The sequence below is a fragment of the Serratia proteamaculans genome, from assembly GCF_013337185.1.
GTDB lineage: Bacteria > Pseudomonadota > Gammaproteobacteria > Enterobacterales > Enterobacteriaceae > Serratia > Serratia proteamaculans_D.
In genome coordinates, this window is sequence record NZ_SWDE01000004.1 from 230,687 (window position 1) to 346,029 (window position 115,343).

General features: G+C 55.6%; 94 protein-coding genes, 1 pseudogene and 1 riboswitch (2 of these 96 running past the window's edge). Of the genes and pseudogenes, 56 read left to right on the forward strand and 39 right to left on the reverse strand.

Going from position 1 to position 115,343, the window contains the following annotated elements:
• On the reverse strand, positions 1 to 1,000 hold the 5' portion of the coding sequence (locus tag FCL49_RS17285; RefSeq protein ID WP_174354481.1) for a multifunctional CCA addition/repair protein. The gene continues 245 nt to the left of window position 1, outside the view; 1,000 of the gene's 1,245 nt are visible here — the first part of the coding sequence; the start codon lies at positions 998 to 1,000; its stop codon lies beyond the left edge, outside the window.
• A 122-nt stretch (positions 1,001 to 1,122) separates the two neighbouring features.
• Complete coding sequence (locus FCL49_RS17290) at positions 1,123 to 1,743, reverse strand: TIGR04211 family SH3 domain-containing protein (protein WP_012146991.1); 621 nt, start codon at positions 1,741 to 1,743, stop codon at positions 1,123 to 1,125.
• Positions 1,744 to 2,023: 280 nt separating this feature from the next.
• Here FCL49_RS17290 and FCL49_RS17295 point away from each other — a divergent pair, with 280 nt between their 5' ends.
• The 4 genes from FCL49_RS17295 (at position 2,024) to yjeH (ending at position 9,017) form a co-directional block, all read left to right on the forward strand.
• The gene (locus tag FCL49_RS17295; RefSeq protein ID WP_174354482.1) at positions 2,024 to 3,331 is read left to right on the forward strand and encodes a CYTH domain-containing protein; all 1,308 of its coding nucleotides are present in this window, start codon (positions 2,024 to 2,026) and stop codon (positions 3,329 to 3,331) included.
• Positions 3,332 to 3,376: 45 nt separating this feature from the next.
• Positions 3,377 to 6,214 carry a bifunctional [glutamate--ammonia ligase]-adenylyl-L-tyrosine phosphorylase/[glutamate--ammonia-ligase] adenylyltransferase gene (gene glnE / locus FCL49_RS17300; protein ID WP_174354483.1) on the forward strand — a complete coding sequence of 946 codons (2,838 nt, stop codon included), beginning with the start codon at positions 3,377 to 3,379 and terminating at the stop codon, positions 6,212 to 6,214.
• 93 nt (positions 6,215 to 6,307) lie between these two features.
• Entirely contained in the window at positions 6,308 to 7,738 is a 1,431-nt protein-coding gene (gene hldE, locus FCL49_RS17305) for a bifunctional D-glycero-beta-D-manno-heptose-7-phosphate kinase/D-glycero-beta-D-manno-heptose 1-phosphate adenylyltransferase HldE (RefSeq protein ID WP_012146988.1), read from the forward strand.
• A 25-nt stretch (positions 7,739 to 7,763) separates the two neighbouring features.
• Entirely contained in the window at positions 7,764 to 9,017 is a 1,254-nt protein-coding gene (gene yjeH / locus FCL49_RS17310; RefSeq protein ID WP_174354484.1) for an L-methionine/branched-chain amino acid transporter, read from the forward strand.
• A gap of 28 nt (positions 9,018 to 9,045) precedes the next feature.
• On the opposite strand, the gene ubiK is transcribed toward yjeH, so the two are convergent.
• A complete protein-coding gene (gene ubiK, locus FCL49_RS17315) occupies positions 9,046 to 9,324 on the reverse strand; it encodes a ubiquinone biosynthesis accessory factor UbiK (RefSeq protein WP_012146986.1) in 279 nt (92 codons plus the stop codon).
• 146 nt (positions 9,325 to 9,470) lie between these two features.
• Positions 9,471 to 9,631: riboswitch (FMN riboswitch) on the forward strand.
• A gap of 110 nt (positions 9,632 to 9,741) precedes the next feature.
• Between ubiK and ribB the strand changes: the two genes are divergently transcribed.
• On the forward strand, positions 9,742 to 10,395 hold the full coding sequence (gene ribB / locus FCL49_RS17320) for a 3,4-dihydroxy-2-butanone-4-phosphate synthase (protein WP_174354485.1): 654 nt from the start codon (positions 9,742 to 9,744) through the stop codon (positions 10,393 to 10,395).
• Between the two features lie 66 nt (positions 10,396 to 10,461).
• On the opposite strand, the gene zupT is transcribed toward ribB, so the two are convergent.
• Positions 10,462 to 11,229 carry a zinc transporter ZupT gene (gene zupT / locus FCL49_RS17325; protein WP_174354486.1) on the reverse strand — a complete coding sequence of 256 codons (768 nt, stop codon included), beginning with the start codon at positions 11,227 to 11,229 and terminating at the stop codon, positions 10,462 to 10,464.
• Positions 11,230 to 11,633: 404 nt separating this feature from the next.
• Here zupT and ygiD point away from each other — a divergent pair, with 404 nt between their 5' ends.
• Positions 11,634 to 12,416, forward strand: coding sequence for a 4,5-DOPA dioxygenase extradiol (gene ygiD, locus FCL49_RS17330; RefSeq protein ID WP_174354487.1), 783 nt, complete (start codon positions 11,634 to 11,636; stop codon positions 12,414 to 12,416).
• Between the two features lie 15 nt (positions 12,417 to 12,431).
• Here the strand turns inward: ygiD and FCL49_RS17335 are convergent, their stop codons facing one another.
• The gene (locus FCL49_RS17335) at positions 12,432 to 13,457 is read right to left on the reverse strand and encodes a LacI family DNA-binding transcriptional regulator (protein ID WP_174354488.1); all 1,026 of its coding nucleotides are present in this window, start codon (positions 13,455 to 13,457) and stop codon (positions 12,432 to 12,434) included.
• A gap of 214 nt (positions 13,458 to 13,671) precedes the next feature.
• On the opposite strand from FCL49_RS17335, the gene FCL49_RS17340 reads away from it, so the two are divergent.
• The 5 genes from FCL49_RS17340 to FCL49_RS17360 are packed head-to-tail and all read left to right on the forward strand — an operon-like array spanning position 13,672 to position 18,023.
• The gene (locus FCL49_RS17340) at positions 13,672 to 15,441 is read left to right on the forward strand and encodes a class I mannose-6-phosphate isomerase (protein ID WP_174354489.1); all 1,770 of its coding nucleotides are present in this window, start codon (positions 13,672 to 13,674) and stop codon (positions 15,439 to 15,441) included.
• Positions 15,442 to 15,446: 5 nt separating this feature from the next.
• Positions 15,447 to 15,875, forward strand: a complete 429-nt coding sequence (locus tag FCL49_RS17345; protein WP_174354490.1) for a PTS sugar transporter subunit IIA — start codon at positions 15,447 to 15,449, stop codon at positions 15,873 to 15,875.
• Between the two features lie 9 nt (positions 15,876 to 15,884).
• Positions 15,885 to 16,379, forward strand: a complete 495-nt coding sequence (locus FCL49_RS17350) for a PTS system mannose/fructose/N-acetylgalactosamine-transporter subunit IIB (RefSeq protein ID WP_174354491.1) — start codon at positions 15,885 to 15,887, stop codon at positions 16,377 to 16,379.
• Between the two features lie 22 nt (positions 16,380 to 16,401).
• Entirely contained in the window at positions 16,402 to 17,202 is an 801-nt protein-coding gene (locus tag FCL49_RS17355) for a PTS mannose/fructose/sorbose/N-acetylgalactosamine transporter subunit IIC (protein WP_174354492.1), read from the forward strand.
• On the forward strand, positions 17,202 to 18,023 hold the full coding sequence (locus FCL49_RS17360; RefSeq protein WP_174354493.1) for a PTS system mannose/fructose/sorbose family transporter subunit IID: 822 nt from the start codon (positions 17,202 to 17,204) through the stop codon (positions 18,021 to 18,023). Before FCL49_RS17355 ends, FCL49_RS17360 begins: the two co-directional genes overlap by 1 nt.
• A 157-nt stretch (positions 18,024 to 18,180) precedes the next feature.
• Here the strand turns inward: FCL49_RS17360 and FCL49_RS17365 are convergent, their stop codons facing one another.
• From FCL49_RS17365 to FCL49_RS17380, 4 genes are all read right to left on the reverse strand, one after another.
• A complete protein-coding gene (locus FCL49_RS17365) occupies positions 18,181 to 18,963 on the reverse strand; it encodes a glucose-6-phosphate isomerase family protein (protein WP_174354494.1) in 783 nt (260 codons plus the stop codon).
• Positions 18,956 to 19,519, reverse strand: a complete 564-nt coding sequence (locus FCL49_RS17370) for a glucose-6-phosphate isomerase (protein ID WP_174354495.1) — start codon at positions 19,517 to 19,519, stop codon at positions 18,956 to 18,958. Before FCL49_RS17370 ends, FCL49_RS17365 begins: the two co-directional genes overlap by 8 nt.
• Positions 19,520 to 19,642: 123 nt before the next feature.
• Positions 19,643 to 20,803, reverse strand: coding sequence for a glutathionylspermidine synthase family protein (locus FCL49_RS17375; RefSeq protein WP_174354496.1), 1,161 nt, complete (start codon positions 20,801 to 20,803; stop codon positions 19,643 to 19,645).
• 3 nt (positions 20,804 to 20,806) lie between these two features.
• Positions 20,807 to 21,469 (reverse strand): DUF1190 family protein, encoded by a 663-nt coding sequence (locus FCL49_RS17380; protein WP_174354497.1) that lies wholly within the window; start codon positions 21,467 to 21,469, stop codon positions 20,807 to 20,809.
• Between the two features lie 352 nt (positions 21,470 to 21,821).
• Between FCL49_RS17380 and FCL49_RS17385 the strand changes: the two genes are divergently transcribed.
• Genes FCL49_RS17385 through dhaM form a run of 4 tightly spaced genes read left to right on the forward strand, consistent with a single transcriptional unit; the run spans position 21,822 to position 26,142 of the window.
• The gene (locus FCL49_RS17385) at positions 21,822 to 22,928 is read left to right on the forward strand and encodes a glycerol dehydrogenase (RefSeq protein WP_174354498.1); all 1,107 of its coding nucleotides are present in this window, start codon (positions 21,822 to 21,824) and stop codon (positions 22,926 to 22,928) included.
• Positions 22,929 to 22,984: 56 nt separating this feature from the next.
• Positions 22,985 to 24,055, forward strand: a complete 1,071-nt coding sequence (gene dhaK / locus FCL49_RS17390) for a dihydroxyacetone kinase subunit DhaK (RefSeq protein ID WP_174354499.1) — start codon at positions 22,985 to 22,987, stop codon at positions 24,053 to 24,055.
• A gap of 9 nt (positions 24,056 to 24,064) precedes the next feature.
• A complete protein-coding gene (gene dhaL, locus FCL49_RS17395) occupies positions 24,065 to 24,697 on the forward strand; it encodes a dihydroxyacetone kinase subunit DhaL (protein WP_174354500.1) in 633 nt (210 codons plus the stop codon).
• An 11-nt stretch (positions 24,698 to 24,708) separates the two neighbouring features.
• On the forward strand, positions 24,709 to 26,142 hold the full coding sequence (gene dhaM / locus FCL49_RS17400; protein WP_174354501.1) for a dihydroxyacetone kinase phosphoryl donor subunit DhaM: 1,434 nt from the start codon (positions 24,709 to 24,711) through the stop codon (positions 26,140 to 26,142).
• A gap of 10 nt (positions 26,143 to 26,152) precedes the next feature.
• Here dhaM and dhaR read toward each other — a convergent pair whose 3' ends face one another.
• Positions 26,153 to 28,099 (reverse strand): dihydroxyacetone kinase operon transcriptional regulator DhaR, encoded by a 1,947-nt coding sequence (gene dhaR, locus FCL49_RS17405; protein ID WP_174354502.1) that lies wholly within the window; start codon positions 28,097 to 28,099, stop codon positions 26,153 to 26,155.
• A gap of 151 nt (positions 28,100 to 28,250) precedes the next feature.
• Positions 28,251 to 29,756 carry an outer membrane channel protein TolC gene (tolC, locus tag FCL49_RS17410; RefSeq protein ID WP_174354503.1) on the reverse strand — a complete coding sequence of 502 codons (1,506 nt, stop codon included), beginning with the start codon at positions 29,754 to 29,756 and terminating at the stop codon, positions 28,251 to 28,253.
• Between the two features lie 286 nt (positions 29,757 to 30,042).
• On the opposite strand from tolC, the gene nudF reads away from it, so the two are divergent.
• The 6 genes from nudF to FCL49_RS17440 all read left to right on the forward strand — a co-directional run bounded on the left by nudF (position 30,043) and on the right by FCL49_RS17440 (position 35,474).
• Positions 30,043 to 30,675, forward strand: a complete 633-nt coding sequence (gene nudF / locus FCL49_RS17415; RefSeq protein WP_037416554.1) for an ADP-ribose diphosphatase — start codon at positions 30,043 to 30,045, stop codon at positions 30,673 to 30,675.
• Entirely contained in the window at positions 30,675 to 31,100 is a 426-nt protein-coding gene (locus FCL49_RS17420) for a DUF1249 family protein (RefSeq protein ID WP_085119263.1), read from the forward strand. The genes nudF and FCL49_RS17420 overlap by 1 nt, the downstream gene beginning before the upstream one ends.
• 27 nt (positions 31,101 to 31,127) lie before the next feature.
• Complete coding sequence (gene cpdA, locus FCL49_RS17425) at positions 31,128 to 31,955, forward strand: 3',5'-cyclic-AMP phosphodiesterase (protein ID WP_012146964.1); 828 nt, start codon at positions 31,128 to 31,130, stop codon at positions 31,953 to 31,955.
• The gene (yqiA, locus tag FCL49_RS17430; protein ID WP_174354504.1) at positions 31,955 to 32,539 is read left to right on the forward strand and encodes an esterase YqiA; all 585 of its coding nucleotides are present in this window, start codon (positions 31,955 to 31,957) and stop codon (positions 32,537 to 32,539) included. Before cpdA ends, yqiA begins: the two co-directional genes overlap by 1 nt.
• 46 nt (positions 32,540 to 32,585) lie before the next feature.
• The gene (parE, locus tag FCL49_RS17435) at positions 32,586 to 34,481 is read left to right on the forward strand and encodes a DNA topoisomerase IV subunit B (protein ID WP_012146962.1); all 1,896 of its coding nucleotides are present in this window, start codon (positions 32,586 to 32,588) and stop codon (positions 34,479 to 34,481) included.
• A 96-nt stretch (positions 34,482 to 34,577) separates the two neighbouring features.
• Positions 34,578 to 35,474, forward strand: a complete 897-nt coding sequence (locus FCL49_RS17440; protein ID WP_174354505.1) for a LysR substrate-binding domain-containing protein — start codon at positions 34,578 to 34,580, stop codon at positions 35,472 to 35,474.
• Positions 35,475 to 35,487: 13 nt separating this feature from the next.
• Here the strand turns inward: FCL49_RS17440 and FCL49_RS17445 are convergent, their stop codons facing one another.
• Positions 35,488 to 35,796: a putative quinol monooxygenase gene (locus FCL49_RS17445; RefSeq protein ID WP_135318093.1), complete on the reverse strand. Its 309-nt coding sequence runs from the start codon at positions 35,794 to 35,796 to the stop codon at positions 35,488 to 35,490.
• Positions 35,797 to 35,829: 33 nt separating this feature from the next.
• On the reverse strand, positions 35,830 to 36,411 hold the full coding sequence (locus FCL49_RS17450; protein WP_174354506.1) for an NAD(P)H-dependent oxidoreductase: 582 nt from the start codon (positions 36,409 to 36,411) through the stop codon (positions 35,830 to 35,832).
• Between the two features lie 315 nt (positions 36,412 to 36,726).
• On the opposite strand from FCL49_RS17450, the gene parC reads away from it, so the two are divergent.
• The 4 genes from parC to FCL49_RS17470 all read left to right on the forward strand — a co-directional run bounded on the left by parC (position 36,727) and on the right by FCL49_RS17470 (position 43,109).
• Positions 36,727 to 39,000, forward strand: coding sequence for a DNA topoisomerase IV subunit A (gene parC / locus FCL49_RS17455; protein WP_174354507.1), 2,274 nt, complete (start codon positions 36,727 to 36,729; stop codon positions 38,998 to 39,000).
• Positions 39,001 to 39,240: 240 nt separating this feature from the next.
• The gene (locus tag FCL49_RS17460) at positions 39,241 to 39,978 is read left to right on the forward strand and encodes a 1-acylglycerol-3-phosphate O-acyltransferase (RefSeq protein ID WP_012146957.1); all 738 of its coding nucleotides are present in this window, start codon (positions 39,241 to 39,243) and stop codon (positions 39,976 to 39,978) included.
• A 132-nt stretch (positions 39,979 to 40,110) separates the two neighbouring features.
• Positions 40,111 to 41,526 carry a cell division protein FtsP gene (gene ftsP, locus FCL49_RS17465; protein WP_174354508.1) on the forward strand — a complete coding sequence of 472 codons (1,416 nt, stop codon included), beginning with the start codon at positions 40,111 to 40,113 and terminating at the stop codon, positions 41,524 to 41,526.
• A 287-nt stretch (positions 41,527 to 41,813) separates the two neighbouring features.
• Positions 41,814 to 43,109, forward strand: coding sequence for an SGNH/GDSL hydrolase family protein (locus tag FCL49_RS17470; RefSeq protein ID WP_174354509.1), 1,296 nt, complete (start codon positions 41,814 to 41,816; stop codon positions 43,107 to 43,109).
• A 346-nt stretch (positions 43,110 to 43,455) separates the two neighbouring features.
• On the opposite strand, the gene FCL49_RS17475 is transcribed toward FCL49_RS17470, so the two are convergent.
• From FCL49_RS17475 to FCL49_RS17490, 4 genes are all read right to left on the reverse strand, one after another.
• A complete protein-coding gene (locus FCL49_RS17475) occupies positions 43,456 to 44,340 on the reverse strand; it encodes a LysR family transcriptional regulator (RefSeq protein ID WP_174354510.1) in 885 nt (294 codons plus the stop codon).
• A gap of 654 nt (positions 44,341 to 44,994) precedes the next feature.
• Complete coding sequence (locus FCL49_RS17480) at positions 44,995 to 45,798, reverse strand: hypothetical protein (RefSeq protein ID WP_174354511.1); 804 nt, start codon at positions 45,796 to 45,798, stop codon at positions 44,995 to 44,997.
• A 55-nt stretch (positions 45,799 to 45,853) separates the two neighbouring features.
• Positions 45,854 to 46,930, reverse strand: a complete 1,077-nt coding sequence (locus FCL49_RS17485) for an HBL/NHE enterotoxin family protein (RefSeq protein WP_174354512.1) — start codon at positions 46,928 to 46,930, stop codon at positions 45,854 to 45,856.
• Between the two features lie 30 nt (positions 46,931 to 46,960).
• A complete protein-coding gene (locus tag FCL49_RS17490) occupies positions 46,961 to 48,058 on the reverse strand; it encodes a hypothetical protein (RefSeq protein WP_174354513.1) in 1,098 nt (365 codons plus the stop codon).
• Between the two features lie 298 nt (positions 48,059 to 48,356).
• Between FCL49_RS17490 and FCL49_RS17495 the strand changes: the two genes are divergently transcribed.
• Entirely contained in the window at positions 48,357 to 48,842 is a 486-nt protein-coding gene (locus FCL49_RS17495; RefSeq protein WP_174354514.1) for a lysozyme, read from the forward strand.
• A 27-nt stretch (positions 48,843 to 48,869) separates the two neighbouring features.
• On the opposite strand, the gene FCL49_RS17500 is transcribed toward FCL49_RS17495, so the two are convergent.
• Positions 48,870 to 49,778, reverse strand: a complete 909-nt coding sequence (locus FCL49_RS17500) for a LysR family transcriptional regulator (RefSeq protein ID WP_174354649.1) — start codon at positions 49,776 to 49,778, stop codon at positions 48,870 to 48,872.
• 132 nt (positions 49,779 to 49,910) lie between these two features.
• On the opposite strand from FCL49_RS17500, the gene xapA reads away from it, so the two are divergent.
• The 6 genes from xapA to FCL49_RS24700 all read left to right on the forward strand — a co-directional run bounded on the left by xapA (position 49,911) and on the right by FCL49_RS24700 (position 57,184).
• A complete protein-coding gene (gene xapA, locus FCL49_RS17505) occupies positions 49,911 to 50,732 on the forward strand; it encodes a xanthosine phosphorylase (RefSeq protein WP_174354515.1) in 822 nt (273 codons plus the stop codon).
• A gap of 81 nt (positions 50,733 to 50,813) precedes the next feature.
• Positions 50,814 to 52,073 (forward strand): nucleoside permease, encoded by a 1,260-nt coding sequence (locus tag FCL49_RS17510; RefSeq protein ID WP_174354516.1) that lies wholly within the window; start codon positions 50,814 to 50,816, stop codon positions 52,071 to 52,073.
• Between the two features lie 283 nt (positions 52,074 to 52,356).
• Complete coding sequence (locus FCL49_RS17515) at positions 52,357 to 52,833, forward strand: winged helix-turn-helix domain-containing protein (RefSeq protein WP_174354517.1); 477 nt, start codon at positions 52,357 to 52,359, stop codon at positions 52,831 to 52,833.
• Between the two features lie 48 nt (positions 52,834 to 52,881).
• Positions 52,882 to 53,406 (forward strand): type II secretion system protein N, encoded by a 525-nt coding sequence (locus FCL49_RS17520; protein WP_174354518.1) that lies wholly within the window; start codon positions 52,882 to 52,884, stop codon positions 53,404 to 53,406.
• An 86-nt stretch (positions 53,407 to 53,492) separates the two neighbouring features.
• The gene (gspD, locus tag FCL49_RS17525) at positions 53,493 to 55,442 is read left to right on the forward strand and encodes a type II secretion system secretin GspD (protein ID WP_438827235.1); all 1,950 of its coding nucleotides are present in this window, start codon (positions 53,493 to 53,495) and stop codon (positions 55,440 to 55,442) included.
• On the forward strand, positions 55,439 to 57,184 hold the full coding sequence (locus FCL49_RS24700; protein WP_254611101.1) for an ATPase, T2SS/T4P/T4SS family: 1,746 nt from the start codon (positions 55,439 to 55,441) through the stop codon (positions 57,182 to 57,184). Before gspD ends, FCL49_RS24700 begins: the two co-directional genes overlap by 4 nt.
• A gap of 5 nt (positions 57,185 to 57,189) precedes the next feature.
• Here the strand turns inward: FCL49_RS24700 and FCL49_RS17540 are convergent, their stop codons facing one another.
• A complete protein-coding gene (locus tag FCL49_RS17540) occupies positions 57,190 to 58,065 on the reverse strand; it encodes a helix-turn-helix domain-containing protein (RefSeq protein WP_174354520.1) in 876 nt (291 codons plus the stop codon).
• Between the two features lie 208 nt (positions 58,066 to 58,273).
• Positions 58,274 to 58,831, reverse strand: a complete 558-nt coding sequence (locus FCL49_RS17545; RefSeq protein ID WP_174354521.1) for a tyrosine-type DNA invertase — start codon at positions 58,829 to 58,831, stop codon at positions 58,274 to 58,276.
• Positions 58,832 to 59,384: 553 nt separating this feature from the next.
• On the opposite strand from FCL49_RS17545, the gene FCL49_RS17550 reads away from it, so the two are divergent.
• Positions 59,385 to 61,550, forward strand: a complete 2,166-nt coding sequence (locus tag FCL49_RS17550) for a YgiQ family radical SAM protein (RefSeq protein ID WP_174354522.1) — start codon at positions 59,385 to 59,387, stop codon at positions 61,548 to 61,550.
• 61 nt (positions 61,551 to 61,611) lie between these two features.
• Here FCL49_RS17550 and FCL49_RS17555 read toward each other — a convergent pair whose 3' ends face one another.
• The gene (locus FCL49_RS17555) at positions 61,612 to 62,217 is read right to left on the reverse strand and encodes a transglycosylase SLT domain-containing protein (RefSeq protein WP_174354523.1); all 606 of its coding nucleotides are present in this window, start codon (positions 62,215 to 62,217) and stop codon (positions 61,612 to 61,614) included.
• 38 nt (positions 62,218 to 62,255) lie between these two features.
• Positions 62,256 to 63,458, reverse strand: coding sequence for an ROK family protein (locus FCL49_RS17560; protein ID WP_174354524.1), 1,203 nt, complete (start codon positions 63,456 to 63,458; stop codon positions 62,256 to 62,258).
• Positions 63,459 to 63,565: 107 nt separating this feature from the next.
• Here FCL49_RS17560 and FCL49_RS17565 point away from each other — a divergent pair, with 107 nt between their 5' ends.
• The 7 genes and pseudogenes from FCL49_RS17565 (at position 63,566) to FCL49_RS17595 (ending at position 72,783) form a co-directional block, all read left to right on the forward strand.
• The gene (locus FCL49_RS17565) at positions 63,566 to 66,856 is read left to right on the forward strand and encodes a DUF5107 domain-containing protein (RefSeq protein WP_174354525.1); all 3,291 of its coding nucleotides are present in this window, start codon (positions 63,566 to 63,568) and stop codon (positions 66,854 to 66,856) included.
• Positions 66,857 to 66,872: 16 nt separating this feature from the next.
• Positions 66,873 to 68,288: pseudogene (locus FCL49_RS17570) on the forward strand (sugar porter family MFS transporter); the annotation flags it as partial.
• Between the two features lie 18 nt (positions 68,289 to 68,306).
• The gene (locus FCL49_RS17575) at positions 68,307 to 69,194 is read left to right on the forward strand and encodes an aldose 1-epimerase (protein ID WP_174354526.1); all 888 of its coding nucleotides are present in this window, start codon (positions 68,307 to 68,309) and stop codon (positions 69,192 to 69,194) included.
• Positions 69,195 to 69,340: 146 nt separating this feature from the next.
• Positions 69,341 to 69,652, forward strand: coding sequence for a PTS sugar transporter subunit IIB (locus FCL49_RS17580; RefSeq protein WP_174354527.1), 312 nt, complete (start codon positions 69,341 to 69,343; stop codon positions 69,650 to 69,652).
• Between the two features lie 85 nt (positions 69,653 to 69,737).
• On the forward strand, positions 69,738 to 71,057 hold the full coding sequence (locus FCL49_RS17585; RefSeq protein ID WP_174354528.1) for a PTS sugar transporter subunit IIC: 1,320 nt from the start codon (positions 69,738 to 69,740) through the stop codon (positions 71,055 to 71,057).
• The gene (locus FCL49_RS17590) at positions 71,054 to 71,383 is read left to right on the forward strand and encodes a PTS lactose/cellobiose transporter subunit IIA (protein WP_037416601.1); all 330 of its coding nucleotides are present in this window, start codon (positions 71,054 to 71,056) and stop codon (positions 71,381 to 71,383) included. Before FCL49_RS17585 ends, FCL49_RS17590 begins: the two co-directional genes overlap by 4 nt.
• The gene (locus FCL49_RS17595) at positions 71,380 to 72,783 is read left to right on the forward strand and encodes a GH1 family beta-glucosidase (RefSeq protein ID WP_174354529.1); all 1,404 of its coding nucleotides are present in this window, start codon (positions 71,380 to 71,382) and stop codon (positions 72,781 to 72,783) included. Before FCL49_RS17590 ends, FCL49_RS17595 begins: the two co-directional genes overlap by 4 nt.
• 45 nt (positions 72,784 to 72,828) lie before the next feature.
• Here FCL49_RS17595 and dkgA read toward each other — a convergent pair whose 3' ends face one another.
• Positions 72,829 to 73,653 (reverse strand): 2,5-didehydrogluconate reductase DkgA, encoded by an 825-nt coding sequence (gene dkgA, locus FCL49_RS17600; protein ID WP_174354530.1) that lies wholly within the window; start codon positions 73,651 to 73,653, stop codon positions 72,829 to 72,831.
• Between the two features lie 202 nt (positions 73,654 to 73,855).
• Positions 73,856 to 75,019, reverse strand: a complete 1,164-nt coding sequence (yqhD, locus tag FCL49_RS17605; RefSeq protein WP_174354531.1) for an alcohol dehydrogenase — start codon at positions 75,017 to 75,019, stop codon at positions 73,856 to 73,858.
• Positions 75,020 to 75,242: 223 nt separating this feature from the next.
• Between yqhD and FCL49_RS17610 the strand changes: the two genes are divergently transcribed.
• On the forward strand, positions 75,243 to 76,130 hold the full coding sequence (locus FCL49_RS17610; RefSeq protein WP_217434482.1) for an AraC family transcriptional regulator: 888 nt from the start codon (positions 75,243 to 75,245) through the stop codon (positions 76,128 to 76,130).
• Between the two features lie 21 nt (positions 76,131 to 76,151).
• Here the strand turns inward: FCL49_RS17610 and FCL49_RS17615 are convergent, their stop codons facing one another.
• Positions 76,152 to 77,180: a zinc-dependent alcohol dehydrogenase family protein gene (locus FCL49_RS17615; RefSeq protein WP_174354533.1), complete on the reverse strand. Its 1,029-nt coding sequence runs from the start codon at positions 77,178 to 77,180 to the stop codon at positions 76,152 to 76,154.
• A 108-nt stretch (positions 77,181 to 77,288) separates the two neighbouring features.
• Between FCL49_RS17615 and FCL49_RS17620 the strand changes: the two genes are divergently transcribed.
• Positions 77,289 to 78,209: a LysR family transcriptional regulator gene (locus tag FCL49_RS17620; RefSeq protein ID WP_174354534.1), complete on the forward strand. Its 921-nt coding sequence runs from the start codon at positions 77,289 to 77,291 to the stop codon at positions 78,207 to 78,209.
• Between the two features lie 28 nt (positions 78,210 to 78,237).
• On the opposite strand, the gene FCL49_RS17625 is transcribed toward FCL49_RS17620, so the two are convergent.
• Positions 78,238 to 78,900, reverse strand: a complete 663-nt coding sequence (locus FCL49_RS17625) for a DedA family protein (RefSeq protein WP_174354535.1) — start codon at positions 78,898 to 78,900, stop codon at positions 78,238 to 78,240.
• A gap of 152 nt (positions 78,901 to 79,052) precedes the next feature.
• On the reverse strand, positions 79,053 to 80,249 hold the full coding sequence (gene metC, locus FCL49_RS17630; protein WP_174354536.1) for a cystathionine beta-lyase: 1,197 nt from the start codon (positions 80,247 to 80,249) through the stop codon (positions 79,053 to 79,055).
• A gap of 255 nt (positions 80,250 to 80,504) precedes the next feature.
• On the opposite strand from metC, the gene exbB reads away from it, so the two are divergent.
• The 3 genes from exbB to FCL49_RS17645 all read left to right on the forward strand — a co-directional run bounded on the left by exbB (position 80,505) and on the right by FCL49_RS17645 (position 82,301).
• Positions 80,505 to 81,476 carry a tol-pal system-associated acyl-CoA thioesterase gene (exbB, locus tag FCL49_RS17635; protein ID WP_174354537.1) on the forward strand — a complete coding sequence of 324 codons (972 nt, stop codon included), beginning with the start codon at positions 80,505 to 80,507 and terminating at the stop codon, positions 81,474 to 81,476.
• Positions 81,477 to 81,479: 3 nt separating this feature from the next.
• On the forward strand, positions 81,480 to 81,902 hold the full coding sequence (exbD, locus tag FCL49_RS17640) for a TonB system transport protein ExbD (RefSeq protein ID WP_085119216.1): 423 nt from the start codon (positions 81,480 to 81,482) through the stop codon (positions 81,900 to 81,902).
• A gap of 138 nt (positions 81,903 to 82,040) precedes the next feature.
• Entirely contained in the window at positions 82,041 to 82,301 is a 261-nt protein-coding gene (locus FCL49_RS17645; protein WP_135318052.1) for a type II toxin-antitoxin system ParD family antitoxin, read from the forward strand.
• Between the two features lie 68 nt (positions 82,302 to 82,369).
• On the opposite strand, the gene FCL49_RS17650 is transcribed toward FCL49_RS17645, so the two are convergent.
• The 6 genes from FCL49_RS17650 to FCL49_RS17675 form a co-directional block, all read right to left on the reverse strand.
• The gene (locus tag FCL49_RS17650) at positions 82,370 to 83,188 is read right to left on the reverse strand and encodes a shikimate 5-dehydrogenase (protein WP_174354538.1); all 819 of its coding nucleotides are present in this window, start codon (positions 83,186 to 83,188) and stop codon (positions 82,370 to 82,372) included.
• 31 nt (positions 83,189 to 83,219) lie between these two features.
• Positions 83,220 to 84,263 carry a substrate-binding domain-containing protein gene (locus FCL49_RS17655; protein ID WP_135318049.1) on the reverse strand — a complete coding sequence of 348 codons (1,044 nt, stop codon included), beginning with the start codon at positions 84,261 to 84,263 and terminating at the stop codon, positions 83,220 to 83,222.
• Between the two features lie 21 nt (positions 84,264 to 84,284).
• Entirely contained in the window at positions 84,285 to 85,694 is a 1,410-nt protein-coding gene (locus FCL49_RS17660; protein ID WP_174354539.1) for a sucrose-6-phosphate hydrolase, read from the reverse strand.
• Complete coding sequence (locus FCL49_RS17665; protein WP_174354540.1) at positions 85,694 to 87,064, reverse strand: sucrose-specific PTS transporter subunit IIBC; 1,371 nt, start codon at positions 87,062 to 87,064, stop codon at positions 85,694 to 85,696. The genes FCL49_RS17660 and FCL49_RS17665 overlap by 1 nt, the downstream gene beginning before the upstream one ends.
• Before the next feature lie 65 nt (positions 87,065 to 87,129).
• Complete coding sequence (locus FCL49_RS17670; protein ID WP_174354541.1) at positions 87,130 to 88,539, reverse strand: carbohydrate porin; 1,410 nt, start codon at positions 88,537 to 88,539, stop codon at positions 87,130 to 87,132.
• A gap of 215 nt (positions 88,540 to 88,754) precedes the next feature.
• On the reverse strand, positions 88,755 to 89,684 hold the full coding sequence (locus tag FCL49_RS17675; RefSeq protein WP_174354542.1) for an aminoimidazole riboside kinase: 930 nt from the start codon (positions 89,682 to 89,684) through the stop codon (positions 88,755 to 88,757).
• Between the two features lie 581 nt (positions 89,685 to 90,265).
• Here FCL49_RS17675 and FCL49_RS17680 point away from each other — a divergent pair.
• The 10 genes from FCL49_RS17680 to FCL49_RS17725 all read left to right on the forward strand — a co-directional run bounded on the left by FCL49_RS17680 (position 90,266) and on the right by FCL49_RS17725 (position 106,340).
• Positions 90,266 to 91,981: a ShlB/FhaC/HecB family hemolysin secretion/activation protein gene (locus tag FCL49_RS17680; RefSeq protein ID WP_174354543.1), complete on the forward strand. Its 1,716-nt coding sequence runs from the start codon at positions 90,266 to 90,268 to the stop codon at positions 91,979 to 91,981.
• 10 nt (positions 91,982 to 91,991) lie between these two features.
• Positions 91,992 to 92,522, forward strand: a complete 531-nt coding sequence (locus FCL49_RS17685; protein WP_174354544.1) for a toxin-activating lysine-acyltransferase — start codon at positions 91,992 to 91,994, stop codon at positions 92,520 to 92,522.
• Positions 92,523 to 92,532: 10 nt separating this feature from the next.
• Positions 92,533 to 102,366, forward strand: a complete 9,834-nt coding sequence (locus tag FCL49_RS17690) for a hemagglutinin repeat-containing protein (RefSeq protein ID WP_254611100.1) — start codon at positions 92,533 to 92,535, stop codon at positions 102,364 to 102,366.
• Positions 102,367 to 103,068: 702 nt separating this feature from the next.
• The gene (locus tag FCL49_RS17695) at positions 103,069 to 103,515 is read left to right on the forward strand and encodes a hypothetical protein (protein WP_174354545.1); all 447 of its coding nucleotides are present in this window, start codon (positions 103,069 to 103,071) and stop codon (positions 103,513 to 103,515) included.
• Positions 103,512 to 103,769: a hypothetical protein gene (locus tag FCL49_RS17700; protein ID WP_174354546.1), complete on the forward strand. Its 258-nt coding sequence runs from the start codon at positions 103,512 to 103,514 to the stop codon at positions 103,767 to 103,769. Before FCL49_RS17695 ends, FCL49_RS17700 begins: the two co-directional genes overlap by 4 nt.
• Before the next feature lie 89 nt (positions 103,770 to 103,858).
• Entirely contained in the window at positions 103,859 to 104,374 is a 516-nt protein-coding gene (locus FCL49_RS17705; protein ID WP_174354547.1) for a hypothetical protein, read from the forward strand.
• Positions 104,371 to 104,637: a hypothetical protein gene (locus tag FCL49_RS17710; RefSeq protein WP_174354548.1), complete on the forward strand. Its 267-nt coding sequence runs from the start codon at positions 104,371 to 104,373 to the stop codon at positions 104,635 to 104,637. Before FCL49_RS17705 ends, FCL49_RS17710 begins: the two co-directional genes overlap by 4 nt.
• Positions 104,638 to 104,742: 105 nt before the next feature.
• Entirely contained in the window at positions 104,743 to 104,991 is a 249-nt protein-coding gene (locus tag FCL49_RS17715; protein WP_174354549.1) for a hypothetical protein, read from the forward strand.
• Between the two features lie 89 nt (positions 104,992 to 105,080).
• Positions 105,081 to 105,521 carry a hypothetical protein gene (locus FCL49_RS17720; RefSeq protein WP_174354550.1) on the forward strand — a complete coding sequence of 147 codons (441 nt, stop codon included), beginning with the start codon at positions 105,081 to 105,083 and terminating at the stop codon, positions 105,519 to 105,521.
• Between the two features lie 243 nt (positions 105,522 to 105,764).
• Complete coding sequence (locus FCL49_RS17725; protein WP_174354551.1) at positions 105,765 to 106,340, forward strand: Ail/Lom family outer membrane beta-barrel protein; 576 nt, start codon at positions 105,765 to 105,767, stop codon at positions 106,338 to 106,340.
• Between the two features lie 46 nt (positions 106,341 to 106,386).
• On the opposite strand, the gene abgT is transcribed toward FCL49_RS17725, so the two are convergent.
• From abgT to FCL49_RS17740, 3 genes are all read right to left on the reverse strand, one after another.
• The gene (abgT, locus tag FCL49_RS17730) at positions 106,387 to 107,913 is read right to left on the reverse strand and encodes a p-aminobenzoyl-glutamate transporter (protein ID WP_174354552.1); all 1,527 of its coding nucleotides are present in this window, start codon (positions 107,911 to 107,913) and stop codon (positions 106,387 to 106,389) included.
• Positions 107,914 to 108,015: 102 nt separating this feature from the next.
• Entirely contained in the window at positions 108,016 to 109,467 is a 1,452-nt protein-coding gene (locus FCL49_RS17735) for a M20 family metallopeptidase (protein WP_174354553.1), read from the reverse strand.
• The gene (locus FCL49_RS17740; protein ID WP_174354554.1) at positions 109,464 to 110,780 is read right to left on the reverse strand and encodes a M20 family metallo-hydrolase; all 1,317 of its coding nucleotides are present in this window, start codon (positions 110,778 to 110,780) and stop codon (positions 109,464 to 109,466) included. Before FCL49_RS17740 ends, FCL49_RS17735 begins: the two co-directional genes overlap by 4 nt.
• A 271-nt stretch (positions 110,781 to 111,051) precedes the next feature.
• On the opposite strand from FCL49_RS17740, the gene FCL49_RS17745 reads away from it, so the two are divergent.
• On the forward strand, positions 111,052 to 111,948 hold the full coding sequence (locus FCL49_RS17745) for a LysR family transcriptional regulator (RefSeq protein WP_012146898.1): 897 nt from the start codon (positions 111,052 to 111,054) through the stop codon (positions 111,946 to 111,948).
• A 52-nt stretch (positions 111,949 to 112,000) separates the two neighbouring features.
• On the opposite strand, the gene FCL49_RS17750 is transcribed toward FCL49_RS17745, so the two are convergent.
• From FCL49_RS17750 to FCL49_RS17760, 3 genes are all read right to left on the reverse strand, one after another.
• Positions 112,001 to 114,148 carry a phosphocholine-specific phospholipase C gene (locus FCL49_RS17750; RefSeq protein ID WP_174354555.1) on the reverse strand — a complete coding sequence of 716 codons (2,148 nt, stop codon included), beginning with the start codon at positions 114,146 to 114,148 and terminating at the stop codon, positions 112,001 to 112,003.
• 122 nt (positions 114,149 to 114,270) lie between these two features.
• Positions 114,271 to 115,113 (reverse strand): NADPH-dependent 7-cyano-7-deazaguanine reductase QueF, encoded by an 843-nt coding sequence (queF, locus tag FCL49_RS17755; RefSeq protein ID WP_174354556.1) that lies wholly within the window; start codon positions 115,111 to 115,113, stop codon positions 114,271 to 114,273.
• On the reverse strand, positions 115,091 to 115,343 hold the end of the coding sequence (locus FCL49_RS17760; RefSeq protein WP_135318039.1) for a queuosine precursor transporter. The gene runs 644 nt beyond the window's last position; the window shows 253 of its 897 coding nt (coding positions 645-897); its start codon lies beyond the right edge, outside the window — the gene reads right to left on this strand; the stop codon is at positions 115,091 to 115,093. Before FCL49_RS17760 ends, queF begins: the two co-directional genes overlap by 23 nt.

A 115,343-nucleotide genomic window follows, 5' to 3' on the forward strand; every position in this document is an offset into this window, starting at 1 on the left:
GCTGCGGTTTGCGCCAAACATCGACCGCATCAAACAGTTTCAGCAGGGTCTCAGGGCGCAGCTTGTTTACCGTATGGATCAGGTCGTGATATTCGGCGACCAGCTTGGCCAAATCGCGTACCGGATTGGGGACTCGCAGCCGCTGGCACAGTGCTTCGACCAGCAGAACGCCTGCGGGTCCATGGCCGTGGTGATGTGGCCAGAGCTCTTTTGGCGTCTGCCCCTTGCCAAGGTCATGACAGAGTGCGGAGAAGCGTACGTCCACTTCAGGGCTGAGCTGGGCAGCGATGGCCAGCGTCATCAGAGTATGAATGCCGGTGTCGATCTCCGGGTGCCATTTGGCGGGGGCCGGTACGCCGAACAGTGCGTCGATCTCCGGGAACAGCACGCCCAGCGCCTCGCAGTCACGCAGCACCTGAAAATACACCTGTGGGCTCTGGCTTTGCAGCGCCTTCTCGGTTTCTTTCCATACCCGTTCGGCCGTCAGCGCCGCCAGTTCACCGCTGCGCGCCATCTGACGCATCAACTCGGCGGTTTCCGGGGCGATGCTAAAACCCAAATGGGCGAAGCGGGCGGCGAAACGCGCCACGCGCAGTACACGCAATGGATCTTCACCAAAGGCATCGGACACGTGGCGTAGTACTCGCGCTTGCAGGTCGGCCACGCCGTGGAAAGGGTCGATCAGCTCACCGTCGGCGCTGCGGGCAATGGCATTGATGGTTAAATCACGACGCTGCAGATCTTCTTCCAGCGTTACGTCCGGTGCGGCGTAGCAGGTAAAACCGGTATATCCCTGGCCGGATTTCCGCTCGGTGCGTGCCAATGCATATTCTTCATGCGTTTTCGGGTTGAGAAACACCGGGAAGTCTTTACCGACCTGTTGATAGCCCAGGGCTGTCAGCTCTGAAGGCGCAGCGCCAACCACCACCCAGTCGCGGTCGAATACCGGTATCTCAAGCAAGCTGTCGCGGACGGCACCGCCGACCAGGTAAGTCTTCACTGTTAACTCCTGAATTTATGTTAAGGCTCTGTTGACCAGATTACCTCAATTAGCGGGCGCTGCCGAAACCAATAAAAAGGGCGCCCCGCAGGCGCCCAATCTCAAACCGAACGATACTTTAATCAGTTCATCCAGCGGTTGTTGCTTTTGCGACGTGGGATCAGATGTGGCAACAGCAGACCCAACAGCAGGCCTACGCCGGCCACGCCACCGCCGTACATAAACCACTGCAGGATAATGGTGCGCTGTTTGTCGTCGAGCTGCAGGTTAACGGCGTTAACCTTTTTCTGTGCCACTACCAGCTGATTTTTCAGATCCTGGTTTTCCTGCTGCAGACCGCTGATGGTGCTGTCGCTGCCAGCCACTTTCTGCTGCATTTCAGCGGTACGCTGGTTCCAGCTGTTGTCGATATTGGCCAGTTTATCGGTCAGGGTTTTTACCTGTTGCTCCAGCGCGGGCACCTGGGTGCGCAGGCTTGGTGTCTGGCTCAGCTGATCCAATGGGATCCAGGTGTTACGGCCCTTGGCATCGCGGATCTGGCCATAGTTGGTGCTGTCATTTACGCTCAACAGGGTCACTTCTTCACCGGCGTTCAAGGTACCGACAATACGGTACTGATTACCCGGGCCGCTGTGGACGTAAGTATTCAATTCATCGGAGATATAGCGTTTATCTTCGGCATGGGCGCCCCAAGTGATGCTGAAGCTCAGCACGGCAAGGCAAATCAGGCGTAATTTCTGCATTAGTTCATCGTTTCTGTGTGAATTTATGGGAACGATAGTAGAGCGTTCAGTCTGACGACGCAACGCAAAAACCGGAATGAGAACTATCTTACTGTGGCAGATTCTGTGAGTTGCGCAGTGTTTTATAACGTAACAGGTTTTTTCTGCAGTTAGCAGGGTTAAGGCGCCGGGAATCGCGGTAAGATAACGGCAACTGTGCGTCACCGGGCAGAACGTGGCAGGCCAGGCCCGCCGCCGTGAAGGCTGACGCGAATGCGTAACTTATTGGTGTAAAAGACTTATGACCGTTGAAATTGAACTGAAATTTATTGCCACCCCGGATGCGGTTGCCGCCTTGCCGCAGCAACTGGCCGCCTGGCCGAATCAGCATTCTGCACCGCAAAAACTGACCAATATTTATTTCGAAACCGCCGATAATTTCCTGCGTGGTCAGGATATGGGGCTGCGTATCCGCGGGTTCGACGACAGTTATGAAATGACCATCAAAACCGCCGGAAAGGTGGTCGCGGGCTTGCATCAGCGTCCGGAATACAATGTGGCGATCGCCACGCCGGAACTGGCGCTGGATCGGTTCCCGGCAGATATCTGGCCGCAGGGTTGTGATATCCCGGCTTTGCAGCAGGCGTTGCAACCGCTGTTCCGCACCGACTTCGTGCGTGAGAAGTGGGTGGTCACTTACGGTAAGAGCGAGATTGAGGTTGGTCTTGATCAGGGTGAAGTGCGTGCCGGAGAGCAGAGCGAAGCGCTGTGCGAAATCGAGCTGGAATTAAAGGAAGGCAATACCGCAGATTTGCTGGCGCTGGCCAACGCACTGGCGGAACACGGCGGCCTGCGTCAGGGCAGCCTGAGCAAGGCGGCGCGGGGCTACCATTTGGCGCAGGGCAACGCCCCGCGCGAGCGTCATCCATTGGCGGTATTGAAACCGGCCGCTAAATCCACCGTTGAGCAAGGGATGATCGCCAGTTTTGAACTGGGTTTGAGCCATTGGCAATATCACGAAGAACTGTGGTTGCGTGGTGATACTCAGGCCCGTCGTTCCGTGATGGAGGCGATTGCGCTGATCCGCCAGGCATTGGTGATTTTCGGCGGTCTGGTACCACGCAAGGCCAGCGCCGATCTGCGCGCCCGACTGACCGTACTGGAGCCGCTGCTGGTTGATAAAACCACTCAGCCACAGGAGTTGTGCTACAGCGCGGAATATCTGCAATGTAAGTTGGCGCTCACATCGTGGTTGGTGACCGCTGCCTGGAAACCCTTTATCGATGCCAAGGCGCAGGCCAAGCTTGACGGCTCCTTCAAACGTTTCAGCGACATTATGCTGGGGCGCAGCGCCGCCGAGTTGAAAGAAGCCTTCACCCGCACGCTGAACGATGACGAATACGAGGAACAGCTGCCGCGCCTGACGCGTCAGGTCTCGGCATTTATCCTGCTGTCCGGGGCTTACCCTGACGACGAAACCGGCCCCTACATCGACGGCTGGCGCGAGCTGCAGCTGGCGGTAGCCGAACGGCGCCAGGGCTGGTACGAAGGCAGCCGCAAGCAGGCCTTATCGCATGCGCCATTCTGGTTAAACGGCGCCCTCCGCTAATTAAGCTGGCCTGCCCGGCGCAGGCCGCAGAACGGATCATTCACTATGTTGCCACTTTCAGCAGCGTTACAGACTCAGGCACAGAACATCGTGCAGCGTTTTCAGGAAACTCAGGGCGCGGACTGCGCGCTCAGCGATCAGGAACAGTGGGTTTTGGCGTCGAGCGACTTTGTCTGCGACATGTTGCTCAACCAGCCGGAGTGGCTGGCGACGCTGCGCAAGCAACCGCCGGTGGCGGACGAGTGGCAACATTATGCCGCCTGGCTGCAGGATGATTTGGAAGAGGTGCGTGACGAAGCGCAACTGATGCGAGCATTGCGCCTGTTTCGCCGTGAGACGCTGGTAAGGATCGCCTGGGCGCAGGCGCTGGGCCAATGTAGCACGCAAGAAACGTTGTTGCAGTTGAGTGGGCTGGCGGAAACGCTGATTGTCAGCGCCCGCGACTGGCTGTACCAAACCTGCTGCCGTGAGTGGGGCACCCCATGCAATGCTCAGGGCGTGCCGCAGCCGTTGTTGATCCTCGGGATGGGGAAATTGGGCGGCGGTGAGCTGAACTTCTCGTCCGATATCGATCTGATTTTTGCCTACCCTGAAAACGGCCAGACCCAGGGCGGGCGGCGTGAGCTGGATAACGCCCAGTTCTTCACCCGTCTGGGGCAGCGGCTGATCAAAGCGCTGGATCAGCAAACCATCGACGGCTTTGTTTATCGCGTGGACATGCGGCTGCGACCGTTCGGCGACAGCGGCCCACTGGTGATGAGCTTTGCCGCGCTGGAGGATTATTATCAGGAGCAGGGCCGTGACTGGGAACGTTATGCGATGGTCAAGGCGCGGCTGATGGGCGGTTCGGAAGACGTCTACAGCGAAGAGCTGCGCAAAACTCTGCGGCCATTTGTCTTCCGTCGCTATATCGACTTCAGCGTGATCCAGTCGCTGCGCAATATGAAAGGCATGATCGCCCGTGAAGTCCGGCGGCGCGGGCTAAAAGACAATATCAAACTGGGTGCCGGTGGCATCCGCGAAATTGAATTTATCACCCAGGTATTCCAACTGATCCGCGGCGGCCGTGAGCCGGCGTTGCAAGGGCGTTCCTTGCTGCCGACGTTACAGGCGGTGGGGGAACTGGGGCTGCTGGAGCCGCAACAGGTGCAGGCGATGAGTGCCAGCTACCTGTTCCTGCGCCGGCTGGAAAACCTGCTGCAGGCGATTGCCGATCAACAAACGCAAACCTTGCCGCAAGATGAACTCGACCAGGCGCGGCTGGCCTGGGGGATGGGGTTCGACGACTGGTCGGCCCTGCTGCTGGCGCTGGATGACCATATGCAGGCGGTCAGGGCAGTATTTAACGACCTGATTGGCGACGATAGTCCGGATGTCGGTGAAGATCCCGACTATCAGCACTATCACAGCCTGTGGCAGGACGCGCTGGAAGAGAACGAACTGGCCCCGTTGACGCCGCACCTGGACGAAGAGGCGCGCAGACAGATGCTGCGCACCATCGCCGAGTTTCGTCATGACGTCGACAAACGGACCATTGGCCCGCGTGGCCGCGACGTGCTCGACCAACTGATGCCGCGCCTGCTGGCGGAAGTCTGTCCGCGTCAGGACGCGCCGACCGCACTGCTCAGGCTGACCCAACTGTTGCTGAGCATCGTGACCCGTACCACCTACCTTGAGCTGTTGGTGGAATACCATGCGGCGCTCAGCCATCTGATTCGTTTGTGTGCCGCTTCGCCGATGGTGGCCAACCAGCTGTCGCGTTATCCGCTGCTGCTCGATGAGCTGTTGGAGCCGGCGACGTTGTATCAGCCGGTGGCTCCGGATGCCTATCGCAGCGAGCTGCGCCAGTACCTGTTGCGGGTGCCGGAGGACGACGAAGAGCAAAGGCTGGAGGCACTACGCCAGTTCAAACAGGCGCAGCAGCTGCGTATTGCCGCCGGGGATATCTCTGGTGCCCTGCCGGTGATGAAAGTGAGCGATCACCTCACCTATCTGGCGGAGGCGATTATCGACACTGTGGTGCAGCAGGCGTGGAACGATATGGTCGCACGCTATGGCCAGCCGACCCATTTGCAGGAGCGTGAAGGGCGTGGTTTTGCGGTGATTGGCTACGGCAAGCTGGGCGGTTGGGAACTGGGTTACAGTTCCGATCTTGACCTGGTATTTATCCTCGATTGTCCGCCGGAGGTGATGACCGACGGCGATCGCAGCATTGACGGTCGTCAGTTTTATCTGCGTCTGGCACAGCGGGTCATGCACCTGTTCAGCACTCGAACCTCGTCCGGTATTTTGTATGAAGTGGATGCCCGCCTGCGGCCGTCGGGCGCGGCCGGTATGCTGGTCAGCACCGTCGAAGCCTTTGCCGATTATCAGCAGAGCGAAGCCTGGACCTGGGAACATCAGGCGCTGGTGCGGGCACGTATCGTGCATGGCGATCCGCTGTTGCATCAGCAGTTTGACGTTATCCGCCGGGAGATCCTGTGCAAACCGCGTGACCTGGAAACGCTCAAGCGCGAGGTGCGTGAGATGCGTGAGAAAATGCGCAATCACCTTGGCAACAAGCAGCGCGATCTGTTTGATATCAAAGCCGACGAGGGCGGGATCACCGATATCGAATTTATTGCCCAGTATCTGGTCTTAGGCTATGCGGCCGCCGAACCGCGCCTGACACGCTGGTCTGATAACGTGCGCATTTTCGAGCTGATGGCCAATTACGACATCATGCCGGAAGAGGAAGCGCGCGCACTGACTCAGGCTTACGTCACCATGCGCGACGAGATCCATCATCTGGCGTTGCAGGAGCATTCCGGCAAGGTCGGTAACGGCCAATTCGCCGCCGAACGTGAACAGGTCCGCGCCAGTTGGGCGAAGTGGCAGGGCTGAGCAGGCCGGTTGCGCAATACGTTTTGCAGCTATTACAGACGTCTGTGGTAATATCTGCGCCACTAAAATTTTGTACTTTTTTGGAGTTATCGGATGAAAGTTACACTGCCTGATTTTCGCCGCGCCGGGGTATTGGTGGTGGGTGACGTCATGTTGGATCGCTATTGGTATGGGCCGACCAGCCGTATTTCACCGGAAGCGCCGGTGCCGGTGGTCAAGGTTGAAACCATTGAAGAGCGTCCCGGCGGTGCGGCTAACGTGGCGATGAACATTGCTTCGCTGGGCGCCAATTCACGCCTGGTGGGCCTGACCGGTATTGATGATGCCGCGCGGGCGCTGAGCGCCAAGCTCAATGAAGTCAACGTGCGCTGTGATTTTGTCTCGGTGCCGACGCATCCGACCATCACCAAACTACGCGTGCTGTCGCGTAACCAGCAATTGATCCGCCTCGATTTCGAAGAAGGTTTCTCTAACGTCGATCCGCAGCCGCTGTTGGAACGTATTCAGCAGGCGCTGCCGCAGATTGGCGCACTGGTGCTGTCTGACTACGCCAAAGGCGCGCTGAGTCAGGTACAGAGCATGATCCAACTGGCGCGTGCCGCCAAGGTACCGGTGCTGATCGATCCTAAAGGATCGGATTTCGAGCGCTATCGCGGTGCAACGCTGCTGACGCCAAACCTGTCCGAATTCGAAGCGGTGGTAGGCCACTGTAAAGACGAAGCCGAACTGGTTGAACGCGGCATGAAGCTGGTGGCGGACTTTGAGCTTTCCGCTCTGCTGGTCACCCGCTCCGAGCACGGCATGACGCTGCTGCAGCCGGGCATCGCGCCGCTGCATTTGCCCACTTTGGCGCAGGAAGTGTTTGACGTTACCGGTGCCGGCGATACCGTTATCGGCGTGTTGGCCGCGGCACTGGCTGCCGGCAACACGTTGGAAGAGTCCTGTTTCCTGGCCAATGCCGCTGCCGGCGTGGTAGTGGGCAAATTGGGGACTTCGACCGTTTCACCGATTGAACTGGAAAATGCGGTACGCGGCCGGGCCGAAACCGGCTTTGGTGTGATGACCGAGGCCCAGTTGAAAACTGCCGTGGCGCAAGCCCGTCAGCGCGGTGAAAAAGTGGTGATGACCAACGGCATCTTCGACATTCTGCATGCCGGTCACGTCTCTTATCTGGCTAATGCCCGCAAGCTGGGCGATCGCCTGATTGTGGCAGTGAACAGCGATGCTTCCACCAAACGTCTGAAAGGCGAAACTCGCCCGGTCAACGCGCTGGAAAACCGCATGATTGTACTGGGTGCGCTGGAAGCGGTGGATTGGGTGGTGCCATTCGAAGAAGACACGCCACAACGCCTGATCGCCGATATCCTGCCGGATCTGCTGGTGAAAGGCGGCGATTACAAGCCTGAAGATATCGCCGGTAGTACCGAGGTATGGGCTAATGGCGGCGACGTCAAAGTGCTGAACTTTGAAGACGGCCTGTCGACCACCAACATCATCAAGGCAATCAAAGACGGGCGTGGCTAACGTTCGCTGAAAACGGCGGTGGGCAGTGAGTGGACTGAAGCAAGAGCTGAGTTTGGCGCAGGGCGTTGGGCTATTGTCCACTTCACTGCTGGGTACCGGCGTCTTTGCCGTTCCGGCTTTGGCGGCACAGGTGGCGCAGGGCGATAGTCTGTGGGCCTGGCCGCTGCTGATTATCCTGGTGTTCCCGATCGCGATTGTCTTTGCGGCTTTGGGTCGCCACTTCCCCAGCGCGGCTGGCGCAGCGCACTTTGTCGGGCTGGCCTTTGGTCCGCGTATGGCGAAAGTCACCGGCTGGCTGTTTTTGTCGGTGATTCCGGTTGGGTTACCCGCTGCGTTGCAGATTGCCGCCGGTTTTTGGCAGGCCACTTTCGGCTGGAGCGCCAATGTCCTGCTGTTGGTGCAAATTGCCACGCTGGTGGTGATTTGGTTTTTAGGCACGCGCAGCGCGGGTTCCAGTGCCAATATTCAAACGCTAATTGCCATTCTGGTGGTGGCGCTGGTGGCCGCTATCTGGTGGCGTGGCGACATCTCTCTATCCCAAATTCCCTGGCCGGCAATCAACGAAATCTCCTCGCCCAATCTGTTCCACGCGCTGGCCGTGATGTTCTGGTGCTTTGTCGGCCTGGAGGCCTTTGCCCATCTGGCAACCGAGTTCCGTAACCCTGAACGCGATTTTCCGCGTGCGCTGCTGTTTGGCATGTTGGTCGCCGGGGCGGTGTACTGGGGCTGTACCGTGGCGGTGCTGCATTTCCACGCCTACGGTGAGCATCAGGCGGCGGCTGCGTCGTTGCCGGGGATCGTGGTGCAACTGTTTGGTCAGCATGCGCTGTGGGTGGCCTGCATCATTGGCTATCTGGCCTGCTTTGCCAGCGTCAATATCTATACCCAAAGCTTTGCCCGGCTGGTGTGGTCGCAGGCGCAGGAACGTCCGTCCAGCGCGCTGGCCAGGCTGTCTGCCGGACAGGCACCGGTCAATGCATTAAGCGCGGTGGTAGGCAGCTGTTTGCTGTTCACTTTGCTGATTTATACGTTGAAGTTACCGCTGGATACGCTGCTGGTGTATGCCAATGGCATCTTCGTGCTGATCTATCTGCTGTGTATGTTGGCGGGCTGTCGAATTTTGCACGGGCGTTCGCGGCTAATGGCGGCGACAGGATTAGGGCTGTGTGTGCTGTTGATGGTGATCATCGGCTGGAAAAGCCTGTATGCACTGGGAATGTTTGCGCTGATTTGGCTGGTGTTGCGGTTTAAGGCACAGACGGCGCTCAAAGCGCAATAAGGGCGCGTTGCCGCGCCCTTAAGGGTAACTATTCGGCGTCTGGCTGTTGCGCAGCAGGCGTGGCGTTCAGCTTGCTTTCCAGCTCGCTCATACGCTGTTCCAGCAACGCCAGTTTCTCACGGGTGCGCAGCAGTACCTGGGTCTGCACGTCGAACTCTTCGCGGTTGACCAAATCCAGACGGGTGAGCTGTGACTGCAACACCTGACGGATTTTCTTCTCAACGTCTTCCCCGAATTCGCGCACGCCTTTAGGCATGGACTCATGCACCTGACGTGCGATCTGTTCAATTTTTTTCGGGTCAATCATGGCGTATCCCTTTCAGAGTTTAATAGCTGTCGCCTAGTGTAATGCGAGTTGCCCGCCGGATAAACTATTTAACCGCATTCCCTGCGGCTGGCCGAATTGTGCTTTTGCCAATTGCCCTGATTAATCATTAGCGTTATAGTCGAGAAGCTTATTCTCAGGGCGGGGTGCAAGTCCCCACCGGCGGTAAATCACCTTTTACGGTGAAAGCCCGCGAGCGCTCAGCCAGTTTTTGCAGTTTGGTTAGAGGTCAGCAGATCCGGTGTAATTCCGGGGCCGACGGTTATAGTCCGGATGGGAGAGAGTAACGGTATCTGCCGGGTTTGCGCCCGCTTGCGTTATTTTTTTAGCTATTGCTAGCTACTCCTCAAGATCGCCCTGGTTCTGGTAATCCATAATTTTCTAATGAGGTTTTTTACCATGAATCAGACCCTACTTTCAGATTTCGGCACGCCGGTAGAACGCGTAGAACGCGCTCTTGAAGCATTGCGCAATGGGCGCGGTGTGATGGTGCTCGATGATGAAAATCGTGAAAACGAAGGTGATATGATCTTCGCCGCAGAAACCATGACCGTTGAGCAGATGGCGCTGACCATTCGCCACGGTAGCGGTATTGTGTGCCTGTGTCTTACCGAAGAACGTCGTCAGCAGCTTGAACTGCCGATGATGGTGACCAACAACTCCAGCCAGTTCCAGACTGCCTTCACCGTGACTATCGAAGCGGCGCAGGGCGTGACGACCGGTGTTTCCGCGTCCGACCGCCTGACCACCATTCGTGCGGCGATTGCCGATAACGCCAAGCCGAGCGATCTGAACCGCCCTGGCCACGTGTTCCCGCTGCGTGCGCAGCCGGGTGGCGTGCTGAGCCGTCGTGGTCATACCGAAGCGACTATCGATCTGGTGGCAATGGCCGGTTTCAAACCTGCCGGCGTGCTGTGTGAACTGACCAACGATGACGGCAGCATGGCGCATGCGCCAGAAGTTATCCTGTTCGCCAAACAGCATGACATGACCGTACTGACCATCGAAGATCTGGTGGCTTACCGCCAGTCACACGAGCAGAAAGCCAGCTGATATCAGACTGATTTTCTGAATATGAAAAAAGCCGCATACGCGGCTTTTTTTGTAGCTGAAAAACGGTTAACCGATGCCGCCACTCTGTAACAGCGTCAGGCTGAATCCCATCACCGCCATTCCGCATAATACGCCGTAGCTCGGGTTATTATCCGGATCAATCTCTTTCGCCAACGGCATCAGCTCATCGACCGACAGCGCCACCATAATGCCGGCGACGGCCGCCATAATAGACGCCATCACCACCGGCGATATCATCGGGCCAAGCAGCAAAAATGCCAGCACGCCGCCGAGAATTTCTGCCATGCCGGAAATACCCGACCACAACAGCGCCTTGGTCTTTGAGCCGGTCGCGGCATATACCGGCCCGGCGACCGCCAGGCCCTCAGGGATATTGTGGATAGCGACGGCCAGCGCGATACCCATTCCCAGTTCCAGATCGGCGCTGGCGGTCACGAAGGTGGCGATGCCCTCCGGGAAGTTGTGCAGGCTGATGCCCAGCGTCAGCAGCACGGCAGTACGTTTCAGGTTGTGTGGCTGGAGCGGCTGTTGCAGCAAATCCTGCGGATGCTGGTGTGGCAGCATCCGGTCCAGCGCAAAATAACCCAGCAGGCCAAGCATGAACATGCCGTAGCCCAGCATCGGCGACATACCGACGGTGTGCAGCGCTGCGGGCAGCATTTCCATCAGCGATATCAACAGCATAATCCCGGCGGCAAAGCCGAGAGCAAACGCCAGCATTCGGTTGGAGGGCTTCTGGCCGATAATGCCGAACAGGGCACCGACGAAGGTGGCACCGCCGGCCAACAAGGTCAGGAGTAGCGGTACGGACATGGTCTTCTCCTCATACCCGTCATCTTTCAAGCTGCAGCGTTGTTACCTGCTTACAAGGCCCATCCATGGGCCTTGCCCTTTCAGGGCCGCTGCAAGCAGCGTTCAAATCTGTTCCCGACAGATTTGTCGCTCACCCCAGTTACTTACTAAAGTAAGCGCCTGGGGATGAGCGAGCTGGGCGCCTAGCTGCAACTTGAAAGCTATAGGGTATAGGCTGAAATTATTGTTTATTTTCTGATACTAACAGAGTAAAGGCATAAATCGAGTGGATTTGGCTGATTGCTTCCATTGTTTTAACCATTCAAATTTATTGAAGATCATCATCATGGTTATCCGGCTGTTTTACCCCGGTAAACGGCGTAGTCTGGTCCACAGAATGTATTGCGACCAACCAAGGATCCTGTATGAACATCTCTCGTATGCCAGCACTTTTCCTCGGCCACGGTAGCCCGATGAACGCGCTGGAAGAAAACCGCTACACCCGTGCATGGCGTACGTTGGGCGAAACCTTGCCACGTCCGAAGGGTATCGTTGCCGTTTCCGCTCACTGGTATACCCGTGGCACTGCGGTTACCGCGATGGAAAAGCCGAAAACCATCCATGACTTTGGTGGTTTCCCACAGGCGCTGTTTGATACCCAGTATCCGGCTCCCGGCTCTCCTGAATTGGCTGCGCAGGTCCAGCAAGTGCTGGAGCCAGTTCGCGTCAAGGCCGACGTCAGTGAGTGGGGTTTGGATCACGGTACCTGGGGCGTGTTGATCAAGATGTACCCTGAGGCTGACATTCCGGTCGTGCAGCTGAGCATCGACGGTACTCAGCCGGCAGAATACCATTATGACCTGGGCCGCAAGCTGGCAGAGCTACGCGATCGGGGGATTATGATCGTTGCCAGTGGTAACGTGGTGCATAACCTGCGGATGGTGAAATGGCAGGGCGACGCGACTCCTTATCCGTGGGCCACGTCGTTTGACAAGTTCGTGCGGGATAACCTGAATTATCAGGGCAATAACCACCCGCTGGTGAACTTTATGCAGCATGAAGGCGCGGCGCTGTCGAACCCGACGCCGGAGCACTACCTGCCGCTGTTGTACGTGCTTGGCGGTTGGGACGGTGAGGAAGCGATAACCGTACCGGTAGATGGCATTGAGATGAGCTCATTGAGCATGCTGTCAGTGCAAGTCGGCTAAATTACTCACGCCAGCTCAGGCTGGCGTGATTTTATCGGCAAAACCGCAGGACTCTCGAATCACCAAAGAAGGCGGCAGGATGATGCGTTTGGGTGGTTCATCATTGCCCTGAATACGGCTGTACAGCAGTTCCCCGGCCTTCCGGCCAATCTCGCGCGAGGCCACCGATACGGTAGTCAAACCTGGCTGCACCAGCGAGGCTTCGGTAATATCATCAAAACCAATTAGTGCAAAATCACGGCCAATCTGGCGGTCGAGTTTGCGTAATGTCTGCATCACCCCCAGCGCGACAATGTCCTGATAGCATAAGGCCGCAGTGATTTCCGGATGGGCTTTCAGCAGTTGTTCCGCTGCCTTGGCACCGGAACTCTGGCTGGCCTCGCTGTCTACAATCCATTCCCCGTTGACCATAATCCCGTGTTCCAGCAGCTTGCTGGTGTAGCCGCCCAGCCGCTGCGCGCGGGTAGTCGAGTTGATAGATCCCCCGATAAAGGCGATATGGCGATGCCCCAAATCCAGCAGATGCTGCGTTGCTAACTGGGTACCCAGAAAGTTGTCGGTGCCGACAAAGTCAAAGTGTGCATCGGCCACCGGCCTGACCACCATAATGGCCGGGATCTTGCGGCGCTTCAGCGTTTCAAAAAACAGCGGGGGCGTTTGCCGGGCGGCGCACAGCACCATACCGCTGGTATTGTTTTGCAGCAGGGAGTCGACAAATTTTTGCTGCCTGTCGGCGGACTCTTCGCTGTTGGCCAGAAACAGCATCAACTGGTGGCGCTCCATTTCCTGGCTCAGCCCGGCGGTCATCTCCGCATAAAACGGGTTGGTGATGTCGTGCAGCAGCAGGCCGACCTGATTGCTGCTGCGATTGCGCAGGTTGGCGGCGGTCTGATTGTAGACATAGCCCAGTTCATCAATGGCGCTCAGCACTCGTTTGCGGGTGGCGTCCGATATGCGGCCACGATTGCGCAATACCATCGATACGGTCGCGGTGGAGACTTTTGCGTGCGCGGCGACGTCCGCCAAGGTTATTGTGCTCATTTCATCTCCTGTCGGGGCCGACTGTCATATCAAGGTATATCGATTAACCTTATTCCGTAAAATTCCGCTAATAAATCGTGATTCCTGTCACGAAAGTTCGGCTTTTTATAGGGTTATTATCGATTCTATGAGGTTAATCTCGTTAATCAGCCTGTTTAACTAAAGGTTAATCGATTAATCTTTTTCTATGTATCCAGCTCATAGGCAGAAGAATATGACAGACCAACAGCATAAATCAACCAGCTATGACAAGTATCCGGAAGTGGCGGTGCAGGGGTTTGACCGCGCCGCCTGGCAAGGCTGGCAGGCAGTGACCGAGGCGGTCAGCCGGAAGATTGCCGCCTTAGAGCTGCGCAAAACCCTGTTGGTAGTGGATTGCTACCATGGGGTGAATCTGGCAGAGCTAATCGAGAATTTTATTCATCCTCTGCAGCCGGTCAGTAGCGTCAATGCCGAATTGGCCAAATACGATGAGCCACACATCCACGCGATGATTGAGCGCAATTTAACGGATGACCGTGTGTTTGGCGTGCTGTCGTGCCATGAAATGCCCGAGTTTTTTGATGCTGAGCGCGTCCAGCAGTTGCGCGATCAAATTGCGCGCGTCGACAGTGGGCTGGTGGTGGTTTATGGGCCGGGTGCGGCGCTGATCGCCGAAGCCGATGTATTGGTGTATGCCGACATGGCCCGCTGGGAAATTCAGCAGCGTTTCCGCCGCGGCGAACTGGGTAACTGGGGGGCGAATAATGTGGACGAAGATGTGCTGCGCCGCTACAAGCGAGCCTTCTTCGTGGAATGGCGAGTCTTCGATCGTCATAAAACCCCGTTGCTACAGCGTGCCGATTTTGTGTTGGACACCAATCAGGCCGGCCAACCCAAGCTGGTGACCGGTGCGGCTTTCCATGCCGGATTGCAGCAGGCGACCCAACGCCCATTCCGCGTAGTGCCGTTTTTCGACCCCGGCGTTTGGGGCGGCCAGTGGATGAAGCAACAGTTCGATCTCGACCCGACGGCAGCCAACTATGCATGGTGTTTTGACTGCGTGCCCGAGGAAAACAGCCTGCTAATGCGTTTTGGTGACGTTCGGGTCGAGATCCCCTCACAGGATTTGGTGCTGTTATATCCTCAACCCTTGCTGGGTGAGCGGGTACATGCCCGTTTCGGTGCCGAATTCCCGATTCGCTTTGACCTGCTCGATACCGTCGGCGGGCAAAATCTCAGCTTCCAGGTGCACCCGCTGACGGAATACATCCAGCAGCATTTCGGTATGCATTACACCCAGGATGAAAGCTATTACATTCTGGCGGCAGAGCCGGGTTCCGAAGTGTACCTGGGCGTGAAAAACGGCACCGAACCGCAGGCGATGATGGCTGACCTGGCCGCCGCCCAAAGAGGTGAGAAAGCTTTCGATGACCAGCGTTTTGTGAATCGTTTCCCGGCGCGTAAACATGACCATTTCCTGATCCCAGCGGGGACGGTGCACTGTTCCGGCTTCGGCGCCATGGTGCTGGAGATCAGCGCTACGCCGTACATTTTCACCTTCAAACTGTGGGATTGGGGCCGCCTGGGATTAGATGGCCAGCCACGCCCGGTGCATCTGCAGCATGGCGAGCAGGTGATCAACTGGCAGTGCGACACCACCTGGGCGAAGGAGCACCTGGTAAACCGCATTGAACCGGTTGCCGAAGGTGCGGGCTGGCAGGAAGAGCGAACCGGTTTGCACGAGCGCGAATTTATCGAAACCCGTCGCCACTGGTTTAGTGAACCGGTGCTGCACCATACCGAAGGCCGGGTGAACGTGTTGAATCTGGTCGAAGGGGAAGAGGCGGTGGTTGAAAGCCCGGAAGGCCATTTCGCGCCCTTTGTGGTGCATTACGCTGAAACCTTCATCGTACCGGCCGCAGTGGGGCCGTATCGCATCAGCCCCCATGGTCGCAGCCTGGGCAAAACCTTGGGCACCATCAAAGCCTGGGTAAGGGGATAAGCCGTATGTTGAAAGTGATAGTGACTTCCCATGGCCCGCTGGCTGAGGCGCTGATGAGCAGCGCGCGTATGGTTTACGGTGAATTGCCGGGGACCAGCCATGTGGGCCTGAGTGAAGGTGCCGGTATCGAAGCCTTTAAACAGAATTTTGCCGACGAATTGCAGCGGGTGAGTGCCGGGGCCGACGGGGTACTGGTGCTGTGCGACATGCTGTGCGGCACGCCTTACAACGTGGCCTGTCGCCACGCTTTTGATCCCCAAACACCGGTGCCGATAGCCGTGGTGACCGGCGTAAATTTCCCGATGCTGTTGATGAGTGCCGAATTGCTGGAAGAAAAGGACGTTCACCAGGCGGCTCAAGAGCTGGTAGCGCTGGCGGGTGAGGCGATTGCCGTTGCCCGTCCGGCGGTAACGGCGCAATTGGACGATTTCTGAGGAGAGAAGATGGCCATTTCATTTGTACGTATCGACGACCGGGTTATTCACGGTCAACTGGTGACCCGCTGGGCGAAGGAATTGCCTTGCGACGGTATTGTGGCGATCGATGATGAGGTGGCGGCAGACCCGTTGCTGTCATCGGTGATGAAGGGGGCGGTGCAGGACACTAAAGTGTGGTTGTTTACCGTGCAGCAGGCGATAGAAAAGCTGCCGAAGGTGATTGCCAGCGACAAGCAGTACTTTGTGATCGGCAAGTCGCCGGTCACGCTGCGCAGGCTGACAGAGGCAGGGATCGATCTGAGTAATCGTAACAAGAAAATTAACGTTGGGCCGATGTCTGCCCGCAAGGACACGGTGACCATTGGGCCCAATCAATCGGTAAGCACACCAGAGGCAGAGGCCTTCGATTTCCTGGCTGAACAGGGACATGCCATCGAATTCCGTTTAGTTCCTGACGCCAGTCATTTCAGTTGGCTGGACGCTAAAAAGAAACTCAAATAAGCCTGAACGGCAGGAGTGAACTATGTGGTTTGAAGCGACGCTTATCGGGATACTTTGCTATCTCGGTGCGCTGAGCAGCCCCTGGCTGCTGGGACTGACCGGAGGCTGGTATATTCTCAGCCGCCCGCTGGTCTCCGGCATGCTGGTGGGGGCTATTCTCGGCGATGTACAGACCGGCATTATCATCGGTGTTGCGGTACAGGCGGTGTATATCGCCATGGTAACACCGGGCGGATCGATGCCGGCCGATCTCAACTTTGTGGCGTTCCCGGCGATTGCGCTGGGCATTCTTTCCGGTAAAGGAACCGAGGTAGCGGTGGCGCTGGCGGCGACTATCGGCATCATGGGCACTGTGTTGTTCAACGCCATGATGGTGCTCAATTCCTACTGGAATCACCGGGCGGATCTGGCGGTAGAGCGCGGTGATGAGCGAGGGATTTACCTCAATAGTGCCATCTGGCCGCAGGTCACCAACTTGCTGCTGCGTTTTATACCGACGTTTATCGCGGTCTTTTTCGGGGCGCGCTATATCAACGCCTTTATGGACAGCCTGCCGGCGCTGGTGTTGACCACCATGAACGTGGTGGGCGGCATTTTGCCTGCGGTCGGCATCGCCATTCTTCTTAAACAGATTATTAAAAGCTACAGCATGCTGATTTACTTCCTGGTGGGGTTCATCTGCATCGTTTTCCTCAAGCTGAATATGGTGGCGCTGGTGATTGTCGGCGCGCTGCTGGCACTGATTCACTACAACTATAAGCCAGAGCCGCAGGTGGCCGCCGCACAGGCCGCGCCTCAGGCTGATGATGAGGATGAATTCTGATGGATACGCCAACACCTAAATTGAATAAGCAGGATCTGCGTCGTTGCTGGCGCAGCTGGATGATGTACAACCTGTCATCGATGAGCTTCGAACGCCTGGAATCTTACGGTTTTTGCCTGAGCATGATGCCGGCGCTGAAAAAACTGTATCAGGATAAACAGCAGCGTATTGAAGCCATTCGCCGTCATACCTCTTTCTATAATACCGAGCCACAGCTGGGCGCGATTGTTAACGGCATGGTGATTGGGCTGGAAGAAAAACGCGCCAACGGCGAGCCGATCGACGGGGAAACCATCAACACGCTCAAAGTCGGGTTGATGGGGCCGGTGGCCGGCATTGGTGACTCGATGGTACCGGGCATGCTGATCCCGATTTTGTTGAGTATCGGCATGGCACTGGCGGCCGGTGGCAGTGTGATTGGCCCGCTGTTTTACATCATCGCGTTTAGCCTGATCGTCATTCCGGGGTCTTACTGGCTGTTTATGAAAGGCTACAACATGGGCTCCGGCTCGGTGGAGATGCTGGTCAGCAGCAAGTCCTCACGGCTGCGAGAGGCACTTTCCCTGCTGGGGGTGTTCGTCATGGGCGGCGTAGCGGCGAGTTACGTCAAACTGGGGACCGGCTTGGAGTTTGTTACCAAAGACGGGGTGAATATCCACCTGCAGCAAATGCTGGACGGTATTTTCCCTAACCTGATGCCGTTGATCGTGGTGCTGGCGACCTGGTACCTGATGGCTAAGCGCGGGCTTTCGCCGGTGAAAGCGATGCTGGGGCTGCTGGTGTTGGCAGCGGTAGGGGTAGCCTGCGGCCTATTCTCATAATACCCGTCGCCTTTCAAGTTGCAGCGTTGTTACCTGCACTCACTCCCCCCAGTTACTTACTTAAGTAAGCGCCTGGGGATGAGTGAGCTGGGCGCCTAGCTGCAACTCGAAATTCATAGGGTATGAAATTTCCTGTTATTGAACGAGACAGTGGTCTTTATGGCTCAAATCGTTGCCATTTTTCCGCGACGCTACCCGGTTTGGAAATGAACTGAAAGCGTGCCGGTTCGGCTTCAAACTGCGAATATAAGGGAGCGTCGCTCAAACCGAACTCGTGGTATTGGCGTGGTCCGATGGCGTGCAGCCTGCCGGATTGATAGCGCGGATTCTGTTGCCAGATAATATTGCTGCCCTGCAACAGCGGGTACCAGGCCAGCCCTTTGTACTCACGGACGGCATCATATTCGAAGCCATATTCACGATCGCACCAGGCGGCGAAGGTCAGCGGCTGGTTGGGATCGGCGGAAATGGTGGCGTGTGCCCATCCTGGCGGCACCAGCACCTTCTCACCCGGTCCGGCATGCACGGCAAAGCAACGTCCCGGCTCATGCTCAACCCGTTCTTGCATGTAAATAATGGCCTTGCCTTGCCAGATCTCGTACAGCTCCGGCGGTGACCAGCCACTGTGTACGCTGATGCGGTGCACATGGCCCTGGCTGCGTACCGGCTCCTGACCCAACTGGCCTTTGGCATAGGTGACAATGCCGAACAGCAACATGCGCTTTTTCAATTCAGCCAAATGCTGCTGTTTAGCGACGTCCATGGCGATGGCATAGACCTGTTCTGGCCCGCTGCAGTCGGGATCGCGCAGGGAGCGGCGGATTTGTTCCAACGTCCGAATCTCCGGCAAGGGGCCAATCACTTCCTCGCCATAGCCGAATCCCATCGGGTTGTCGCTAATGCGTACATCAAGGCCAAATTGCAGCATCGAGTCACTCATATTGCGCCTCCGCTTTCCAACCGCTGCCATCGGCAAACACCCGCAATTTGAAACCCTGTGGCTGCAGTGCGTCGTAGTTGTGTCCCGCCACCGTTGGCCAGACTGCCAGTGCCGACAGCACCTCAGTACCGGTGTTGATCAGGCGGTGAGCGGTAAAGGAAGGAATATGGTGAACGCTGCCGGGGGAAACCTGTTCCAGCCTGCAAGCACCGTCCCGGTGTTGCAGCAGCAGCAAACCCTGGCCACGCAAGCCAAAATAGAATTCCGCCTGTTCGGGGCGTTGATGAAAATGCCCACGGGTCATAAAGAACTCGTTGCCTACCCGGCCAGGTTGCAGATGAGTGGTGCCTACAAACAGCTCACCTTCCTGTTGCTCGGAAGGCAGCATTTCTACCTGATACACGGCAAGTTCTGCCGGCATCGCCCGCCATGCGGCAGGATCGGCAAAGATCCCCGTGAGACTGCCCAGGGTGGTAGATTTTCGTTGAATATCAGCTGCGGTAAAGCATCCGTCGGCCAGGTTGACCTGCGGTGGAATAAGGGAAGTCAGTTTCATATCTGGTTGCTCCGCCCGAGGAGAACAGACGCTTCGAGTATAAAAGGTTAATCGATTAATCACCAGCCGGAAAGCATAAAAAAAGCGCGATATAATCGCGCTTGATATCAACCAACTTGCTCGTTAGCCAAGGATGATGTGCGGGTAGAAACGCGACAGATCCTGGGTGATCAGCTCACGATCTTCACGCAGACCAATCCCGCAGGGTTGATCGTCAACCAGCCAACTGCCGATCAGCGTATAGCTGCCTTCGAACTGTGGCAGCGGGTGGAATTGCTGCACGATCATGCCTTCTTCGCCGTAAGGGCCGTCGACGCTGGCAACCTGCTGACCGTTCTGCACGATCTGGATATTGGCACCTTCGCGTGAGAACAGCGGCTTGGTGACGTAATGATCGAGCTGTGGATGATCGTCTTCTGCAAAGTACGACGCCAGCAGATTCGGGTGATCCGGGAACATTTCCCACAGCATCGGCAGCAGGGCCTTGTTGGAAATAATGCTTTTCCACGCCGGTTCCAGCCAGCGCACGCCGGCATCTTCCAGCTTGGTGGAAAACATCTCGCGCAGCATGAATTCCCACGGGTAAAGCTTGAACAGGTTACCGATGACCTGATTCTGCAGGTCGGTAAACTGGCCTTTTTCACCCAGACCAATCTCTTCCATAAACAGGAATTCGGTCGGGACTCCGGCTTCCAGCGCACAGTCCTGCAGATATTGCACGGTACCGCGATCTTCCTCACTGTCCTGGCAACAGGCCAGGTGCAGCAGACCGAAACCGTGGTGTGCTTTCAGATCGGCGAAACGCTCGATCAGTTTTTCCTGCAGACTGTTGTACTGATCGGACTCAGGGCTGAGCTTGCCGGCGTTGATCTGGTCTTCCAGCCACAACCATTGGAAAAAGGCCGCTTCGTACAGCGAGGTCGGGGTATCGGCGTTGTTCTCCAGCAGCTTGGGCGGATTGATACCGTCGTAGGCCAGATCAAGACGTGAATACAGCGACGGCTGGCTGGTACGCCATGAGCTGCGGACGAACTCCCAGGTGTGTTTCGGGATGCGGAACTTGGTCATCAGCGCATCGCTGGCGACCACTTTCTCCACCACCTGCAGGCACATCTGGTGCAATTCGGCGGTGGCGTTTTCAATTTCTTCAATCTGCGCCAGCGTGAATTGGTAATAGGCGTCCTCACACCAGTAGGGTTCGCCATACATGGTGTGGAAGCGGAAGCCGAATTCGGTGGCCTTTTCGCGCCAGTCCGGGCGCTCGGTGATCGCAACGCGTTTCATGCATTAACCGCCCATGCTGCGTGAGCTGGAGGTCGCGCTGCTGCGCTGCATGCTGGTCTGCTTGGCGACGGATTCGCCAAAGCCACCACGGGTGACGGTATTGGTCACTGCCGGCTTAGGCGCCATGGCCGTTTTTGGCACCGTCATGGTACGGCCGCCTGCGGTGGCCGGGCCGTAGCTCTTGCCGGAGGCATCAACGAATTTGCCGTTGGCCGGGCTGGCGGTGTTTTTAGAGGTGAACAGCGGCTGCTGAGCAAAGCCGGAGCCGCCCATCATACGGCCCATCATGTAGCCTGCCATCAACGGCATCCACATGCTGCCGCTGCTCTGTGACTCGGCTGCCATGCCGGCCTGTGCCGGGGCGGGTGCCTGAGTACACTGCGCTTCACCGAATTCGGCGACACAGTCTTCACGGGTCGCGTATTTCGGCGCGGTTTTTGCGGCTTCTTTCAGGGCGTTGTTATAGGCGGTGGTGCACTGCTCGCTCATCGAAGGGTTAGTGCGCGAACAGTCGTCGGCGTTTTGATACATAGAGACCGTTTCATCGCTCTTCTCGCAGCCGGCCAGCATAAAGACTGCGCTGATCGCCAAGGCTACGGGCGCAACGCGGTAGTCGCGCCAGGATTTGCGGAACGTCTCTTGGTTGATGTTTTTTGTCCGTTTCATCGTTATTCATCCCATCAGTCGGGCTGTATTCGCCCATTCCCAGTAATGGCGGTAAGGATAGGGGAAAGATGGTCAAAATTAAAGCTGAAATGCCCACGGAATCCACTCTTTACGCAGTTATACGTTGGGCTGTGCGCCAGCTCGCTTTACCGGCTAAAAAAACCTCGGCAGAGTTTCATTATGGAACGTCATGGGTAAAGTAATGTTCCATAATGAAACGAAAATACCGGAGGTCGCAAAGCCTCCGGCAAGCCCTATAGTCAGTCCATAACAACGCGACGGCACAAGACCGACGCACTATCACCTGATATCTGAACGTTACCATCGCCAATTTCCCTACAAGGATCCGGTTATGTTGAGAATCATCCAGTCTCCAGGCAAGTACATCCAGGGCGCCAACGCATTGGCCGCCGTGGGCGAATACGCGAAAGCCCTTGCCGACCATTATTTCGTGATCGCCGATGACTTCGTGATGAAGCTGACGGGCGATACCCTGATGGGCAGCCTGCACCAGCACGGGGTGAAACATCACGCCTGTGTGTTCAACGGCGAATGCTGCCATAAGGAAATCGACCGGCTGGGCCAGGAACTGAAAGCCCATGGCTGCCGCGGCGTGATTGGCGTCGGTGGCGGTAAAACGCTGGACACCGCCAAGGCCATTGCCCATTACCAGCATCTGCCGGTGGTGCTGATCCCGACCATTGCATCTACCGATGCGCCCACCAGTGCGCTGTCGGTGATCTACACCGAACAGGGCGAATTTGACGAATATCTGATCCACACCAGTAATCCGGACATGGTGATAATGGACAGCGCGATTATCGCCAGGGCGCCGGTGCGGTTGCTGGTGGCAGGCATGGGCGACGCGCTTTCAACCTATTTTGAAGCGCAGGCCTGTTTCGATGCCCAGGCGACCAGCATGGCGGGCGGCAAATCGACTCTGGCGGCATTGAACCTGGCGCGGTTGTGCTATGAGACGCTGCTGGCAGAGGGCGTTAAAGCCAAGTTGGCGGTTGAGGCCGGCGTGGTGACCGAGGCGGTCGAGCGAATTATCGAGGCCAATACCTATTTGAGCGGCATCGGTTTCGAAAGCAGTGGCCTGGCGGCCGCGCACGCCATTCACAACGGCTTTACCGTGCTGGAAGAGTGCCATCATCTGTACCACGGCGAAAAAGTGGCGTTTGGCACGCTGTCACAGTTGGTGCTGCAAAACAGCAGCATGGTGCAGATCGAAACGGTGCTGGAGTTCTGCCAGCGTCTCGGCCTGCCCATCACGCTGGCGCAAATGGGCGTTAGCGGCGATCCGGCAGAGAAAATCATGGCGGTGGCCGAAGCCAGCTGCGCGGCAGGCGAAACCATCCACAATATGCCGTTTGAAGTCACGCCTGCCAGCGTACAGGCGGCCATTCTGACGGCAGACCGGCTGGGCAGCGCCTGGCTGCAACAACACTCAAGCTGATACCGCAGGGGCGCAGTTTACTGGCTGCGCCCCGTTGGCCAATCGAGGAAATAACCGTGAAAAAACTGATCAATAAAGTTGAGTCGGTACTGGAAGAGCAACTGCTGGGGTTGGCAGAGGCTCATCCTGAGCTGTTGGTGCATCAGGAGCCGGTGTTCGTCACCCGCGCCGATGCGCCGGTGGCGGGTAAGGTGGCGATCCTGTCCGGCGGCGGCAGCGGTCATGAGCCGATGCACTGCGGTTTTGTCGGCGAAGGCATGCTCGACGGTGCCTGCCCGGGGGAAATTTTTACCTCGCCAACGCCGGATAAAATGTACGAGTGCGGCCAGGCGATCGACGGCGGTGCTGGGGTGCTGTTGATCATTAAAAACTACACCGGCGACATCTTGAATTTTGAAACCGCGACCGAATTGCTGCACGACAGCGGTATCCAGGTGGCGACGGTGCTGGTGGACGATGACGTGGCGGTTAAAGACAGCCTGTTCACCGCCGGGCGACGCGGGGTGGCCAATACCGTGCTGATGGAGAAACTGCTCGGTGCGGCAACGGCGCGTGGCGACAGCCTCGATAGCATCGTGACGCTGGGCCACAACATCAATAATCACGGGCATTCGATCGGCATCGCGCTTGGGGCCTGTACCGTACCGGCGGCCGGCAAACCGTCATTCGTGCTGGCGGAAAACGAAATGGAATTCGGCGTCGGTATTCACGGTGAACCGGGCATTGCGCGACGCCCGTTCACCACCCTGAATGCGGCGGTGGACGACATGTTCCATACCCTGATCGATCATGGTCATTACCAGCGCACCATCCGCGTCTGGGATCGTCAACAGGGCGAATGGCGCGATGAAGTGCAGACCAAACAACCGCTGACGCGCGGTGACCGAGTGATCGCACTGGTAAACAACCTGGGCGCGACGCCACTGTCCGAACTGTATGGCGTTTATCACCGGTTGGCAGAGCGTTGTGCTGAAGCGGGAATGATTGTTGAGCGCAGCCTGGTGGGGTCCTATTGCACATCGCTGGATATGCAAGGGGTCTCAATCACGCTGCTGAAGGTGGATGACGAACTGTTGTCCCTGTGGGATGCGCCGGTGAAAACGCCTGCGCTGCGTTGGGGTTGCTGAGGAGGAATCATGGCGTTAACCAAACAACAAGTGGTCGACTGGCTGATGTGTTGCGGCGAAGTGTTTGCGCAGCAGCGTGATTTTCTAACCCGGCTGGATACCGAGATAGGGGATTCCGACCACGGGCTGAACATGAACCGCGGCTTCAACAAGGTGGTGGAAAAGCTGCCTTCGGTGGCGGACAAAGACATCGGCTTTATCCTGAAGAACACCGGCATGACGCTGCTGTCCAGCGTGGGGGGAGCCAGTGGTCCGCTGTTTGGCACCTTCTTCATCCGCGCGGCGCAGTCGACCAATGCCAAGCAGAGCCTGGATCTGGCGGAGCTGCATCAAATGATGCAGGAAGGCGTCGAAGGCGTGGTGATGCGTGGCAAGGCGGAGCCGGGTGATAAAACCATGTGTGACGCCTGGTGGGCGGTGGTGGAAAGCCTGGGCCAGTCGGCTCAGCAGCAGCTAAGCGTGGCGGAGGCCTTGCAGCGCGCCAGTGAACGGGCGGAGCAGGCGGTTGAAAGCACCATCACCATGCAGGCCCGCAAAGGGCGGGCCAGTTACCTGGGTGAGCGCAGCATCGGCCATCAGGATCCGGGTGCCACCTCGGTGATGCTGATGATGAAAACGCTGGCAGCGGTCGCCGGCCAATAGCAGGAGGCGAGATGATCAATATCGTTGTAGTTTCACACAGCGCGCTGTTGGCGCGCGGGGTTGAAGAGCTGGCGTTGCAGATGATGCGTGGCGATGGCTGCAAACTGGTGCTGGCGGCGGGTGTTGATGATGCAGAGCACCCGATAGGCACCGATGCGGTCAAAGTGATGGAAGCGATTGAGTCGGTGGCTGACGGTGCGGGCATTGTGGTGCTGATGGACTTGGGCAGTGCGCTGCTGAGTGCCGAAACCGCGATCGAACTGCTGGATCCGTCATTGGCCGCCAAAGTCCGTCTATGTTCGGCACCGCTGGTTGAAGGGACGCTGGCCGCGGTGGTGGCTGCCAATGCCGGAGCCGGGCTGGAACAGGTACTGGCCGAGGCGCAGGGTGCGTTGCAGGCCAAACAGGCGCAGTTGGGGGAAGCCGCTGCGCCGGTTGCGCAAAGTGTTGAATTACCGATGGCCCAGGGGAAAAGCGTCAGTTGGACGGTACAGAACCCGCATGGGCTGCACGCCCGCCCGGCGGCGCGGCTGGCGGAAGCGCTGGCCCCCTTTGATGCCGAACTGGTGCTGGAAAAGCAGGGCCAGTGCGCCAATCCGCGTAGCCTTAACCAGCTTGCGCTTTTGCAGGTGCGCCACGGCGACACCATCCGGCTGATTGCTGACGGACCGCAGGCCGAACAGGCACTGGCGGCGTTTAGCGCATTGGCAGAGCAGCACTTTGGTGAAACGGTGTCTGAGCAGAGCCTGCCCTCGCTGCATGGCATTCCGGTGGCGGAAAGCGTGACCAGTGGCCCGGTATGGCAGGCGCTCAGCTTCTGGCCGACAGTGGTCGAGCGCACTATTGGTGCCGACGACGTGCTGAACGAACAACAGAGGTTGCGTCAGGCATTGCAGCATACGCTGAGCGATTTAAACCGCCTGGCGGAACGCACCGGCTCATTGATTGGCAAGCCGCAGGCGGCAATATTCGGTGCGCACAGTATGCTGCTGGATGACCCGGATTTGCAGCAGGCGGCCTATACCCGTATCGCCCGCCAGCAATGCAGTGCCGAGCAGGCCTGGCGGCAGGAGATGGAAGCCATTGCCGGGGAGTATCGCGAACTGGATGACGAATATATGCGGGCGCGGGAGTTGGACGTGCGCGACATGCTGCGTCGCACCCTGAGTCATCTGCAACAGCAGCCGTTACCTGTGATTACGCTAACCGTGCCGTCCATTTTGGTGATGGACGAACTGATGCCGTCCGACGTGGTGATGCTCGATCGTCGTCTGGTGCTCGGCATCTGCTTAAGCGGCGGTAACGCGCTGTCGCACAGCGCCATTTTGGCCAAGGCGATGGGCATGCCGATGGTAGTGGGCATGAACGATTGCATGAGCAAAACCTGCAACGGCCAGAAAGCGATGCTGGATGCGGCGCGCGGTGTGTTGCAACTGAGCCACTGACGGCGTGCCCTCAGGCGCGCAGCTTAAACTGGCGGATATCAATCTGATATTGTTTGATTTTTCGCCACAGCGTGGTGCGACCAATGTCCAGCAGCTGCGCCATTTCGTTCAATTGTCCGCGGCTGACCTTGGCCGCGTGAATGATCGCCTGACGTTCCATCTCCGCCAGTGTTAATAGCGGCATGCCCGGTTGCGGTTCACTTTCCAGCAGTGGCTGGTGGCTGAGCAAGTGCTCGGGTAAGTCCGCCAGTTGCAGATGGTGGCCGTGGCACATCATCGCGGTGCGCTCTACCACCCCCTTCAGTTCCAGATCGTTGCCAGGCCACAGATACAGACCGAGCTGGACCATCACCTCGTCATCCACCCGAAAACGGCACTGGAAATGCTGTTCCAGCGTGCGCAAGTGGTGCTTCACCAGCAGTGGAATATCACTCAGCCGTTGGCGCAGCGCCGGGATTTGGATCTCGAACGCCTGCAGGCTGTAGAACAGTTGGCGGCGAAAGCGATTCTGCTGCACCAGCAGCGGCAGATCGGCGGCGCTGCTGGCGATCACCCGCACATCGACCGGGATCACCCGATTGGAATTGAGCCGCATCACTACGCCGGTTTTCAGCACCTGCAGCAGCGCAGACTGCATCTCCGCCGGTAAATACTCGATTTGTTCCAGGTACAGCGTGCCGCCATTGGCCAGTTCAAACTTGCTGAGCTGGCCCGCTTCTTCCTCGTTGGCATCGCTGCCCAACAGCTCCCGCAGCCCCTGGGCTTCCGGTAATAACTGGCAGTTGAGGGCGATGTAAGGCCCGGTGGCACGCTCACTGGCATTGTGGATCGCTTGGCTGAGCAGCTCCTTGCCGACACCTTCTTCGCCGCACAGCAGGATCGGGTGCTGGCCTTTCGCCGCCTGTTGGCCATAGCGAATCAACCGCCGCATCTCCAGCGAGGCGGAAGGCATCTGTTCAAAACTGTGGCTGACGCGCCCCAGTTGGCTGCTGACATACTGATGTAGTCGTTCGAGCGGATGCAGCAGGGCGATAAAGCTGCAGCGTTCACCGTCGAGGATCGGCTTGAGGGTTAACAGTGCCGCAATAAATTGCCGCTGGCTTTCGAAGGTCACTTCAACGTGTTGCAGTGGCTGGCGCTGGGCGATGGCCCGATTGAGCAGGGCGGGCAGCGTCAGCAACTGGCTCAGGGGCTTGCCCTGACTTTGTTGTTCATCCAGCTTGAGCAAGGAGGCGGCACGCTGATTGATGTACTGCAGATAGCCGCGATGGTCCCAGGCCATAACACCGTCATCCACTCCGTCGAGCAGGCCGTAAAGCTGATTCAGATGGCGGTTGGACTCTGCCAGCAGGCTGTCGGCGTTGAGTGAATTGCCGATCTCGCGTGCCAATGCCAGCGTCAATGACAGATCGCCGGCGGCACAGTCGGCAAGCAGGCAGCCTAATGCAATCGAGCCGCGTTGACGACCACTGTTGTCATAGACCGGCGTGGCGCAGAATGACCAGTCGTGCAGCGCTTCGCGCACATGTTCGCTGCCGCGGACCTGCATTGGGTGGCCCTCCGCCACCGCCAGCGACGGTGCATTGGTGCCGATGTCCCCCTCCGCCCAATAAGCGCCAGGCATAAAACCCAATTGTTGCAGATGCTCGCGCGTCGGCGTATCGCCGCACAGCCACAGCATGCAGCCGCTTTCGTCGAGGATCATCAGCAGGCAGCGCCGCTGTTCCATGTATTCGCAAGCGTCTTCCAGCGCCGCCTGCCCGAGCGTCAGCAGATCGTTCTTACGCTGGCAGATGGAGTTAAAGGTGGCACCGAGCGCGCAGTGGGGTTTTTTCCACACCGCAGGCTGCATCAGGCTGCGGCAGCGTAGCCAGGAAGCATAGATTGCCGGCGCAGGGCGTTGTGCGGGCGGAAGCTCGCCTTCGATCAGACGTTGCCAGCTTGAGGTGTTTTCCATTGGATCCCGTCCAGACGAGATAAACGATAGCCCTGATGATACCACTGCGGGGTGGGGGAACGGCTGTGAGACGGTGGGCAGAACCGATGAGCAGGCAAAAAAAAACGGGGTGCGGCAGAAGCCGGACCCCGTATTCAGCGCAGTACTGCAATCAATTACGGAATGGATTACCGCTGTTGCGTACAGGCTGGCTGGTGGTGGTCGCCGGCGCGGAGGTGCGGGCGGCAACCGGTGCTGCAGTTTGCGGCGCAGGTGCGTTGCCGTTATAGCCTTCGGCGTAAGCGTCCTGTGCGGTGGTCTGCGGTGCTACCACGTCTTGCGAAGTGGAAATGGGTTTACCCAATGCGCCGTTCAGCATCATCAGGTCGTTCTCGTTCAGGGTACCGAGCGCCGACTTGATGTTCAGTTGGTTGATCAGGTAGGTATAACGCGCGCTGGAAAGCTGTTGCTTGGCGTTATACAGCGTACTGGTCGCATCCAGCACGTCGACGATGGTACGGGTACCGACCTGGTAACCGGCCTCGGTCGCATCCAATGAACTCTGGGCAGACACTACCGCTTGTTGGTAGGCGTTAATGCTGCTGATCGAGGCGTTCACGTTATTGAACGAAGAACGAACGGTCTGCACTACGCTGCGGTGGGCGCTTTCCAGTTGCTCGCTGGCGCCGACGAAGTTGTACTGCGCCTGCTGCACCTGCGAGTTGGTCTGGCCGCCGTTATACAGCGGCATATTGAAGCTGATGCCAACCTTATTCTGACCGGCATCGGAATCGCTGAAACGCGATGGATCACTGGTAGCGGAACCGTTATATTTGGTATTACTGATGCCGGTTGATGCGCTGACGTCTACCGTTGGCATGTAGCCGGTTTGTGCCGAGCGGATCTGTTCACGGGCCAGATCCTGGCTCAAACGAGCGGACAACAGGCTCAGGTTGCGGCTTTCGGCTTCTTTCAGCAGGTTATTGACTGCATCCGGACGTTTGGTGTTGAAACGGTCGGTATTCAACGAGGCCAGTTCCGGATAGAAGGTGCCGGTCACCTGGCGCAGTTTTTCCAGCGCGTTATCCAGGTTGTTACGGGCAGTCACTTCGGCCGCCAGCACGGTATCGTAGGACGAACGGGCGTTCTGCACGTCGGTGATCGCTACCAGGCCCACGTTAAAGCGTTGGGTGGTCTGGTCCAGGGTGCGGTAAACCGCTTGCTTGTTCGCCTGGGTATAAGACAGCGTATCGATGGCGCTCAGCACGTTAAAATAGGCAGTAGCAGTGTCGAGGATCAGCTGCTGCGATGAGGTCTGGAACGTCACGTCGGAGATACCGGCGGTTTTTTCCTGCAGCGTCAGCGCACGCCATTTGGACATGTCGAATACGGTCTGCGTCAACGCCAGGGAACCGCTGGTGACGTTACTGTTAACGCCATTACTGTCACGATAACCATTGGTGTAATCGTAACCCGCGGTCAAACCCAACTGCGGCAGCAGCGGGCTGCGCGCTTCGTTGATTTTTTCGAATGCGGCGTCACGGTCAGCGGCGGTTTTGCGCAGATCCGGGTTACTTTCCCTGGCCTGTTTGTAGACCTGCAGCAGGTTCTCTGCCTGGCTCATTGCACTGAAGCCGCCCAGGCTCAGTCCGATAAGAAGGGGGAGCAGTTTCTTCATTTGCATTCCTTGTTGTGCAGCAATATTGCTATGTTGTTAGCGCTGACGATAGACGAAATAGTTGCCGATTCTAACAGAGTCTGTTGTACGCCTCAGGTGGCTGAATGTGCCATCTTGCGTAACTTTTACCTTTCAGGCCGCCTGTTTACCTTAGTTCAACTGGCTGCGTACGTCACACCTGATATCATGGCTCACAATCTATCATAAAGCCGCGGAAGATTATCCCGCCGTTTCTGTCATCAAAACTGTTTATTTTATCGGCATACTCACGCTGGAGAATTCATTTATGAGCCACTCGCAACCATCGCCCGTTACTCTCGATAAAAATGATGTAGAAATTATTGCACGTGAGACGCTTTATCGTGGTTTTTTTTCACTCAATTTATATCGTTTCCGCCACCGCTTGTTCAACGGTGAGATGAGTCCCGAAATTAAACGCGAAATTTTCGAACGTGGGCACGCCGCGGTGTTACTTCCCTATGACCCGGTGCGTGACGAGGTGGTGCTGATTGAACAACTGCGGATCGCCGCGGTCGATACCAGTAGCTCCCCCTGGCTACTGGAAATGGTGGCGGGTATGATCGAAACCGGCGAGAGCGTTGAAGACGTCTGCCGCCGTGAAGCGCAAGAAGAAGCCGGCGTAGTGGTCGGACGTTGCAAGCCGGTGCTGAGCTACCTGGCCAGCCCCGGAGGGACCAGCGAGCGCTTGTCGATTATGGTGGGCGAAGTGGACGCCACGACGGCGGAAGGGATTCATGGACTGGAAGAAGAGCATGAAGATATCCGCGTTCATGTGGTCAGCCGCGAGCAGGCTTACCGCTGGGTTGAAGAGGGCGCGATTGATAACGCGGCATCGGTGATTGCATTGCAGTGGCTGGCGTTGCACCATGAATCGTTAAGAAAAGAGTGGGCCAATTAATGAAACAGCGCTATACCCCTGATTTCCCCGAAATGATGAGATTGTGCGAAACCAACTTCGCGCAATTGCGCCGCTTGTTGCCGCGCAATGACGAAGTGGGTGAAACGGTGACTTATCAGGTGAACGGCGCCAGTTATCGTCTGACCATTATTGAATCCACCCGCTATACCTCGCTGGTGCAAATCGAACAGACCGCCCCGGCGGTCAGCTACTGGAGCCTGCCTGCCATGACGGTCAGGCTGTATCATGACGCGATGGTTGCGGAAGTGTGTTCAAGTCAGCAGATCTATCGCTTTAAAGCGCGTTATGATTATCCCAACAAAAAGTTGCATCAACGCGACGAAAAGCATCAAATTAACCAGTTTCTTGCTGATTGGTTGCGCTACTGTTTGGCGCATGGAGCAATGGCGGTTCCGGTTTGTTAAACAGACTGAGATAACAAAGGACACCATTTGGAAAGCCTGTTTAAACCGACCGTGGCAAGTGGGGCCAGGGTCAGGATCCTGCAAATAACAGATACCCACCTTTTTGCCGGCGAAAATGAGACTTTGCTTGGCATTAATACCTATCGCAGCTACCACGCGGTGTTGGACGCTATTCTGGCGCAGCAGCGTGATTTTGATCTGGTCGTCGCCACCGGTGATTTGGCACAGGATCATTCATTGGCTGCCTACCGGCACTTTGCTGAAGGTATTGCACGACTGCCGGCGCCTTGCGTTTGGCTGCCGGGCAACCATGATTTCCAGCCGGCGATGGTCGACGCACTGGCCGACGCCGGAATTGCCCCGTCAAAACAGGTACTGGTCGGTGACCACTGGCAGGTGCTGTTGCTCGATAGCCAGGTGTTCGGCGTGCCCTACGGTGAGTTGAGCGACTATCAGCTCGAGTGGATGGAGCGCTGCCTGCAAGCCTATCCCGAGCGTTATACCTTGATGCTGCTGCACCATCATCCGCTGCCTTCCGGCTGCACCTGGCTCGATCAGCACAGCCTGCGCAACCCGCATATGCTGGGCGCGGTGCTGCTGCGTTACCCGAAAGTGAATACCCTGCTGTGCGGGCATATTCACCAGGAGCTGGATCTGGAGTGGCAGGGCCGGCGCCTGCTGGCATCGCCGTCAACCTGCGTACAGTTCAAGCCGCATTGCACCAATTTCACCATCGACGAGGTTTCACCCGGCTGGCGCTATATTGATTTACTGCCGGACGGCCGCGTCGAAACGCAGGTTTTCCGGTTGGAAAACGACGATTTCCGCCCCGACATGGATTCGGAAGGGTACTGATGCCTTCGACACTGCTCTATCTGCACGGTTTTAACAGTTCGCCGTTCTCGGCCAAGGCAACGTCTTTCAAGGCGTGGCTGGCCGAACATCATCCGCATATCGAGGTATTAGTGCCACAGCTGCCGGTTTTCCCGGCGGAGGCTGCCGAGATGATCGAGAACATGGTGATGGAGCGCGCCGGGCAGACGATAGGCCTGGTCGGTTCCTCACTGGGCGGGTACTACGCAACCTGGCTTTCGCAGTGTTTTTCACTGCCGGCGGTAGTGGTTAACCCTGCTGTGAAGCCGTTTGAGCTGCTGATTGACTACCTCGGCAAAAACGAGAACCCCTACACCGGCCAGCAATATGTGTTAGAGTCTCGACACGTTTACGATCTGAAAACGATGCAGATCGATCCCTTGGAGTCGCCGGATTTAATCTGGTTGCTGCAACAAACGGGCGATGAAATTCTCGATTATGGGCAAGCGGTGGCGTATTACACCGCATGTCGACAGACGGTGGAGTCGGGTGGAAATCACGCCTTCGTCGGTTTCGAGCATTACTTCCCCCAGATTGTGGATTTTTTAGGGCTAAACTCTGTCTAATCAGACGGTTCCGGCACCTTCCTTACTAACCACGAAAAATTCAACGATGACTCAATCCAGCTATAACGCTGATGCCATTGAAGTACTCAGCGGTCTAGAACCAGTGCGCCGTCGTCCCGGCATGTATACCGACACGACGCGCCCCAATCACCTCGGCCAAGAGGTGATAGATAACAGCGTCGATGAAGCGTTGGCCGGTCACGCCAAGCGCATCGACGTGATTTTGCACGCCGATCAGTCACTGGAAGTGATCGATGACGGCCGTGGCATGCCGGTGGATATCCACCCTGAAGAAGGCGTTCCTGCGGTTGAGTTGATCATGTGTCGTCTGCATGCGGGCGGTAAATTCTCCAATAAAAACTACCAGTTCTCCGGCGGCCTGCACGGCGTGGGGATTTCGGTGGTTAACGCCCTGTCGACCCGGGTGGAAGTCAACGTCAAGCGCGACGGCAACGTCTACAGCATTGCCTTCGAAAACGGCGACAAGGTGCAGGACCTGGCGGTGACCGGCAGTTGCGGTAAACGCAATACCGGCACCAGCATCCACTTCTGGCCTGACGAGAAGTTCTTCGACAGCCCGCGTTTCTCGGTTTCGCGCCTCAGCCACCTGCTGAAAGCCAAAGCCGTGCTGTGTCCTGGGGTAGAAATCTACTTCATCGACAAGCTGAACAATACCGAACAACGCTGGTGCTATCAGGACGGCCTGACCGATTACCTGATGGAAGCGGTTAACGGCCTGATTACCCTGCCGGAAGCGGCGTTTGTCGGCAACTTTGCCGGCGACACCGAGGCGGTAGACTGGGCACTGCTGTGGCTGCCGGAAGGCGGTGAACTGCTGACCGAAAGCTACGTGAACCTGATCCCGACCATGCAGGGCGGCACCCACGTCAACGGCCTGCGTCAGGGGTTGCTGGATGCGATGCGCGAGTTCTGCGAATTCCGCAATATTCTGCCGCGCGGCGTGAAGCTTTCTGCTGAAGATATCTGGGATCGTTGCGCCTACGTGCTGTCGGTGAAGATGCAGGATCCGCAGTTCGCCGGGCAGACCAAAGAGCGTCTGTCGTCGCGTCAGTGCGCGGCCTTTGTCTCCGGCGTGGTGAAAGACGCCTTTAGCCTGTGGTTGAACCAGAACATACAGGCGGCGGAACAGCTGGCCGAGCTGGCCATTTCCAGCGCCCAGCGTCGTCTGCGTGCGGCCAAGAAAGTGGTGCGCAAGAAGCTGACCAGCGGTCCGGCACTGCCGGGCAAACTGGCTGACTGTACCTCGCAGGATCTGAACATGACCGAGTTGTTCCTGGTGGAAGGGGACTCGGCGGGCGGTTCAGCCAAACAGGCACGCGATCGTGAGTATCAGGCGATCATGCCGCTGAAAGGTAAAATCCTTAATACCTGGGAAGTCTCTTCGGACGAAGTGCTGGCCTCGCAGGAAGTGCATGACATCTCGGTGGCGATTGGTATTGATCCGGACAGCGAAGATCTCAGCCAACTGCGCTACGGCAAAATTTGTATCCTGGCGGATGCGGACTCCGACGGCCTGCACATTGCCACGCTGCTGTGCGCGCTGTTTGTACGCCACTTCCGTTCGCTGGTGAAGGGCGGCCACGTGTATGTAGCGATGCCGCCGCTGTACCGTATCGACCTCGGCAAAGAGGTGTTCTATGCGCTGGATGAAGAAGAAAAAGCCGGCGTACTGGAACAGTTGAAGCGCAAAAAGGGCAAGCCTAACGTTCAGCGCTTTAAAGGGCTGGGCGAGATGAACCCGCCACAGCTGCGTGAAACTACGCTCGACCCCAATACCCGTCGTCTGGTGCAGCTGACGGTGAGCGACGAGGACGTGGATCAGACGCTGGCGATGATGGACATGTTGCTGGCCAAGAAACGTTCTGAAGATCGCCGCAACTGGCTGCAGGACAAAGGCGATATGGCCGAGCTGTCTGCCTGACAGACCAGGCGATAGACCGACAGGCCCGGCTTCCCCGCCGGGCCTTCTTCCCGCAGGGGTACCGCGTGCGGCACCCGACCACTCTGGGCGGAATGCATGAAAATCACCCTCGAAGAATTACTGGCGTTTACCACCGTTGTTGACAGCGGCTCAATCACTGCCGCCGCCGAACAGCTCGGCCAGACCACCTCCGGCATCAGCCGTGCTCTCAGCCGGTTGGAAAAAAAGCTCGATACCACCCTGATGCGCCGCACCACGCGACGGCTGGAGCTGACCGAAGAGGGCCAAAGTTTTCTCGGCCATGCGCGTGAAATTATCAACTCGGTAGAGAACGCCGAAGAGCAGATGGCGCTGCGCAGGCTGATCCCCGCCGGCAGGCTGCGGGTCAATGCCGCCGCACCCTTTATGGAACACGTGATAGTGCCGCTGGTGGCGGGTTTTCGCCAAAGCTACCCGCAAATTGAGCTGGAACTGAATACCGACAACCTGATCATCGATCTGCTGGAGAAACGTACCGATATTGCCATTCGCATCGGCGCGCTACGGGATTCGACCATTCATGCGCGCCTGCTGGGCGCCAGCCGTTTACGTATTCTCGCCAGCCCGGATTACCTTGCACGTTACGGTACACCGGCCAGCGTCGAAGCGCTGCGAGATCACAGCCTGCTGGGTTTCACCCAACCGGAATCACTCAATCTGTGGCCGCTGCGTTATCAGCAGGCGCAGCATTTTGCTATCGCACCGACGATATCGGCATCCAGCGGTGAAACCTTGCGGCAGTTGGCGTTACGCGGGGAGGGGATTGTGCAGTTGGCTGATTTTATGACCCGTGACGATCAGCGGAGCGGGCGGCTGGTACCGCTGCTGGAGCAGGAGACGTTGGATGTGCGCCAGCCAATTAATGCGGTGTATTACCGCAATACTCAACTGGCGGCGCGTATTACCTGTTTTCTGGACTACGTCAGTGCGCATATTGATGCGCAGACGCTATAGAGAGCGGCAGGTATTAAAGTGCGTTACCCAGTACGTGAATGGTCACGCCCAGTACGCTGTCCTTGATGGTGTCACGATGCCGATGCATGTGAGCGATATCCAGATGTTTTTCCAGATGCGCCTGACTGGCCCATTTTTCCAGCATAAACACGGAATCCGGTGACAGTTTCTGCCAGGGGGCCTGGGTGTGGCTGTCGACCATTGGCGTATATTCGCTACAGCCGTCTTCTGCCAGCACCAGCGGGATCAGTTTCTCAATCGCCTTCAGGACTGTTTCACGGTGGCCCGGTTTGGTTTTGATTTCTGCAATTACGGTGATCATCATTACCTCATTAATTGACGTGCATAATGCCAGTTAAGCAAAAATTTCGGCCAGATGCTCGCGATAACGTGCGATGTCGCTGTCGATATCCGGTTGTTTAATCACGTCATTACAGATAAAGGTCGGCAGCGCTTCCATACCCAGGAATTCATTGGCCTTGTGGAAGTGCAGATACACGCCGTCAACGCCGACGCCGTGGAAGAACTGTTCCGGGTCGGTAAAGGCTTCCAGCGGGGCGTTCCAGGTCAGGCTCAGCATGTACTTTTTGCCCTGGATCAGGCCACCGGAACCGTATTTCTTGCCGGCGTCCGAGCGGGTGCGGCCATCGCTGGCGTACAGGCTGCCATGCCCGGCGGTGAACACTTCGTCGATGTATTTTTTCAGGATCCACGGCTCGCCCATCCACCAGCCTGGCATCTGATAAATCACCACGTCGGCCCACAGATATTTTTGTACTTCGGCTTCGATGTCGTAACCGCCATCGACCACGGTAACCTGTACCTGGTGCTGAACATCGCGCAGATAGGTTTCCGCCACGTCGCTCATGGTTTGGTTGAGTTCGCCGTTAGAGTGACCGAACTGTTTTTTAGCATTGATAATCAGGATATTGCTCATCTTTCACGGCACCTGTGAGAGTTAAAATATTTGATGTCCTCCGCGCCAGGTGCGGAAAACATTTCGCTGACAGGGAGTGTAATGCTTAGCAATGTAAGTAAAAATGGGATCCAGCGCACAACAGTGTTGACTGTGAGTCAATAAATACGCCGTGGGATAGCGAAATTTTGCATAAAATCGGCCGATGAACCCGCGACACCGGACGATTGCTGCGCCATCTGTGACAGCCACCCCGCTGATGAGTTACTATCGCGGACAGAATCAACCCTTTGTCGTCCAGGGATTGCCAAGCCACGGTCTGAGGATAATTGAGTAATGAGTGATCTGACTCATGACGGTGTAGAGCGTTTACCGCTGCACACATTCACTGAAAACGCCTATCTGAACTATTCCATGTACGTCATCATGGATCGGGCGTTGCCGTACATTGGTGACGGTTTGAAGCCGGTACAACGCCGCATCATCTACGCCATGTCTGAGCTGGGGCTGAATAACAGCGCCAAATTCAAAAAGTCTGCCCGTACCGTGGGTGACGTGCTGGGTAAATACCATCCGCACGGCGACAGTGCCTGCTATGAAGCCATGGTGTTGATGGCGCAGCCCTTCTCTTATCGCTATCCGCTGGTAGACGGCCAGGGGAACTGGGGGGCGCCGGATGATCCGAAATCCTTCGCTGCGATGCGTTATACCGAATCCCGCCTGTCCAAATACGCGGAAGTGTTGCTGGCCGAATTGGGCCAGGGCACCGTTGACTGGGTGCCAAACTTTGACGGCACCATGCAGGAGCCGAAGATGTTGCCGGCCCGCCTGCCCAACATCCTGCTGAACGGCACCACCGGTATTGCCGTGGGTATGGCGACCGATATTCCGCCACACAACGTGCGTGAAGTGGCCGCCGCTGCGGTGGCGTTAATCGACAAGCCTGGCGCTTCGCTGGAGGAGTTGCTCGAGTTCGTCCAGGGCCCGGATTACCCGACCGAAGCCGAGATCATTACCCCGCGTGAAGAAATCCGCAAAATTTATCAGAACGGTCGTGGCTCGGTACGCATGCGCGCCGTCTGGAATAAAGAAGACGGCAGCGCGGTGATCACCGCCTTGCCGCACCAGGTTTCCGGCGCCAAGGTACTGGAGCAGATTGCCAGCCAGATGCGTGCCAAAAAGTTGCCGATGGTCGAGGATCTGCGTGATGAATCCGATCACGAGAACCCAACGCGGCTGGTGATTGTGCCACGCTCCAATCGTATCGATCTGGATCAGGTGATGAATCACCTGTTTGCCACGACCGATCTGGAACGCAGCTACCGCATCAACATGAACATGATTGGTCTGGACAACCGCCCGCAGGTGAAAGGGCTGGTGGAAATCCTCACCGAGTGGCTGGCATTCCGTCGCGATACGGTGCGTCGCCGCCTGAACTACCGTCTGGAAAAAGTACTGAAACGCCTGCACATCCTGGAAGGTTTGCTGGTGGCGTTCCTCAATATCGATGAAGTGATCCACATCATCCGTAGCGAGGACGAACCGAAGCCGGTACTGATGCAGCGCTTTGGCATTTCCGATACCCAGGCCGAAGCGATCCTCGAACTGAAACTGCGCCATTTGGCGAAGCTGGAAGAGTTCAAGATCCGCGGTGAGCAGGATGAGTTGGCCAAAGAGCGCGATCAACTGCAGGCGCTGCTGGCCTCCGAGCGCAAGCTGAACACCCTGATCAAAAAAGAGATCCAGGCCGATGCACTGGCCTACGGCGACGATCGCCGCTCGCCGATTACCGAGCGTGCAGAAGCCAAGGCGATGAGCGAGCACGACTTTGTGCCGTCGGAGCCGGTGACTATCGTGCTGTCTGAAATGGGCTGGGTGCGCAGCGCCAAGGGCCACGATATCGATCCAAGTGGCCTGAGCTATAAGGCCGGTGACAGCTTCCGCAGTGCGGCACGCGGCAAGACCAACCAGCCGGTGGTGTTTATCGACTCCACCGGGCGCAGCTACGCGCTGGATCCGCTGACGCTGCCTTCGGCGCGTGGGCAGGGCGAGCCGTTGACCGGCAAGCTGACGCCACCGCCGGGCGCGACCATTGAGCAGGTGCTGATGGCTGCGGACGATCAGAAGTTGCTGATGGCTTCCGACGCCGGTTATGGCTTCGTCTGTACCTTCAACGATCTGGTGGCGCGTAACCGTGCCGGTAAGGTTATGATTACTCTGCCGGATAACGCCAAAGCGCTGGCGCCGATGGAAATCCACGGTGACGATGACATGCTGCTGTCGATCACTGCTGCCGGTCGCATGTTGTTCTTCCCGGTTGCCGACCTGCCGCAATTGTCGAAGGGCAAGGGCAACAAGATTGTCTCTATCCCGTCGGCGCAGGCCGCATCCGGTGAAGACAAGCTGGCATGGCTGTTCGTGCTGCCGCCGCAAACCTCTGTGACCCTGCACGTGGGTAAACGCAAGCTGACGCTGCGTCCGGAAGATTTGCAGAAGTTCCGTGCGGAACGTGGCCGTAAAGGCACCTCACTGCCACGTGGCCTGCAGCGAATCGATCGCGTAGAGGTTGATGCCCCGGCACGTGCGCCTACCGGTGACAGCGAAGAATAAGCCTGAGAAGGCTGGATAACCCCACGGGCGCAGCATGCTGCGCCCGCTTTATTTCCCACCACCGGCAATTATTTTCAAATAGTTAACATTTCCCGGCATAAAATTATTGTGCGTTTCGTCGGCTGGCGGGAAAATAGCAAAAAAAGGCAGGGCAGGTTTTCGAACCCTGCAATCAAAGAATGAGTAAAGGGATCTGCGCAGCGTTTCAGGCTGCGTCGGCAGTGTGCTAATGAGGTTGTTATGTTATTAATTTTACGTGCCGTGCTCGCCACCCTGTATTGTCTTCTGGTGTGCATTTTCGGTTCTATTTACTGTTTGGTATTCCGTCCCCGAGATCCCCGCCATGTGGCGACGTTCGGTCATTTGTTTGGCCGCCTGTCCGGGTTATTTGGTCTTAAAGTGGAAGTCCGGGTGCCGGCCGATGCGGCCAAAAACGGCAACTGCATTTATATTGCCAACCACCAGAATAACTACGATATGGTGACGGCCGCCAAAGCGGTACAGCCGCGCACTGTGACCGTGGGTAAAAAAAGCCTGCTGTGGGTCCCGTTCTTCGGCCCGCTGTATTGGGTGACCGGTAACTTGCTGATTGACCGGGATAATCGCGCCAAGGCGCACGGCACCATTGCCCAGGTGGCGGAACAGTTTAAAAAACGTGATATTTCGGTCTGGATGTTTCCTGAAGGCACCCGCAGCCGCGGCCGTGGGTTGATGCCGTTTAAAACCGGCGCATTTCACGCGGCAATCGCTGCCGGGGTGCCGATTGTGCCGATCTGCGTTTCCACCACCAGCGGTAAAATTAATCTTAACCGTTGGGATAACGGTCATGCGATCGTAGAAGTGATGGAACCGATCGATATCAGTAATTACGGTAGAGAAAATGTGCGTGAGCTGGCAGCCCATTGCCATGAGCTGATGTTGGCGAAAATTGCCGAGCTGGACGCGGAAGTCGCCCAGCGCAATGCAGCCGGAAAATAATATTCCTACCGGCTTCAAAGAATGAACTTTTAAACGGCGTAAAATGCCGTTAACGCCCGGGCTCCTGCTAATCTGATTAACAGGAGCCCGGTCTTTGCACACGGTTTAGTCATTGCTTTTCATGGAGAAAATATGTCACTCAGTCGACGTCAGTTTATTCAGGCATCGGGCCTGGCGCTGTGCGCAGGAGCCGTGCCGCTGAGGGCTGAGGCGAGCGGAATGCAGACCCCATTACCTATTCCCCCATTGCTGGAATCTCGCCGCGGCCAGCCACTGTTTTTAACCTTGCAGCGCGCCCATTGGGCATTTATGGATAACCGCAAGGCGTCGGTGTGGGGCATTAACGGCATGTACCTTGGGCCGACGGTGCGGGTTTATAACGGCGATGACGTCAAGCTGATCTACAGCAACCGCCTGCCGGAGCCGGTGGCGATGACCATCAGTGGTCTGCAGGTGCCGGGTACCCTGACGGGTGGCGCCCCGCGCATGATGTCGCCTAACGTTGACTGGTCGCCGGTGTTGCCTATCCGCCAGAGTGCCGCTACCTGCTGGTATCACGCCAGCACGCCCAACCGTATGGCCCCGCATGTTTACAATGGCCTGACCGGGTTGTGGCTGGTCGAGGATGAAGTCAGCAAGGCATTGCCGTTGCCCAACCACTATGGCGTCGATGATTTCCCGTTGATCATTCAGGACAAGCGACTGGATAACTTTGGCACACCGGAATATAACCCTCCGTCTCAGGGCGGCTTTGTCGGCGATACGCTGTTGGTTAACGGCGTGCAAAACCCTTATATCGAAGTGTCACGCGGTTGGGTGCGCCTGCGTCTGCTCAATGCCTCCAACTCACGCCGCTACATGCTGCAACTGAGTGACGGCCGGCCGCTAAACGTAATCGCCAGCGATCAGGGTTTTCTGCCGGCACCGGTAGCGGTGCAACAGCTTTCGCTGGCACCGGGTGAGCGCCGTGAAGTGCTGATTGATATGTCGAAAGGCGATGAAGTGACGATCAGCGCCGGTGAAGCTGCGGGCATTATGGATCGCCTGCGTGGCCTGATTGAGCCTTCGAGCATTCTGGTTTCTACCCAGGTTCTGACGCTGAAACCGACCGGATTGTTGCCGCTGGTGACCGATAACCTGCCAATGCGTTTGCTGGCGGATGAACTGCTGGACGGCAGCGTCAGCCGCACCCGTGAATTCCGTCTGGGCGATAGCCAGGCCGGGATCAACGGGGCTATCTGGGACATGAACCGTATCGATGTGCAAACCCAGCAGGGCAGTTGGGAGCGCTGGAATATCCATGCGGATACGCCACAGGCATTCCATATTCAGGGCGTACGCTTCCTGGTGAAACGGGTCAACGGCGCGCAGCCGATGGCGGAAGATCGCGGCTGGAAGGACACGGTATGGGTCGACGGCGACGTCGAACTGCTGGTTTACTTCAACCAGTCCACTTCAGAACATTTCCCGTTCCTGTTCTACAGCCAGACGCTGGAGATGGCGGATCGCGGCAGCGCCGGCCAGTTTATGGTGCAGCCGGCGCTTTAAACCAGCAGGGCATTCTTACCCCATCATCCCCTGTGGTCGCAAGCCGATCACGGGGGAACATTAGGCTGTATCGTGTAATGAGAGATGGGGCGATTTTTCTTATTAAAAGAGTAAAATAAAACCTGCAATTATATATAACAGTAAATTTCCTTTTTAATAATTATCTTAATTAAAAAAGCACGCTGTCAAATTGTCTTCTTTAGCGTCTTAAAAGGACCTGTATATGACATTCTGTCGATGTCATATTTTTATCGCATCATCCGGTGCGATAAAAAGAGAGTTCTTTTATGAAAAAATCACTTTATGCATTACTGTTTATTTCTTCTGCCGTTTTTGCTAATGATAATTTAGCTCCACTTCCGCAGGGTGGCGTTAATAATACTCTTTCATCCAAAGGACCTGAAGTTATTGATAAAGGTTCTCCTTTCTTGTTAGGTAAAGGTAATAATACCTACACGTATTTACGATGTTATTACCGGATCAATCCGAACAGTATCTCTCCACGGGCAGACTATCTCTGGGCAAAAAATATAAATGCAACAAGCTATTATCGATTGCAAGGCAGTTGGTGGTCATCGTTTGCAATGTCCTGGAAGAACATGTTTTACAGTGATACACCATTAACTGAGATGAATCAGGTATGTGAAAACACTTTGAGTCGGGCCGGTATTCATCAACCTCTGGCGATGATCGCTGCGGCTAACAATAAGCTGTCATTCAACTACACTGTTTGGAACAATGATCCGTCGCTACAAGGGGCAGGTATCAATAAGATCATTGCCTTTGGGGATAGCCTAAGTGATACGAATAATGTATTTAATGCGTCATTATGGCGCTTCCCTAATCCTAAAAGCTGGTTTTTAGGGCGGTTCAGCAACGGTCCAACCTGGGTTGAATACCTGGCGAAACAGAACCATTTGCCGGTATATAACTGGGCAGTAGGGGGCGCGGCATCCAATCAGCAAAAACTGGTCATTCCTGGATTGCTCGATCAAGTCGACTCGTGGCTGATTTATATGAAACAGGCGAAAAACTATCGGCCGGAAAACTCGTTGTTTACCGTTTGGATCGGTGCTAATGATTTGGTTACCTATAATCAAGGAGTCGATGGTCTGATTGCGAATCAAGCCAAGGCGCTTAATCGATTGGTTAGCGCCGGGGCGAAAAAAGTGTTAGTGCTCAATTTGCCGAATATTACGCGGGCGCCGGAGTTCGCTTTTCGTCAGGATGGGGAAAAGATCAAGCGTCAGATCGATGATTACAATACCCGCATTAAGCAGGTAGTGGATGATATCAACCGGAGCCATCCTGATTCACCGGTGATCATTTTTGACTTGGCTGCGTTGTTTACTGACATGCTTGATAATCCCACTCGCTATCAGGTCAGTGAAACTAAAATGGCCTGTCTCGATATCCAGGCACCGTCATCGTTGAATTATATCCATGCGCTTCCAGTACGTGCGGCCTGTACCAACGCAGATACTTATGTATTTTGGGATCTGTTACATCCAACAAGCAATACTCACCGTCTGTTGGCAGAGCACGTAAGCCAGTACTTGAAACAACAGCAGGTATTACCGTAATTCCTGCCTCAGCCGGTCAATATGAAAAATATCTGATATAAAAGGATTGAAGGTTTAATCTTAATCAACCACCAAAGCCTGGGTCTCTGTTCTATGGGATCCGGGTTTTTTAATTTCAGACGGACTTGAAAATAGGTAGAAAGCCAATAGTGAAGCCATTTACTAAGCAAACTAGATGGAGTGTTAGTGGCTAATCGTTTGCTAATTTACCTGCGAGGAGCAGGGATACTGTTTTGTGTTTAATGGCTCTACGCTTAGCATTGTTGAAAAACTGGTGTTGTGCGCAGGGAAAATTCCTGAATATAATTTAAAAAACCAAGCTGAGCTGACTCAGAAATAGATCAATTTATAAATTTGCGTATGCCGGTGCGCAGACTGCTTTCCACTGTTGTGTCCCTTGATGGGTCAGATGGGCCATCACCTGTTGACTGTCATTTAATTGCGCCACATTGCTGTAGATATGGTGCGTCAACCGTGCATTAGACAACAACAGGGTACTGCATTCACTTTCATCAACATTCAGGATGGGTAGCATCGATTCGAGAGCCAGTGCTATGGCTTTGCCCTGACGGATCAGGTTGAGGCGCAGATGGCGGTTATCGATATTCATCATCTCCCGTGAAAATCCCCGTTGTTGCAGTTGTTCATGGCAGTGTTTAAATATTGAGGTTTCGGAGAAATGCATACTTTGTACCCAGGGCAATGATCGGTACTGTTCTGGTTTTTTCCCCGTAGGGTGGAGCAGCAGCAGTCGTTCCTCGGTACACAGATGTTGCGAAAAGGGTGGGGTAGACAAGGGTTCAATGCTGAATAACAAATTAAGTCGGTTGAGTTCATTACGGTTGACTCCATCCGTTGGCGTCAGCCGCACCAGGTTGATAGTCAATGCCGGGTTTTTCATTAATAGGTAATCAATCACCGTATTTACGTGAGGGGGCACTGGCCCGTAAACGCCGACCTGAAGGTGCCTTTTTTCTTTATGATTATCTTTGATTCTATTGAGCTCTTCATAGTGGGCAATAATATCACTATATAGATGCTGACCTTCCTTGGTTAGGGATAACCCTTGGTTGGTTCGTTCGAAAAGTGTTATTTTTAAATTTTCCTCAAGTTCTTTAATTCTTTTGCTTAATGGCGATGGCGTGATGCAGAGGCGGTCTGCTGCCTTGGTGATTGATCCTTCCTGTGCAACGGCGATGAAATAATTAACGCGTTTTGACATAAATTCCATAACTATTCCTTTTTATAATCTGCATGCTGTCATTGGATTTCATTTTAGAGTGAGACGTTGATCCTCAGATACCTTATCTGGTCCTGAATTTACATTGGATTACATAGTATTACGTTGTGGTTCAATGCTTGCTATATGGATGAAGATCAGTGCCCCTGATGATCTCCTTTTTTTGATTGAGTTACATTACCTCGATAGGATGATATTTTCATGATAAATATGAAGCGGAATGGGGTGTTTTTTTGATCTATGGCGACAGGATATGTGCTTTGGTTATTCGAAGGTCAAAACGTTCGTTTAAGCGATAGAAGCCTGGAGTGGCCATTTTGATCGTGCGTATTTCCCAGATAATGGCCCAGAAGACTCTGAGAACGTTGCTGAGCGAGATCGCGTAAACGAAAGAGCAGGCTCTTTTTTTCATGGTATTCCTTACCGATACGGCATGTGTAAAATGTAAAGCGTGTTAAGGCATTTTGGAATGTCAGTTCCTGAGTGTATAGGACTGAATGGAGCAATCTTCGTGGTTAAAAAGGACATAGGTACGCCAGTCGCGTCTTTGGTCGATCAACTTATCACTCCCCAACAACCGGAAAATATCACCTTTAGTCGGGGAGGATGATTCTTGGTCTAAAAATGATGCTGACTCATAGCCGTTTAAGACACGTCTACCAGCAACGCTTTCACACTCATTTTTGCTGCGGTAAAGAACAGTTTCGTTAATTTTTCCGCTTCGCCCCCTGAGATATTTTTCTCCGCGTTCTGAATATCATTGCTGACAAATTCGATAGCATTGCCGATCTTTAGCATATGGTTACTCAGTTCAAGCAGGTCTTGCGAGAAGGCAACAGTTTGCGTAGCGAAGCTCTGTTGCTGACGAATATCAGATTGCTGTGATGCAATCTGCCGTTCAAGGCTGCTCACTTTGTTTTGTGCATCACTCAGCATCACTGCCATGGCGATAAGCCCGGGGATGCCTAAAATGCCCAGCGCAATAAAGTAGTACTTTTTCTTGTTCAACTCATCGAGCTTTTGTTGGCTGCCTTGCAAGTTGGATTGCAGTCCGGCAATGGCCGCCTGCAAATCGATAATAATGCGTTGCAGGGTCATATTATTATCGATAACGATATTATCGGTACTTTTCGTGTGTTCTTTAACTTTGTCCACCTGACGCATTACCCTGGCAATTTCCTCCTCGCTTTGGCGAATGAACAGGGTCAGTTCGGAGGGAGATAAGCTCTCCAGCACCGTCAGTTTTTCATCAAGCTGTGCTTCGAGTTTCAGACCCCAGGTCGTCACATCGAGCTGCATTTGCTTGATATCCGGCAACAATGTGCTAATGGCATTTTGGATATTATGTTGAATTGGGATCGCATTGGCGGGCAAACCACCGAACTTTTGAATAGCCTCGCCGGTTCGCGATAAATTATTGATGACTTGCGTGAGCATTCCATCACTCATAGGATTTTCTCCAAAATAGGGGCCAGGATCGCCTGACCCTTTGGGTTATAGTGGGTTACGCCGCCAGGCGTTTAACAAAATCGGCAATGGTTTGATCTTGCGGTACTTCACGAACCTGTACGCCGGCCATCTGGTGTTTGATGATCTTTGTTCCATCCAACACTTTGCCAACGGACGATTTTGACGCTTCCAGGAACAGTTGACGCAGGAAGCCGTCATCAATGATGCCTTTGCGCAGGTTGGCGTTCAGGGTATCGAGCTCTGAAGTGAGTGAGTCCCAGGCGTTACTCATCTGGGTGGCGGCAGTGACAGCACTCTGTGCCTGAGTCTGCAGCCCCTTGTACCCTGACCCAATCTGGGTTGCTACCATCACTTCACTGTTGAGTTGGCTACGATCGCGGTAGAGTTTTTCACGGGCCTCCAGTGACTTGCTCAGTACGATTGCCCCACCGGCTACACCACCGGCCCCTGCGGTCATCATGGCAATACCACCAATCACTACCGGAGTGGATGTTCCTGCCGTCACCAGGCCGGCAACAGCGCCAATGGCCGTCACAATGGCACCGCCAATAATTAGCAGACCGCCGACCACAATGCCGGCAATCGCACCATCAATGGCCGCGTTGATGCCATCGATATCTCGATTTAGCTGTTCCAAAACCCCATTGTTGCCACCCACTACGTTGTTAAGGTTGACTACAATCACTTGATAGTTAGTTGAATCGGTAATCAGGTTGTTATTCAAGATACCAATGGTATTGCGTGTATTCACCGAGACTTCCTGGTATTCCTTGGCCTTATCGCGGATCATTCCCAAGGTGCTTAACCATTCTTCTTTTGTCGCGCCGGAGGGCATGACGGATGAAATAAGGTTTTGCGTTTCAAAATAATCCTGGATATTAGTAACGTTACGGATAATTAAAGGCTGAATGTCATTCAAATAATGATTTGCGTGACCTTTTGCCGTGGTCAGGCTCTCATTGATTTGACGTTGATGTTCCCGCAGATTTGGGAATCGTTGAAAATCGACCGAGATTTGTTGTCTGACACTATTGCAATAAGTCTGGATATGCAGAGCCTGTGAAGATTGGTTGTTCATACCATCATTAATAGAACTTGTTGGGGTCGTCATGATTTGATCCTTTAGTTTAATAAGTTGAGATTACATTTCTGGTAAGATGTTATTTCCGGCGTAGTTAGCCTTGGCTTTATCGATGACATTCGAGATCTGTTGCCATTTCTCGGCACTGAGTGAAATAACCTGCTTGGTTTGTTTCATATCCGAAAGCTCACTGATATCGCGTATAACGGGAGCCGCAGCCAGATAGGCGTTGGCTACCTTATTCCACTCGGCGGGCAATAGCGCCATTCGTTGCGCAGTAAGCGCATAGGTTTCGACAAATAGCTGAGCCTGAGCGTGGACTGACTTGGCAACGGAAAGCAACGCATTGGCAGTAGCCAAAGCCTGGTATGCTGCTGCCAATTTGACATAATTGGCTTTCAGATCGCTAACCGCCTGACTAGCACCGGAGGCCCCCGCAGAGATAGCCTGAATGCCGGAGATCATATATTCGGTTTGTTCACCGGCAGACTTGGGTTTAGTCGGTTGCGGGTCCTTCGGTTTATTGCCCGTGTTACCCAGTGGTACGGCAGCGACAATGGCTTGACCCAGCTGTACCACCCCTGAGCCGGTTTTGATGCCTGCATCAACGATGCCTTGAATATTCTTGGCAATCGCTTCATTAAGCGCGGTGATGGTTTGTGCCTGCTGTTTGGCTTCAGCGCCAAGCCCCAGTTCGATGGCGCTGACTGTCTCACTGAAATTGTTCATCAGTGGCTCCAGGGTTTCCCTCGTTACGCTGAACTGGGTATGAACCGCTTGCGCCGCGACCTGATAGCTTTGAGCTACAGTCGCAAGTGCCGCAACCATTTCAGCGCCTTTCTGGGATGACTGTGGATCCTCAGCAGAAAAGATGCCATTGACAGCGTTGACCAGGCTGGAAAAATTTGATGCCTTGCTAAACAGCCCGATTAACTCAGACATGGTGCTTTGCTTGAATGTGTGAGCCTGTTGTCTTAATTGATTCTGGTAGGCCTTTATTTTCACCGTCAATCCCGGATCCATGCTCAGTGAAGTTAACACTTGTTGGCTCAACAACAAATTACTGTAACTTTGATCAAGCAATGCATGAGAGGAAATTGAGATATGTAATGCTAATAACTCCTGCGGACTTAAATCAATACTCATCAGTTCTTTCATAATACACTCTCTATATAATGGATTATTAAATAAAGTTGATAATAAACGGTGATCTCTGTGTTCTCCTTTTTGACTATTTGTTGGTGAGATAAACCTATCGCAGAGTGACCGACTCTGAATATCGTCAAAATCAGCAGGTGGATGTTCGAAAGGGAAAGTGAAATTTATTTCATATGTCCTTTTTGATGATTCATATGAATTCACAGTGATTTGTTATTGTCTGTTTTCAGAGCGGCTCTATACTGCCTGACTATTCAAGTGAGGGGAGTTATTAATCGTATTATTGAAAGGAGTCTATATGCATAAAGTATTGTCTGAACGTGGATTAACATTAATTAAAAGTTTTGAGGGGCTTCGGCTTTCGTCATATCGCGATAGCGGTGGTATTTGGACTATTGGTTATGGGCATACCGGTGATGTGCGGGCGGGGAAAACCATCAGTGAATTGACCGCACTGACTTTGCTGCAAGCCGATGTGATGGATTGTGAAACACTGTTGCACAAGATAGTTGAAGTCCCATTGAATCAAGGGCAATTTGATGCCTTGGTGTCTTTTCTGTTCAATGTCGGGCCGGGTAAGCCTGGTGTAAAAAGTGGGCTGCGATATTTGAAATCCGGTTCCCCTTCGACACTGTTGGTATTGTTAAACGCCGGACGGTATCAAGAGGCGGCGGCGCAGTTCCCTCTGTGGATGTATGCCGGTGGTCAGCGTTTACCCGGATTGTTGCGACGCCGCAAGGAAGAGCAGCGTTTGTTCTTATCGGAAATGCAACCGGTAACCTAAGTGCGACTCGTTAGTGTGCAACAACCGCTAAGCACGCAACATCTCCAGAAATGCCTGCACCACCGGCGTTGCGCTGTCGGCGTGATAAATGGCATACAGATCCGCTGACGGCGCCTGCTGCAGCGGACAAAAGCGCACGCCGGGCCAGGGAATACGGCCGTAACTGTCCGGCAGCAGCGTGATGCCATAGCCTTCGGCCACCAGTGCCATCAGGGTTTGCGGCTCGTTGACCTGATAGGCGATATCCGGCTTGAAACCCTGCTGCAGACATAAATTGTGCAGATAGAGCCCCAAACTGGCTTCGTGCGGCGGCAGTACAATGAATTTTTCATGCCGCAGCGCTGCGAGCGGCAGGCTTTCCGCCTGAGCGAGTGCGTGGCCCTGCGGCAGCACCAGCGCAATATTCTCCCGTGCCAACAGCTGGCTCGCCAGCCCCGGTAATACCTGTTCCTTTGCCTCGCGCCAGACACCAATATCGATATGACGCTTTTGCAGCGCAGTAATCTGCTGGCTGGGTGTCAGTTCGTTTAACGCCCAGGTGACATTGGTCGTTTGCCCGGCAAAGCGTTTCAGCGCCGGGATCAGCCCGCCCCATACCGAAGTGCCGACCATGCCGACTACCATATGCCCGGCCTCTCCGCGCCCCAACTGCTGCACCTGATTGAGCGCATGCCCGGCCTGATCCAGCAGCATTTCTACATTATGAAACAGCGTGCGCCCGGCCAGCGTCAATGCCATCGTGCGGGTGGTTCGCTTGAATAGCTCCACGCCCAGTTGGCTCTCCAGCTCTTTAATATGCTTGCTGAGCGGCGGCTGCGAAATATTCAGTCGCAATGCCGCCTGGGTGAAGTTCATCTCCTCCGCCACCACGCGAAAATAATGCAGCAGGCGAAAATTAATTCGGCTGGGATCGGGCAATGGCTGGGGTTGCTTGATGCTGATGATCGCCTCCTGGGGCTACCAATTTATAGGTAAATGGAATAAATCGGCCGCCAATAATGTATTGGTCGCCGCCGCACCTCGCTCTCTACTATGGGGATAACCTCCCCCCTCATAGAAGAGAATACAATGTTTAATCAAGAAGATGCTTTTTCCTGTGCTGAAGTGATCCGCACCAGGCTGCCGGGCTTCCAGCCGCGCGCCGCTTTGATACTGGGCTCTGGGCTGGGCGCGCTGGCGGAGGTGATGACCGACACCCTGACCATCGACTACGCAGAGCTGCCGGGCTTCCCGGTCAGTAGCGTGGTGGGGCATGCCGGGCAACTGGTCGCCGGCTGGCTGGAAGGCGTACCGGTGCTGTGCATGAAAGGGCGTGGCCACTACTACGAAGGGCGTGGCATGCAGGTGATGACCACCGCCGTGCGCACCTTCAAACTGTTGGGCTGCGAGTTCCTGCTGGCCACCAATGCTGCCGGTTCGCTGCGCCAGTCGGTGGCACCGGGCAGCCTGGTGGCACTCACCGACCACATCAATTTTATGCCCGAGTCGCCGCTGGTTGGCGATAACGACGAGCGTTTCGGCCCGCGTTTCTTCAGCCTGGCCGACGCCTATGACCGCGAGCTGCGCGGACAGTTGGCTCAGGTGGCGCAAAGCGTGGGTATTCCGTTGGCCGAAGGGGTATTTGCCGCTTACACCGGGCCAAACTTCGAAACGCCGGCGGAAATTCGCATGATGCAAACCTTGGGCTGCGACGTGGTCGGTATGTCGATCGTGCCGGAAGTGCTCGCGGCGCGTCATTGTGGGCTGAAGGTGTTGGTGGTGTCTGCGATGACCAACTACGCCGAAGGCTTGTCCGATACGCCGCTCTCCCATGAACAAACGCTGAGCTGTGCGGCGCTGGCGGCGGAGGACTTTATGCGCCTGATCCGTGAGTTCTTCAAAACACTGTAATGCTGTAAAACCCCTCGCGGCAGGAGGCCGGGACCCTGCCGCGCGAATCATCGTTTTAATCAGAATAATAAGGTGATGGTGATGGCAATAAAAACGCGACTTAAGGTGATGGTTTTTCTTCAGTTCTTTATTTGGGGAGCCTGGCTGGTCACGCTGGGATCCTACATGATTAACACCCTGCATTTTAGCGGTCTGCAGGTGGGTATGGTGTACAGCGCCAAAGGTATCGCCGCGCTGATTATGCCGGGGCTGGCGGGCATTCTGGCCGACCGCTGGATCAAGGCCAATTACCTCTATGCGCTGTGTCATCTGTTCGGCGCCGGAGCGCTGTACTGTGCCGCCCAGGTTGAGCAACCTATGGTGATGTTCTGGGTGATGCTGTTCAACGCCATGGTGTATATGCCGACCATTTCGCTCTCCAACGCCATATCCTATTTTTGCCTGGAAAAGCACGGTTACGATACGGTGAAAGATTTCCCACCGGTACGGGTGTATGGCACCGTCGGCTTTATCGTAGCGATGTGGCTGATCGGTTTTAGCAGAATTGAACTCAGCAATTTGCAACTCTATCTGGCCTCCGGGGTGTCACTGTTGTTGGCGGGTTATTCGCTGACGCTGCCGAATTGCCCGACCAGCAAAGTGGAAAAATCGAAAAGCTGGTTCAGCGTGCTGGGGCTGGACGCGCTGGTATTATTTCGCCAGCGGCGTATGGCGCTGTTTTTCCTGTTTGCCATGTTGCTGGGGGCGGCGCTGCAGATAACCAACACCTTCGGCAACCCGTTCCTGCATGATTTTGCCAATAATCCGCTGTATCAGGACAGCATAAGCGTCAGATACCCGGCGGTGCTGTTGTCGCTGTCACAAATCTCCGAGGTGTTTTTCATCCTCACTATCCCGTTCTTCCTGCGTCGATATGGCATCAAACAGGTGATGTTGATCAGCATGGCGGCCTGGACCCTGCGTTTCCTGTTCCTGGCCTATGGCACCCCGGCCGGTTTCGGCTTTGTCCTGCTGCTGCTTTCGATGATCGTCTACGGCTGCGCCTTTGATTTCTTTAATATCTCTGGGGCTATCTTCGTGGAGAAAGAGGCCGATCACCGGATTCGCGCCAGTGCGCAAGGGCTGTTTATGACCATGGTGAACGGTATTGGCGCTTATCTGGGGGCGATTGCCAGCGGCGAAGTGGTGGACTTCTTCACTCAAAATGGCGTCAAGGACTGGCAGAGTATCTGGCTGGTGTTCGCACTCTATACGCTGGTGCTGGGCGTGATTTTCGCGCTGACTTTCAACTATCAGCACCAACCGGAGGAAAATCCGGGGCCGGTGCAACGGGCGCATTAAAATATATGGGCGCACTGAGTTGCGCCCATTTTGTTGGTGGTTGATTAAAATTGCTATTCTTTATTATTTTTGTCGCGAGTGGCATAAATATTAAATAATGACCAACAAATAAAAACATCGACACAACAGAATACCAATCATTATTTTTTAAAATTAATAACAAAGATAAATACTTTATTTTTGGTTAAGTTTTAAGAGGGTATTTCTTGACTGCCGTCGGGCTGTGTGGTCTCTTATTGATAACGGGGAATAATGGATTGTTGCTGAAGGGTATATTTTAATTATGGCACTCGCAGAGAAAAAGTTGTCTTTGGTTGAAAACGATTTCTTCGCCCTGAACAGTAAGAGTAGCACCCTAATTATTAAGTCTGAAAATAAGGCCATTCATCTTACTGAGCTGCAACGAAGATTGTTTCGAATTTTGCTTAGTGGGGTAACCAAGAAGCAAGAAGTGATAGAGTCGGTATGGGAAAATAATCACGTCACTATCACTGATAACAACTATCACCAATTAATCTATCAGTGCAGAACCCTGCTTTCCCGCCACGGTATTCCTCCTGAAGTTATCAAAACGATCCCAAGATACGGTGTCAGATTCAATTTTTCGCCGCTGGAAGAAGTGCCCGGTCGGCACAGCAATAAGCTGTCATTTCTGCGTGAAAAACTCTCCGCCATGCTCAGTAACAGACAACGACTGGTTCGCAATATTTTGATTTTAATGATTATTAACTCGATATTCATCGTCAGTGCAATGGTGTGAACGCGATGGGCTTGTCTATCGAGGTTTGCGATAAGTGAGAGGCGCAGCATGAGGTTTGGTTTGGTTTCTGCTGGTTTTGGCCGTATCGAGAAAATAAAATGGCCCAATATATTGGAATACCTATTATTTTCACTTGGTGTGTTCTCTGTTTTTGGCATAGTTTACAACGCCGCGTATAAAACAGAAAACTCTGAAATCAGGATTGACGCGTTATTAAGACAGCAGCCCAGCAAAAAAGCCAGTCAGGATGCCCATTCATTGTCAGAGCTGTTTTATCCAAAGGGGGATTCAGCGGTGTCAGCCGAACAGGGGCGTTTTCGTGTCCACGGAAAATTAGCTGGTGACGATTTATTAATGGCAGCACCCGTTGTCAAATTAACACTGAAAGTGGTGGGTTTGCTGTGCGATAAGGATAATCATGCCGGCATGGTGATTATTGAAGTCTCGGGAAGGCAGCAGAGTTATGTCTCCGGTGAAGCCATCAATGATACTTACCCGATAATTAAAATATTTTCAGACCGGATCGTTATCAATGAAAACGGATTTTATGCGGCATTAATGCTCGAGAGTTGAGTGTGATCATCAATGTCGCATTATTGGCTTCGCAATTGGAAAGACACATGTACAACACCAACCTATTCCCAGACAAGTATTGGTTCATGCACCTAAAAATAACAGCACCCCTCATCTCAAAAGTAGTCGGCTTGATGGCAGTACTGATCATGGTACTGGCTATGACACCCCCTGTGCAGGCCGAAGCCTTCTCCGCCAATTTTAAAGGCACGGATATTCATGAATTTATCAGCACTGCCAGCAAGGCGTTGGGGAAAACCATCATTATTGATGATGCGGTAAAAGGCAAAGTCACGGTTCGCAGTTATGAACTGCTGGATGCCGGGCAATATTACCAATTCTTCCTCAACGTGCTGGATGTCTACGGGTATGCGGTTATCAGCATGCCCAACAATGTATTGAAAGTGATCCCGGCGAAAGAAGGGAAAAGGGCGGCGCTGAGCTCGCTGAAAACCCCCGCCGAAGGCGATGAGCTGATTATGCGGATTGTTCCCCTGAACAATATCGCGGCCAAAGAAGTGGCACCGCTGATGCGTCAATTTAACGACAGCATCGGCATCGGCAATGTGGTCTTCCTGGAAAGCGGTAATGCGTTGTTGATCACCGGCCGTGCTGACGTGGTCAATAGCCTGGTGGAACTGGCCCATGAAATGGATCGCACCGATCAGGCAACGGTGGTCTCTGTTGCCTTGCAACATGCCTCCGCTGCTGATGTCGCCAGCATTGTCACGACTCTGTTTCGCGATGAAAGCCGAACCAGGAAGGGCGCGCAGCCAGGGATGAAAGTGGTTGCCGATGAGCGAACCAACACCGTATTGATTGCCGGTGAGCCGACGATACAGGCCCGCGTCAAAGGGATCATCCAGCAGTTGGACCAGGAGAAGGCCAGCCAGGGTAATACCAAGGTGATCCGGCTGAAATATGCCAAAGCCCAGAGCCTGCTGGAAGTGCTGTCCGGCGTCAGCGCCAATCTGCAAGACGATAAAAAATCTGCCGGCAACGGCGCCAGCGTTTCCGTGATGAAGAACATGGTGATCAAGGCGGATGAACTGACCAATGCACTGATCATCAACGCCACGCCGGACGTGATGAGCAACCTGGAAAAAGTCATTGAGCAGCTCGATATTCGCCGGGCGCAGGTGCTGGTTGAGGCGGTGATTGTCGAAATGCAAAACGCAGATGGCCTGAATCTGGGCATCCAATGGGCCAACCGTTACGCTGGCGGTACGCAGTTCGGCAACGCTCAGGCGCAGATCGCTCCCGGCTTTAAAGGGGGAATGACGGAGGTGTTTAAAAACGCCAACGGCCTGGTGACGGGATTTTACAGCGGCAACTGGGCTGGTTTGCTCACCGCCATCAGCAATCAGAGCCAAAACAATATTCTCGCTACGCCCAGCATCATGACGTTGGACAATGAAGATGCCGAGTTTAGCGTCGGTCAGGATGTGCCTATTCTGACCGGGTCTCAAACCACCAACAGTGACAACGTGTTCAACACGGTGTCGCGCAAAACCGTCGGCATCAAACTTAAGGTCAAGCCGCAAATCAACAAAGGGCAGTCGGTACTGCTGCAGATCGAGCAGGAAGTTTCCAGCGTGGCGGAAAACAGCTCGGTGGATAAGGATAACCTGGGCGCCACTTTTAATATCCGTACGGTCAATAACACCGTACTGGTGGAAAGTGGCGAGACCGTGGTAGTCGGCGGGCTGTTGGATAAATCGCAATCCGACAGCAAAAGTGCAGTGCCGTTTTTGGAACGCATTCCCCTGCTTGGCGCCTTGTTCAGATCGACTTCTCACAAAGAAAGTAAACGCAATCTGATCTTGTTTATTCGGCCGACGGTGATCAGGTCTACCGAGGAATATGAGCAGGAGAGCCTGCGCAAGGCGGCCCGTTTCCGATCGCTTAATGCACAATCGTTGCCGTTGAAAGCCCATGCGGACGCACAGCTTGAGATGGTGGGTTCTGCTGAAAATGGTGCTTTTAAGCTGGTCCAACAGCAAATCGATGCCTTTTATCGCCAGGGGGCCCAATGACAGAAATTGGCCTGTCTTACGCCTGGGCGCGTCAGCATCACGCGGTGCTCACCCGGGAAGAAAGCGTGCCGACCCTGTGGTGTCGGCAGGATGTCAGCCTGGCCACCCTGGCTGAGCTGACTCGCCTGCTGGCGGAAGACCTGCCATTACAGTTGTTGGACGAGAAGGCCTTTGAACAGAAATTGCTGGAGCATTACCAACAGGGCAACAGCAATGCGCAAAAGACCATGGACGATTTAGGCAAAGAGCTGGATTTCTACAGTCTGGCGCAGGCGCTGCCGGCCACCCAGGATCTGCTGGATGAGCAGGACGATGCGCCGATTATCCGTTTACTCAATGCCATGCTCAGTGAGGCGATTAAGGAGCGGGCCTCGGATATCCATATCGAGACCTATGACAGCGAACTGGTGATCCGCTTTCGCATTGATGGCGTGCTAAAGACCATTCTGACGCCTCAGCATCAGCTGGCAGCCTTGCTGACCTCCCGAATCAAGGTGATGTCCAAACTGGACATTGCAGAGAAACGCATTCCGCAGGACGGCCGCATTACGTTGAAGATTGGCGGCCGTGCCGTCGATGTCCGGGTATCGGTGCTGCCAACCAACCATGGCGAACGGGTGGTGATGCGCTTGCTGGACAAAAGCAGCGTCAGCCTGGATCTCGGCAAGATGGCGATCCGTTCGGTTGAGCTGGCGGCGCTGACGCGGCTGGTTCATCAGCCCCATGGGGTGATCCTGGTGACCGGCCCAACCGGCTCGGGCAAAAGCACCACGCTGTATGCGTTACTGATGCAGATTAACGACGGTAATCGCAACTCGCTTGAAGGTGGAGAGCATTCAAACGCGCCGCCGGAGAGCTGCCCGCAAATAGCTGATTTTGATGAAGGTGCCGAATTTAATATTTCGCTGACTTTCCCCGACTGCTGGGATGGCAAAAACCTGACCACCTCCCCGCAAAAACGTAATGCAACATACAGCGACGGGGATACAGGCCTGTGTCCTGCAGCCTATCCGGTGAAAATCCCGCGGTTGAATATGCGTATCCATTATGCGCTGGGCGATAATGGCAACCTGAAAGGAGCCATGCTGTCGATGAATCCGATCCTGCAGGCTGACGGTAGCCTGGAGCCTGTCTGGGGCAATCTTTATAGCGCTCATGCGGACTTCTTTGCCGCCTGGAGCGAACGGGCCACCCGCTATAGCGTGGAGGAGTGTCTCAATCGCAACGTTGCCTGTAACAAAGATATTCCGGGGGATTTCGAACGCAGCAGCATGGATGCCTGGGTTTCGGTGGCCGATGGGCGCATGCATGGTGATGAGCCGATAATTAAAGTGGGGGGAGCACAGAACATCGGGCTATTGAAATTCCCGCTGCCGCAACGCCTCGACAGTCTAAACGTGACCAAGACCGAGCTGCGTATCTATGGCCGCCAGGTCAGCGGTGAAACCGGACAGGTTCGGTTATACCTGTTACCCAATACACCCTGGGACGAGAGCTCAGGCTCGACCGACATCAAAAGCTGCCCGGCAACCTCACCGCTGGATCACGCTCAAATGTGGTGGGATACGGTGGAAAAAACTTTCGACGTCACTGCCGCCATTATGCAGGCAATGCAGGCTGGCCAGCGTGAGATCAGCTTTTGCCTGAGCGGGGGGGAAGCGACGGACGCCGAATTCAGCAGTCAGGAAGGGCCGCGCGGGCCGATGCTGCGCTTTGATTTTAACCCCATCAACCACCCATAAGAGCACTAGCCCTCTCTTGTCGCCAGGGTTCGCAGAGAAGAGGGGGTCTGACCGAACTGGCGACGAAACTGGGTGCTGAATTGCGCCGGTGCACTGAAACCGCATTGGGCGGAAATATCGGTCAGGGACAATGAGCTATTGATCACCAGTTGATATGCGCGTTCCAAACGGCGGAGCAGCACATACTGATAGGGCGGCAGGCCGAAATACTGTTTAAACACCCGGGAGAAATGGAAGGTGCTCAGCTCTGTGAGTTGGGCCAGCGCCTGAAGCGTGATGGTTTCGCCCAGGTTATCTTCGATATAACAGGCCAACCGATCTCGTTGCATCCTGGTCAGCGGTTCACGAGCAAGCGCTGAAGAGGATAAAACACGCTGATATTGTGAGGTTTCTGTCAACAATGCCAGCATCAGGGAAGTGGCATGCAATTCATCGCTGCTGGTTTTCAGGCTGGCACAGAGTTGTCTGATTAACGGGCTGCGGATATTGGCGAACGGCTCAATGCTCAACTCGGTTTTATCGCCAGGGCACGAGGCAATCAGTTCGGGTGAAATAGAAACGGCGGAATATTTAAGCGTGCCGTCGATGTAAGTCACCGCATCAAAGTCGCAGCCGTAGGGGATCATGTCCGCAACCTGGCCGATCGCTCGTTTGCAGGGGATACGTTTTTGGTCAAACCAAATGTCACCCTCAATGGTGTGCCCCCCTTCAGGGGTGAGAAAACTGTCGTAAACAATCAGCGTATGGCTGGGGCGAACCAGCTGAACCTGATGCGGGCCACTAACCGAAACGCTATCAACCTGGCCGTATTCCCAGTGGGTAGAATCAATAGTCAACTCGGTTTCGTGACGGTAACTAAACCCATTATTATCTTTGTTCATTATATTAGAGATTCCAATAATCTTAAGGGTAGATTGCCTAAGGTTCCATAACCTGGGATTAAATTATCTGTCCCACCTTGCATCTGCCTGGCGTTTTTAATTTATTTATATTGATGGCAAGGTTAGTCAGTGAGAATTAATCCTCACGAATATAAATTAATTCCTGGCAATATTATTTTTATCGGCATCCTGCCGCCTGGCGGCAAGATCAAAACTCAATAGCCTGAAAGCGCATGGCATTGCTGGCGGTATAGAGCACGGTGTGATGAATGTTTCGATGCCCTAAATAGTCCTGAATCAAACGTGTGTCAATTCCTTGATTAGCCAGACAATAACCACATGCATGGCGTAACATATGAGGATGGGTAGGGACGGGGATATTGGCATTTTTACCGTAGTCACGGATGAGCCGATAAATTTGCTGACGGGAAATACGCCCACCTTTACGTGAGAGGAAAAGCCAGGGTTGATCCGCATCGCGCCAACTTTTCCTGATTTCCAGCCAGATACTCAACATGGCGATCTCATTTTCATGTAATGGATGTTGCACGGAAAGGCCATTCTTCAAGCGTGTGATATAAATTCTTTTTGCATCCAATTCGATATTATCCAATGTCATGCCACTCAGTTCGCTGGCACGTAAACCGTGGATAAAACACATGCTGATCATGCATCGGTCACGCCAGGCATTTAAGCCTTTGTGGATGTTTTCTATCATGCTTTTTATTTCCGATTCATCCAGGTATTTTCTAACGCTTGATTTCACATTTACCTCCGTTGTATATATGTGCGGTGAAAATTAAACCATTTTTATTTTCTGAAATCCGTTATAGCAATCAATGTGTTTAGGATAAATCTTACCACTCCATGGTTGCATAATTATGATAATGTCTTCTACTTAATTATTGCTTGGATATTTTAATTATTGCTATATCGGTAATTGAGTTTTATATTTTTATAAAAAACAACGAGATAAGTTTTTTGTTTTTTGTTAAATTACCTGCTTTACAAGAATTGTCTTAAGTCATTTTTGTTATCTTTATGTATTAAATTAATTTTATATATTAATTTAATTAACAGAAGTGGGTTTTTTGTTTAGGTTGCCATGTTATTTATCGAACTTAGTCGTCTGACATATATGGTTAAGTCGGTGGGCGTTACATCCTGTCTCAGCTCCGGGGAGCTTTACCCAGCGGTACCTCATGGAGCGCTGGCCCTCACTCGGGATGTGACTAATGTGTGAAATAACCATGCTCTTTTTGCCACTAGTGCGTATAATCGCCGCCCGGCGATTAATTAACCTGTGAAAGAGCACCAGAATGAGCACGACCAGCCTGATCCAACCCGACCGTGAATTGTTTTCCTATAAGCCTTATTGGGCCGAATGTTATGGCACCGCGCCGTTTTTACCGATGTCGCGCGAAGAGATGGATCAACTGGGCTGGGACAGCTGCGATGTGATCATTATCAGTGGCGACGCCTATGTCGACCACCCAAGTTTTGGTATGGCCATCATCGGCCGTATGCTGGAAGCGCAGGGCTTCCGCGTCGGCATCATTGCGCAGCCGGACTGGAGCAATAAAGAAGACTTTATGCGTTTGGGCAAACCGAACCTGTTCTTCGGCATCACCGCCGGCAACATGGATTCGATGATCAACCGCTATACCGCCGACCGCAAGCTGCGTCACGATGACGCCTACACCGCCGGCAACGTGGGTGGCAAACGCCCGGATCGCGCGACGCTGGTTTACAGCCAACGCTGTAAAGAAGCTTATAAAGACGTGCCAATCGTACTGGGCGGCATTGAAGCCAGCCTGCGCCGCATCGCCCACTATGATTACTGGTCGGATACCGTACGCCGTTCGGTGCTGGTGGACTCCAAAGCCGATATGCTGATCTACGGCAACGGCGAGCGCCCGCTGGTGGAAGTAGCGCACCGTCTGGCCGCCGGCGAAAAAATCAGTGAAATCCATGATATCCGCAATACGGCGGTGATGCGCAAGGGCGCGTTACCAGGCTGGACTGGCGTAGATTCTACCCGTCTGGATAAGCCAGGCCGCATTGAGCCTATTCCAAACCCTTACGGCGACGATCTGCCCTGCGCCGACGGCGGCAAGCCGGAACCGGAAGCCAAACCGGTGACCGTTCGCGCGGCCAAACCGAAGCCGTGGGAAAAAACCTACGTGTTGTTGCCTTCCTTTGAGAAGGTGAAGGCCGACAAGGTGCTGTATGCGCACACCTCGCGTATTCTGCACCATGAAACCAACCCGGGCTGTGCCCGTGCGCTGATGCAGTCACATGGCGATCGCTACGTGTGGATCAACCCGCCGGCCATCCCGTTGACTACGCCGGAAATGGACAGCGTGTTTGCCCTGCCGTACCAGCGTATTCCGCACCCGTCCTACGGCAAGGAAACCATTCCGGCCTATGACATGATCCGCTTCTCGGTCAACATCATGCGCGGCTGCTACGGCGGTTGTTCATTCTGTTCGATCACTGAGCATGAAGGGCGCATCATCCAGAGCCGTTCGGAAGACTCCATCATTCGTGAAATCGAAGAGATCCGTGACAAGGTGCCGGGCTTTACCGGCGTGATCTCCGATCTGGGTGGCCCGACGGCCAACATGTACATGCTGCGCTGCACCAACCCGCGCGCCGAGCAGACCTGCCGCCGCGCCTCGTGCGTGTACCCGGAAATCTGCACCTACATGGACACCAACCACGAGCCGACCATCAAGCTGTACCGCCGTGCGCGTTCACTGGAGGGCATCAAGAAGATCCTGATCGCCTCAGGCGTACGTTACGATCTGGCGGTGGAAGATCCGCGTTATATCAAAGAGCTGGCTACCCACCACGTGGGCGGTTATTTGAAGATTGCCCCGGAACACACCGAGGAAGGCCCGCTGTCGAAAATGATGAAGCCGGGCATGGGCAGCTACGATCGCTTTAAACAGCTGTTTGACCATTACTCCAAGCTGGCGGGCAAAGAGCAGTACCTGATCCCGTATTTCATCTCTTCGCATCCGGGCACCCGCGATGAAGATATGGTGAACCTGGCGTTGTGGTTGAAGAAAAACCGTTTCCGCCTCGACCAGGTGCAGAACTTCTATCCGTCACCGATGGCTAACTCCACCACCATGTATTACAGCGGTAAAAACCCGCTGAGTCGGGTCGGTTACAAGAGTGAAGATGTGGTGATCCCGAAGGGCGATCGTCAGCGTCGTCTGCACAAGGCGCTGTTGCGTTATCACGATCCGGCCAACTGGGCGATGATCCGTACCGCGCTGGAAGAGATGGGCATGAAGCACCTGATCGGCAGCCGTCGCGAGTGTCTGGTACCGGCACCAAGTATCGACGAGCAGCGTGAAGCCAAGCGCTTGCAGCGCCATACCCGTCCGGCGCTGACCAAGCACACTGACATCACTCGTCAGCGTACACCGACCAATAAGCCGCCGCGCAAGCCAATCCGCAACAGCAAGCCGTAACTGTTAAGCCAACGTTTAAAGGAAAAGGAGAACCCGCGGGTTCTCCTTTTTTGCGTTTAAATCAAAGTTGATCGTAGGCGGCTTCTACTTTCATCAAGTGGCGTGGTGCCTGCGGGGCGGGATGATATTTACGGATATGCCAGTCAAAGGCTTCCGGCGACAGATTGTTAATCATCGAGATAGCCTGCTGGCGGTTGCTGGAGAAGGTCCGCAACAGCGCGCCGGTGCCGTTGACGTAGGCGATGATGGTGGCGTAGCGCATATTGACCGGATTGTTGATCCCCTTAAGCTGCTGTTTTTGCAGCACGGCAATATAGGCGGCGCCGAGATCAATATTGGTATCAGGATCCAGCAGATCGTCTTCGTCCGGGCAGCCGCGTTTGCCTTTGTAGCGATAGGCGTCACAACCTGCGGTATCGGCTTTCAACTGCATTAACCCTATGGCATTTGACCGGCTGATGGCGGCCGGGTTAAAGCCGGATTCCACCTTAATCATTGCGGCGATCAGCTTTTGATCGACATCGTATTTATCCGCAGCATCTTCAATGGCATCATCAAAAGCGTGAGCATTGTAGCTGGTACGCGGTTTTTTGCTGGAACAACCGGCCAGGATCAGCATCAGGCAGACCATGCCTGCGCGCGACCAGAGTCGTAGAGTGGGGTTCATGGTGCTCCGTATTGTTTTTGCTGGGATAAAGTCGGGCATCATAGCATTTCCGTCAGTGCCTGTTCGACATACAGATAGCCTATCCCCGTCACCTGTTGCGCGCGCGTCAGTTGGCCAAAGCCGATATGCGTGGCCTGGGCCTGGATCTGGTCATGCCGGTCAAAAGGGTTAAATCCGGTCTGACTGATGATGGTGTCCAGCCAGGCCTGACCAAATCCACAGCTGCGCCCGTAGAGATAAATACGGTTGATATTGAGGATATTAAGGAAGTTATACAGGCTCAGGCCAATTGCCTGGGCGGCGCGTTGGACCAGCACCTGCAACGCAGCATCGCCCTGATGATAACGGGCAATCAGTTCGGCGGTGGTGGGGGTTTTAATCCTTTCGCCTTCCTGCTGTGCCCAGGGCGCGACCTTGAGCTGAATGCGGGCCTTTTTCTTCAGCGCCGACAGCGAAGCGATGGTTTCCAGGCAGCCGTAACGGCCGCAGGAGCAAAGGCCGCCATCGGGGTCGACAATGGTATGGCCAATCTGGCCACTGCCAAACAGGCTGCCCCGGTAAATCTGCTGATTAATCACAAATGACGAACCTATGCCATAATCGACGTTAATCACGCAAAAATCCTGCAAATTAGCGTTATTTTGCCACTTTTCTGCCAGTCCCAGCATCACGCAGTCGTTATCGAGCAAAACCTCGGTCTTCAGGCGCTCTTCCAGCAGGTATTTTATCTCTATCGGGCCTTCCCACGGGGCCTGCGGCATACGTTGGGACACCCCGGTCAGCGGGTTGACCTGGCCGTGGATCGACAGGGCTATTTTTAGCGGCATGCCCTGCTGGCGGCTGTGCAGATGATAGATTTGCACCATTTCCTGCAGCATCGCCTGCGGCGTGGTAGCGACGATCGGCTGTGGGGTGAAGGGGCTGCAGGCGGTCATCAGGCCGTCCACCACGATACTTTCAATCAGATAAGGGGAGACATTCAGGCAAAGAATACGTTGTCCGGCGGCGGCGATGCGGTAACTGCCGCCACCCAGGCCGCGGCTGTGTAGGTTGTGCGGGTCGTGTTCTACCCGCTGATCTTCCTGCAGTTCATCAAGAATTTTGCCGACCGCAGGAATAGACAGCTGCGAAAGCCGTGCCAGCGTCGACTTACTGGCGACCTTTTCCCGGTACAGCAGCGCGCACAGCACCCGTTTATTAAAATTGCGCACCCGCTGGTTATTCAAACCTTGTAATGCCATTCAATAAACTCCGTTTAGTGTATTGCGTGATGGTAGCGCATAAAGTCATCAATCCCGTCATCTAGACTGCCTGAAACGCAATGTTCAGTATTTTTAGAGAGGAAAGCATGCACGGGACAGTCAAGGTTTGGCAAGAACAGGTTGAATTACCCACCTACGGCACCGGCGAACAGGACTCGCACCCGATGTTCCTGGAAAATCGCGTCTATCAGGGATCTTCCGGCGCGGTTTACCCTTATGGCGTGATTGATACCCTGAGCGGTGAAAAATCCCTGCGCCGCTATCAGGCGGTGTATCTGGAAAACGACTACCTGCGCGTGATGCTGCTGCCGGAGCTGGGCGGGCGTATTCATCGGGCCTACGACAAAGTGCAGCAGCGTGATTTTGTCTACCACAACGAGGTGGTCAAGCCGGCGTTGGTGGGGCTGTTGGGGCCGTGGATCTCCGGGGGCATCGAGTTTAACTGGCCGCAGCACCACCGCCCGACCACCTACATGCCGGTGGACTGCCAGATTCAACAGCATGATAACGGCGCGCAGACCGTCTGGCTGGGGGAAGTGGAGCCGATGCGCGGCCTGCAGGTGATGGCCGGTTTCACTCTGTATCCTGACCGCGCGCTGATCGAAATCAGCGCCAGGATCTTTAACGCCAACCCGACGCCGCGCCATTTCCTTTGGTGGGCCAACCCGGCAGTGAAGGGCGGCGACGATCACCAAAGCGTGTTCCCACCGGATGTGACCGCCGTTTTTGACCACGGCAAGCGCGATGTCTCCTCGTTCCCTATCGCTACCGGCACCTACTACAAGGTGGATTACTCGGCCGGGGTGGATATTTCACGCTACAAGAATATCCCGGTGCCGACGTCTTATATGGCGCATAAGTCCGACTATGACTTCGTCGGGGCCTACAGCCACGATGAACAGGGCGGTTTGCTGCATATCGCCGATCACCATGTGTCACCCGGCAAGAAGCAATGGAGCTGGGGCCACGGCGAGTTTGGTCAGGCCTGGGATCGCAATCTGACCGACAACAATGGCCCGTACATTGAGCTGATGACCGGGGTCTACACCGATAACCAGCCGGATTTCACCTGGCTCGATGCCTATGAAGAAAAATGCTTCGTGCAGAATTTCCTGCCTTACAACACCCTCGGTATGGTGCAGAACGCCAACACCCGGGCGGCGCTAAAGTTGGAAAGTGACGGGCGACAACTGGTGTGGGGGCTGTATGCGGTTGCGCCGCTGGCGCAGTATCGGCTGGTGGTCCGCAGTGATAGTGACCAACAGCTATTGCTCGACCGCCGTATCGATCTCAACCCCGGCGCGGCCTTGATGGAGACCATGACCGGTGATTTCCCAGGTCGCCTGACGATTGAATTGTTGGACTCACAGGGGGGCTGCGTACTCAGCTATCGTCAGCATCAGGCCGATCCGGCGGCAGAGTTGCCGCAGCCGGCCAAAGCACCGCCGCTGGCCGGGCAAATCAGCAGTGCCGATGAGGCCTGGTTTATCGGCCAGCATCTGGAGCAATACAACCATGCCAGCCGTTCGGCATTCGACTATTACCAGCGCGGTTTGACGCTGGATCCGCTTGATTATCGCTGCAATCTGGCCCTGGCGACGCTGGAATATAACCGCGCCAATTTTGCACGTGCCATTGCCTATGCTGACGATGCGCTGGCGCGCGCTCACCACCTTAACCGTAACCCACAGTGCGGCTTGGCCAGCCTGATCCGCGGCTGCGCGCATGAGCAAGTGGGTGACGACAGCACAGCCTATGAAGATTTCTACCGCGCAATCTGGAGCGGCAATGGCAAACCGGGCGGCTTCTACGGCCTGGCTCGAGTGGCGGCGCGGCGCGGGGATAATTCGCAGGCGCTGGAGTTTTGCGAAAGCAGCCTGAGCGTTAATGCCAGCCATTATCCGTTGATCGCTCTCAAGGCATGGTTGTTGCAGCGCCTGGGACAGGGGGAACAGAGCCTGGCCTATATTGCGCAGCAACTGGCTGCCCGCCCGTTGCATTACAGCCTGTATTACCTGCGCTATGCGCAAACCCGCGAAGCGGCCGATTTACAGCGGTTGCGTACGGTGACCGGTTGCCGTGGCATCAATGCGCTGACCATGGCCGGTCAACTCTGTGAATGGGGGGCCAAACCGCAGGCGATTGAACTGCTGACGCTGCTCGACAGCCAGGAAAGCCTGCCGCTTTATCTGCTGGCCAGCTTGCGCAAAGGCGAGGTCAGCGATAGCGAATACCAGCAGTTGCTGGCGCAGGCGCGTGACAGCTTTAGCCGACAGGTGCGCTTCCCCAATACCCTGAACGAAGTACAGATGCTGAGCCAATTGCCGGAGTGCGATTTTGCGCAGTACCTGTTGGGGTGTTTTCATTACAGCAAACGCAACTACTCGCAGGCGGTGGCACTGTGGCAGCGCTGCGTCGAACGGCAACCGGGGTTTGCCGATGCCTGGCGCAATCTGGGGATCTACAGCTTCAACAAGCTCCAGCAGCATGACGTTGCGCTGGAATATCTGCAACGGGCATTCAGGCTACAGCCCGACGATGCCCGGCTGTTGTTCGAACTGGATCAATTGAATAAGCATCTTCGGGCCGCGCCTGAACAACGGCTGGCCTTGCTGGAGCAACACCTGCCGGTGGTGGCCAGGCGTGACGACCTCACCGCCGAACTGCTGAGCCTGTACAACCAGTGCGGCCGGTTGCGTGAGGCGCAACAGGCTCTGCAACAGCGGCAGTTCCACCCGTGGGAAGGCGGAGAAGGCAAGGTCACTGGCCAGTACCTGATCAACCTGCAGCGGTTGGCATTTCAGGCGCTACAGCAGGGTGAGCCACAGCAGGCGCAGGCCTGGCTGCTGTCAGCCTTGCACTACCCGCACAATCTGGGGGAAGGGCGGCTGGCCGGGCAAAGCGATAACGATCTCTACTATTGGCTCGGCATCTGTGCCGCCCGGCAAGGTGACTCTGACGCCGCCGCCGGCTACTGGCAGCAGGCCTGCGTCGGGCAGGGTGACCTGACGCAAAGCCGTTACTACAACGATCAACCGGTGGACTATCTGTTCTATCGCGGCATGGCACTCAAACAACTGGGGCAGTCAGCCCAGGCCGAACAGCTGTTCAGGCAAATGCAGCTGTGGGTGCAGCAGCAGTCCGGGCAGGTGCCCGGTGCCGATTTCTTCGCGGTTTCGCTGCCGGACCTGATGGCATTGGACAACGACCTGCAGCAGGCGCACCAACAGCATTGCCTGTTGGTGGCGGCGCTGGCCCAACTGGGGTTAGGGCAGTTAACGGCGGCGCAGCAGACGTTGAAAGCGTTGCTGGCTTGCAATCCTGCGCATGACAAAGCGCGTCTATTCAGTGTACTGGCCGACGCGTTAGCGAGCTGATGCCAGAAGGAGAACGGATGTGACGAACAATAATAAACTGAACATGCCCTATGTCTGGACTATCTGCCTGGTTGCCGCCTGTGGTGGCCTGTTGTTTGGCTATGACTGGGTGGTGATCGGCGGTGCCAAGCCGTTCTACGAGGCTTATTTCGGCATTACCGATCCCGCGCAGTCCGGCTGGGCGATGAGCTCAGCGCTGGTGGGCTGCATTTTTGGTGCCCTGATCTCGGGCCTGTTGTCGGATCGTTTTGGCCGAAAGTTGCCGTTGGCGATCGCCGCGCTAACCTTCGTGATCTCCGCCTGGGGCACCGCCATGGCCACCAGTTTTGACGCCTTTATTGTGTATCGCATTGTCGGCGGTGTCGGTATTGGCCTGGCTTCGGCGCTGTCGCCGATGTATATCGCCGAAGTCAGCCCGGCAGCCCAGCGCGGCCGCTTCGTGGCGGTGAACCAACTGACCATTGTGATTGGGGTGCTGGCGGCGCAGTTGATCAATCTGTTGATCGCCGATCCGGTGGCGGCCAATGCCAGCCAGGCCGATCTGCTGGCCAGCTGGAATGGGCAAATTGGCTGGCGTTATATGTTCGGTGCCGAACTGGTTCCGGCGCTGGCTTTCCTGCTGTTGATGCTGGTGGTGCCGGAGTCCCCGCGCTGGCTGGCGAAAGCCGGGCGTCATGAAAAGGCACAGCGTGTATTGCGGCGTATTGGCAACGAGCAATATGCACAGCAAACGCTGGCGGAGATCCGTCAGACTTTGGGCAAGGACAGTGGCAAGGTGCCATTCCGCGCGTTATTGCGCAGCGACGTACGGCCGGTGCTGGTGATTGGCATTGTGCTGGCGGTTTTCCAGCAGTGGTGCGGTATCAACGTGATCTTCAACTATGCGCAGGAGATCTTCGCTTCGGCAGGGTTTGATATTAACGATACCCTGAAGTCGATCGTCGCCACCGGATTGATCAATCTGATCTTCACCTTGCTGGCCCTGCCGCTGGTGGATCGCATTGGTCGTCGCCGCTTGATGTTGATTGGTGCCTGTGGATTAACGGCGATCTACCTGCTGATGGCGGCGGCTTACGCCTATGGTTTGCTGGGGTTGCCGGTGTTGCTGTTGGTGTTGGTCGCCATTGCTATCTATGCCGTCACTCTCGCACCGGTCACCTGGGTATTGCTGTCTGAAATCTTCCCCAACCGCATTCGCGGCGCGGCAATGGCCGCGGGCACCTTTGCCCTGTGGGTGGCCTGCTTTGTGCTGACCTACAGCTTCCCACTGCTGAATGCGGCATTGGGCGCGGCGGGCAGTTTCCTGCTGTATGGCGGCATTTGTCTGGCCGGTGCGTTGTTCATCTACGCCAGAGTGCCGGAAACCAAAGGCATTACGCTGGAGGCACTGGAAGAGCAACTGGTGCCGGCCATCAGCCGCGAAAATTCATAATCTGAATCGGGAGGCGATATGGCGATGTTTTACCTGGATAACGACAGCCTGTCGCTGGTGGTTTCCTCATTGGGCGGCAGCGTACTTAAACTGGCTGCGCGCAGCGCAGGGCGGGAGATCCCGCTACTGCGGCCTGCAGCGCTCAATGCAACCACCCCGGCGCAGCAGGCGGGTTGTTTTCCGCTGGTTCCCTTTGGTAACCGGGTGAACCAAAATCGGTTCAGTTTCGAAGGGCGAGACTACGTGCTCAGCGCCAATACGGCTGGAGATAGGCATTACCTGCATGGCGATGGTTGGCTGCAGCCATGGCAGTGCATTGAGCAACGCAGCGATTTCCTCCGTTTGCGTTATCAGCACCGGCAAGGGCCTTATCAGTACCGGGTCGATCAGTGTTTTACCCTGGAGCGGCAGCAACTCAGGTTGGAATTGACCGTGGAGCATCGCGGCGAAAACCCGATGCCCTACGGATTGGGCTGGCACCCTTTTTTCCCCTTAACGCCGCATACCCGGCTGCAGGCACCGGCGGATGCCTGTTGGCTGGAGGCCGAAGAGTGGCTGCCGGGTGAACAGGTACCGCTTGGCGAGGACATGGACTTCAACCGCCTGGCCGCGTTACCGCGTCGCTGGCTGAATAACGGGTTTAGCGGCTGGAATGGTCAGGCAAGCATTCATTGGCCGGAGCAGGGGCTCAGGCTGCAAATGAACACCGAACCTGCCTGCCCGGTGTACTTTATGTTTATTTCCGATCCGGCCTTCAGCCCGGGTTACCAGTTCGAGTTCTTCTGCCTGGAGCCGATGACGCATGCGGCCAATGGCCATAACATGCTGGGGCTGGGTGGGCTGCGACGTCTGGTCAAGGGGGAGCGTTTCAGTCAGGTCTTGCGGCTCAGTTATTCAGCGCTTTAAGCCCGAAAATTAAAATTCGGATCTTCTTCACAGAACCCGCTCAAACCCAGTAACCGGTTACTGAAACCGGTTGCTGTTTTTTCGTTTTTGAAACCATACTCATTTCTCAACTGACTGATTTGCACCTATTGGCAACAGGAGAACGAATGAAAAAAATATTCTTATGCTGCGCCGCCGGTATGTCCACCAGCATGGTGGTGAGTAAAATGAAAAAGTCCGCCGAACAGCAGGGTATTGAGGTGGATATTATTGCCGTGGGCATTGATGAGTTTGAAACCACGCTGGCGAATTACCAATGCTGCCTGCTTGGGCCACAGATTAAATATAAGTTGGCCGATTTTAAAAAGATTGCCGACAGGGAAAATAAACCGATCGCGGTTATCAACAGCATGGATTATGGCATGATGCGCGGCGATAAAATTCTCGCCGAAGCCTTAACGATGCTCGCGCAACACTAATCCCACCTGGGCGCCTGCTGCAGCCTGTTGCCGCCGGCTTTCTCGCCCTGTGACCATTGACTCAGAACGTCCCGAGGGTTGAACCATGAGTATCAGCCAGGCCGCATTCAATTTCATTGAAAACCGCATCAGTCCCATTGCCGGAAGATTATCGACCCAGCGACATATTATGGCGATCCGCGACGGTTTTATTTCCGCGATGCCGTTTATGATCGTCGGCTCATTTTTACTGGTATTTGCCTACCCGCCTTTTTCGGCCGACAGCAGTTGGGGAATAGCTCAATGGTGGCTGGGTGCGGCGGAAAAACATCAGGTCGCTATTCTTACCCCGTTTAATATGACCATGGGGATTATGTCGATTTATATTACTGCCGCCATCGCTTATAACCTGGCACAGAGTTATAAACTCGATCCCTTTATGGCGGCGATGCTGGCGCTGATGTCGTTTTTGCTGGTCGCCGCGCCGCAGACCGAAAAGATGCTGCCGACCGCTGCGTTGGGGGGCGTGGGGATCTTCACCGCCATTTTGGTGGCGGTTTACACAACCGAACTGATCCGTTTTCTCAAGCTGCACAATATCGGCATCTCATTACCGGAACAGGTGCCGGCCAAGATCAAACAGTCGTTCGATTTGCTGATCCCGATCCTGGCGGTAGTGATCACCCTGTACCCGCTCAGCCTGCTGGTGCAGCACCAGTTTAATTTACTGTTGCCGCAGGCGATCATGGCGCTGTTCCAGCCGCTGATTTCCGCCGCCGACTCGTTGCCGGCGATCCTGTTGGCGGTACTGATCGGCCATTTATTGTGGTTCGCCGGTATTCATGGCGCGGTGATCGTCTCCGGTATGCTGCAGGCATTCTGGCTGACCAATTTGGGCATCAATCAGGATGCCTTGGCCGCGAGCCAGCCAATGCCGCATATCTTTATGGAAGCTTTCTGGACCTTCTTTATCGTCATCGGCGGATCCGGCGCGACCTTTGGGCTGGTGTTGCTTTACCTGCGCAGCCGTTCGGCGCACCTGCGTTCGATCGGCAAGCTGAGCCTGGTGCCGAGCTGTTTCAATATCAATGAACCGGTGATCTTCGGTACGCCGATCGTTATGAACCCCACCTTTTTTATCCCGTTTATCACCGCACCGATCGTCAATTCGATCATTGCCTATGCGGCCGTGAAGCTGGATCTGATTGGCCGCGTGATCTCGGTAGTGCCCTGGACGGCACCGGCACCGATTGGCGCCGCCTGGGCCACCGGCTGGGATTTCCGTGCCGCACTGCTGGTGCTGCTGTTGGCGGCGGTATCGGCGCTGATTTACTACCCGTTCTTCAAGGTCTATGAGCAGCAGTTGCTGGATCAGGAAGTGAGCGAAGCCGAGCAGATTGAACCAACGCAGGGAGTCACCGAATGATGGATATGGAAACGGCAGTCATGGAGTTGATCATCAACGCCGGTGAGGCACGCAGTTGCGCCATGCAGGCGCTGTACGCGGCGCGGAAGTATCAGTGGGATCAGGTAGATATTTTGCTGGCGGAGTCGCAGTTGGCGGCGAAGCGCGCTCATGCCACCCAGACCGAGCTGATCGGTTTTGACGAGGGGGAAGGCAAGCTGCCGGTCAATCTGATTATGGTGCACGCGCAGGACCACATCATGAACGCCATGCTGGCGCGCGATCTGGTGGAGGAACTGGTGAGAATTTACCGATTACTGGAGCAGAACGGGGTGCAAAACCAATGAGCGTATTTCCGAAGGATTTCCTGTGGGGGGCGGCGACCGCGTCTTATCAGGTTGAGGGCGGCTTTGATGCCGACGGCAAAGGCCTGTCCAACTGGGACTTGTTCTCCCATCTACCCGGTACGACCTATCAGGGCACCAACGGTGACGTCGCGGTCGATCACTACCACCGTTTCCGCGAAGACGTGGCGCTGATGGCCGAGCTGGGGATGCAGACCTACCGATTTTCGATCTCCTGGCCACGATTGTTGCCGCAGGGGCGGGGCGAGGTCAACGAAGCCGGGATCCAATTCTACAGTGACTTGATCGACGAGTTGCTCAGGCACAACATCAAACCGATGATCACCCTGTACCACTGGGATCTGCCGCAGGCGCTGCAGGATGAATTTGGCGGTTGGGAATCGCGTGAGATCGTCGAGGCTTTCGATGAATATGCCCGTCTGTGCTATCAGCGTTTTGGCGACCGCGTCGAACTCTGGTCGACCTTTAACGAAACCATCGTATTTATTGGTATGGGTTATATCACCGGGGCGCATCCACCCAAGCTGACCGATCCGAAGAAGGGCATTCAGGCTTGCCACCATGTGTTCCTGGCCAATGCCAGCGCGGTGAAAAGCTTCCGTGAAATGAAGATCAACGGTCAGATCGGCTTCGTCAACGTGCTGCAACCCAACGATCCGATCAGCGACTCGCCAGAAGATCGCCGCGCCTGCGAGTTAGCCGAGGGGATCTTTACCCATTGGCTGTACGATCCAGTACTGAAGGGGGAATACCCGGCAGAGCTGTTGGCGATGGCGCAGCAGGCCTTTGGCGTACCGCATTTTGCGCCGGGTGATGAGGCGTTGCTGAAGGGCAATATCGTCGATTTTATCGGCCTTAATTACTACAAGCGCGAAATGGTGGCACATAACGACGACGTTGAGGGTTACGCGATCAACACCAGTGGCCAGAAGGGCAGCGGACGTGAACTGGGCTTTAAGGGGCTGTTTAAACTGGTGCGCAACCCGAACGGTGTTTACACCGACTGGGATTGGGAGGTTTACCCGCAGGGGCTGACCGATGCCATTGGTCGCATCGTCAAACGCTACGGCAACATTCCGATCTACATCACCGAGAACGGGCTGGGTGCCAAGGATCCGATTGTCGAGGGGGAAGTGCGCGATCAACCGCGCATTGACTATCTGCGCGATCATATTCAGGCGATCGGTGCCGCGATCGAGCTGGGTGCTGATGTGCGCGGTTACTATCCCTGGTCGTTTATCGATCTGCTTTCCTGGCTCAACGGATATCAAAAGCAGTACGGCTTTGTGTATGTCGATCACGACAACAATTTGGCACGCAAGAAGAAGCAGAGCTTTGGCTGGTATCAGCGGGTGATCGCCACCAACGGCGAGCAACTGTAACGGGGAATAAAATAGCCCTCTCTTGAAAGAGAGGGCTGGGTAGCATTACAGTGAGTCGGGATCCGGCCCCAGACGGTTGCCGATATCCAGTTGGGCGATATCGCTCAGTTCGTCTTTATCCAGTTTGAAATCAAACACCTCAAAGTTCTCACGAATGCGGGATGGCGTGACCGATTTAGGGATCACGATCAGACCGCTGTCCAGGTGCCAGCGCACCACGATTTGCGCCGGGGTTTTCTCGTATTTTTCCGCCAGCTGTTTGATCACCGGCTGGTCGAACACCCCTTCGCCACCCTGTGCCAGTGGGCTCCAGGATTCGGTAGCGATGTGGTGCGTTGCGTTCCAGGCTCGCAACTGGCGTTGTTGCAGCAACGGGTGCAGCTCAATCTGGTTAATCACCGGCGCGATACTGGTTTCGTCCAGCAGGCGCTGCAGATGCGGGGTATGGAAATTGCAGACCCCGATACTTTTCACCAGCCCCTGTTCACGCAGCTTGATCAGCCCACGCCAGGCATCCACATATTGATCCTGCTGCGGTTTCGGCCAGTGGATCAGATACAGATCGACATAGTCCAGCTTGAGTTTTTCCAGGCTGGTTTCCAGGGCGGCCTGTGGGTCACCCTGATCGTCGTTCCACAGCTTGGTGGTGATAAACAGCTCATCGCGCGGCACCGAGGCGGATTGCAGTGCAGCACCGACCCCTTCCTCGTTCTTGTAAATCGCAGCGGTATCGATCGAACGATATCCCACTTCCAGCGCCTTGAGCACCGCCTGGGTGGTGTCTGGAATACTCGCCTGCCAAACGCCGAGACCCAACTGCGGCATCAGATTACCATCGTGGAGTTTGATGATGGGTTGTTGCGTTGTCATGCGTATCTCCTGGTTAACGGATTGCCCGGTGCTGCATGCACCAGGAACGGCTATCAATAAATTCTAGTTGGCAAATCGGGGTGGTGCTGAGTTCGCTAAGCAAATTTCAGCGATATCGGAATAGTGCTGGTTACTGCGCCCGGCGATCGCTCGGGCGCAAGAGACTGAAATTAAAGCCTGACAGTCAATCGCAGGTTTGCGATTAACGCGCGGCCTCATAGATACGTTGGCTGACTTCCAGGGTGATGTCTTGATGCTCACCCAGTGCGGTCATACCGTGCTGATGCAGCTTATCCAGCAGTGCCGGGATCGAGCTGCCGTCGAGCTGGTAATCGGCCATGCGGGTTGGCACGCCCATTTGTTCGAAGAAGGCGCGGGTGGCGGCAATAGCACCGTCAATACGGCTGTCTTCGCTGCCCTCACGCAGACCCCAGACGCGGTCGGCGTACTGCAGCAGTTTTTCGCGTTTCTGCGCTTTTTTCTCGTTCAGCAGTGCCGGCAGGACGATGGCCAACGTCTGGGCATGATCCAAACCGTGCATGGCGGTTAACTCGTGGCCCAGCATATGGGTTGCCCAGTCTTGCGGCACGCCGGCCCCGATCAGACCGTTCAATGCCATGGTGGCGCTCCACATCACGTTGGCGCGCACGGCATAGTTCTCCGGTTCGGCCAGCGCACGCGGACCATCTTCCAGCAGCGTCAGCAGCAGGCCTTCGGCAAAGCGATCCTGTACTTTTGCATCGACCGGATAGGTCAGGTACTGCTCAATGGTGTGGATAAAGGCATCGACCACGCCGTTGGCGATCTGGCGCGGTGGCAGCGAATAGGTCACGACCGGATCCAGTACCGCAAACAGTGGCTGAACGTATGGCGAGAAGAAATGCTGTTTGTCGCCGCTGCTTTTACGGGTGATCACCGCGCCGCTGTTGGATTCAGAACCGGTTGCCGGCAGTGTCAGTACGCAACCCATCGGCACTGCGCCTTTGATTTCGCTGCCGACGGTTTTCAGGATATGCCATGGGTCGCTATCCGCCTGATAGTGGGCCGCGGCGGCGATGAACTTGGTGCCATCAACCACCGAACCGCCACCGACGGCCAGCAGGAAATCGATATTCTCTGCACGCACCACCTCGACCGCTTTCATCAGTGTTTCGAAGGTTGGGTTAGGTTCAATACCGGAAAACTCCTGCACGTTGCGACCCGCCAGTGCGGAATAAACCTGATCCAGCACGCCGTTTTTCTTCACGCTGCCGCCACCGTAGGTGATCAGAATGCGTGCATCGGCAGGGATCTGCTGCGCCAGGCCGGCGATTTGGTCTTGGCCGAACAGGATTTTGGTTGGAGTATGAAGAATAAAGTTTTGCATGGTTGATTTCTCTTCTGCATAAGGCAAGCGCCGGGTGGCGCAAAATATCTGGGGTGTATTGTCAGTAACCTGGCCCCGCAGCACAATGCTCATTTCTGCCCGAGTCTTGCCTATTCCTACAAGGCGTTGTAGAAAAGCAGAGTTTTAAACTATTATTTATGCCGAATTGTTCTTAGTGTAAGAGGGTGTTTCCGTGAGTGAAATCGATGAACTGCGCGGTCGTATGGCGCGCCAGGCGGCCGGCTTTGCCGAGAGCAACGGTTATACCCCTTCGCCAGTGCCATTGGTGAAAATCCTCTATGTGGATCGCCATTGCCCGCGTCAGCCGGTGATGTACGAACCTGGGGTGGTGATCATTTTCCAGGGCCACAAAGTGGGTTACTGCGGCAACCGGGTGTTTCAGTACGATCCGCGTAACTACCTGTTGATGACGGTACCGCTGCCGTTCGAATGTGAAACCTTTGCCAGCCCGGAACAGCCGCTGGTGGGACTGTCGGTGAATATCGACAGCCAGATGCTGCAGGATTTGTTGATCGACATCGGCGATGACGACTATCTGATGAAACCGCGCAGAGAAAGCAGCGGGGTTAATCTGGCGGAGCTGTCGGAAGAGCTGTTGTGCGCTACCGAACGCCTGCTGGATGTGATGGCCAAGCCGCTCGATGCACGGGTATTGGGGCCGCAGATTGTGCGCGAAATTCTGTACCACGTGTTGCGTGGCAGCTGCGGGACGTCGTTGCAGGAACTGGTCAATCGCCATACCCACTTCAGCCAAATCGCCAAGGCGCTGCGACGCATCGAAAACCAGTATGCCGACAGCCTCAACGTTGAGCAGTTGGCGGGGGAGGTGAATATGAGCATTTCGGCGTTTCACCATAACTTTAAGGCGGTGACCAATACCTCGCCGTTGCAGTATGTGAAGTCCTATCGGCTGCACAAGGCGCGCCTGCTGATGGTGCATGACGGCCTGAAAGCCAGCACCGCGGCGATCCGCGTCGGCTATGAGAGCGCTTCGCAGTTCAGTCGTGAATTCAAACGCTTCTTTGGCGTGACGCCAAGCGACGAAGTGGCCCGACTGCGCGATAACCCTCCTTTAATGATGGAGGGCTAATCCCGCAGCCGGGGCGGTAACTCAGCGCGTCAGTACAATTTTGCCAAACGCCCCGCGATCGAGATGATCGAGTGCCTGCTGCAGTTGGTCAAAGCGATAGCGTTGATCAATCACCGGTTGCAAGCCATTGGCATCCACCGCCCGTACCAGATCTTCCAGTGCGCGGCGGTGGCCGACGCCAATCCCCTGGATCACCGGCGATTTTAGCAGCAGTGGTCCGGCAGGGGCCGAGACCTCAAAACCCTCCAGCGCACCAATCACCGAGATGCGTCCCTGCACGGCGACGGCGCGAACCGAATTGCCGAGGTTAGGGCCGCCAACGGTGTCGACCACGTGGTCGATGCCGTGATCCTGTGTTAACCGATACAGCGTCTCTACCCAATCGCCCTCCAGGCGATTAATGCCGTGATCGGCCCCCAACGCCTTGGCTCGCGCCAGTTTTTCGTTGCTGCTGGAAGTGACGTACACCTCGGCACCGTGCAGTTTGGCGATTTGCAGCGCGAACAGCGCCACCCCGCCGGTGCCCTGTACCAGCACTGATTGGCCAGAGAACAGGTGGCCCTGTTCCACCAGCGCGAACCAGGCGGTCAGCCCGGCGCAGGGCAGGGTGCTGGCCTGCGCGTCGTCCAGCGAGGTGGGGGCGGCCACCAGCCAGTCCTCATGCAGCACCACATATTCCGCCAACATGCCCTGATAAAAACCGCCCAGTGTACGGTAAGGTGGAGTGCGCGCATTACCATAGGGCTTCTGTTTGCCATCTATCCAACCGGGGCTGAAGGTGGAAATTACCCGCTCGCCCGGCCGGAAACGGCTGACATCGGCGCCAACTGCGTCGACTTCACCGGCCATGTCGGAGGCTGGAATAAACGGCTGTGGCAGCTCCAGCCCCATACCGGTTTCGATCATCAACTTATCGCGGTAATTAAGCGATACCGCATTCACTTTCACTCTAATCTCATGTGGCCCCGGTTGCGGAATGGCGCTTTCGCTCAGTTTCAGGTGCTGACGTCCGAGGGCGTCCATGGTCCAGCGTTGCATGGTTTTGGTCATGATTGACTCCAAAGTCAGTGGTAAACAGACCTGTGGATATTATCGTTGATTGAAGTTCGCCAGTGGCGATAAGATTTCCTCTGATTGTTTCCCTAAGGACTACAAAACATGACCGACCGATTGAACGGTATTTCGGTGTTTGTCACCGCCGTGGAGGCGGGCAGCTTCGCGCTGGCGGCCAGTCGGCTGCACCTTTCACGTTCGGCGGTGGGGAAAACCATTGCCCGTCTGGAGCAGCGATTGGCTGTGCGCCTGTTTCACCGAACCACCCGCAGTTTGAGTCTGACCGACGACGGCGCTCTGTTCTATGAACGTTGCTTACGGGCGCTGGAAGAGATCCGCACCGCAGAAACACTGCTGGAGTCGGGTAAACAGCAGGTCAGCGGCAGGCTGAGGGTGTCGATGCCGGTGCTGTTCGGCCGCATGTGCATTGCGCCGCTGTTAACCGGCCTGGCGCGGGAGCACCCCGGGCTGAAGCTGGAGCTGTCATTCAACGATCGCATCGTGGATTTGATTGAGGACGGTTTTGATCTGGCTGTCCGTAACGGGGCGTTGCCCAGCAGCAGCGGACTGGTGGCGCGGAGCATTGGCGATCACCGTATGACGTTGTGTGCGGCGCCGGAATACCTGCAGCAGTATGGCGAGCCGAAAAGCCTTGAACAGCTGACTCAACATGATGCGGTGACCTACATGCGCGCCGGTGTGGTGCGTAACTGGCTGATCCCGGATAGCGGCGGCAAAGTGCAGGAAGTGATGCCGAACAAGCGTCTGCAGATGGATGACCTGCAGGCGATGGCAGATGCCACGGTGGCCGGGTTTGGTATCGCCTGGTTGCCATGCTGGCTGGTGCGGGAATCGTTGTTGAAAGGGGAATTGGTCAGGCTGATGCGCGATCGGCCAGGCATGTCATTTGAGGCTCACGCTGTATGGCCGCAAACGCCACATCTGCCGTTGAAGGTACGTCTGGCGGTGGATACGCTGGTGAGCAAGTTGCCCCCCAGTCTGGCACAGGTTGAAAAAGCGCTGTAGGGGGCGGCTATTGCCGCCCGCAAGCCGATCAGGAAGAGGCAGCGCGCTTTTTACGCCAGATAACCAGCATGGCACCCAGCAGCCCTACCAGCAGCAGTACCAGCGGCAGGATCATCAGCCCGGTCATCACCTGGCTTTCGTAGCGTTTCACCAGTGGGATCTGGCTGAAAGCGTAGCCAAGGCCGACCACCGCGCCAACCCAAATCACGGCGCTCAGCCAGTTAAATATCTGAAAACGCGTGCTGTTCAGGCCTGAGATACCGGCCATGGTCGGCAGCAAGGTTCGAACAAAACCCAGAAAACGGCCGATCACCAGCGCCATCAGGCCATGACGGTTAAACAGATTATGTGCACGTTGATGATATTGGGCAGGCAGTTGCAGCAGCCAACCTTTGACCAGACTGGTGTGACCCAGCCAGCGTCCCTGTACGTAGCTCAACCAACAGCCGAGGCTGGCGGCAACGGTTAAAATGATCAGCGTTGGCACAAAGGCCATCACACCTTTGGCGATCAGGGCACCCGATAACAGCAGCAGGCTGTCGCCGGGCAAGAAGGAGGCTGGCAGTAGTCCATTTTCTAAAAACAGGGTGGTGAAAAGTACCGCATAAACCACCCAAATTACGCTTGGATCGGCAAGGGCAATAAAGTCCTGCTGCCAAAGCGCATGAACAATCTCTCGTAATACATCCATTATATATCCTGTTGCATGCCGGTTGCGCCTGGAGTTACGACCCCAGGATGCGGTGTTGACCGTATCTGACAGTTACCCGGCTAGTGTAACGCTAATAGCTTAAGCACACATTAAACAAGGCGAATAAAGTTGCCATTGCAACAGGTGGCGCATCAGTGCGCGTTGGCGATACGCTCGAACCCGGCTGTGAGGTCGTCAATCAGATCCTGCACGTTCTCCAGACCGATATGCAGGCGCACCAGGGTGCCGGAGAAGTCGATGCCGCCGGCCGGACGGATGGCTTCCAGCTCTTCCGGTTGGTTGGCCAGGATCAGCGACTCATAACCGCCCCAGGAATAGGCCATGCTGAAGTGGTTGAAGTTGTCCAGATACTCGGCCAACTGCGCGTCGCTCAGACGCTGTTTCAGCACGAAAGAAAACAGACCGTTGCAGCCGCTGAAATCACGGCGGTAAAACTCGTGGCCCTTGCAGCTGGGCAGCTCCGGGTGATTGACCACCGCCACCTCCGGCCGTTTGGCCAGCCAGTTGGCGACTTCGATGCTGCCTTGCTGATGTTGCTTCAGGCGTACGCCCAGCGTGCGCAGGCCACGGCTGGCCATATAGGCGGTATCGGCGTCTACCATCTGGCCCATCAGATAAGAGTATTCACGCAGTTGATCCCAACAGCGCTGGTTTGCCACGGCGGTGCCGAGCATGTAATCGGAGTGGCCGATAATGTATTTGGTCCCAGCCTGAATCGAAATATCGATGTCGAAGTCCAGCGCCTTGAACAGCACACCGGCCGCCCAGGTATTATCGATCATGATCACCACTTCCGGTGCCACCGCGCGAATTGCCTGCACCATGGCCGGGATATCCTGAACCTCCATGGTGATCGAACCGGGGGATTCAAGAAACACCACGCGGGTATTGGGCTGAATAAGCCCGGCGATATCGGCACCGATCAACGGGTCGAAATAGGTGGTTGCCACGTTCATGCGGCTCAGAATATGGCTACAAAAATCCTGTGTGGGTTCATACACCGAGCCGGTCATCAGCAGGTGGTCGCCAGCGCCGACAAAGGACAAAATGGCGTTGGAAACCGCCGCCGCGCCGCAAGGGTAAAGTACACAACCTGCGCCGCCTTCCAGCTCAACCATCGCATCCTGTAACGCGAAGTGGGTCAGGGTGCCGCGCCGGCCATAAAACAGTTCGCCATGTGCCCGTTTGGCGGTGGCGTGCTTTTTGGCCGCCACCGAATCAAAGACCAGTGAAGAAGCGCGCTGGGTGACGGGATTGACGGAGCCCTGGGTGTAGCGCTTGCTGCGTCCTGCGCCGATCAGGGTGGTTTCGATGTTTTTTGACGTCATAGGAGCGGGCTCACCTTTGGCTTGGTCTTCACGGGGGATTTGCGATAGCCCTTAAGTTAGCATGACATATGATAGCCATCCAGACGTTTTAACCGCTAAATGTAAAAGCAATGCCGATTTACCCGTTCGGGTGGCGTCGTTTTGCCGATTATTTGGTAAATAATAATGAGAACTACTATCAATCCCTGATTGGTTTGATATGATCGCACGCTGAATTATTCCTCAATTTTGTTCGGTAACGGGTGGAGGCACAGCGTGAAAACGGCTGGCAAGCATTTAAATCAAGGATCGTTCGGTCAGGGCCGGGCGCAATGGGGCCAGGCATTTGGCCGTGGTCTGTTAGCTTCAATGGTATTGGTAGTGGGTCTGGCCGGTAGCGCTCAGGCTGCACCGGCGACTAATCCGGCCGTTACCCAGAGCGTTGCTCCGGCCTCTGCGCCCGCCGCAGCCACACCGGAAAGTATCACCCCGCTGAATCCGCAACCGACCATCCAGCCGCCGGAAACTCGCGGTATGGACCTGTCCGTCTGGGGCATGTACCAGCATGCGGACATCGTGGTGAAAATCGTGATGATCGGTTTGGTGCTGGCGTCCATCGTCACCTGGACCATCCTGTTTTCCAAGGGCAGCGAACTGTTCCGCGCCAAGCGCCGTCTGCGCCGCGAACAGCTGGCGCTGGCCAATGTCCGCTCGCTGGATGAAGCCTCCGAGCTGGCACAGAATTTCTCGGACGAGAGCATCAGTTCCGTATTGCTCAGCGATGCGCAGAACGAACTGGAGCTGTCGGCGGAATCTAACGACAACAACGGCATCAAGGAACGTACCGGTTTCCGCCTGGAGCGTCGCGTTGCGGGCTACAGCCGTAACATGGGCCGTGGCAATGGTTTCCTGGCGACCATCGGTGCCATCTCGCCGTTTGTCGGCCTGTTCGGCACCGTCTGGGGCATCATGAACAGCTTTATCGGCATCGCTCATTCGCAAACCACCAACCTGGCCGTGGTTGCACCCGGCATCGCTGAAGCGCTGCTGGCAACCGCATTGGGGCTGGTCGCCGCGATCCCGGCGGTGGTGATTTATAATATCTTTGCCCGTGTAATCAGCGGTCATCGCGCTCAGGTGGGCGACGTGGCTGCGCAGGTGCTGCTGCTGATGGGGCGCGACTTGGATCTGGCCGCCACGGCACAAGCCAAACGTTCACAGCATTCACAGCAACTGCGGGTGGGGTGAGTTATGGCGATGCGCTTAAATGAAGATCTGGACGACAGCGGCGAACTGCATGAAATCAACGTGACGCCGTTTATCGACGTCATGCTGGTGCTGTTGATCATCTTTATGGTGGCCGCGCCGCTGGCAACGGTAGATATCCGTGTCGATCTCCCGGCTTCCTCAGCCAAACCGCAGCCGCGCCCGGAAAAACCGGTGTTCCTGTCGGTGAAAGCGGATAAGCAGCTCTACGTTGGCGAACAGGCGGTCAGTGCCGATCAACTGACGTCGGTGCTGGATCAGCGAACTCAGGCGAACAAAGAGACCACCATCTTCTTCCAGGCGGACAAGACCGTGGACTACGAAACGCTGATGAGCGTGATGGATACGCTGCGTAAAGCCGGCTACCTGAAGGTGGGGCTGGTGGGGATGGAAGGCACCGCCAAGTAGCGGGCTGACATCTGCAAGGTTAAGCAGGGCGCTCAGGCGCCCTTTTTTATTGCCTGAATTTTGTACAATTGCTTGACGTACCCCCGGCAAATGAAAATACTAATAGATAGTAACTAACACTACTTTCTGGAGTCGGCTATGCCAACCAGCATTGCTTTAAGCCCTCATTTTGAGAAATTTGTTCATGAGCAAATTGACAGCGGGCGTTACGGCAACGTCAGCGAAGTAATACGGGCGGGTCTGCGTCTGCTCGAAGAACATGAGCAGGCGATGAAAATCGAACAACTGCGAGTGGCTATTGCACAGGGAATAGAAAGTGGTGAGGGAGTCCCGGCGGAGGAAGTTTTTGAACGTATGCGGGCTAAATACCAACGGATGGTAGATAACGGAAGTGACTAATGGGGCTAACAATTCGTTAGGGCGTTGAGGGCTGGCTCATCTGCTCAGCCCCCAACGTCCAGCCTTATTCAGCCGCGAGCATGGGCTGCCGCGCGGGCGATCTGTTTGTCGGTAGGGCGCACGCCGGTATAAAGCACAAACTGTTCCAGCGCTTGCAGCGCAATCACTTCTGCACCGGTAATCACCCGTTTGCCTTGCTCACGTGCGTTGCGGATCAGTGGGGTTTCCGCCGGCAGTGCCACCACGTCAAACACGATTTTCGCCGCAGCAATAGTCGCGGGTGCAAAGGCCAACTGCTCGGCTTCTGTTCCCCCAGCCATGCCGATGGGCGTCACATTGATGACCATATCTACGCTTAAATCACCGACCTCTGCCTGCCACTGATAGCCGTAGGCCTCTGCCAGCGCCTTACCTGCCTGTGGGTTACGGGCGATGATATGACCATTTTTGAAACCGGCATCACGCAGCGCGGCGGTGACCGCTTTCGCCATACCGCCGCTGCCGCGCAGGGCGAAGGAGGTTTCCGTTGGGATCTGATGCTGCACCAGCAGTTTGGCGATGGCGATATAATCGGTGTTGTAAGCCCGCAGGAAGCCTTCATCATTGACGATAGTATTGACCGATTCAATCGCGGTGGCGGAAGCATCCAGCTCGTCCAGGAAAGGAATGCAGCTCTCTTTGAACGGCATCGATACCGCGCAGCCGCGAATGCCCAGCGCACGCACGCCGCCCACCGCCGCCTGAATATCCTGGGTGGTGAAGGCCTTGTAGATAAAGTTGAGATCCAGCTCCTGGTACAGGTAGTTGTGGAAACGGGTGCCAAAATTACCTGGGCGACCGGCCAGTGACATGCACAGCTGGGTATCTTTATTAATCTCACGACTCATGATGAGTTCCTTAACCGGGAAAAAGAAAAGCCTAAGGCTGGCCGAGCAATGCCTTCGAACCGGCGTGGCGCCAATGGATGCTGCCCGGCAGGTATAACGCGTTCTGCTCTAATGGCCGCTCGTCAATCAGCGCGCTAACCATGTCAAAACTGTGTTGGGCCAGGGCGCGGCAGTCCTGCGCCACGGTATCGATTTTTAACGTCAGGCCGTCGAACAGGTAGTGATCGTCAAAGCTGCACAGATGCAGGTCGCTTTCCATCAACTGGTGCTGATTCAGGTAACGCAGTACCCCTTCCAGCAGGCCGCAGGCGGCGGTAAACAGCGCCTTGGGCGGACGGCCAAGCTGCGCACAGAGTTGGGCGAACATCTCGTAGCCGGAGCTGGGATGATAATTACCGTTGATGATCCACTCTGGTTTACACACCACCCCGGCCCGTTCCAGACCGAGCTGGAAACCGGCCAGCCGATCGCGCGTGGGTGAAATACGGGGTTGGCCGCCAAGGAAATAGAATTCGTCCGGATGCTGGCGCGCGACGTTTTCCACCAGCGTGGCGGTCGAAGTTAGCGAGTCGGTGATCACCAGCGGCAGGTCGGAGCCGATGATCAGCCGGTCCATCTGTACCACCGGCAGACCGGCGTTAATCTTTTGGTATTCCGCATCGTTAAGCTGGCTGGAGGCGACAATCAGGCCGTCGACCTGGCGTTGTACCAGACTGTTCACCGCCATCATTTCCTGCGCCGGGTTTTCATCGGTGCAGGCGATCAGCAACTGCAAACCGGCCTCGCGGCACAGGGTTTCCAGCTCGCGTGAAATTACCGCAAAACCGTAGTTGGTCATTTCCGGCACTACCAGCCCAAGGGTATGGCTGCGGGAAGATCGCAGCGAACGGGCGTGGAAGCTGGGCTGGTAGTGGTGCTCGCCGGCCAGCGCCAGGATACGATCGCGGGTGTCGTCTGACACCCGATATTCCTTGCTGCGACCGTTAAGCACCAGGCTGGCGGTCGATTTTGACACGCCGGCCAGTGCGGCAATATCACTGATGGTAATGCGTTTATTTTTTTTCACTGACGGCATCTGAATTCATGGAAGGATGCGTCATTCTAGCATGCATGGCGTCAGCGACCAGTGCTCGAGCGCCAATGGGTTTTCACCGCTCAACTGCAATTGTGGTTGCGGGTCGGGGAAGTAGCGTGCGCTCATCACCGCCTCGCCGTGGTTGATAAAAATCTCCACGCTGGAGCGGTCAAACAAAATCTGCAAGTGAGTCAGGTTGCCGCGCCAGTAGCGATGTTCCGGCTGCCCGGTACGCAGATTATTACGCGTCAGTCGCAGCAGGGTGCCGTCCCACAGCAGCGTCATCGCCCCGCCAAAGTCGGCGCTGAATGCCCCTTCTGGCGTCAGCAGCAGTTCCGCGCTGCCGACTGGCCAACATGGCGCTTCGTCGGCGATCCCCTGCCATTGCCGGCTTTCACCACGCAATTGTTGCAGTTCGCGCGCCGGCTGTTGGTAAAGCTTGCCGTGATGCAGCGACAGTTCGCGCGGACAGGTCAGGATGTGGATCCAGCCGTACTGCAGCGTCGGGTGATCATCCTCGTCCTGTTCCGGCACGCCCATCCAGCCGACCAGCAACCGGCGGCCGTCTTCGGCCTGGGTGGTTTGTGGCGCATAGAATTCAAACCCGAGATCCAGCTCTTGGAAGGCGCCATGTTCGAACCTGGCCTGCCGATAATCCAGCTTGCCGGTCAGATAGCCCGCCTGATAAAGGTTGAGATAACGCTCGGCCTGCGCTGCCAGCCCCTGTGGGCAGCAGATCAGCACCTCGGTATCGTCCAGCGTGAACAGGTCCGGGCATTCCCACATATAGCCGAAGTCACCGATGCCGTTCAGCCGTGAACCGGCAATCTCGCCCAGCAGTTGCCAGTTGCGCAGATCGGCGGAGCGCAGCAGCAGCACTTTGCCACGGTCTTGCAGGTCACGAGCGCCGAGCACCATGTACCAGTCTTCCTGATGACGCCAGACTTTGGGATCGCGCACGTGGCCGCTATAGCCCGGCGGCAGCGGCAACACCGGGCCGAGTTTGTCATAGCCACCCTGGGTATTTTCTTGCGCCAGGCACTGGTAAGCGGTGCGGGAGCCGTCGGGGTATTTGACGTTGCCGGTATACGCCAGCATGATTTTGCCCTCGGCCACCACTGCCGAACCGGAATAACAGCCGTGGCTGTCGTAGCAGGCTCCCGGCACCAGTGCCACTGGCTGATGCTGCCAGTTGACCAGATCCGTCGACTGCCAGTGGCCCCAACATTTGTTGCGGTGATCGCAACCCAGCGGGTTCCACTGATAGAACAGGTGGAAGACGCCGTTATGCTGAATAAAACCATTGGGATCGTTAAGTAGCCCAACGCTGGGCGCCAGGTGCCACGCCGGCCGGTGCGGATCGCGCAGCGCCTGTGGCATGCCGCTCATCAACGCCTGAGCGGCATGCTTCATTAAATTCAGTTCTTCCATTATTCGCTGTCCGTTTTGTATTTCAGCAGCAACGAGATAATAAAGGCGCTGCCGAAGGCGATCACCAGACCAATAATATAGCTGACCAGAGAACTGGCCTGCACAATGGCCAGCCCCGGGATCGCCGTCAGCCCGACCGCGTTCATGCCGACGTGATTGGCCACCACCCAGGCCCCGCCGAGCGCACCGCCTGCCAGCGCCGCCAGGAAGGGTTTCACAAAGCGCAGGTTAATGCCGAACAGCGCCGCCTCGGTAATACCGAGCATGGCGGAAAAGGCCGAAGGCACCGCGATGGCTTTGATCTTGGCGTCGCGGGTTTTGAAATAGACCGCCAGACAGGCACCGCCCTGAGCGATATTGGCCATCGACCAGATCGGCAGCAGGAAGTTAACGCCGATGTTCGGGTTGCCGAGCAGCCCGGCTTCGACGGCATGGAAGCTGTGGTGAATGCCGGTGATGACGATGGCGGAATACAGGCCACCGAACAGCAGGCCGGCAAACCAACCGGCGTGGGCGATCAGCGTGCTGAGCACCAGGGATATGCCATCACCCAGCGCGCGACCGGCCGGGCCGATAAACAGCATGGCGACGAACCCGGAGATCACCACCGTCAGGAACGGCGTCAGGATCAGATCCAGTGAGTTGGGGATCACTCTGCGCAGCTGTTTTTCCAGCATGCTCATAAACCACACCGTCAGTAGCACCGGGAACACCGTACCCTGATAGCCGATCATGGCAATCTGCAACCCAAAGAAATCCATGGTGTGAAAACCGCTGGCGACGCCCCAGGCATTGGTCAGCGCCGGATGAGTCAGAATGCCGCCGAGCGTAGCGCCCAGATAGGGGTTACCCCCAAATTCACGCGCGGCGGTGAAGCCGATCAGGATCGGTAAAATAATAAATGCCGCCGAACTGAACATATCCAGCATCACAAATATAGCGCTGCCGGCATCGACCCAGCCGTAGGTTTTCACCATGCCGAGCAGGCCCATCAGCAGGCCGGAGGCGACGATAGCCGGGATGATCGGCACAAAGATATTCGACAGCAGGCGAGCAATACGCTGCAGTGGGTTGAGTTTTTTCGCCGCGATGTCGGCGGCCTCAGACTTGCTCGATTCGCTGACGCCAGCCGCCTTGATAAACTCCGCGTGTACCTTGTTGACCAGCCCGGTACCGAAAATCACCTGGATTTGCCCGGCGTTGCTAAAGCAGCCTTTCACCCCCTCCAGCTTGCCGATTGCCACCTTGTCCACCTTGCTGTCGTCGATCAGCACCAGGCGCAGGCGCGTGGCACAGTGGGCGGCGCTGGCAATGTTGTCTTTGCCGCCGAGCAGCGGCAATAGCGCGTTAGCGGTTGCGGTAATGTCCATGTTCACTCCCTTAATAAATAAAAATGCCGCCGCTGTGTTTTGCGGCGGAAATCTGCTCATCAGCGTCAGAAGAAGTACTTGAACCGGGCACGCACGCCGTAGCGCTGATCGTTGCTGGCGTTGGCAATTTTGTTATCTGCATTGGCCTCCAGCATCGAGACGTAGGCCCCGAGATACAGGTTAAAGTTCTTCATATTCATGATGTTTGGTATCTGGTACGAGGTATGAATGGTATGAATGTCATATTTGCCCGGCTCGCTGAGCGGGTTGCTGATGTCGGCGCTCATACCGGCGGTATTGAACTCTTTGATGTTGTTGTGGGCATAGATATAACCCACTTCAAAGCGACGCCACAGTACGTTGATACCGGCGGTCAGGTCCTGCTCGCCAGAGGCGTCCAGGTAGGCGGTGCTCAGGTTGGCGACCACGCCGTTGTCCGGGTTGGCGGCAGTGTTGTTCCAACTGAGGGTCATGCCGTAGCCGTTACGTTTGGACTGGTCGACGAATTGCCCCTGGCTGTCGTGATAGCCATAGGCATTGTTGACCACGTTGCTTTCCATCGCCACCGCCGCGCTGAGCTGGTCTTTTTTCCAGGCGATCACCGGTCGTAGATAGGCGACATTTTTCTTATTATCCAAGCTGTTGCCGTGGTAGGCCTGATCCTGGAACAGTGAGGTACCGTCTTCCACCAGCGTATTGAGCTCGAAGTAGAAGTTACCGGCGTACTTGCTCAGCATCAGGTTGCCGCCGCTGCTGCTACGGCCACGACCTTCTTTCATCATGTAGATATAGCCAAAACCGTCGGCATACAGATCGTTGGCGGTATTGCCGGAATACTGGATGAAGGTGTCCTGATTGAGCGGGAACATGTCGTAGGCTTCAAAACGGCCAATCTTGGTCTGCCAGTTCTTTTCGTTACCGAAGAAGAAGGCGGCATCGTCGAGATTCATTTTACCGGTCATGTCGGCCAGCGGCTGCACGCTGAAACCGGAGAAGTTGCCGTCCGGGTTGCGTCGGTAGCCGTCTACACCGACCAGAATGCGGCCGTTGATATCCCAGCGTTCTTTATTGCCCGGTTTCCAGTCTTTGTTGTCGCTGCTTTTCAGCGAGGTGAGCTGGCCGCTGCGGCTGGCACCGTCCAGGTTGAACTCGACGTCGCCGTACAGTTTCAGGTCGGTCAGGCCGGTGAGTTGCAGCTTGCCGGCCGGTGCGGCGTGGGTTTCCAGCGTCGCGGTGCGCTGAACAACCTGTTGAGTTTGTTGCTCGGTGTTGGCGGTGCGTAATTCCAACTGTTGTGCCTTGCGTTCCGCCGCCGTGGCACGCGTTTCAGCCTGCGTCGCGCGTTGTTCGGCTTGTTGCAGCCGTTGTTCCAACGCATTCAGACGGGCTTCGATACTGGTATTGGCACCCGTTGCTGCCGCAGAGGTAGAGATGAGAAGCCCTGTAGTGACTGCCAGATAGCCTAGTTTTTTCATGATTTTCTATCATCCGGGAAGGTTGTTATTATTTTTTGCTAAATTGCTAAACCGGTTTTTCACGGAGAAAGATAGAGAGTTGAACGACGACTGGCAATCAAGTTTGCTAACCCGATTCAGCTATTGTGATCGAGTCCGCAAATTACGTACCGGAGATGAAAGTGGGGGAGACACCCAATACCCAGTGGCATTGGGTCAGACTCACCGCTATCGGGTTAGCGACGCAGGAAGTCCTGTAACTCGTCGGCATGCGGCAGGGCGGTCATAGCGCCTTTGGCGGTGGTGGCCAGCGCCCCGCAGGCCTGGGCCTGGGCGATCACTGCCGGCCATTGCTCTTCCTGTGGCAAAGCGCCGATGTGTGCCAGCGCGGCCAGCAGACCGGCGACAAAGGCGTCACCCGCACCGGTGGTATCGACCGGGGTGATTGAAGGGGCGCGGAAGTGGCGGATCTGTTTGCCGTCATGCACGCAGACGCCGTCGCCGCCCAGCGTCACCAGCAACAAACGCAGTGGGTAGCGCTGCATCATCCAGTCGATACCGCTCTCCAACTCACCGATATTGCTGATAAAACTCAGTTCTTCCAGCGAGATCTTCACCACGTCAGCCAGCAATAACGCCTTTTGCAAGCAGGGGCGCAGCGCTTCCGGCTGGCGCCAAACGTCTTCACGAATGTTTGGGTCAAAGCTGACCCAGCCGCCGGCCGCCCTGATGTTCTCCATCGCGGTGAAGGTGGTGCTGCGGCTGGGTTCTTGCGACAGGGCGATAGAGCAGACGTGCAGCCATTCATCTGCTTTGAAATCAGGCAGATCCTCGGGTTGCAGGAACAGATCGGCGCTCGGGCTGACCATAAAGGTGAAGGAGCGTTCACCCATCAGATCAAGATCCACCACCACGGTAGAGGTGTGGTGGTCTGGGTCCTGTGACATATGGCCGATGTCGACCTGTTCTTCGCTCAGTACCTGTTGCAGGAAAGCGCCGAAGCTGTCCTGACCCACCCGGCCGATAAAGCCGCTGTTGCCGCCCAGGCGGGCGATGCCGACGGCCACATTGGCCGGAGCACCGCCGGGGCATTTAAGATAACTGTTTGAATTTTCAGGCACCAGGTCGACGACTGCGTCACCCAGCACCCATACGCGATTAACCATGTTCGATCCCCGTGTTCATCGGTGTCTGATGGCGAGCTAAAATAGAAGAACCGGTTTAGCAATGCAACGAAAGAATCAAAGAAAACTGACCAGGTTCGAACAGATGACGGGAGGGGTAAATAACAAAATGGAATAATTTATAGCGGTTTAAGATAAGTAACGCGTTGACAAATATAATTAAAAAAGCGAACTGATTTTAATAAAAACTGTAACTATTTAGAGTGATTAATAAAGGTGGGGGAGGGGTTTTAAATAGGAAATTTCCTAAATTATGGTCGTTGCTCGGTATGATTCTTAAGTGATGAATAAATGCATTTCTTGGATGCATTTATTCATAAAAGTAAATCGCCAATGAAATTGTTTTTTGTATTTTTGTTCTTAAAATACATTTGGTTATCTTTTTTATTTGTCGTGAGTTAGTGAGCGATATATTCGTATAGCAGAGGGCTCTTATTCTATTTTTTGTTATCCAGACCCCAGTTTGGCACAAAATTAAGTTGATTGTGGGCTATTCGTGCGCATAATGTTCGCGATTTTTTACAATTCTTTTCTTTTATTTGTCTTTCGACAGGGAAAAAGTCATGTGCCATCCCGCTTTCTCTTCGCTCAGCTTTGCTGCGCGCAAGGGCTGTATTCCATTTAGCTCCGTTGTCTTGCCGCTGTTTATTTTCAGCCAGCCGCTGTTAGCGGCAACGCCAAACAACGAACAGCTGATCATACAGCAGCAGCGGCAAAAGGCGCTGGAACAGCAACTGACTCCGCCGACACCGGATGTACGTCTGTCGCCACCTTCATCCAGCTTTGGTCGCATTGCTTTCCCGCAGGAAAAACCCTGCTTCCCTATTGATCAGGTGCAGTTGAGCGGGCAGGAAAAACTCCCCCACTGGCTGCCGTTGCAGCGTATCGCCAATCAGGCCCAGGGCCGTTGTCTGGGTGGGCAAGGCATTAACCTGCTGATGAGCACCCTGCAAAACCGGCTGGTGGATCACGGCTATATCACTACCCGCGTGCTGGCACCGACTCAGGATCTGAAAAGCGGCAAGCTGCGGTTGGTGGTGGTTCCGGGGTATGTACGGCAGGTAAAGCTGACGCCGGACAGCGGCCATTATATTCAGCCCTACAGCACATTCCCGGCCCATGCGGGCAACCTGCTGGATCTGCGCGGTATCGAACAGGGGCTGGAAAACCTGCAGCGCCTGCCGACGGTGCAGGCCAATATGGAAATCATCCCCGGCGAACAGCCTGGCGAAAGCGATATTGCCCTGAGCTGGAAGCAGGAACGCATGTGGCGCATTGGCGCCTCACTGGATGATTCCGGCACCAAGAGCACCGGGCGTTATCAGGGCGGCCTGACGCTGTCGCTGGATAACCCATTCTCGCTCAGTGACCTTTTCTATATTTCCGGCTCCACCGATCTGCAAAACCAGGGCGGCAAAGGCACTAAAAACATCACCGGCCATTATTCAGTGCCGTTCGGCTATTGGATGGCCGGGGTGACCGCCAACAGCTATGACTACCACCAGACCATTGCCGGCCAGAATCAGGATTACCGCTATAGCGGCAAAAGCAAAAACCTGGATTTCCAACTCAGCCGGGTACTGCACCGCAACGGCAGCCAGAAAACCACGCTGACCTATGACGTACTGGCACGCGAATCCAGCAACTATATCAACGATACCGAAGTGGAAGTGCAGCGTCGGCGCACCTCCGGCTGGCGGCTGGGGTTACAGCACCGCCACTACATTCAACAGGCCACGCTGGACGCCGGTGTCAGCTATCAGCGCGGTACCCGCTGGTTCGGCGCATTGCCGGCCCCGGAAGAAACCTTTGGTGAAGCCACGGCGCTCAGCAAAATTGTGCAGCTCAACGCCCAGCTCGACGTGCCGTTCAGCCTGTTTAGCCAGAACTTCAGATACAACGTGCAGTACCAGCGCCAAATCAGCGATACACCGCTGACGCCGCAGGATCAGTTCGCTATCGGCAACCGCTGGACGGTGCGCGGTTTTGACGGCGAACGCACCCTGAATGCCAACCACGGTTGGTTCGTCCGTAACGATCTGGCGTGGCGCACACCGCTACAGGGGCAAGAGCTATACCTCGGCGCCGACTACGGCGAAGTCGGCGGCTACGGTTCCGATTATCTGGTGGGGCAACACCTGGCGGGCGGCGTGGTTGGCCTGCGCGGTTATGCCTTCAAGGTCGGTTACGACCTGTTCGCCGGTGTGCCGTTCTCCAAACCGGACGGTTTCAGCACCAGCCCGGTCACCCTGGGTTTTAACCTGAGCTGGAACTACTGAGGACACGACAATGCACACAGGCGAATACGACATCAGAGCGCCGCTGATCCTCGGCGGTAACGACAGTGAGGCGGAAGCCTTTGGCGCCGCGGTCTGGCTGTGGATGCATTCGCCAATGCATCGTGATGCGCCGTTGCACACCTTGCCAACGCTGCTGCTGCCGATTATCAAACGCCAGCAATATGTGCTGGTATCGCAGCAAAATCAGCCGGTTTTCTTCCTCAGCTGGGCCTGGATGAGCCAGGAGGCAGAGGCACGCTATCTGACGCAGCCGGCGGTGAACATGCAGGAAAGTGACTGGAACAGTGGCGATCGTCTGTGGTTTTGCGACTGGATCGCCCCATTTGGCCATACGCGGGAAATGCGCAATCTGATTGCCAGGGAGATCTTCCCACACTTGTGCATGCGGGCGCTGTATCACCGGGGAGATCAACGCGGCAAACGCGTGGTGAACTTTAAAGGTGCGCAGGTCAGCCATCAGCAAGCACAGCAATGGTGGGAAAGCCACCCGTTAGCCGTCGAGCCGTCAGAAATTCAATAAGGACATTGCCATGAACAAGAACCTGTATCGTATTATTTTCAATAAAGCGCGTGGCATGCTGATGGTAGTGGCGGATATCGCCCGCTCCGGCCGGGCCGGATCTGCCCGTTCGCCGGGTTTGGGCCATACGCTGAGTCAGTGCATCGGTAAAATTAGCGCTATCAGCTTCAGTCTGCTGATAGCGCTGGGTGCCATACAGCCGGTGCAGGCGGCGATTATTGCCGACGGCAATGCGCCGGGCGGCCAGCAGCCGACCATTGTTAACAGCGCCAACGGTACGCCACAGGTCAACATTCAGACGCCAAGTGCCGGTGGGGTTTCCCGCAATACCTACAGCCAGTTTGACGTCGACAAGCAGGGCGCGATCCTCAACAACTCCCACAAAATGACCCAGACGCAGCAGGGCGGCTGGGTCGATGGCAACCCATGGCTGGCGAAGGGCGAAGCCAAGGTGATCCTTAATGAGGTTAACTCCCGCGATCCCAGCCGCCTGAACGGTTACATCGAAGTGGCCGGTCAGCGGGCGCAGGTGGTGATCGCCAACCCGTCCGGTATTACCTGTAACGGCTGCGGCTTTATCAATGCCAACCGCGCCACCCTGACCACCGGTCAGGCGCAAATGAACAACGGTAACCTGACCGGTTTTAACGTCGAACGCGGCGAAGTGGTGGTTGAAGGTGCCGGTATGGACAGTTCACGTCAGGATTACACCGAGATCATCGCCCGATCGACGAAGATCAATGCCGGACTTTGGGCTAACGATCTTAACGTGACCACCGGTCGTAACAAGGTGGATGCGGCGCACCAGCAGATCGACAAGCAGAGTGACGATCCTGCTACCCGCCCGCAACTGGCGGTAGACGTGGCGAAGCTGGGCGGTATGTATGCTGGCAAGATCCGTATGATCGGTACCGAAACCGGCGTCGGGGTGCGTAACGCCGGTAACATCGGTGCGCAGGCTGGCAGTGTGGTAGTGACTGCCGACGGCCGGATTGAAAACAGCGGCAAAATCAGCAGCGGCGGCGATACGCAACTGGCTTCGAAGGGCGGCGTCAGCAACAGCGGTTCGGTGTTTGCGGCGGGCAATGCCGGGGTTAACAGCGACGGAGAGGTGCAAAATAGCGGCTCCATCGCTGCGCGTAACCATGTGCGCGTACAGGCAGCCAGCCTGAACAGCAGCAAAGGCAGCACGCTGGCGGCCGGTGTACAGCAGGATGGCAAGTTGGGCGGCAGCGGTGAACTGGCGCTGACCACCAGCGGTAAGCTTACCGCGCAGGGCCAGAACCTGGCGGCGGGCGATCTGCGTGCTAATGGGCAGGGCGCGGATTTCAGCGGCAGCAGAACTGCAGGCACCAATGTCATGCTGGACGCCGGACAGGGCGATTTGACCACGGCCAATGCGCAGGTTGAGGCAACGCAACAACTGACCGCCAACAGCGGTAAGTTGCTGAACAACGACGGCGGCAAACTGGCCGCGAACAAGCTGGCGCTGAATGCGCATGATTTATCGAACCGTAAGGGCGAAATCACCCAGCTTGGCGGCGATGATTTAACGCTGAATCCACAGGGTAAATTGGATAATGCCGGTGGCCGTATCGCCAGCAACGGCAATGGCCTGACGCTGAAGGTCGGGGCGATCGACAACCAGAGCGGGGAAATCGTGCATGCCGGTAAAGGCGCGCTGACGGTGAATACCGCTCGGCTGCAGGGCGATGGCGGCAAGCTGCTGTCCAACGGCCAGCTCAGTATGCTGGGCGGCGACTATGTATTGGACGGCGGTACCACGTCGGCACAGCAAATCGCGTTGGATGCCGACAGCCTGTCTAACCGCAATGGCCAACTGGTGCAGAGCGGCAACGGTGAAATGCGTCTTAACACCCGCCGGGGTATTGATAACCAGGGAGGCCAACTGGCCGCCAACGGCAACGTGACGCTAAACGCCGCACAGTTGAACAACCAGAATGGCAAAGTGATTGCCGCGCAGGACGGGAGCCTGAAGGCACAGGTCAGCGGGGCACTCGATAACCGCCAGGGGCAGCTGGCGGCCAGCCAGCATACCCGGCTGCAGGCGGATAAACTGGATAACCGTAAGGGGCTGGTTTCCGCTGCCACAGGCAGTGCCGAGATTGCGGCCCAACAGACATTGGACAACCGCGGCGGTCGTATTGAAGCTAAACAGGGCCTGCAACTGAGCGGTGGCGGGCTGGAAAATCAGGCTGGTCAGGTGGTGGGCGGCGAGCTTGCTCTGGCGCTCGGCAAGGGCGCACTGAACAACCAACAGGGCACTATCGCCGCTACCGGTGGCCTGAGTCTGAACAGCGGAGCGCTGACCAATGACGGCGGCCTGCTGCAATCCGCCGGCAACATGAACATGGACACCCAGGGCGCAGCCTTGAGTAACCGCCTGAGCGGCGAAACCGGCGGCATTCTCAGCCAGGGGACGCTGACGATCCACAGCGGCGCGCTGGACAACACTCAGGGCATGCTGGTGGGCGGCGGCACGACCGAACTGTTCACCGGCAGTCTGGATAACAGCAAAGGCACGTTGGTCGGCAAGCAAACGCTGAACATCGACAGCCTGGCGCTGACCAATGACGGCGGTCTGTTGCAGGCGGGCGGCGATGCGACTCTCAATACCCAGGGGCAGACCTTAACCAACCGCGACAGCGGCAAGAATGGCGGCATCAGCAGCCTGGGTAAATTGACGATCGACAGCGGAGCGGTGGATAACCAGGCCGGCTTTATCGCCAGTTCCGGCGATCTGCAACTGCACGGTGAACAACTGGATAACCGCCAGGGTACGTTGGCCTCCGAGAAGCACTTATCGGCTGCGGTCAACACCCTCAACAACCAGGGCGGAGCAATTAAATCCGGTCAGGATATGGTGCTGAACGCTAAAGACCTGTTGGATAACAGCAATCTTGGGGTGATTGGCGCAGGTAAAAAACTGCAGCTGGATAGCGACCATCTGGTGAATAACCAGGGCACCCTGGTCAGCGCCGATGCGGCGAAGCTCAACTTCGGTTTGCTGGAGAACCAGGGCGGCCAACTGGCGGCTCAGATGGTGCTGGAGTTGCACGGTAACAGCCTGAATAACAACGACGGCGGTCTGATCCAGAGCGGCGATCGGCTGGAACTGGCGGTCGATCGACTGACTAATAACCACAGTGGCGATAAAGGCGGCATCACCAGCCAGGGGGCCATGAACCTTACCACTGGCGTGTTCGACAACGGCCAGGGCGTGGTGATTGCCGGTAAAGATCTCAAGCTCGACGCCGAAGCGCTGTTGAACGGCGGTGGCAAACTGGTGGCGCAGCAAGCATTGGAGCTCAACACCACCGGCAGCCTGAGTAATCAGGGCGGGCTGGTGCAGTCGGGCGCGGATATGCAGATCGACACCCATGGCCAGTTGCTGGATAACCAGAACGGCACCTTGCACAGCCTGGGGCAGCTGCAACTCAGCAGTGGCGACCTCAATAATCAGGGCGGCACGCTGGGAGCCAAAGGCGATTTCACCCTGGCGGCGCTGAAACTGGACAACAGCAACGGTGGACGGATTATCGGCGAGAAGGCGGTGACGCTCACCAGCGCCGGTCTGGATAACCGTAATGGACAAATTCAGGCGGTCGGCAACCTGCTGCTGGACAGTGCTCAGGGAATTATCGATAACACTCTGGGGCTGATCCGCAGCGGTGCCAGCGTGACACTCAACGCTCTGCAGTTCACCAACGACAGCACTCAGGCGGAAAATAAAGGGCTGGAAGGCCAGTCAGTGGTGCTGAACACCGGCACGCTGAGCAACCGCGGTGGCAACATTCTGGCTAACCAACAGTTGACCATCACCAACGCCGGCCTGCTTGATAACAGCGGCGGCCAACTGGCGGCTAGCGGAAATCTGCAGTTGCAGGGCGCAACGCTAAACATGCTGAACACTGCCGGTACCATTAAGGCTGGCAAGCTGCTGGACATCGATGCCGCAGCGGTCGGTGGCGATGGGCAGTTGCTGTCGCTGGGTGATATTAATCTGGTCAGTGGGCAAGGTATCAATAACAGCGGCGAGATGATCGCCAACGGCAATTTCAACTTCACTACGCCGGGCGATGTCACCAACAGCGGCAAACTGTTGGCAGGCTCCAAGCTTGATCTGCACGCCAACAACCTGTTCAACAATGCCAGCGGTGAGATCAATGCCGGGCAGGACTGGCTGACGGTGAATGGCACCCTGACCAACTACGGCCTGATCGACGGCAAGCACACCTTGCTGACTGCCAATACGCTGACCAACATCGGCACTGGCCGCATTTATGGCGATGCGATTGGCGTGCAGACCGTCACCTTCAACAACCTGGCGGAAAACGGCACCGCCGCCACGCTGGCCGGGCGCGAGCGGGTGGATATTGGCACCCAGACGCTGAACAACTACGGGCACGGGTTGATCTACAGCGGTGGCGATATGGCGATTGGCGGTCAGCTTGATGCCAACTACCTGGTCAGCGGACAGGCGGGCACCCTCAACAACCACAGCTCGACCATTGAGTCTGCCGGTAACATGGCGCTGTCCGCCGGGCAGATCAATAACGTCAATGACCACTTCAGCACCGAGCTGGTGACGGTATCCAGCGACAAGCTGACCGAATACCAACTGAGCGGCTCCGACAAGCGTTATCAGCCGGACGAGATCCGCATCACCCATGATGAGGTGAACTACCTCAACACGCCGGATGGGCGCAAAGACAACTATAACCAGTTCGATTTCAACCGCACGGTGCAGGAAACCCAGATCAAGGAAAGCGATCCGGCCAAGATAATCGCCGGTGGCGATATGGCGATCAATGCGGGTCATCTGCTCAATGACAAGAGTCAGGTGGTCGCGGGCGGTACGCTGGCGATTAATGCCGGCAGCGTGGATAACGTGGCGGTGGCGGGCCAGCGCCTGACTACCGACGCCGGGGAAGTGACCAACTACTACCGCATCAAGAAGAAAGGCAAGGACAAGCAGGGACATAACGCCACGGCCTACACGCCGCCGACCACCATTCAGACTATTGCACTGAAACCGAGCCAACTGATTGACCACGGGCAGGTTGCAGGCAACCCGATCGCCATCACGCCGCTGACGCCACAGGGTACCGATACCACCATCGGCGCGGCCGGTGGGGTGAATACGGTGGTGACCGGCAGTGATATCTCCGCCGGGATGCAGAGCATCGGCAGCGGTGCGATACCGGCGATCCTGGCCGTAGCCTTGCAACCGGGCCAGCAGTTTGAAGTCGCCAACAAGGTAAACAGCCAGCAGGGCGATGCGGTAGACAGCGTGGTACGCATTGTCGGGCCGGACACTCGCCTGCCGGACAACAGCCTGTTCAAAACCAATCCGGCACCGGGTGGGCAGTACCTGGTGGAAACCGATCCACGCTTCACCAACCAAAAATCCTGGCTGGGTTCGGACTATATGATTGCCAAGGCCACCAATAACCAGGACAACGTGTTGAAGCGTCTGGGCGATGGCTACTACGAGCAGCGGCTGATCCGCGAGCAGGTGATCAATCTGACCGGCCAGCGTTATCTGGACGGCTACAACAATGACGAAGAACAGTTCAAGGCCCTGATGGATCAGGGGCTGACCTTTAGCCAGCAATATAACCTGAAGGTTGGTGTGGCGCTGACGCCAGAGCAGATGGGGTTGTTGACCAAAGACATCGTCTGGCTGGTGAATGCCAAGGTCACGCTGCCGGACGGCAGCCAGCAAAACGTGCTGGTGCCGCAGGTGTATGCCCGCATGCAACCGGGCGATCTGGACGGTTCCGGCGCCTTGATTGCCGGGCGCAACGTCAACCTTAATCTGGGGGAAGGCCTGTTTAACAGCGGCCATATCGCCGGTCGCGAAGTGGTGAAACTGAGCGCGGCCAACATCACCAACGTGGCGGGCAATATTCAGGGTGCCGACGTAGGTCTGATCGCCCGTACCGACATCAACAATATCGGCGGCGTGATCCAGGGCAACAACTCGCTGTTGGCCAGCGCCGGGCGTGACATAAATGCCATTAGCACCACCCGTACGGCGCAGAGCGTTAACGGCGCCAACAGCTTTGAGCGCACCAACATCGACAGCGTGGCGGGCATGTATGTACAGGGCGCCGACGGCAAGCTGATGCTGCAGGCCGGTCGCGACATCAAACTGGATGCGGCGCAGGTGGTTAACAGCGGTGAGAACGGCCAGACGGTGCTGAATGCCGGGCGCGATCTCAACCTGAATACGGTGACCACCGCCAGCCGTGACAACCTGATTTGGAACGGTGATAACAGCCTGAAACAGGGCAACAGCCAGCAGGTGGGCAGCGAAGTGGTCGGCAAGGGGGCTGTGACCCTCAACGCGGGCAACGATCTCAATGCCCGTGCGGCAACGGTTTCCGCCGGTGAGGCGCTTAACCTGAATGCCGGTCATGACATCAACATTCTCAACGGTGAGAACACTCGCGATCTGGACGAGCGTCATAAGGTGACCGGCGGCAACGGCCTGATGTCGAAAACCACCACCACCACCCGCGACAGCTTTGATCGTCAGACCGTCCAGGGCAGCACCCTCAGCGGTGACAGCATCAACGTGCTGGCAGGTAACGATCTGCGCGTGCAGGGCAGCAGCGTGGCCGGCACTCAGGATGTGAAACTGCTGGCGGGTAACGATCTGACCGTGACTGGCGCGACCGAGAGCAACCGTGAACTGCATCTCAAGCAGGAGAAAAAATCCGGCCTGATGAGCAGCGGCGGCATCGGCATCAGTTACGGCACCGAAAGCCTGAAAACCACCGATACCGCGCAGGGCCTGACCAATCAGGGCAGTACCCTCGGCAGCGTGAATGGCAACCTGACGCTGGGGGCCGGTAACAACCTGGCGGTGACCGGCTCCGAACTGGTGGCCGGTAAAGACATGGCACTGAGCGGCAAGAATGTGTCGGTGACGCAGGCACAGGACCAGAACAGCCAGACCCACAAGGTTGAACAGAAGAAATCCGGGCTGACGCTGGCGCTTTCCGGCACGGTCGGCAGCGCGTTGAACACCGCGGTGGAAACCTCACAGCAGGCAAAATCTACCGACGACAGCCGTCTGGCGGCGTTGCAGGGCACCAAAGCGGCGTTAAGTGGCGTGCAGGCCGTTCAGGCGGCGCGCTTGGCCGAGGCGCAGGGTGCCGATCCTGCCAACAATAATATGGTGGGGATCAGTATTTCCTACGGGACCCAGTCTTCGACCTCTACCCAGAACAGCGGGCAGAGCACCGCCCAGGGCAGCAGCTTGACGGCAGGCAACAACCTGAGCATCACCGCCAGCGGCAACGGCGTGAAGGGGCAGGATGGCGACATCACCGTGCAGGGCAGCCAATTGCAGGCGGGCAAAGACGTCAGCCTGAATGCCAATCGTGACGTGAACCTGCTGTCTGCCACCAACACCCAGTATCTGGACGGCAAGAACGAGAGCCAGGGCGGCACGCTCGGCGTGGGCATCGGCGTCGGTTCCGGTGGCATCGGGCTGAGCGTCTCCGCCAGCGTCAACAAAGGCAAAGGCAACGAGAAGGGCAACGGCACCACGCATACCGAAACCACGGTGAACGCCGGTAATCAGGTCAATATCACCAGCGGACGCGACACCAACCTGATCGGCGCGCAGGTCACCGGTGAAACGGTCAAGGCCGACGTCGGCCGCAACCTGCTGCTGGAGAGTCAGCAGGACAGCGATCGTTACGACTCGAAGCAGCAAAACGCCAGCGCCGGCGGCAGCTTCACCTTCGGCTCCATGACCGGCTCCGGCAGCATCAGCCTGAGCAAAGACAAGATGCACAGCAACTACGACAGTGTGCAGGAGCAGACCGGTATCTTCGCCGGTAAAGGTGGCTTTGATCTGACGGTGGGGGAACATACCCAGCTTAACGGCGCGGTAATCGGCAGCACCGCCACGGCGGACAAAAATAAACTCGACACCGGCACGCTGGGCTTTAAGGATATTCACAATCAGGCTGATTTCGAGGTAGAGCACCAGAGCGTGGGCATCAGTTCCGGCGGCAGCATCGGTAGCCAGTTCGCCGGTAACATGGCCAACGGCCTGCTGGTGGGGGCCAACAACAGCGGACACGACAGCTCAACCACCCAATCGGCGGTGAGCGACGGCACCATCATCATCCGCGATCAGGACAAACAGACGCAGAACGTCAGTGAGCTGAGCCGCGACGTAGAGCACGCCAACCAAACCCTGAGCCCGATCTTCGACAAAGAGAAAGAGCAGAAACGCCTGCAGCAGGCGCAGTTGATCGGCGAGATCGGCAATCAGGCGATGGACATTGCGCGGACCGAGGGAGCTATTACGGCCACCAAGGCTGCCAAAGAGAAGATGAATAACGTCACCGATACCGATCGCAAGGCGGCGGCAGACAAGCTGGCGAAAGATAAGCCTGGTGAGGTGATCACCGCCGAGGATATCAACGCGCAGATTTATCAGACGGCCTATAACCAGGCGTTTAGCGAGTCGGGTTATGGCACGGGCGGTAAGGTACAGCGCGCGATGCAGGCTGCTACAGCGGCGGTTCAAGGATTATCTGGTGGTGATTTGACGGGCGCATTGGCTAATGGCGCCGCGCCTTATATCACCAACGTGATAGCAAACAGTATTGATGATCCTGCAGCCCGAGTCCTGGCACATGCAGCGGTTAATGGTGCGCTGGCGGCGGCTCAGGGCAACAACGCGTTAGTTGGTGCGGGTGGCGCTGCGACCGCTGAACTTATTGGTATGATTGCTACTGAAGCCTACGGTAAGCCGGTGAGTGAACTGAGCGAAACGGAGAAGCAGACAGTATCAGCATTGGCTACACTCGCAGCAGGTTTGGCCGGTGGGTTGATTGGTGATAGCAGTGCCGACGCGATCGCTGGAGCGCAGACTGGTAAGACGGTAGTTGAGAATAACTGGTTGAGTGAGACGGAATCCCGTCAGCTTGATAAGGAGCTTTCAGCCTGTAAAGCCTCGGGAGGAGACTGTAAGCCGGTGCTTGAAAAGTACATTAAAATCAGTAATAAAAATAGCAAAGAACTGGCAGACGCTTGTACGGGGGGCGGTATTGCTTGTGTCACTTGGGAAGAGGTTATCCAGGCAAATACCAATGTTGCCAGGGATGCTGACCCGGCACAGTTCCGTTTGAGTGAAAAATTGAAGGATCCAGATGCCGCAGCACTGGTAAATTATCTCAATGGTTCGGATCTTAAGTTCCTGAAAGATAATATTACCACCGGAGATCGTGTACTGGCGGTTGCCATCGATCCTACCTCTTGGCCAGCACTTGTGATGGGAGGGAAAGCTATAATCACGAATGGCGTAACTAAAGGGAAAGAGCAGCTGATAGCGGTAGGGGTCTCCGGGGCGGCCAACGCAGCTATTCAATATGGGACGAGTAAAACCGGAGAGGTAAAATTGTCCGATGTAATCGGCGCAGGCATCATCGGAGCAATCACTGCAGGCAAGGGGTATAATCCTACTGTTACATGGAATGCGGCAGGTGGCTATTATTCAGCAGAAATAAAAGGTGATGATCCATTCCTTGCAGCATTATTAGGAAAGGCTGGCGCATCTGTTGGTTATGTTTCTGGGAATATTATTAAAGTTCCTATGGATAAAATCCTTAACCCAGTATCTAAGCAGTATGAGTGGGTACCAACTGGTATTTGGACCATAACAAAACCAGCACCGCAAAGTTCTCTTCCTTCTCTTAGCGGTAATATAGGGGACTCGACGGCGTCAGGACTGTTTGGTAGTGGTATGGAGGCAGCATTAAAAGAGCAAGGGGAAAAGAATGAAAAAAAGTAGATCAGTTATTTTAATGTTATATTTAACGTGCTCGTTTTTTGTGCTTTTATTCATCATGAGTCTATTATTTCAAACCCTTGGTTATTGGGTTAACGGAGGGGAGAACATAATATTTTTTGTAAAGGATAATTTTTACACCTACTTAAAAGTGGGGAGTGTTGGTTTTTTTGTTGGATTCGTGTTGTGGTTGTTTAATGTACGATGACACTGCTTTTAGCAAGCCAGCTCCACAGCATCCTTTGCCCCCTATTATTGGAAATATGGGGGGCTCGGTAGTGTCAGAGATTGTACTGAAATGTTTAGGGGGAAATGGGTGGTAAATGATAAAAATCCTGGGTGTTTTAATTAAGGTTTTTTCCTTATTGAACTTGCCATAAGCTCAGTTGTTCTGATTACCTTTGTTTTTCTTGAAGAGTTAACTTATATTTCAGAAGGCATTTTTAGCCTGGATAATTTGTGGTTAGGCTTGAGAGATGCTACTTTTGTGGCCATTCCAGCCAGTTTAATTATTTGGTTATTTTATTATGTAGTACCTGCGTTAAAAAATAATTTGTATGTAAATTTATAATTTTAGACCATTAGACCTAGGCAGTTTCCTCTAAGCTATAAATCTACCATTTTCACACTGTTGTAGCCGGTTAATATTAGGTTCCCGGGGCACCGCAACCTGCGACCGAGTTTGTTAAGGCTTGGGGCAAGTTTATGATAACTGCGGCATCATTGGGCTCAGGAACTGTTGTCGGCGGAAGTTCAATGGCCGTGGGGGGATTAATCGGTGGTTCGGCGAACGCAGGTGTACAGCTGCAAGGCAATAAACCCTTTAATTATACCGATTTGTTCATTGCCACTGGGTCTGCTGCCCTGACTCAGGGTAAAGGTGTTGTTGCTACTGAAATTATTGGTGTGAGCGGAGCTTACGTCGGTAGTGAAATCAAAGGTGAAGACCCCAAGAATGCAATGATAGCTGCTGGCGTCGGTGGGGCCGTGGGTATTGTAGGGGGTAAGGTAATTACTGTTGGTAATCAGTTAAAACCTGTTGTATCGAGTAAAACAGCTGAGACTATGGGGAACGTTATAGGCTCAACGGCTTCTGAAATTACAAGTGGTTCAACACAAGATACGTTGGATGAAAAAGGTAAAGCAAAATGAAATTTATTAATTTCTTTATCCCAAAAACAATAGGTATTCATCTTCTTATTTTTCTGATTATCTATTGTATTATTTTTTCTGTACTTGCTGTATTACTGGCCAAAGGAGCTATCGCATTTATTGGGCATTTAGAGGGTGATGTTTCATCATTTAGCGTGGCCAAGGAATTTACGCACGCTTTAAAAGTGGGCATTGCGAGTGGAATTCCTCTGGGGATTGGTTGTTGGGTGTTATCTAAACTAGATGAAAACTAGATGAAAAAAAGAAGTCCTCACCTAATAAATAGCCATATCAATTATTGGCGGTTGCTGGGGCTATTTGGGGAGCCAAAGGCCTTGGTAAGGTGAGTAAAGATCATTACCAGGCGACTTCCGCATTGGTTACCGCTTGGGCACTATTTATGAGCGGTGTTGGAGGGGCTGTCATAGCACCTACTGCGGGTACTGCTGCCGTTATTGGGGGCGGGGCCTTAGGTGGCATTACAGATGCAACGAAACAAGCTATTACGATTAACTTTAAACCAAAAGAAAAATATAGTTATACCGATACATTGATTGCTATTGGTACCGGTGCGGTAACTCAGGGTAAAGGCCTTATTTTCTCTGGTGCTGTGAACTCGGGTGGTGCATATTTTGGCAGTAGGCTAAAAGGTGAAGATGCTACTGGTGCTGTGACTGGCGCAGTAGTTGGTACTTTAATCGGTTATAAAGGCGGAGAGAAAATTACAGAGAAAATAATCTCTCATGGTGTTTCTCCTGTATCGGCTGAAGTTATTGGTACTGTAAGTGGTGGTGTAGTAGGAACTGCCATCGGCACCGGTGTAGAGAGTGGTCTGAAAAAGGATGATAGTAAAAAATGAAAAAGAAGCATGTTGGATTGTCTCTATTTTTGTATTTGCTGTGCTCTTGTACAATTTTGATACTAATGGGGGCATTAGTAGGAAGTGTTATTGGGCCTGTAATTACCTACTTTCGTGGTGGAGAGTTCCTCTATCAATGGAGTGAGTTGCTCTACATATCTTCAATGGGGGCTGGTGTTGGCGCTGTTCTTGGTGTGGGTATTTGGGTTCTTGCGAAAATAGAAGAAGTCAGAAAGCGGAACGCAAGTTGGAAAGAGAAGTAATTCCCTTGTAGATGTTTTTAAAGTAATTATTTTATAGAGTGTTAGGGGGTGGTGGTGTCGCTGGGACAGTGATAGTGGTAGGCATGAAAATTGAGGTAAAAAGTAATGAAAAATAAGAATGTAGATTTCTCGATGTTTTTATACTTATTGTTTTCATGTGTATTGTTGATAGTTGGAATAGCTATTTTAGCCAGTTTTATCGCGCCAATAATATTCTTTTTCCGTAATGGGGTTTTTGATTATCGGTTAGATACGTTTATTTTTTCTTGTAAAGCTGGGATCGGAGCTGGTATTCCATTGGGTGTTGGTATTTGGGTGTTTGCGAAAATAGAAGAGTTCAAAAAGAAAAAATGAAACGGACTTACATGACCATTCTGCTATCGGTTAGCCTCGGTATTGCATTGCTTAACCCTCTGAATGCTGGGGCCATAACACGGGAAGGAATGCAGCAACTCGATGCAGCTTATCCTCCGGGTAGCTTTACGATTTGCGAATCTCAGTTTGAGGGGAACGGCAAGGATCTAATACCGATGCTTGTAAAAATCCGTGGGCATACTATAGACCGTTCAGAAAATGTGAGTCATTCCGATGTCCACGTAATGTTCATTCCCCATGGATCCTCAACGGCAACAATTACCCTGAGTTATCGGCAGACAGTGACTAAGGAAGCTAATGGTCAGTGGGCTCATATTGATCCGGATAGCCTTAAAGTTTCAATGCCAACCAATCCGTCCAGTGAGGATATTGTAGCCCAAGGATTTCGCGATCGACTCCCTTCAGGAAAAGAACTGCAGCCTTATGAGACGACAGAAATCACCGATTTTCCGTCTTATGTGGTCAGGGTTCCAGGTGAGTCCCCTCTTTACTGCCATAAGGACGAGTAGGGGGCAGAGTTTGAGTGAAATAGATATCACGTAGCACCTGAGAATTGGCAGGAATTGTTATTGATGCGTAGCTACTCGCAAATTACCGGTTCTACTGATTAATTATAATGCCGGATTTGCTACGATCTAACCTTATCTATCAGTAGGGTTTAATCATATCCAACAAATAATTTATGCCGTCAATACGGCATGGATAGCTATTTTTTTACCTAAGTTGTTCCACTTACTATTAAGGACGATTTTATGAAAAAGTTAGTCATCACCACTCTGGTTGTTTCCACTTTAGGCTTCGGCGCGGTGGCGCAGGCCGGGCAAAGCACTATCACCGCCGGTTATGCGCAGAGCAAGGTGCAGGACTTCAAGAATATCAACGGTGTGAATATTAAGTACCGCTACGAGTGGGATTCACCAGTCAGCGTTATCAGCTCATTCACCTATATGAGCGGTGACAAGAACGAGTCTTACAATCTCTATCGCGACGTCATTGATAACCGCGCTGAAGTGAAATACTACTCACTGTCTGTGGGGCCGGCGTACCGCTTTAACCAATTTGTCAGCGTCTACGGCTTGCTGGGCTTGAATTATAACAAGGTTGATTACAAGTCATCCTGGAATAACTACGCAAACGACTCTTACGAATATATGGGTGAAGAGAGCGGTAACCAGAAGAAAACCTCCTTTATGTACGGCGTCGGTTTCCAGGTTAACCCAATGGATAATCTGGCGGTGGATATCGGTTACGAAGGCTCCAGCCTGGATGCCGGTGGTAAAAACCGTGCTATCAATGGCTTCAACATCGGTGTTGGCTATCGTTTCTGATGAGTTGAACGCTTCCGGCCTCCCGATACAAGGAGGCCGGCAACCTTTACCCCATCTTCGGATAGACCCCTGGGCCAATCGGCAGGCCGAGCGCGTACCAGGCCAGTAGCAGCAAAATCCACACGGCAAAGAACACCAAAGGATACGGTAGGATCAGCACGTAATAGGTGCCGAGCTGGGCGTCTTTGCGGTAACGCTGCAGGAAGCCGAGGAACAGCGGCAGGAAGGGCGACATCGGCGCCAGCGGCAGCACCGAAGAGTCGGCGATGCGGAAAATCATCTGGGCGAATGCCGGATGAAAGCCCAGCAGCATAAACATTGGCACAAAAATCGGCGCCAGAATCGACCAGATGGCGGAGCCGCTGGCGATAAACATGCACAGGAAGGCAGAGAGGAACATCAGCCCGAGAAACGCCGGTGCGCCGCTCATACCGGCGGCCTCCAGCATATCGGTCAGACCGATGGCCATAAACTTGCCCATGTTGCTCCAGTTAAAGAACGCCACGAACTGCGACAGCGGGAACACCATCACGATAAAGCCGGCCATGCTTTTCATCGGCTCTATCAGGTGGTTGGGAATATCGTCCGGTCGCTTGATCTGTTTGGTGACCACGCCGTAGGTAATGCCGACGGTGAAAAAGAACAGGATGATGATCGGCACAATGCCTTTAATAAACGGTGATGGGATCACCGAGCCGGTTTTCGGATCGCGTAGCGGGGCTGCTTCCGGCACCACCAGGGCGGCGATAATCGCGATGAATATCAGCGCGGCGATACCGCTCATCATCAGCCCACGGTTCTGTAGCGGGGTCAGCGCCTCGATTTTGTCCTCGGCGCTGCCCTGCCATTTGGGCAGGCGCGGTTCGATAAACTTATCGGTCAACAGTGCCCCGGCGAAGGTCAGTACCACCACCGAGGTGGCCATAAAGTACCAGTTGTCGATCACGCTGACGTGAACGGCGGCGTCCACCGCCTTGGTGGCCTCGGTGCTGATGCCGGAGAGCAGTACGTCGGTAGTCACGATCAACAGGTTGGCGGTAAAACCGGAGGCGACCCCGGCAATAGCGGCCAGCAGCCCGGCTATCGGATTACGGCCCACCGCCAGAAACATCAGCGCGCCGAGCGGCGGCATCACCACCAGGGCGGCGTCGGAAGAGATATGGCTGAAAAAGGCGATAAACAGCACCAGATAGCTGGCATAGCGGGCGCTAACGCGCGAGGCCATCTTGTACATCAAGGCCTGTAGCAGCCCGACCTTTTCGGCCAGCCCGGCACCGATCACCAGCGCCAAAATCGCGCCCAGCGGGGCAAAGCTGCTGAAGTTATGAATGATATTCGGGAAGATCCACTGCATGCCCGCCACGCTCATCAGGTTATTCACCTTGATCAACTCGCCGGTGGCCGGGTTTTTTACCGCCATATCGAGCCAGGAGAACAGCGCGGTGGCCAGCATTAAAACCACGATTAAATAGACGAACAGTAAAAATGGATTGGGGATTTTATTCCCGATGCGTTCTACCCAGTAAAAAACGCGACCGGGGCTTTTATTGGCTGAAGTTGTGACCTCACTCATTGTGCTACCCTCTGTGTTTGTCCTGTTGTGTTTATTTTTTATTATTTGATTTAATTATAATTTTTTACTGGCCCGATGTTTCGGGCCTTTGCAGCCTGGTGGTTACTTTAACGGTGAAGGCTTGATGTCTTTAGGGATCGGGCAACTATAAGGCTGTTCGGCGCGCTGGCGTTCGAACTCGCGGCGGCAGTCTGCCAGCAGGGCGCTGTCACTCAGCAGTTCGACGGCGGTGGCCGCCATCACCTTACCGGCCAGGCACATCCCTTTGTGGGCGATGGAAGTGCGACCCTGTGCCACCAGTTGCCAGGTGTGCAGCGGAGTTCCGAACGCGAAGCACGGACTGAAGCACTGGGCGGTCGGCGCGACCCAACTGACATCACCGACGTCGGTGGAGCCGTACAGCAGATCTTCGGATGCGACATAGGGGGCGACCTGGTCCATCAACACCTTGTCGCCCAAATTCTGCACCCACTCGCGGCCAGCCGCGCCGCCGGTACGGGCGACATTCAGTCTGGCATTACGCAGCTCGTCTTTATTCAGCGTTTGGCGGATCTCGCCGGCGAATTTGCGTTCCGCCTCGCTGTATTCCGGCAGGCCGAAGTCGCAGACATAGCGATACATCACCTGTTCCATGCTGCGGTTTGGCACGTAGTTGGAACACGCCTTGTCGAAGCGTACCGTCATCTGGGTATCGGTCATCAGCGCCGCACCCCTGGCGATGTTGATCACCCGTTGGTAAATATCCTGCGCCTGATCGAGCTGCGGCGCGCGGATCAGGTACAGTACCTCGGCATCGGCTTGCACCACATTGGGCGAACTGCCGCCGGTATTGGTGACGGCATAGTGCAGCCGCGCTTCCTGCACAATGTGCTCGCGCAGGAAATTGGCGCCGGTGTTCATCAGCGTTACCGCATCCAGCGCGCTGCGGCCAAGGTGCGGTGAGTTGGCGGCATGAGCGGCGATACCCTTGAACTGAAATGCCGCCTGAATGTTGGCCAAAGTGCTGGTATTGAACATGCCGCTGAAGCCTTCCGGATGCCAGGTGAGGGCGGCATCAACGTCATCGAACAGGCCTTCGCGCACCATAAAGGTTTTGCCGGAGCCGCCTTCTTCGCCAGGGCAGCCGTAGAAACGCACGGTGCCGGTCAGGTGCTGCTGTTGCATCCAGGCCTTCACTGCGAATGCTCCCGCCAGCGCGGCGGTGCCCAGCAGGTTGTGGCCGCAGCCGTGGCCGTTGCCGTTTTCCACCAGCGGCTGCGGGGTGGCACAGCCGGCCTGTTGGCTCAGTCCGGCGAGCGCGTCGTACTCGCCCAGCAGTGCAATCACCGGCTGGCCGCTGCCGTAGCTGGCGATAAACGCGGTTTCAATGCCGCCAACGCCACGCTCAAGCCTAAAGCCTTCCTGCTCCAGCGCGTCGGCCAGCAGATTAGCGGAATAGGTTTCGGTAAAGCGCGTCTCCGGGTGATCCCAGATGCTGTCACTCAGTGCGCTGAACTGCGGCTGGTGTTGGTCAATGTACTGATTGATAAAGGCTAACAGTTGCGGCTGACTCATGCTTTGCTCCCAAAGGTCGGCAGGTTCAGTGCCAGCGACGCCAGCGTTTTTACCGCTACTGCCATCACCTGTTCGTTAAAATCAAACTTCTCGTTGTGGTGCCCGGCGCTCAGCTCGGTACCGAAAATCACGTAAGAGGCCTGCCCGCCGTGGGATTTCACCCTCTCCATCATATAAGTGGCGTCTTCTGAACCGGCGGCTTGCTCACGGCGATCGACTACCGAAGTCAGTTCGTCTATCTCCAGCGCCTGGCGGTGAATGTAGTCCACCCACGGCTGGGTTGGTTTACTGCTCTGCGCTGCCCCCATCAGGGCGATGTCGTATTCCACGCCGTGCATTTTGGCTGCGCCTTCGATCACGTTCAGGGCTTGCTGGTAAACAAACTGGTTGATGGCGTTGGTGGCCCCGCGGGTTTCCACCTTCATAAACGCCCGATCGGCAATCACGTTGCGGCCGGTTCCGCCCTGCAGCACGCCGACGTTGATGCGTGAGCTGCCCTCGCTGTGACGTGGAATGGCGTACAGTCCCACTGTAGCCTGTGCTGCGGCCAGCAGGGCGTTGCGACCGTCCTCCGGTTTGGCTCCGGCGTGAGAGGCAACACCACGGAAGGTGACGTCCAGCTTGCTGGTGGCCATAAAGCTGTCGCTGCCGCACACCAGTTCCCCGGCCGGTACGCCGGTGCCGATGTGTACGGCGGTGAAGAAATCAACGTCGTCCACCACGCCAGCTTCCACCATGGATTTTGCGCCACGGGTGCCTTCTTCTGCCGGTTGGAAAATCAGTTTGATGGTGCCGCTCAACTGCGCTTCCAGGCTCTTGAACACCCGTGCCAGCCCCAGACCAATGGTGGTGTGGCCGTCATGACCGCATGCATGCATCATGCCGCTGTTGCAGGAGGCGAAGCCTTCACGGAACGGCAGGTGATCCGGCTGCAGCTTTTCGTTGAGATCGAGTGCATCCATGTCAACGCGATAGGCGATCACCGGGCCGGGGCGACCGGTGTCCAACGTGGCGACAATACCGGCGAAGCCGCCGGAAAAGTGCGGTAACCACTTCTCCAGTGCCCCCTGCTCGCGGGCGCGCTGCTCCTGTTGTTGCAGAGCTTCGGCGGAAGGCAACCCCATGCGGGCATCGGCATTAATGACTTCGCGCCCCAGCTGCAGGCGGTAGCCCAGCCGATCCAACTCTTCCGCCACCAGCGTGGCGGTGCGGAACTCAAACCAGCCGGATTCGGCATAGCGGTGAAAATCGCGGCGCCAGGCCTGCAGTTGCGGAGATAAATCTGACACCAACATCGAAAGCGGATTATTCATTGGGAGATCTCATTGGTTATCGCGCCCAGGCAAACGCCGGGCAGCAGTGGTGCGCTGAACAGAAGTCAGACGGTGGAACTGTTTAATGAAAAAGACGTATTTAGTGACTAACTGCCGTGAAATGCGCTTATTGGCGCAGAAAATGCGTTTAATTAAGCGAAATAAGAATTTGGTTATTTATTATGTTTTTTTCGAATGTACACAATGGAATCGGGCTAAATAAGATGCCAATATCTTGCTATTGATAAACAACGGTTATCACCTTTCGCCTATGCCCGCCTCAATAAAATTGCACCAATTACGTGCGTTTGTAGAAGTCAGTCGTCAGGGCAGCATTCGCGCCGCCAGCCGGACCTCACAGCTTTCGCAGCCTGCGCTGACCAAGTCGATTCAGGAGCTGGAGACGGTGCTGGGGGCCAAGCTGTTTATCCGCCGTAGCCAGGGCGTAGTGCTGACCGACTGCGGCGATAACTTTTTCCAGCATGCCAGTCTGATCCTCGAAGAGCTGCGGGTGGCGCAGGAGGATATCCAGCAACGGCTGGGGCTGGCGGGCGGCTCAGTGAATATCGGCGTCGGCGGCAGCATTGCGCGCACCGTGATGCCGCAGGTGATCAATCAGTTCCACCGTGAATACCCAAAGGTCAAAGTGCGGATTGTCGAAGGGCAACTGGTGTCAATGATCCCGGAACTGCGCCAGGGGGAACTGGATTTCACCGTCAATACCTATTACCCCAGCAGCCTGGACAATGAATTGCAGTACGAGCGGTTGATGGAGAAAGAGTACAAGGTGGTGGTGCGCAAGGGGCACCCGATGGAGGGGGCGACGTCACTCAGGCAGTTGCAGCACTGCGACTGGACCATGCCGACGCCCAAAGGCAGCTACTACCGGCTGTTGCACGACTTGTTCGGGGATTTGGGAATGGCGCCGTCTATCAGCGTCACCTGCGAGACTTTTATGGCCTGCACCAGCCTGGTGGCGCAGAGCGACTTTGTCAGCATTCTGTCGGTGGACGTGATTTCCGATCCGATATTGGGTAAACATCTGGTGCCGCTGGCGCTGGAGGAGAGCCTGCCCAAGGCGACGTTTTATCTGATCCAGCGTAAAGACACTACGCTGACGCCGATGGGCGCACACCTGGCGCGCCTGTTCCGCTTGTATTGCCGATAAAAGGGCGCCCTGTTACAGAGCATCCCCCTTTGAGCGTTCCTGCGCGGCTATCTCAGGCTTTGCCCATCAACGGATCGCTGACGCTGTGGTTGCCGTTCTCCAGCCGACCTGCCAGTCGGCGTTGCCAGCCATGTGAGTCCTGTAGAGACAAATCGTACCAGCCACCGCTGGCCTGGGTAGCAAAGGCCTGCTGATGGCGGCCACCCGCCGGCAGTTCAATCTGCCAGGGGCCTTGTTGCGTATAAGGACAGCGGGCGAGGGTCACCGTTGTCGCCTGGCTACCCGCGTTGGTTAGCGTTAGCGATAAATAGTCGCCGTGCGGGGTGAGTTGCGCTTCCGGCTGCGGCTGCAGAACGCTGCCACCCAGCTCACGATGGAAACCGTTGGGGCCGAGCAACCACAGGTGGTAACGATCTGCCGTTAGCCAGTGATCGCTGACCGCTTTACCCGCCTCGACGGTATAGCGCCGTGGGATTTGCTCAAGACTCAGCAGGTCATACACATGAAAGACCGCGCCCTGTTCGCCAGTGTTGTACAGGTTGAGCGTCAGCATTTTTTGCTCGGGGTTGCTGCTGGCCTCAACGTGCAGCTGGTAAGGCAGCGCACGCGATGGGCGCGCCAGTCGCGACTGATGCGGTAACTGTTGCTTGTCTACCGGCGGCAAGGGCACCTGCGGTAACTGTTCCTGTCGCTGGCGCAGGTTATCGGCGGCGTGGCGGCTGGTGGCGGGTAGACGTGGCAAGGTTTCCTCATTGGGGTCGACAAAGTTGAAGGCCGAAGTGAGGTCACCACAGACCGCCCGTCGCCAGGCGCTGATGTTCGGTTCATGCACCTGGAAGCGTTTCTCCAAAAATTGCAGTACCGAGGTGTGGTCGAATACCTGTGAATTGACCCAGCCGCCACGGCTCCAGGGCGATAGCACCAACATCGGTACCCGTGGCCCAGGGCCGTAAATGCGGCCATCCGGTGGGGGTTGCTCCTGAGAACCGGGTGGGGCAACGTGCTGGAAGATTTCACTGTCGAACGGCACCGTCGATTTACCGGCGAAACTGCCATCTTCGCGCAGTGACGGCGCCGAGGGCGAAGGCATATGGTCGAAGAAACCGTCGTTTTCGTCGTAATTGACCAGCAGCACGGTCTTGCTCCACACCTCTGGGTTATCCGTCAGCGCATTGAGGATTTCCTGGGTAAACCAGCCGCCCTGCACCGGGCTGGAGGGCCCGGGGTGTTCCGAGTAGGCCGCCGGGGCGATAATCCAGCTCACCTGCGGCAGTTTGCCCTGCTGAACGTCATTGCGAAAGCCGTTCAGCATCGCGTCCAGATCGTTGCCGTCGGCTGCCGGCAGCGTATTGCCATTGCCCTTGTACAGTGGGGCTTCAGCGTTCAGCTCATCGCGATAGGGGACAAAGGCGGTGAAGTCCTTTGGTGGCTGTGCCGGGTTGCCGACCTTGACGCTGGCGGCACGGTACTGGCGGAATCCCGCCAGTGGGTTGTCGGTGAAGTTATCAGGTAAAAACTGATAGACCTTCCAACTGACGCCGCTGGCCTCCAGCCGCTCCGGAAAGGTCTGCCACTGGTAGCCGACTTCCGCCGGGCCGGGGCTGTCCCACTCGTTGACCACCACCGCGACCTCGGCCGCCGTCGGGCCATTGGTGCCGGTCCAGTGGAACAGGCGGTTGGTGTTGGTCCCGGCGTGGATCGAGCAATGATAGGCGTCGCATAGGGTGAAGGTTTCGGCCAGCGCAAACTGGAACGGCAGTTCGTGCCGACGGTAATAGCCCATTGAGGTGGGCGTTTTGTAGGTCGGCCAGGCGCTCATACGGCCGTTATCCCAGGCAGATTGTTCATCGACCCACGAATGCGGCGTGCCGCTGACCCGTTGGGCATTGCCGCGCTTGCTGTCGAGATGATAGGGCAGTACCAGCCGATTTTCCCCTTGCTGCTGCCAGACGTGACGGCCGCCGGGCAAAGGAATGGTTATGCGATCGCTAAAGCCGCGCACGCCGGGCAAGGTGCCGAAGTAATGGTCGAAAGAGCGGTTTTCCTGCATCAGGATCACCACGTGTTCGACATCGTTAAGGGTGCCGGTGCGGTTATTGGCGGGGATGGCCAGCGCTTTGCGGATCGAGGCGGGTAACAGTGAAAAAGCCGATCCGATGGCGGCAGCCCGCAGTATTTCTCTGCGCGAAAAATCAGGCATGCGTCGTTAATCTCCCTGAGGGTTGTTTTGAAGATAGTTGTTAACGACGGTAATGGCGAAAAATAACAAAGAGATGACGGAGAAAATAATGCCCCCGGGCGGGGGCATGACAAGATGAATGCTTATTGCCTGATCAAACGACCCAGGGTCGGCGCCGTTTCGAAATCACTGCGGAACGGGTTGATGTCCAGACCGCCGCGACGCGTATAGCGGGCGAACACGCTGAGTTTCTCCGGTTGGCAGCTTTGTTTGATGTCGTTGAAAATACGCTCGACACACTGCTCGTGGAACTCATTATGCTGGCGGAAGGAGATCAGGTAGCGCAGCAGGCGCTCGCGATCGATTTTACGGCCCTGATAGTGGATCACCACGCTGCCCCAGTCCGGCTGATTGGTCACCAGACAGTTGGATTTCAGCAGGTTGGACGACAGCGTCTCCGTCACCATTTCCGCCTGTTCGCTGGTGGCACCAATCAGATATTCCGGTTTGAAATCAAAGTCATCCACGGCGATATCCAGGTCATCGATATTGATGCCCGGCAGGGCGTCGATCTGCGCTGAATAACCGTCTAACCCCGGATACAGCTTCACCCCAACCTGACCATTGGCGGCCTGCGACAGATCTTTTTGCATCGCGGCTCTGACCTGTTCCACGCTGTCGAAGCGCGTCTGGTTAAAGCTGTTGAGATACAGCTTGAAGGACTTGGACTCGATCAGGTTGGTGGACGAATGGGGCAGGGTAAATTCACCAATGCCCACCACCGGCTTGCCTTTGGCGTTGAGCCAGGAAAGTTCGAAGGCGGTCCACAGGTCAAAACCGTGGAACGGCAGTTGCTGTTCATCCACGCCGATCAAATCGCGACCGCGTGCGCGCGGCAGGGCTTCGAGCAATTCGGGAGCATACTGGTCCGGGTAATCGGAGTTGGCGCCAAGATGGGTGATTTTATCTTGTTTTTTGATATGCATATTCATTGCTCCTTGCAAGATCGGTATTGATATAACGGTTAAACAGGCTCCGGGCGGCGTATATCGGCCCGACACCCACCAGGGCGTAGACCACCTTAATCAGGAACTGCGACAGGATCATGATTTTGATGATGTCCCAGCTCAAAACGTTGTAGAACGCCAGGGTACAGAACACCACGCTGTCGATGGCCGAGGCCACCACGGTGCTGGTGATCACCCTTACAAATAGA

What these genes read in the sequence shown, in the direction of transcription:
- FCL49_RS17515 (WP_174354517.1), top strand. Translation starts at nt 52,357, where the DNA reads ATGGCACTCGCAGAGAAAAAGTTGTCTTTGGTTGAAAACGATTTCTTC.
- FCL49_RS17335 (WP_174354488.1), bottom strand. Translation starts at nt 13,457, where the DNA reads ATGAGCACAATAACCTTGGCGGACGTCGCCGCGCACGCAAAAGTCTCC.
- queF (WP_174354556.1), bottom strand. Translation starts at nt 115,113, where the DNA reads ATGCATATCAAAAAACAAGATAAAATCACCCATCTTGGCGCCAACTCC.
- FCL49_RS17625 (WP_174354535.1), bottom strand. Translation starts at nt 78,900, where the DNA reads ATGGATGTATTACGAGAGATTGTTCATGCGCTTTGGCAGCAGGACTTT.
- FCL49_RS17490 (WP_174354513.1), bottom strand. Translation starts at nt 48,058, where the DNA reads ATGAAAGAACTGATGAGTATTGATTTAAGTCCGCAGGAGTTATTAGCA.
- dkgA (WP_174354530.1), bottom strand. Translation starts at nt 73,653, where the DNA reads ATGACAACGCAACAACCCATCATCAAACTCCACGATGGTAATCTGATG.
- dhaR (WP_174354502.1), bottom strand. Translation starts at nt 28,099, where the DNA reads ATGGAAAACACCTCAAGCTGGCAACGTCTGATCGAAGGCGAGCTTCCG.
- metC (WP_174354536.1), bottom strand. Translation starts at nt 80,249, where the DNA reads ATGACGTCAAAAAACATCGAAACCACCCTGATCGGCGCAGGACGCAGC.
- FCL49_RS17510 (WP_174354516.1), top strand. Translation starts at nt 50,814, where the DNA reads ATGGCAATAAAAACGCGACTTAAGGTGATGGTTTTTCTTCAGTTCTTT.
- FCL49_RS17680 (WP_174354543.1), top strand. Translation starts at nt 90,266, where the DNA reads ATGTGCCATCCCGCTTTCTCTTCGCTCAGCTTTGCTGCGCGCAAGGGC.
- FCL49_RS17745 (WP_012146898.1), top strand. Translation starts at nt 111,052, where the DNA reads ATGCCCGCCTCAATAAAATTGCACCAATTACGTGCGTTTGTAGAAGTC.
- glnE (WP_174354483.1), top strand. Translation starts at nt 3,377, where the DNA reads ATGTTGCCACTTTCAGCAGCGTTACAGACTCAGGCACAGAACATCGTG.
- FCL49_RS17470 (WP_174354509.1), top strand. Translation starts at nt 41,814, where the DNA reads ATGAAAAAATCACTTTATGCATTACTGTTTATTTCTTCTGCCGTTTTT.
- FCL49_RS17495 (WP_174354514.1), top strand. Translation starts at nt 48,357, where the DNA reads ATGCATAAAGTATTGTCTGAACGTGGATTAACATTAATTAAAAGTTTT.
- FCL49_RS17480 (WP_174354511.1), bottom strand. Translation starts at nt 45,798, where the DNA reads ATGAGTGATGGAATGCTCACGCAAGTCATCAATAATTTATCGCGAACC.
- FCL49_RS17560 (WP_174354524.1), bottom strand. Translation starts at nt 63,458, where the DNA reads ATGGCATTACAAGGTTTGAATAACCAGCGGGTGCGCAATTTTAATAAA.
- FCL49_RS17620 (WP_174354534.1), top strand. Translation starts at nt 77,289, where the DNA reads ATGACCGACCGATTGAACGGTATTTCGGTGTTTGTCACCGCCGTGGAG.
- ygiD (WP_174354487.1), top strand. Translation starts at nt 11,634, where the DNA reads ATGAACATCTCTCGTATGCCAGCACTTTTCCTCGGCCACGGTAGCCCG.
- FCL49_RS17365 (WP_174354494.1), bottom strand. Translation starts at nt 18,963, where the DNA reads ATGAGTGACTCGATGCTGCAATTTGGCCTTGATGTACGCATTAGCGAC.
- FCL49_RS17690 (WP_254611100.1), top strand. Translation starts at nt 92,533, where the DNA reads ATGAACAAGAACCTGTATCGTATTATTTTCAATAAAGCGCGTGGCATG.
- FCL49_RS17385 (WP_174354498.1), top strand. Translation starts at nt 21,822, where the DNA reads ATGTTGAGAATCATCCAGTCTCCAGGCAAGTACATCCAGGGCGCCAAC.
- FCL49_RS17665 (WP_174354540.1), bottom strand. Translation starts at nt 87,064, where the DNA reads ATGGACATTACCGCAACCGCTAACGCGCTATTGCCGCTGCTCGGCGGC.
- FCL49_RS17355 (WP_174354492.1), top strand. Translation starts at nt 16,402, where the DNA reads ATGTGGTTTGAAGCGACGCTTATCGGGATACTTTGCTATCTCGGTGCG.
- ribB (WP_174354485.1), top strand. Translation starts at nt 9,742, where the DNA reads ATGAATCAGACCCTACTTTCAGATTTCGGCACGCCGGTAGAACGCGTA.
- FCL49_RS17695 (WP_174354545.1), top strand. Translation starts at nt 103,069, where the DNA reads ATGATAACTGCGGCATCATTGGGCTCAGGAACTGTTGTCGGCGGAAGT.
- FCL49_RS17610 (WP_217434482.1), top strand. Translation starts at nt 75,243, where the DNA reads ATGGCGCGCCAGGCGGCCGGCTTTGCCGAGAGCAACGGTTATACCCCT.
- FCL49_RS17675 (WP_174354542.1), bottom strand. Translation starts at nt 89,684, where the DNA reads ATGGTTAATCGCGTATGGGTGCTGGGTGACGCAGTCGTCGACCTGGTG.
- FCL49_RS17715 (WP_174354549.1), top strand. Translation starts at nt 104,743, where the DNA reads ATGAAAAATAAGAATGTAGATTTCTCGATGTTTTTATACTTATTGTTT.
- FCL49_RS17655 (WP_135318049.1), bottom strand. Translation starts at nt 84,263, where the DNA reads ATGCCGTCAGTGAAAAAAAATAAACGCATTACCATCAGTGATATTGCC.
- FCL49_RS17565 (WP_174354525.1), top strand. Translation starts at nt 63,566, where the DNA reads ATGCACGGGACAGTCAAGGTTTGGCAAGAACAGGTTGAATTACCCACC.
- FCL49_RS17520 (WP_174354518.1), top strand. Translation starts at nt 52,882, where the DNA reads ATGAGGTTTGGTTTGGTTTCTGCTGGTTTTGGCCGTATCGAGAAAATA.
- dhaL (WP_174354500.1), top strand. Translation starts at nt 24,065, where the DNA reads ATGGCGTTAACCAAACAACAAGTGGTCGACTGGCTGATGTGTTGCGGC.
- FCL49_RS17450 (WP_174354506.1), bottom strand. Translation starts at nt 36,411, where the DNA reads ATGAGCAATATCCTGATTATCAATGCTAAAAAACAGTTCGGTCACTCT.
- FCL49_RS17295 (WP_174354482.1), top strand. Translation starts at nt 2,024, where the DNA reads ATGACCGTTGAAATTGAACTGAAATTTATTGCCACCCCGGATGCGGTT.
- parC (WP_174354507.1), top strand. Translation starts at nt 36,727, where the DNA reads ATGAGTGATCTGACTCATGACGGTGTAGAGCGTTTACCGCTGCACACA.
- FCL49_RS17720 (WP_174354550.1), top strand. Translation starts at nt 105,081, where the DNA reads ATGCAGCAACTCGATGCAGCTTATCCTCCGGGTAGCTTTACGATTTGC.
- exbD (WP_085119216.1), top strand. Translation starts at nt 81,480, where the DNA reads ATGGCGATGCGCTTAAATGAAGATCTGGACGACAGCGGCGAACTGCAT.
- FCL49_RS17595 (WP_174354529.1), top strand. Translation starts at nt 71,380, where the DNA reads ATGAGCGTATTTCCGAAGGATTTCCTGTGGGGGGCGGCGACCGCGTCT.
- FCL49_RS17735 (WP_174354553.1), bottom strand. Translation starts at nt 109,467, where the DNA reads ATGAGTCAGCCGCAACTGTTAGCCTTTATCAATCAGTACATTGACCAA.
- FCL49_RS17590 (WP_037416601.1), top strand. Translation starts at nt 71,054, where the DNA reads ATGATGGATATGGAAACGGCAGTCATGGAGTTGATCATCAACGCCGGT.
- FCL49_RS17445 (WP_135318093.1), bottom strand. Translation starts at nt 35,796, where the DNA reads ATGATCACCGTAATTGCAGAAATCAAAACCAAACCGGGCCACCGTGAA.
- FCL49_RS17460 (WP_012146957.1), top strand. Translation starts at nt 39,241, where the DNA reads ATGTTATTAATTTTACGTGCCGTGCTCGCCACCCTGTATTGTCTTCTG.
- FCL49_RS17475 (WP_174354510.1), bottom strand. Translation starts at nt 44,340, where the DNA reads ATGGAATTTATGTCAAAACGCGTTAATTATTTCATCGCCGTTGCACAG.
- yqhD (WP_174354531.1), bottom strand. Translation starts at nt 75,019, where the DNA reads ATGCAAAACTTTATTCTTCATACTCCAACCAAAATCCTGTTCGGCCAA.
- FCL49_RS17540 (WP_174354520.1), bottom strand. Translation starts at nt 58,065, where the DNA reads ATGAACAAAGATAATAATGGGTTTAGTTACCGTCACGAAACCGAGTTG.
- FCL49_RS17740 (WP_174354554.1), bottom strand. Translation starts at nt 110,780, where the DNA reads ATGAATAATCCGCTTTCGATGTTGGTGTCAGATTTATCTCCGCAACTG.
- FCL49_RS17710 (WP_174354548.1), top strand. Translation starts at nt 104,371, where the DNA reads ATGAAAAAGAAGCATGTTGGATTGTCTCTATTTTTGTATTTGCTGTGC.
- FCL49_RS17360 (WP_174354493.1), top strand. Translation starts at nt 17,202, where the DNA reads ATGGATACGCCAACACCTAAATTGAATAAGCAGGATCTGCGTCGTTGC.
- FCL49_RS17660 (WP_174354539.1), bottom strand. Translation starts at nt 85,694, where the DNA reads ATGGAAGAACTGAATTTAATGAAGCATGCCGCTCAGGCGTTGATGAGC.
- abgT (WP_174354552.1), bottom strand. Translation starts at nt 107,913, where the DNA reads ATGAGTGAGGTCACAACTTCAGCCAATAAAAGCCCCGGTCGCGTTTTT.
- parE (WP_012146962.1), top strand. Translation starts at nt 32,586, where the DNA reads ATGACTCAATCCAGCTATAACGCTGATGCCATTGAAGTACTCAGCGGT.
- FCL49_RS17700 (WP_174354546.1), top strand. Translation starts at nt 103,512, where the DNA reads ATGAAATTTATTAATTTCTTTATCCCAAAAACAATAGGTATTCATCTT.
- zupT (WP_174354486.1), bottom strand. Translation starts at nt 11,229, where the DNA reads ATGTCCGTACCGCTACTCCTGACCTTGTTGGCCGGCGGTGCCACCTTC.
- yqiA (WP_174354504.1), top strand. Translation starts at nt 31,955, where the DNA reads ATGCCTTCGACACTGCTCTATCTGCACGGTTTTAACAGTTCGCCGTTC.
- FCL49_RS17290 (WP_012146991.1), bottom strand. Translation starts at nt 1,743, where the DNA reads ATGCAGAAATTACGCCTGATTTGCCTTGCCGTGCTGAGCTTCAGCATC.
- FCL49_RS17420 (WP_085119263.1), top strand. Translation starts at nt 30,675, where the DNA reads ATGAAACAGCGCTATACCCCTGATTTCCCCGAAATGATGAGATTGTGC.
- FCL49_RS17340 (WP_174354489.1), top strand. Translation starts at nt 13,672, where the DNA reads ATGACAGACCAACAGCATAAATCAACCAGCTATGACAAGTATCCGGAA.
- xapA (WP_174354515.1), top strand. Translation starts at nt 49,911, where the DNA reads ATGTTTAATCAAGAAGATGCTTTTTCCTGTGCTGAAGTGATCCGCACC.
- FCL49_RS17685 (WP_174354544.1), top strand. Translation starts at nt 91,992, where the DNA reads ATGCACACAGGCGAATACGACATCAGAGCGCCGCTGATCCTCGGCGGT.
- FCL49_RS17375 (WP_174354496.1), bottom strand. Translation starts at nt 20,803, where the DNA reads ATGAAACGCGTTGCGATCACCGAGCGCCCGGACTGGCGCGAAAAGGCC.
- hldE (WP_012146988.1), top strand. Translation starts at nt 6,308, where the DNA reads ATGAAAGTTACACTGCCTGATTTTCGCCGCGCCGGGGTATTGGTGGTG.
- FCL49_RS17575 (WP_174354526.1), top strand. Translation starts at nt 68,307, where the DNA reads ATGGCGATGTTTTACCTGGATAACGACAGCCTGTCGCTGGTGGTTTCC.
- FCL49_RS17725 (WP_174354551.1), top strand. Translation starts at nt 105,765, where the DNA reads ATGAAAAAGTTAGTCATCACCACTCTGGTTGTTTCCACTTTAGGCTTC.
- FCL49_RS17345 (WP_174354490.1), top strand. Translation starts at nt 15,447, where the DNA reads ATGTTGAAAGTGATAGTGACTTCCCATGGCCCGCTGGCTGAGGCGCTG.
- gspD (WP_438827235.1), top strand. Translation starts at nt 53,493, where the DNA reads ATGCACCTAAAAATAACAGCACCCCTCATCTCAAAAGTAGTCGGCTTG.
- FCL49_RS17750 (WP_174354555.1), bottom strand. Translation starts at nt 114,148, where the DNA reads ATGCCTGATTTTTCGCGCAGAGAAATACTGCGGGCTGCCGCCATCGGA.
- FCL49_RS17440 (WP_174354505.1), top strand. Translation starts at nt 34,578, where the DNA reads ATGAAAATCACCCTCGAAGAATTACTGGCGTTTACCACCGTTGTTGAC.
- FCL49_RS17650 (WP_174354538.1), bottom strand. Translation starts at nt 83,188, where the DNA reads ATGAGTCGTGAGATTAATAAAGATACCCAGCTGTGCATGTCACTGGCC.
- FCL49_RS17615 (WP_174354533.1), bottom strand. Translation starts at nt 77,180, where the DNA reads ATGACCAAAACCATGCAACGCTGGACCATGGACGCCCTCGGACGTCAG.
- FCL49_RS17670 (WP_174354541.1), bottom strand. Translation starts at nt 88,539, where the DNA reads ATGAAAAAACTAGGCTATCTGGCAGTCACTACAGGGCTTCTCATCTCT.
- ftsP (WP_174354508.1), top strand. Translation starts at nt 40,111, where the DNA reads ATGTCACTCAGTCGACGTCAGTTTATTCAGGCATCGGGCCTGGCGCTG.
- FCL49_RS24700 (WP_254611101.1), top strand. Translation starts at nt 55,439, where the DNA reads ATGACAGAAATTGGCCTGTCTTACGCCTGGGCGCGTCAGCATCACGCG.
- FCL49_RS17350 (WP_174354491.1), top strand. Translation starts at nt 15,885, where the DNA reads ATGGCCATTTCATTTGTACGTATCGACGACCGGGTTATTCACGGTCAA.
- FCL49_RS17585 (WP_174354528.1), top strand. Translation starts at nt 69,738, where the DNA reads ATGAGTATCAGCCAGGCCGCATTCAATTTCATTGAAAACCGCATCAGT.
- FCL49_RS17555 (WP_174354523.1), bottom strand. Translation starts at nt 62,217, where the DNA reads ATGAACCCCACTCTACGACTCTGGTCGCGCGCAGGCATGGTCTGCCTG.
- FCL49_RS17380 (WP_174354497.1), bottom strand. Translation starts at nt 21,469, where the DNA reads ATGAAACGGACAAAAAACATCAACCAAGAGACGTTCCGCAAATCCTGG.
- FCL49_RS17580 (WP_174354527.1), top strand. Translation starts at nt 69,341, where the DNA reads ATGAAAAAAATATTCTTATGCTGCGCCGCCGGTATGTCCACCAGCATG.
- FCL49_RS17550 (WP_174354522.1), top strand. Translation starts at nt 59,385, where the DNA reads ATGAGCACGACCAGCCTGATCCAACCCGACCGTGAATTGTTTTCCTAT.
- tolC (WP_174354503.1), bottom strand. Translation starts at nt 29,756, where the DNA reads ATGAAGAAACTGCTCCCCCTTCTTATCGGACTGAGCCTGGGCGGCTTC.
- nudF (WP_037416554.1), top strand. Translation starts at nt 30,043, where the DNA reads ATGAGCCACTCGCAACCATCGCCCGTTACTCTCGATAAAAATGATGTA.
- ubiK (WP_012146986.1), bottom strand. Translation starts at nt 9,324, where the DNA reads ATGATTGACCCGAAAAAAATTGAACAGATCGCACGTCAGGTGCATGAG.
- FCL49_RS17485 (WP_174354512.1), bottom strand. Translation starts at nt 46,930, where the DNA reads ATGACGACCCCAACAAGTTCTATTAATGATGGTATGAACAACCAATCT.
- dhaM (WP_174354501.1), top strand. Translation starts at nt 24,709, where the DNA reads ATGATCAATATCGTTGTAGTTTCACACAGCGCGCTGTTGGCGCGCGGG.
- FCL49_RS17370 (WP_174354495.1), bottom strand. Translation starts at nt 19,519, where the DNA reads ATGAAACTGACTTCCCTTATTCCACCGCAGGTCAACCTGGCCGACGGA.
- FCL49_RS17645 (WP_135318052.1), top strand. Translation starts at nt 82,041, where the DNA reads ATGCCAACCAGCATTGCTTTAAGCCCTCATTTTGAGAAATTTGTTCAT.